This window comes from Streptomyces sp. NPDC058671 (genome assembly GCF_042716475.1).
In the GTDB taxonomy this organism is placed as follows: domain Bacteria; phylum Actinomycetota; class Actinomycetes; order Streptomycetales; family Streptomycetaceae; genus Streptomyces.
This window is the reverse complement of record NZ_JBHXSA010000011.1, coordinates 110,885-208,985: the sequence shown is the minus strand read 5'-3', so window position 1 is coordinate 208,985 and position 98,101 is coordinate 110,885. Positions and strand designations below refer to the sequence as shown.

The window sequence follows — 98,101 nt, the reverse complement described above, 5'->3', positions numbered from 1 at the left end:
GGCGGCCCTTCCTTTGCCGCGTTACGGTGGGCCGGGGGCACATGCACCTCTTTACCTTCTTCCGTGGGGGCGTAAAACGGGGGGCCGGCCCGCCGGGGCCCCGGCGGCCCGCCCTACGGTTCATCCGAGCTCATCCGACAGGGGTCGGACCTCGGCGGTCAGAAACGCTTCCACCAGGGCCGGCCGTCGTTGTACGGCTGCCACGGCCGGTGTCGGCCGATACCGGGACGCCGGTGATAGTGCCACCTCTTCCACCAACTGCCGCCGGACCAGTTGTGCCGGTGGTAGTGGACGCCGAATTTCCGCTGGCCCTTCCAGCTGAAGTCGCACCCGCCACCGCCCGTGTTGGGGAAGCGGCCGCAGCGGATCTTGCTGTTGCGCCAGACGCTCTTCGCTCCGCGCCACAGCTTCTTGCCGCCGCGCCAGATCTTCTTGCAGTGCTTCCAGCAGGCGATGGCGCCGCGGACGGCGACCCACACCCAGCGGCCGTCGAGGTCGAACTTGTTCCTCGGGTCCGCGTAGGCGTACTCGTACGCGTTGGCGCTCCCGCCGTAGACCGGGTCCATGGAGAGGAACCGGCCGGTGACGGGGTTGTAGAGGCGGACACCCATGAGGGTGACGCCGGACACCGTCTCGGCGGACCGCTGCTTGGCGCCGAGCCAGTTGTAGCGGGCGGTCGCCCGGCCCTGGCGCGGTTTGCCGTACTCGTCGGTGTCGAGCACCACGGGCGCCTGGCTCGTGTCCAGGGGCAGCTGCATGGCGATGTCGCCGTGGAGCGTACCGATCTGGAGGACGACGTCGCCGCCGGCTGCCGTGGTCGCGGCGAGGTCACCGGACGCGGACTCGACGTTGCGGCTGATCGCACCGGTGGTGGTGTCCTCGACGATCCAGCGCGGGTTGTCCCCCTCGCCGTCGTAGTGGTTCAGCTTGGACTCGGTCGGCGTCCAGGCGGTGCCGCTGCCGGTCTCGACCTTCCAGGAGCGGAACCGCTGTTCGGAGTCGAGCGTCCAGGTCTGGCGCTCCGTACCCGCGGTGATCTGCTGGACGAGGTCGTTGGCGTGGTACGCGACGGTGCTGCCGGGCAGCGCCGTGGTGCGGCCGAACGCGTCGTACGTGTAGCCGGCGTCGACGAGACGGTCGGCGGTGTCGTAGGTGTGGGTGGTGGTGGTGCCCCCGGTGGCCGGGCAGTCCGCGCCGGGCGTGCCGGTCGCGGTGGTCAGCGAGGTGCGGTTCGCGCGCTTGTCGAAGGTGTAGGCGCGCCGGGTGCAGACGGTCTCCGAGGTGTCGAGGACCGAGGTGAGCCGGCCCACCGCGTCGTAGCCGAACTTCTGGTCCGACCAGCCGGTGTGGGCGGTGTTCTGACCGTGCGCGTTCTCGGTGACCGAGTCGCTGTAGACCACGGCGCCGTCACTGTTGCGGGTGTAGGTGCGGTTGACCGCGGCACCGGTGGTGTCCTCGGTCTGAGTGACGGTGTAGCCGCCGGGCAGGGTCTCCTTGGTGACGGAGCCGTCGGCGTCGTAGACCGCTCCGAAGGCGCCCGCGACCGAGTCGGTCACCGAGGTGGCCAGACCGCGCGGTTCGGTGGTGTGGTCGTAGGTGTAGGTGACCGTCGACGGCGCGGTGTCGGTGACCTTGACCGGACGGTCGAGCAGGTCGTACTCGGTCCGGGTGGTGCCGCCGTCGGCGTCGGTGTACGAGATCAGGCGGCCGAGCTTGTCGTAGGCCTTGGTGATCGTGCCGCCGGTGGTCGAGGTGGTCTTCGTCTCCTGGCCGGTGACCGGATCGTACGTGGTCGTGGCCGCGGGCACGGCGGTGCCGAGGCCGCTGCTGCCGGTGATGGTGACCGTGGTGGGGCGGCCCGCGGCGTCGTGGTCGGTGACCGTGGTGCGGGTGGCGCCGTTGGCGGTGTCCGTGGTCCTGGTCACCTGGCCGAAGAGGCCGTACTCGGTGCTGGTGTCGGAGATCTCGGCGGGCTGAGTGCTGCCGGTGGCGGTGCCGCCGGGGCCGGTCCAGCAGACGAGGTCGGCCCACTCCGGGCGGCCGGCGCAGGAGCCGGTGCCGGTAGCGGTCCAGTAGGCGGTGACCCGGGTGGCCGGGTCGGAGCCGGTGCCGCCGGGCTGGGTGATGTCCGTCAGGCGGCCCTGCGCGTCGTACACCATGCCGGTGACCAGGTTGATGCCGCCCGGGTCCTGGATGGTCAGCGTGGGCAGGCCCTTCACCCAGTCGTACTGGGTCTCGTTGACACGCTTCTCACCCATGACCGAGTAGTAGTCACGGACCCGGGCACCGGTGATGCTCAGGGTCACCTGGTCCTTGACCTTGGCGGTGCCGTCGGTCGGACGGCCCTCGTCGTACTCGTTGACGGTCCAGGAACGGGCCGGCACCGAGGTGCCCGCGGCCACCAGGACGGTGGTGCCGTCCTTGAGGTCCTGGGTGAGGTCGATGCGATGCATCGGGCCGAACTCCTCCATCTTGCGCACGCCGGTGGCGTCGTAGAGGGAGGTGGTCGACAGCAGGTGCGCGCGCTCCGCGGAGGAGAGAGAGCCGATGCCGAGGTCCGCCAGGGCCTGCCGGCCGACGGCGGTGGTGTCGAGGGCGAGTGCACGGTTGGCCGCGCTCAGCTCGCGGACGGTGTTGCCGAACCGGTCGTGCTCGGTGGTGGTGAGGTGACCGCCGGGTGTGGCGGTGTTGACCTCACGCCCGGAGGCCCCGAGGTAGTGCACCGTGGCGCGCTTGTAGGCGGCTGCGGTGAGCGAGGAGCCGGTGTGGGCGGTCGGCACGGAGTCGGCGGGGAAGACCGCCGTGGCGTCCGTCGGCGCGTCCAGCTGGCCCCAGGTCTTCACCTCGGCGGCGCCCATCCCGTAAGGGGCTGTGGTCCCGGTCAGCGGCACGTCGTAGACGACCGAGGTCGTCGCGGTGCCCTCGGCGACGTCGGCGGTGCCCTGCTTGAGGCCGGAGCGGCCGACCTTCAGCAGCATGCCCTCGCCGCCGACCGAGCCGCCCGCGTTGCCGTACGTGAAGCTGTACGGCAGGCGTCCGGCATGCTCCATCCACACGACCCGGCCGCCGGAGTAGGCGTACTGGGTCTCGGTCTGCTGCCCGAGCCGGGGGTCCCAGGTCTGGCGCAGCTTGCCGGTGTTGTCGTAGCGGTACCTGGCGACGGGGGTGGCGGTCGCCGAGGCCGCGCCGGGGGCGGTGGCCCACAGCCGGATCTCGTTGACCTGGCCCGCGAAGTCACCGAACTCGGCGTCGGTGGACGTACCGGTGGCGGTGGTGGTCGTCGCGTACACGAACTCCAGTGAGCGGCAGCCCTTGGTGGACGGCGTGGCCGTGCACGTGGCGGGCGTGACCGCGGAGGTGGGCGCGATGATCCGCTTGGGCCGGGCGAACTTCTGGGTGCCGACGGTGACGGTCTCGGAGACCACGGTCGTGGTGGAGTTGTTGAGACCGTCGACCAGGCTGCTGGACACCTGCCAGGTGGTGGCGGCGGCGTCCGGCTTGGTGAAGGTCGTCACCGAACCGTCGGTGTCGGACAGCGTGAAGCTGCCGGTGACGCTGCCGGTGAGGGTGAGGTCCTCGCCGCCGGGCTCGGAGACCCAGCCGGTCTTCGCCGCGTTGGCGGTGAAGTGCAGGGCCTCGCCGTCCTCCGTCACCACGTCCACCGCGGTGTCGGAGGTCCGGCGCAGGTAGGAGTACTCGGACTCGCTCTCCTCCGCGAACGTGCCGGCGACCCATTCCTTGCCGAAGATCGCGGCCTGGCCGGTCTGGTTCGCACCCGCTTCGGGTCGGCGGGAGGACGCCGTACGGCTGATCTCCACGCCGAAGAACGAGGCGTCCTTCTCGGACAGGGTGTAGTCGCCGTTGAGCAGGTTCAGCGAGCCCGGACCGACCTCTTGGGAGGCCGCACCGGAGGCGTTGCGATCCACCACGACGGTCAGCGGCTCGGTGCTGCCGGAGGCGGAGCCGGGGCCGGTGAAGTCGGCCTTGATCTGGACGGTGCCGTCCGGGTTGACCGTGGTGGTGGTGTTCCACACCAGCGGGCTGTTCTTGCCGCCGGCGAGGGCGACCGGCCAGGCGGTCAGCGCGGTGCCGCCGGAGGTGACGTCACCGGCGGGGATCGCGGTCCACGGGTCGGCGGCGGAGCGGCGCCACGAGAACGACACCTTGTCGTACTTGGCGCCGTCGACCTCGACAGCCAGCGGCAGCCGGCGCGCGGTGCGCTCGCCCTCGGCCGGCTGGAGGAAGCCGCCCGGGCCGGCGTGGAAGGTGTAGTTCGCGGCCTCGGACTTGTTGTCGGCCCTGTCGACCTGCCGCACCTGGAGGGTGTGGGTGCCGTTCTTCGGCGGGGTGACGCCGATGGCCTTGGCGGCGGTGGAGCCGGCGGTGGCGACCTTGGTCCAGGTCACGCCGTCGAGGGACCACTCCAGCCAGTTGTGGTCGGTGCCGTTCGGGGTGACGGTGAAGGTTCCGGCCTGCCCTGCGCCCTTGACCCACGTGGTGGTCGGGTAGTCCGTCGAGGTGATGCCGGTGGGGGCGGACGGTGCGGCGGTGTCGACCGTGAAGGTCTTCCACGCCGACCAGCCCAGGTTGTAGTGGGCTCCGTCGTACGGGGAGGTGCGGAACTTGTACGTCTTGCCATGGGTGAGCACACCGGCCGGGACGGTCACGGAGGCGACCTGGCCGGAGTTCACCCAGGGGGAGACGATGACATTGCCGACCTGGGTGTTGGTGGCGTTGTCGAAGATCTGGAAGGTGCCGTTGACCTTGTCGCCGTTGGTGTCGACGAACGTGTCGCGCAGCGTCGGGGTGAGGGTGTTGACGACGTAGGCGCCGCCGTAGGAGAAGTACGGCGGGCCCGCCTCCTGCTTCGTGCCCGTGCGCGGCCGGTAGTTGTAGGTGACCGTCAGCTTGGGGACGTTGGAGGCGGCGTTGGCGGAGTTGACCCGCTTCCACTCCTTGGTGTCGTTCTCGTCGGTGGCCTTCAGGCCCATGCCGGCGCGGTCCCACTTGTTGTTCGCCCACTGCTGGACCAGGTCGGTGACGTCGGCGTTGATCCACCCGTCGGGCTGCGCCGAGCAGCTCGGGCTTCCCTTGGTCTGGGTGGAGGTGGCCAACTTGGTGACCATGGCGGGCTGGTTGGTCCAGCGCGAGGCGGTGGAGGCGGTGTTCGCCGTCCACACCTCCCAGGGCTGTGCGGTGCAGTCGGTGTTGCCGGAGTGGAAGTTCCACAGGCTCAGGGTGGCGCTGGAGACCATCGCGTCGGAGACCGGCGCGGTGTTCCACGTGATGAAGGAACGGGCCGTGCGCCAGGTGCCGTCGCCGTTCTTCGTCCCCGGGTTGCCGAGATCGAGTTCGACGTCGTTGGACCAGTCGACGGTCTCGCCCTGCTGGACGTAGGTGTCGAACAGGTTGCCCAGCGACGACGTGGACGGGTCCACGGTCACGGGGTATGCGGTGGCCGGGTCCGCGAGGAAGGCCGCGTCCGGAGTGATGACCAGGTCGACGCCCCCCTTGGTCTTGACGACCTTCATCGCGACCTTGGAACGGTGGGTGTGCTCACCGGAGACCTTGTCCACGGTGGAGTCCCACATCACCGGGGCCGGCATCGTCGCGGTCTTCTTCGACTTCCTGTCCGTGAACAGCACACTGCCGTCGGCCTGCTGCTGAACCTTCAGGCCCTTGGTCTTCAGCGGCAGCGTGTAGGAGAAGCCGTCGGTGGTGGGCTTCTGTTTGACGACCACGAACTGCTCGAAGCCGGTGCGGGTCGCCTCGACGACGACGTCTCCGTCGGGCACGGCGTTCTCGTACGTGGCGCGGGTGCCGTCCAGCTTCGGCTGCGACAGGCCACCTCTCCACTGGAGGGTGATCTGCTCGTCACCCTCGCCGAGGGTGACGAGGTCACGGGCGGGCGCGGTGCCGTTCTGCGCGAGGGCCGTCAGCTTCTCGCCGCCCGGTGCGCCGAGTTCCAGTCCCGTGGGGTGAGCCTTGGACTGGACGCTGCCGTCCGTGTTCCGCACCAGGTCGATGTCCACGTCACGCCAGGCACCGGTGATCCTGTCGCGGAAGCGAACGGGTCCGGCGGCCATCTCGGTGGTGAGACTGCCGTCCTTGTCGGCCCAGGTCGTCGAGGTCCCGGTGCGCTCCGACAGCGCCTCGACCCGCTTGCCGTACAGCCGTGCGGCCACCCGGGCCGACGGTATGTCGGCGGCGGACGCGGGCCCTCCGGCCACCCGGGGCTTGTCGTCCGTCACCGGGTTCAACGGCGCGGCGATCGCGGCTTCCGTCCCGAACACGACGGATACCGACATGACGACGGCGAGACCGGTCGCGATCGAACGCAGACCCGGCTGCCGCGTCCCCCCTCTACGGTGCCAGGCCGGTAGACGCCGGAACATGGGCTTTCTCACTGTCCTCCCCCTTACAACGATGTCGTGGCGCACCCGTTCGGATGCACCGCAGAGGACGTTAATGAGACCCACAAGATCGCCAATTGGTCGGTTGGCGGGCAAAACGATCAAGGCGGCGAGAGGGCAGGGCGTGATGCGCGTCACCCATGCGAAGAACCGGTCAGTTATCGAAAACGTTCGGCCATGCACGGCGGTCATCAGCACGAACGCCGGGTGGATCCCGGTGTACCGCAGCCCGAACCGGACGGAGTGCTCGCGGTGGCCGAGTGACACCGGCTCCGCCCAGGACGCCGTGATCGTCGGACGCACCTCTTCCAAGGGGCCCGGCGGCCGCCCGACCTGACTGATCGCTCGTCCCCTCCCTTGCGGACTGTGGCCTCGCTGACATCGGCAGCCTGGGCGACCGCCCGTATACCGCCGTGTCCCAGGACCCGGGCCTGGTCCATCCCCTGAGGGTGAGGCTGTACGGGCGAGCGATGCCGCTCGTCGCGTGGTGGACACTGAGCCATTTCCAGGACGGCGGTGCTGACCGCGGGCCACGGCACATGAGCCCGTCGCGTCTGAGCTGCGCCAACGTGGGTAGGCGGGGAGAACTGCCGCCCTTTCGGCCCAGGGAGTGCGAGGGGACCTACGGCCCCGCACGCCCGCCGCACGAGGAGATGCCCGCCATGATCCCCGCCCCGGTCCCGCCCCTCCCCCGCCCGGCGGCGCCCGCAGCCGCCCGTGCGTCTGTCGCCGTCCCGCCTTCGGCGCTCGACGCGATGCTGGACGCCGCCTACGAAACGCACCGCCGCTTCTGGCACGGCGCTTTCGCCGAGCCCTGTCCGACCTGCCACGTCTCGGCGGGCGAACTCTGCCTGGCGCGTCGCAGTGTGCACGCCGCCCGCCGCCTGGCGCACCGGACTCGGGTGGTGCAAGCCAAGCCGGTCTCCCACACGGCCGCGGAGGCCTGCTGAACGCGTGGATGGGTGACGTCGGCGTCACGTGCCGGTCGGGCCGCCGCCCCGGCGCCGGCCCCGGGAGCCGCCGGGCGGCAGGGAGCGGCGTGTGACAACCGCCGGACCCTGTCGCCGTTTTCGGCGTAGCGGGTGAGTTCGGTGAGCAGTGCGGTGTCGGGGTTGCCGCTGAAGACTCGGATGCGCCTGGAGCCGTGGATGGTCGAGGCAAGGGTCGTGGCGAGGCCTGGCGGCGTATCCGTTCGGTTCGACGGAGAGGCCCAGGACAGTGGTCCTGGCCGCGCCGGGGGTGGTGAAGGTCGCCACCGCGCGGCAGATCCGCCTGCTGATGGCCCCGGGACACGCGAACGGTCCTGAACGGGGCGAAGGACGCGCCACCCAAGGCCTGGTCGTCTCGCCGGGGTCGGCGAAGAGCGTCAACGCGGCCGGCCGCTCGGCCCCCTGCTCACCGCACGCGGCAAGCCCGACGACCACACCGCGCACCCGGCGACGCGAGAACCCCGTCGACCCTCGTGATCACGGCAGCCGGTGGGCCGCGTCAGTTGCCGGCCAGGGCGAGTCCGGCCTCGCGCGCCTGCTCTTTGGCGGCGGTGTGGTGCTGGTCCGCGAGGTCCCGCAGCTGCTCCATGGCCGGTGTGGTGGCAGCCAGGGTCAGCTCGCGCTTGACCAGGGTGAGGTCGGCCTGCCACACGTCGCGGATGATGCGCTCGAGGTACGAGGTGGAGTGGTCCCATCCTTCGCGCGGCGTGCCGGGGCCGTAGCCGCCGCCGATGGTGGTGATCAGGGCGGTGGGCTTGCCCTTGAGCACCGGGTCGGTGGGGCCGGCTCCGGCGATGACGAGGTCGACCCAGGCCTTGAAGTGCTGGGAGACACCGAAGTTGTAGAACGGCACCGCGAGGACGACCGCGTCCGCGCTGCGCAGCTCCTCCACGAGCGTGGCCGCGAGAGCCGCCGCGTCGCGCTGGGCCGGGCTCCGGTCCGCCTCGGGGGTGAAGCCCGCCGTGGTCGCCAGGGCCCAGGCCTCGGAGGGGAGGGGGTCCGTGGCGATGTGCCGTCGCGTCACGGTGGCACCGGGGTGCGCGGCAGTCCACTCGGCCTCGACCAGGGAGGCCAGTTCGGTGCTGGCCGAAGTGGTCGGAAAGATGCTCGCGTCCAGACGGAACAGGTTCATGGTGGAACTCCTCAAGGGCAGTCGTAGAGGGCGGTCGGCGGGAAGGCCCGGAGCGGACACCTCGCCGCCCCCATAAACGGACTATACCCCGCTTAATATGGAGGGCGGTAGGTTGGGCAGGTGAACGGATCCCTCATCCCTCTGGGCCGGCCCCGCCCCGAACGCGCCGACGCCGTGCGCAACCGCGAGCTGCTCCTCGCGACCGTTCGGGAGATGGTGGCCGACGGGGGTGCCTGCAGCGTCACGATGGACGCTCTCGCCGAACGTGCCGGTCTGGGCAAGGGCACTGTCTTCCGGCGCTTCGGCACCCGCGCCGGCATCTTCCGCGCCCTGCTCGATGCCGACGACCGCGCCTTCCAGGAACAGGTGCTCTACGGCCCGCCTCCGCTGGGTCCGGGTGCGCCGGCGCTCGACCGCATGGTTGCCTACGGGCAGGCCAGGATCGCCTTCCTCCTGGACCATCACAGCGTCGCCCGCGCCGCCCTCGACCGGAACCAGCCCGTCCCCGCCGGCCCGGCGTCGATCACGCGTGTGCACCTGCGCGTCCTGCTGGGACAGGCCGAGGTCGATCTCCCCGACCTGGACAGCCTGGCCGTCCAGCTGACCGGCGCCCTCGAAGGCCCGCTCCTGCTGTTCCTGGCCATGCCCGAGACCGACAGCCCCCTGTCCTCGACCGAAGGGCGCCCACTGGCCGACAGCTGGAGCGTCCTCATCCACCGCCTACTGAGCGCCGCACCCGACCGCGAGACGGGCTGACCGGCAGCGCGGACACCGGTCACCGCGAAACCCGACATATAGGCTGACACGGGGATGTTTACCTCCTCCCGCGCCACTGGTGCGGCAACCAACGGTAAGGAGATCGGTCGTGACGACCACGGGCCGCGCTAGCGTGCAGCACGAGGACGAGCGGGTGCGGGTCACCCGCTGGGACTTCGAACCCGGTCAGAGCACAGGCCGCCACGTGCACGAACACGACTACGTCGTCGTCCCCGTCACAGACGGCCTCACCGACGTGATCGCCCCCGACGGCACCGTCAGCTCCTCACAGCTGCGCGCGGGGCAGTCCTATGCTCGCCCGGCCGGCGGCGAACATGAGGTGGTCAACGCCGGCACCTCGCCGCTGGCCTTCGTCGAGATCGAGATGAAGCGGAATCAACCGCACCCCGAACTCCGTTGAGCTTCCTCGGCCCGGCCATCGCCAAGGGCTGACGGACCGGCCCCGGCCTACCGGGCGCCGCCGCCCCTGTTCACAGCGAACCATCTGCCGGGCAGCCTGGAGGCTGGCCGGCGGACGCGTTCTGTGCACAGGTGGACGGGCAGCCACGGCGGTGGAGGATCACCCGCTACGGCGGCGGTACTCACTTCGGACGTGTGCCCTACAGCCGCCGCGGCGAGCAAGTCCTGGGCCCGTGGGCGCGTGTTCCGGCACCCTGTCTCTACCAGCGTTCGTCGGGTTCTCCATCCATGGAAACGTGCAGAGACAATCCTCGTCGCCACCGCGCCCCAGGGCATGGTGCTGTTGGCACGGCAGCCGGTCCGGAAGGATCCGCCGGAGATGATGCTTTGTCGGAGGGCGGCGGGCCGGAGGGCCGGGCACACGCGTGGATCGGTGCTCTCGCGGCCGTTCCACGAGGCCGGGTGTGCGCACCACCGAGCTCGTCGGCGGATCGGTGGCGCCGGGGCCTTTCGGTACAGTGCGGGGGTTGACCATCTGGTCGGTGCCCTGGGGGGATGAGCGAGACGAGGAACATGCCGGAACAAGCGAGCCCGCCCGCGATAGCAATGAAGGAACCTCTGGCCGCGTCGTCGGCCGAGGCGGCACGGTTGGCGGCGGTGCGTCGTTACGACATTCTCGACACCCCTCCGGACGGAGCCTACGACCGAGTCGCGGCGCTGGCCGCGCGCCTGTTCGCGGTGCCGGTGGCTACGGTGACGATCGTGGACGAGGACCGCATCTGGTTCAAGGCCACGCACGGGCTGGAAGGCGTCGCCGAGATCGGCCGTGATCCGGGTCTGTGCGCCTCGGCGGTGCTCACGGATGACACCACCGTCATCCCCGACACCCTGCTCGATCCGGTCGCCTGCTCCAATCCGCTGGTCGCCGGCCCGATGGGGGTGCGGTTCTACGCCGCCGCTCCGATCATCACCTCCGACGGGCACCGGCTGGGTACGGTCAACGTCCTCGACACCCGCCCCCGGGAGATCAGCGACGCCGATTCGGCCACGCTGGCGGACCTGGCGGCGGTGGTACGTGACCAGCTGGAGCTGCGGCTGTCGGCGTTGCACGTCGTGCGCGTCGAGCAGGAGCGCCGCAAGGCCGAGCAGGAAAAGCGCCAGGCCGAGGAAGCGGCCCGACAGCGCGCGGAGCGGGACAAGGCGGCCATCGCCGCGTTCGCCTCCACCTTGCAGCGCACTCTGGTGCCTCCCGCGCTGCCCGCGGTACCGGGGCTGGAGCTGGCCTGCCACTACAAGACCGCCTCCCCGCAGGAAGTGGGCGGCGACTTCTACGACGTGTTCCCCGTGGGCGGGGGCCGGTGGGCGTTCTTCCTGGGCGATGTGTGCGGCAAGGGTGCCGAAGCCGCCTCCGTCACCTCACTGACCCGCTACACGCTGCGGGCCGCGGCCCTCGTCGACGCGGACCCGACGGCCGCGCTGAAGGCCCTGAACACGGCGCTGCTTCTGGACGCGGCGGTCGGCACCCGCTTCTGCACCGCCGTCTTCGGCCTGCTCGATCCCGTCCGGGAGGGCGGTTTCACGGTCACGCTGGCGACCGGCGGCCACCCGCCCGCCTATCACCTCAGCCCCGCCGAGGGCGGCGGCGTGCAGGTCGAGGCGGTCCGGGCCAAGGGCGGGATGCTGGTCGGCGCGTTCGCCGAGGCCGCCTTCGCCTCACTCAGCCTGTACCTGGCACCCGGCGAAGGACTCCTGCTGTACACCGACGGTCTGACCGAGGCACGTACCGCCGACGGTGACATGCTCGCCGAAAGCGGACTGACCGCTTTCCTCGCTCAGCGCCGGGCGCCGGTCAGTGCCGGTGTCCTGATCGACGACACCGTCGCGCTGCTGGACACGCTCCCCGACACCGAACGGGACGACGTGGCCCTGCTGGCTCTCTCTGTTCCCACCGCGGATGCCGCTCCTGCGGGCATCACCACCACCGCTCACAGCGCCGCCGCGCCGACCGCACACACCGACGCCTCCGTCGGGCAGGAGAACCGACGCCCATGACCGACGCCCTGCACATCGACGTCCCGCACACCGACGGCACTCTGGCAGTGATCGCGCTGTCCGGCGAATTCGACATCACCACCGCCCCCGCCGTGCGAACCCGCGCCCTGGACCTCATCGCGGACGGACACCCCGACCTGGTCGCCGACCTGTCGGGCGTCACCTTCTGCGACTCCTCCGGGCTGGGAGCCCTCGTCGGCATCTGGCGCTGCGCCAAGGAAGCCGGTGGCTCCCTGACCCTCGCGACCATCCCCGACCGGCTGAACCGCATGCTCGGCGTCACCGGAATGGACACCTTCCTGCCCGCCCATCCCAGCACCGAGGCCGCGCTCGCAGCACGCCGAGGCGACCGCTCCACCACCTGACCCCCTCGCTCGCCGGGGCGCCGTCGACGAGCCGGCCGGCACTGCACAGCCCGGCCCTTCTCCCCCGGCCGACGGGGGCATGGCCACGCGCGCGCCGCGACCAACGCACTGGTCGCGACGCGCGCTCATCCGCTCCGCCATGGCGCTACACGTCGGGAGACGGCGTGCAGCGCATCGGATACCCTTCGCCCCTCGTGCGGGTCAGTAGGACTCGATTACTACACTGCGCCCTGACATCACGGGACGCCCACGACAAGTGGCCGAGATGAACGGGGAGCGGCATGGCTACGGGGGGATGGGGGCCGGGCCACGGTCCCGGTCAAGCCGGCGGCAACGAACCGGGAGGCCCGGGCGACTGGGGCGCTCCGTACGGACCACCGCAGGGCGGCCCGTACGGTCCACCGCCACCGAATCCGGGCTCGTACCCCAACCAGCCTTCGTACGCCTACGGTCCCCAGCCCTCGAGGCCCGCCGTCCGGCGTTCCCGCGGCTGCCTGTCGTACGTCTCACCCTTCGGGCTGGTCTCCGCGATCCTGCGCTCCGCCCACCGCGTCGCCGCCAGGCTCTTCGCGCAGGAGGGTGAGGGCCGGATCATGGACCGCGTCGTGGACCGCGTCCAGCTGGCCCGCACCGTGCTCGGTGCTGCCGCCACCATCGCCCTGGTCCTCGCCTACAACGTGGACCGGAACCGCTGGGAGGATGCGGCCTGGGGCGGCGTCGCCAATCTCATCGTCGCTCCGTTCGTCCTGCTCATCGCCGGGCCGCTGGTCATCCTCGGATTCATCTCCTACGCGCCCCCGCACCTGCGACCGCTTCTGCGTTCCCGGCTGCGCGCTCCGCTCAAGGCGGTCGGCTGGTACGTGCTGACGTTGGGCGTCATCGGCGGAATTCTCGTACTCACGGCCCAGATCGACGACCGTGACGGGAAGAGCTGGTGGGAATACGCACTGGCCGTCGCCGCGCTCCTCGTCATCGTGTGGGGTCTCCCCTTCTTCTTCCTGGCGTCGCTGTACTCGGCCCGAAGCGCCTTCAACAGCGCCCAGGTCCACCCCATGCTGCCGCCCGTCCTCACCCTGGCGCTGGTGTGGGTGTTCGCGGGTTTCAACCTGGTCGGCGACGGCATGCCGGGGGGCCCGCCCGTCGTCCAGCTCTGCTCCGTGCTGGGGGGGCCGCTGTCGGTAACGGCTGTTTCGCTGTGGGAACTGCGGCGGATGAGGACCCGGTTCGGCGTCACCCTGCGCGCCTGATCCGGCTTCGGTGCGCCCCGCTCGCAGTCGACGCGCCGCGTGACGTGGGGTGCCGGCCCAATGGGTCGCCTCAGTGCTCGCTGACCTGCCGGCACGAGCACCCCTCCCTCACTGCCGACCGGCATACCGCCCTCACCCCCGCCGGGTTGCTGCCCGGCGGATCACAGGAGATGGGCCGTCAAACATCTCACCAAGGCCCAGCGGGACCTCGGTCGCTCCGGGGCCTCCCGCCTCGGCGTGCGGTGCGTCGCCGAGACCGACAAACGCCTGCCTCCGTCCGCACGCCGGGGCGGCCACCCCCCCCCGCGGGACCCGGGTCCGCCCCGCCGCCCTTCGGATCCGGGTCCGGGCGGCGGGACGTGTCAGACGATCGGGTGGCGCGGAGTCGGCGTCGCCGGGTAGACGGAGCTGGACTCGCGCGGGCCGAACGGCGCCGCTGCGACGCCCGTGCCGCGGTAGACGAATGAGCCGCTCTTGCCGTAGGCGAACAGGTCGTTGCGTCCGTCGCGGTCCACGTCGCCCACGCCGACGAGGTGGGTGTACGCGCCCCAGCCCGAGCCGACCCTGACCCGGGCGGCGAACGAGGAGCCCGTGGCACCCGGGTAGAGCCACAGGACGCCGGCGGTGTCCCGGGCGAGGAGGTCGCCCCGCGGCGTACCGGCGACGTCGCCGACGGCGGTGATCTGGTTCATCCCGCCCCAGCCCCCGCCGACCTTCGTACGACCCCGGAAGGGCGCGGACCAGTTGCCCGTGCCCTGGTACGCCCACAGGACGCCGGACGTGTCGCCGGCGAGCAGGTCGGACCATCCGTCGCCGTTGAGGTCGCTGCCACCGGTGATCTTGTTGTACGCGTTCCAGCCGGAGCCGATCCTGGTCCGGCCGGCGAAGGTGCCGTCGCCCTTGCCGAGGTACAGCCAGAGGACGCCGGAGGCGTCCCGCGCGACCATGTCGGGGGCGGGGGCACCGGCGACGTTGCCGACGGCCTCGATCTCGTTGTAGCCGTTCCACCCGGCGCCGACGAGCTTGCTCTCCGGCGACCAGTAGTCAGTGGAGGACGAGGTCTTCCTGACCTCGTCGCGCCACAGGCGGCCGGAGGCGTCGCGGGACAGCAGGTCCGGGGCGCCGTTGTCGTCGTAATCGTGCAGGCCCGCGCTGCGGGTCACCTTGAAGGTGCCCGTCTTCCTCAGGTCCGGGCCGATGCCGTTGAGCGGCTTGGCGTCGAGCTGCCAGGTGTAGTCGCCGTTGGGCGCGAGGACGCCGTCGGCCAGGGTGCCCTGCCACTCGCGGCGGACCCCGTCCTGGTTCTCGAACGGGAACTCCACGGTCTTGCCGGTGCGGACGTGGCGCAGGGTGACCTTGCCGGACGCGTTCTCCCGGGACAACTGCCACTGGAGGGTGGCCTTGCCGCCGTTCTTGTCCAGGTCGACCGTGGACGGGACGTCGGTGGAGGTGAGGGCCAGCGCGGTGGGGGTGTCGGTGTCGGCCACCAGGGTGGCGACCGGCACGCTGTCGTCGCCGGGGTGGATGCGGTAGATGCCCTCGCCCTGGGCGACCGTGCCGCCGCGCGCGTAGAGGTCACCATTGGGGGCGGTGGCGGTGCTGGAGACGTGGTCGAGGAGCTTGACCGTGGTCCCGGGGTCGGCCAGGGAGCGGGCGGTCACCGGAAAGAGAGCCGAGGTGACAGTGGCGGTGCGGCCGTTGGACTCGGCGGTGGTCACCCAGTTGCCCACCAGGTTGACGTCGATGGGGGCGCCGGTCGACGCCTGGCCGAGGTCCGTGGTGACCTCTGGGGCGTCGACGCCGCGGACGGCTGTCACCAGTTGGACGCGGTGGGTGTCGGTGCGCTCGATCCAGGCCCAGTGGGTGCGGGAGACGAAGGCGTCGGAGCCGGTCTGTTCGGAATGCGTCTGGCGCGGACCGTCCACCGCCTGGCCGGTGGCGGTGTCCACGGCGACGAGGAAGGTGCGCAGTTCCGCGCCTGTGCCGGTGGAGTACTGGAGGAGCGCGATTCCGGGGGTGCTCGCCCAGACGCGGCCCAAGCGGGCGTTGCCGGGGATGACGGTGACGTCGCGAATGGTGGTGGTGCCCGAGGCGCGGCTCAGCAGGTTCACGTCGAGCACACCGGTGTCCTGGTCGGTGCGGGACATGACCAGTGTCTCGCCGGCGACGCCGCGGAGCGCGTAGCGCTGGTCGTTGTGAGACAGGCCGTACCGGACGTTGTCGCTGCTGGTCATGTCGTTGACCCAGTAGACGACTTCCCTGTCCTTGCGGGAGAAGACGATGTCGGACTGGGCGCCCATGAAGCTGGTGCGGGGCGCGGTCAGGGACTTGGTCGCGCCGTCGACGTAGTCGGTCCAGCGGTACTCGGTGCCGGACGGGTACACGACGCTGGTGAGGTAGCCGGTCGCGCCGGCGCTGACTATCTCCGTGGGGTGGGGCAGCGTGACTGCGGCGGCCGCCTGGGCGGGCGCCTGGATGGCGGTCACCGGGGCAGCGGTCGCGGGTACGGTCGTCAGCGCGGTGCCGGCCGTGACGGCCACGACGGCGGTGACGGCGGCGAGAAGACGGGTGGACGAACGGTACTGCACGGTGGGTTCCCCCGAAGAAAAACCGTCCTGCGGCGGGCGCCGCACCTCGGTTGGACCCGTGATCGACAGCAATGGTTGTCCGCGGGTGGCCCCGTTCTACCGCCGCTCCCCCGCACCCGTATGAACGCCGCCGGTCCGCGCGCTGAAGGTCCTCCGTGATGACCGACACCAGGCGCACGCCGAGCGGGACCGACGGATGGCGCTCGCGATCTCCGTACCGCCTCGCCCGGCAAGATCAAGAAGGGACGACTCCGAACCGCCGAAGGGCGGCTCCCGGCGGGCCGCTGCACGACCGGCGCCCCGGTAGCCGCCGGCGGCCCGTTCAGTGCGCGCCGGGGGCCGCACGCCCGTCCGCGCTGTAGACCCGCACGCCGCCCACGTACGTCTCGACCGTGCGGACCGCGTGGAGGTCGGCGGGGGCGACGGCGAACGGGTCGCAGTCGAGGACCGCGAGGTCTGCGAGACGGCCGACCGCGATCACACCGGCGTCGTCCTGATGGTTGACCCATGCCGAACCGGCCGTGTAGGCGGTGAGGGCGTCGCTGAGAGCCAGGCGCTGTTCGGGCAGGAACGGGGGGCGCAGATCCGGTTCGCCCAGCTCCTCCGCCCACACCTGGCGGTTGACCGCGACGTGGATGCCGTGCCAGGGGTCGGGGCTGGAGACGAACCAGTCGCTGCCCGCCGCGAGGACGGCGCCGGCCGCGTGCAGCGCTCCGAAGGGGTACTGGCGCCGCCCCCGTTCCTCGCCGAGGAAGGGCAGCGTCAGGTCGTCCATCGCCGGTTCGTGAGCGGCCCACAGCGGCTGCATGTTCGCGGCGGCGCGCAGGGTGCGGAAGCGCGGGATGTCGTCGGGGTGCACCACCTGGAGGTGGGCCAGGTGGTGACGCAGGCCGGTGTGGCCGTGCGCGGCCACGGCCGCTTCGAGAGAGTTCAGCGCCTCGCGGACCGCCCGGTCGCCCAGGGCGTGGAAGTGGATCTGGAATCCGCGGCCGTCGAGGGCTATCACGGCGTCGCGGAGCACGGCCGGGTCGACCATGGAGATCCCGGCGTTGTCGCCCGGGCAGCCGCACGAGTCCAGGTAGGGCTCCAGCATGGCGGCGGAGAAGTTCTCCACCACCCCGTCCTGCATGATCTTGACGGTGCCGGCGGTGAAGCGCCGGCCGCCGGCCGCCTTCTCGCGGCGGGCGAGCAGCGAGTCGATCTGGCCGAGGTCCTGGTCGCGTTCCCACCAGAGCGCTCCCCGCACCCGTGCGGTCAAGGAACCGTCGGCGTCGCAGGCGAGGTAGGTGTCGAGGGGGTCGGGGAAGCCCGCGTACGTGCCGACGAGGGCGTCCTGCCAGCCGGTGATCCCGAGCGAGTGCAGCAGTTCCTGGGCGGCGAGGAGCCCGGCTCGGGCTTCGGCCGCCGAGGCGGGGGGCACGAGGGCGCCGACGATGGTCATGGCGCCCTCGTGCAGTACGCCAGTGGGTTCGCCGGTGGCGTCGCGCTCGATGCGGCCGTCCGCGGGATCGGGTGTGTGCCGGTCGACACCGGCCAGGGCGAGGGCGCGGGAGTTCACCCACGCCGAGTGTCCGTCGCGGACGGGGAAGTAGGCCGGCCGGTCGGGAAGGATGTCGTCGAGCTGGTCGCGGTGCGGCAGACCGCCCGGAAAGGCGTCGAAGGACCAGCCGCTGCCCTGGATCCAGGCGGCACCTGGGTGGGCGGCGGCGTGGGCGGCGATCGTGGCTCGGTAGTCGCGGGCGGTGCGGCCCGCGCTCAGGTCGCATCCGAGCATGCCGATCCCGGCGATCACCGGGTGGACGTGGGCGTCGGTGAACCCGGGCTGTACGAACCGGCCGCCGAGGTCGGTCACCTCGGTGCGCGGGCCGATGTGCTCGCGGACCTCCCGGTCGGTCCCGAGGGCGGTGATCCGGCCGCCGGTGACGGCCAGTGCCGATATCCGGTGGCGTACGGGGGATGCCGTCCAGATGGTGCCGTTGAGGAGGACGAGGTCTGCGTGGCGCATGTGTGGGCTCCGGTGGGTGGGATGGGAGGTGGGGAGGGTGGCTGGGGCAGGCGTTGCCGACGTCCGCGTCCGGGCCGCGGTCAGCCCCCGGCGGCGGCCGGGGCGGGCGCGAGAGGGGCCGGCGGCTGGGTGAAGTAGGCGGCCCTGCGCCGGTAGCGGGTCCACAGGGCGGCGGGTATGCCGAGGGCGATGACGGTGAGCGGCAGGACGGTGAGGAAGCGACCGTTCTCGGCGTCGAAGGCCAGGTGGTCCACCGAGTTCCACTGCTGGTGGGCCACGAGGCCGCCGAGCAGCAGCAGCGCGATCCCGCCGAGCAGCGGCAGCAGGCCCACGACGAGCGTGTCCCGTATCCGGCCCCTCAGTTCGCGGCGGAAGGTGACGACGCAGGCGATGCCGCCGACCCCGTACATCAGCGAGACCAGGATGCCGACGGAGTTGACGACGGCGACGACCACTTCGGACAGCGATCCGGCGGCCAGCCCCGCGAGCGACACCCCGACGGCGAGGGCCGCGATGCGCACGGTGGAGGTGGCCGGGGTGCCCCAGGCGGGGTGCAGCCGGGTCCAGCTCGGGCCGAGGACCCCGTCGCGGCCCATGGCGAGTGTGAGCCGGGCCCCCGCGATGACGCTCGACTGCATGCAGGCGACGGTGGCGAAGAGCATCGCGGCGAGGGCGGCGGTCGCACCCGCGGTGCCGTAGAAGGTGCGGGCCAGTTCGGTGACGCCGGACAGCGGGTCCGCGAGCTGTTCGGGCGTGAGGGCGTGCAGGAAGCCGGTGGCCGAGAAGAGGAAGAACCCGGTGGTGACGAGGATCGCGATGATTCCGGCCCGGCCCGGCGAGCGGACCGAGGTCGACTCCTCGACCACGGAGAAGGCGCTCTCCCAGCCCCAGAACATGTACGCCGCCATGACGGTCGCTCCGAACAGCGTGAGCGTGTCGGGGAAGGCGAACGGCGAGAACCACGAGGCGGAGACGGGGGCCGCGTCACCCCGGACGAAGGCGGTGGCCACGAGGACGGTGACCACGACCGCGGAGACGCCGAGCAGCACGCTCTGCACCGCGGTGGCGCCCCGCACCCCCCGCAGCGCGCTCAGGACGATCAGGCCGCTCCACACCAGGCCGGTGGCGGTGACCGCGAGGGCGTCGTCCGGGGAGAGCGCCGTGACGCCTGCCTCCGCGAGCAGTCCGAGGGTGAACTGTCCGGTGAGCTGGCCCGCGTACGACAGGAACAGGATGTTGGTGGCGACCGAGGTCCATCCGGTGAGATAACCGGTCCAGGGACCGAGCGCCCGGCGCACCCAGACGTACGCCGTCCCGCAGTTGGGATCGCGGGCGGCGAGCCGGGCGTAGCCCCCGGAGACGGCCAGGATCGGCAGGGCCGCGAGCAGGAAGGCGGCGGGCATCGCGGTGCCGGCGAGCGCGGCGAGGAAGGCGAGACCGATGCCGACGCTGACGGTGGGGCTGATGTTGGCCAGCGCGATGATCACCCCGTGCCGGGTGCTGAGGGTCCTGCGGAACGCGGCGACGGGCGGCGACGCCTCGCCGCAGGCGGGGCTTGCGTGATCCATGAGCAGCACTCCTCGGTTCGGGGTGCCCCGCAGACAACCGCTCGCCGCACCATTTTGTCAACGGTGTGGGTAAAAAGAATTCACACCGCACGGCAGGGCTTGCGGAGCCGCTGCCCGGCCTGGTCTGATCACCCCATGGCAGTACGAGGCAGAGGCCGTCCCCCCAAGGTCGAGCTGGACCTGCGGATCATCGTGGACGCCGCGCTCGCGCTGACCGACGACGAGGGCGCGGCGGCGCTCAGCGTGCGGCGGCTCGCCGCCAGACTGGGCGTCGACCCTTCCGCGCTGTACCGGCACGTCAGGGACAAGGACGAACTTCATCTGGCCCTGGCCGACCGCCTGTTCGAGGAGGCGCTGACGGGGTTCGAACCCTCGGAGAGCTGGCGCGACACGCTGCGCGACCTCGCGCTGCGCACGCGCGACACGGCACTGCGCCACCCCGGCGCGGCGGTCGTGGCCACCTACCGCACCACCCGGCGCCCTGCCGAGATGCGGATCGTGGAGCACATCCTGGCCGCCTTCGGCCGGGCCGGCTGCTCCCCCGCGCTGGCCGCCGTACTGCACCGGGTCTACGGGGACTTCTCCCTGGCGTGGGCCGGGATGGACGCGGCGTTCGAGACACTCGACGGGGCGGCCCGTACGGGCGACGAGCAGGCGTGGACCCGCGACTACCCCGCGGCCGACCCGGTCACCTACCCCGCGATCGCACGGAGTGCGGCCCACATGGCACAGCTGGACGGGACCACGGTGTTCCACGCCGCGCTGGAAACCCTCCTGGACGGGCTCGCGGCGCGCATCGCGGGGGAGGCCGCGAGCCCGCGCCCGGACGCGCCCGGCGAAGCGGCGGATCGGACGCCGGCCACACAGCGGCGCCCGTAGCCGCGACCGGCACCGGGGCGCGTCCCGGCTGGACGCGGTGGTTGCGCTACGCGCCATGCCGGGCGTGTACGGCTCCACTCTCCTGTGCGGGCTGGAGGGGAGGGGACGGTCAGTGCCCGGCGCCGGCCTGCTTGCCTGGGTCATGTCCCGGGTCCCCCGTCACGGGCAGGCACTCGGCGAGCAGGTCGAGGACGTCGCGCCAGGCTCGCTGCGCGTGCCGTGGGTGGTAGCCGACGCCGGGGACCACAGGGTGGTCGACCGGCGGGTGGTGGAAGGCGTGCAAGGCGCCGCCGTAGACCGTGAGGCGCCAGTCGACGCCCGCGGCCTGCATCTCGGCGGTGAACGCGTTCCGTTGCGCGGGCGGCATGATCGGGTCTTCCGACCCGACCCCGGCCCACACCGGGCAGCGAATGCGCGCCGCCTCGCCCGGACGGCCCGTGGTCAGGGCGTTGACGGTTCCGATCGCGCGCAGGCTGACGCCGCCGCGCCCGAGTTCCAGCCCGACGGCGCCCCCGGTGCCGTAGCCGACGGCGGCGATCCGGTCGGGGTCGGTCCGCGGTTCGGTGCGCAACACGTCGAGCGCCGCATGGCCGATGCCCCGCATCCGGTCGGGATCAGCGAGCAGCGGCAGGCAACGGGCCAGCATCTCCTCGGGGTCGCCCAGATAGCGCCCGCCGTGAAGGTCGAAGGCCAGCGCTACATATCCCAGTTCGGCGAGAGCGTCGGCCCGTCGGCGCTCGACGTCGCTGAGCCCCGTGCCCTCTGGTCCGAGCAGCACCGCGGGCCGGCGGTCGACACCGGCCGGCAGCGCGAGGTACCCGGTCATCGTCAAACCGTCGGCCGGATACTCGACCGTACGCGTCGTGATCGCCCTCATGAGACCGGACTGTAGTGAGCGTAGGGCCCGGTCCGGCCGCTGTTCTGCCGCTGGCAGAACAGCGCGCGTGCCCCTCAGAGATACGGGGCGGGCTCAGGGCTTCGAGATCATCCCGTCGCCCCTCTGCCGTGCGTCCTGGTCACACCCATTCCGGTCGCGCTGACCGCCCGCTTTGCGGCCCGTCCGACCGCCGAGGTCGCCGCCCGCCGGCCTGTCGCCGTCGGCCTGCCGGCCGGCAGTCTGCGCGGCGCCTGGGTCGGAGCGTCCTCGGCGGCCCGCCTGCGGTCCGCGACCCTCCGCAAGGCCCTCGCCGGGCTCATGGCCCGGCAGGTCTCGTCGGCTGGGCGCCCTTCCGGCGCCCTACGGGTCCGTGGCCCCGGCGGACACGAGTGCCGGGCAAGCCTCAGGGACTCGGCGCGGTCAGGTACCGCTGGATCGTCGGTGCCAGCCATACCACGATCTCCGTCCGCTCCAGCCCCACCGCCGGCGGCATCCGCAGCACGTACCGCGTGAGCGCCAGCCCCAGCAGCTGGGACGCCACGAGTGCCGCCCGTGCCGGGACCTGCTCGGAGTCGGGGCACACCTGCCGGGCGACCGGCAGCAGCTGGTCCCGGAGGATGCCCTGCATACGTTCCGCCCCGGCCTGGTTGGTCACGCCGACCCGCAGCAGGGCGGTGAGGACCTCGTTGTCCTCCCACATGTCGAGGAAGTGCTCGACGAGGATCCGCCCCGCGTCCTGCCGGCGGTCCGCCCCGCTCACGTCCGGCAGCCGCAGGTCGATGGCGACGGCCGCCGCGAAGAGGCCCTCCTTGTTGCGGTAGTACCGCATCACCATCGACGGATCGATGTTCGCGTCCTTGGCGATGGCGCGGATGGTGGCTCGCTCGTAGCCGTCGGTCGCGAAGCGCTCGCGGGCCGCCGCGAGGATCGCGCCGCGAGTGGCGTCGGAGCGGCGGGGGGCGCCGGAGAGGGGAACCGTGGAGGTGCTGTCGCTGCCGCTCATGCCAACAAGCGTAGGCCAAGACACGTAGATCAATGCGCGGAGGTCGAACAGATGCCGCCAACGACTGTTTGCCAACAAGCGTTGACGTGCCCATAGCGCCTCACTATTCTTGTCAACAACCGTTGGCCAACATCTGTTGGCATCAGGGGACGGCTACCAAGCGTCGGTAACAGGAGGCCATCATGAACGACACCGCCACCCCTCACACCGTGATCGTCGTCGGCTCCGGCCCCACCGGCCTCCTCCTCGCCGGGGACCTCGCCACAGCCGGGATCGCCGTGACCCTCGTCGAGAGGCGGCCGCGCAAGATCAGCAATCTCTCCCGCGCCTTCGGGGTGCACGCCCGCACCCTGGAGCAGCTCGACGCCCGCGGTCTCGCCGACGAACTCCTCACCACCGGGGACACCATCACCGGCCTGCGGCTCTTCCGCCACCTCACCCTCGATCTGAGCACGCTGCCCTCGCGATTCCCGTTCCTGCTCATCACCCCGCAGTACGAGGTGGAACGACTCCTGGAGCGGCGGGCCCGGGAGGCCGGGGTCGAGTTCGCGTACGAGAGCGAGGTCGTGGGGCTGCGGCAGGACGACGAGGGGGTGGACCTCGACGTGCGCGGCGCGGACGGAGCGGTCGTCACCCGCCGGGCGGCCTATGTGGTCGGCGCCGACGGTCACCGGAGCGCCGTGCGGGAGGCGATCGGCCTGGACTTCCCCGGTGTCTCCGTCATCAAGTCGCTGATTCTGGCCGATGTCCGGCTGGCCGAGCAGCCCGAGGGCGTCCTCACCGTCAACGGCCGCGGCGACGCCTTCGCGATGATCGCCTCCTTCGGTGACGGCTGGTACCGGGTCATGGGCTGGAACCGCCGCAACGAGGTCTCCGACGACGCCCCGCTCGACCTCGACGAGGTCAAGGAGATCACCCACCGTGCCCTGGGCTCCGACTACGGCATGCACGACGCCCGCTGGCTCTCCCGTTTCCACAGTGACGAGCGCCAGGCGCCGCACTACCGGGCCGGTCGGGTCTTCCTCGCCGGGGACGCCGCGCACATCCACTCCCCGGCCGGCGGGCAGGGCATGAACACCGGCCTCCAGGACGCCGCCAACCTGAGCTGGAAGCTCGCCGCGGCCCTCCAGGGCCGGGCGGCCGAGGGGCTCCTCGCCAGCTACGAGGCCGAGCGCCACCCGGTCGGCAGGGCGGTGCTGCGCAGCAGTGGCGGACTGGTCCGGCTGGCCCGGGCGCGGAATCCGCTGGTTCGCGCCGCCCGCGCCCTTGTCTCCGCGTTCGCGGCCATGGCCCCGCCCGTCCAGCGCAGGGCCCTGGGGCAGATCAGCGGGATCGGCTATGCCTACCCCGCCCCCCGCGGCGCCCACCGCCTCACCGGCACCCGCGCCCCCGACGTACCCCTGAAGGACGGCCGGCTCTACGAGGCGCTGCGTGGCGGCCGGTTCGTGTTGATCACGCCCGGGGGGGTACGAAGGCCCCGGGGTCCGTGAGGGGTGGCTGACCGTGGAGCGCTGGGCGGGCGACCGCCGGACGACGGTCCTGGTACGGCCCGACGGGTACGTGGCCTGGGCGGCGGAGGGTGCGGACGCGACGAGGGTCGAGGAGGCGGTGGCCCGGTATCTGGGCTGAGGCTTCCAGAGAATCAACCGGCTGGCGTGATCTCCATGCTCGTGGTGAAAGGTGAGACGCCCGTGCGGCGACGACTTCGTCCCGCTGCCGACCCGAACGCCGCGAACGCCATCACTCACCGATCTCGGTGTGAGCCGGCCCTGAGTCGTAGCGGTCGAGAAACTCGCTCGGCGGGAGGTCGAGCACATGGAGTTTCGAGAACACCTCCGTACCCGCGCCCACCTCCTCGTCGACGTCGGAGATCCGGTACGCCTGCATCATGTCGAGGACTGCGAAGGCGCTCTCGCCTGCGTACTCGGCCGACTCCCGCTCAGCCAGCTCAAGGGCTTCGTCGAGGGACCGCGCTCGGAACAGGACGACGCGCTCCTCGTAGGGACGGTTGTCCCAGGCCAGCCATCGATGGAAGGTTCTGACGCCGTACCACGCCTTCGGCTCTTGCTTCATCGCCGGTCTGCCTTGTCCTCTCCCGCTACACCGTGATCACTGTAAAGAAGGATCCACTCTCGCAACAGGCCCTAGGATGATCATCCGTTCGGACGGTGAGGGGGAGCATGTTCGACGTCGACGGGTACTTGACCGTGCTGGGGGTGGCCCGGCCCGCCGCCCCGACCCTCAGGTCGCTACGCGCGCTGCACCGGGCGCAGGTGGAGCGGGTCGCGTACGAGAACCTCGACATCCATCTGGGGCGTCCGACGGGCATCGGCGCCGCGGAATCCGTTGCCCGGATCGTGCGCGGGCGGGGCGGCTACTGCTTCCATGTGAACGGCGCCTTCGGCGCGCTTCTGACGGCGCTGGGCTACGACGTCACCCTGCACCGGGCCGGGGTTCAGGGCACCCCCGGGGATCCCGAGGGCGCGACCGGTGATCATCTGGCGCTCACCGTGCGGCTCGGCGGCGAGCGGTGGCTGGTCGACGCAGGGCTCGGCGACGCGGTGCACGAACCGCTGCCGCTGCGCGAAGGCAGGTACGTCCAGGGCCCGTTCAGCTACGGCATGGCCCCGTCGACGGCGGAGCCCGGCGGCTGGCGGTTCCACCATGACCCCCGCGGCTCGTTCACTGCCATGGACTTCGCGCCGGACCCCGTCGAGCTGTCCTCCTTCGCCGCGGAACACGCCCGGCTGTCCACTTCCCCCGAATCCGGCTTCGTCCGGGTCCTCACCGCCCAGCGCCGCGACGCCAAGGGGGTGGACGTGCTGCGCGGCCGCGTGCTGCGCCGGGTCGACGCCCGGGGCACAGACGAGCGGACCATCGACTCGGCCGACGAGTGGTACGACGTACTGACCGGCGTGTTCCGCCTGGACCTGACCGACGTCGCCGCCTCCGCGCGGGCGGACCTGTGGCAGCGCGTCCACACCTCGCACCAGGAGTGGACGGCCGCACGGCAGCGTGCGACAACGCTCTGACCGGACGGCGGCTCGCCGGTTACTTCCCGCCGTGGCCGGGCCGCTACGGTGCGCCGTTGCCTTCCGAGGCCCGGCCTCCGCTCGCACTGCTTGTCTGCCTCCTGCTTCTTCTCCCGGACTTCGGCTGCCGACGCCTCGCAGGCGCGGCAAGAAGTGGAGAGAGGTCCGCAGCAGCCGGGTCGTACGCCGGGGTCGGGCGCACGGTCGGGAAGGAGGTGCCATCGGCGTCGCGGCGGCGGCTGTGCGGGCCGACGTCACCGATTCCCCACGTTCGGCCCCACGGCTGGGCGGGCCCGGACAGCGGGAGACGCGGTTGGCCCCCACTCGTGCGGGGCTCGAACCGGAGGTCGACCATGAGGGTGGAGGTGGGTCACGCCTGACGGCCGGTGACGTCCCCGCCGGGGTCGTCGGCCAGCGTGATCACCGTGGTGATGCGCTTACCCACAGGCTCGCGGTGGACCGCGAAACTTTGACTGACGGCCATGACGATCTCCAGCCCGTGCTGGCCGATCCGGGTCGGGTCGGGGGCCAGGACCGCCGGCGGTGTGGGGTTGCTGTCCCACACGCTCACCTCGACCACCCCGCCCCCGTTGACCTCCAGGGTCAGCAGACACGGACCAGGTGCGTACTTACGGGCATTGGTCACCAGCTCGCTCACCACCAACTGCACCGTGCCCATGACGCGCCCTGAGACCGGCAGGCCGTACACGGCCTGTACATCGGTGAGAAAGCCACGGGCCAGGGCACGGGCGCCGCCGATGTCCTCGCTGCCCTCGAACGCCCCGGACACCGCGAAGACATTCCCCCGCAGCAGCCGCATGCGCTCGTCGCCCATCGTCTGTTCCATTTGTCCACCCCTGTACGTTTTCACCAGTCCAGGGCCGCGTGTACCCCTGAATCCTCAGCACAAACTCCCCATTGGCTCACCCACTTCAAGCGGCAGCTCCATCGCGGACGCAGCGATGAGTTCTCCCGGCCCGGCAGGTCTCACCCTCGTTGTCGACCACACAGGAGGAGCACGTGACTCAGCTGCTGAGGGTCCAGAACTTCAACGTCTCCAGTGACGGGATCGGTGCCGGTGAGGACCAGACCCTCGAGAGGCCATTCGGTCATGCCGATCCCGAGAGACTGTTCTCGTGGGCCGGCGCCACTGCGAGCTGGCCCATGCGCACCGACCCCGGAGGGAGCCGGGGCCTTGACGACTACCTCACGCGGGACTACGCCCGCGACATCGGCGCCGAGATCATGGGCCGCAACAAATTCGGGCCCCAGCGCGGGCCCTGGAAAGACCACGACTGGCGCGGCTGGTGGGGTGCCGAGCCCCCGTTCCACACCCCGGTGTTCGTCATGACCCACCACGAGCGCCCTTCGTTCACGCTCTCCGACACCACGTTCCACTTCGTCGACGGCGACCCGGCCGCGGTCCTCGAACTGGCACGGGAGGCAGCGCAGGGCAAGGACGTCCGGCTCGGCGGCGGGGCCACCACCATCCGGGAGTTCCTCGACGCCGACCTCGTCGACACCCTGCACGTGGCGGTCTCACCGGTGAAGCTCGGGTCCGGAGTACGTCTCTGGGAATCGCCCGATGAGCTGCGCGACCGGTTCCACCTCGAGGTCGTGCCCAGCCCCAGCGGTGTGACGCACCACTTGTTCTGGCGACGATGACCGGCCGGCCGGCTCCGGCCGGCTCCGGCCGGGGTGGCCGCTGGCGGCCTCGGCGGCGGGGGCCGGGGGTTCCGGGTGCGGTCGTGCCCGTAGCCGGAGCCTGGCCGCCCGTGGGTACGACTGGTGATTCGCGCGATGCGGGAGGCGCGCGCGGGAGTCGAGACTGCGGTGCCCTGTCACCACCCGACCCCGCACGGAGGTACCCATGCCCGGTCCGTACATGAGGCACGAGGCAAGGACGGCGCGACGATCTCCGTCGTGGAGGCGCCGCTTACGGGGCGTGCTGGCGAGCGCGCTCCTGCTGTCGGCGACCGGTCTGGGCGCCGCGCCCGCCGCGGCCACTCCGGCGGCCGACGACACGACCGTCACCACCCGCTACGGGCAGGTGCGGGGAACGGCGGGTGAGAGGGCCGACGACTACCTCGGCGTCCCCTACGCCGCGCCGCCCGTCGGCGGCCTGCGCTGGAAGCCGCCGGCCGCGCCCGCGCGCTGGACGGGCGTCCGGGACGCCACGGCTCCCGGCAACCCCTGTATGCAGACGGGCTCGTCGACCCCCTGGGGCGATCTGGCCGGACCGGGCACCCCCAGCGAGGACTGCCTCTACCTCAACGTCCACACGCCCGCCGAGCGCTCCCCGCGCGACCGGCCCGTGATGGTCTGGATCCACGGCGGCGGCTTCACCATCGGTTCCGGGACCTTCTACGACGGCGGAGAACTGGCCGCCCGGGGCGACGTGGTCGTCGTCACCCTCAACTACCGTCTCGGTGCCTTCGGTTACCTCGCCCACCCGGGCCTGGCGGGAGAGTCGGCGGACGGCACATCCGGCAACTACGGCCTCCTCGACCAGCAGGCGGCCCTGCGCTGGGTGCGGCAGAACATCGCCGCCTTCGGCGGCGACCCCGGCAACGTCACGGTCTTCGGCGAGTCCGCGGGCGGCGGCAGCGTCTGCCAGCACCTCGTCTCCCCCCGCGCGACCGGCCTCTTCGACCGTGCCATCGCCCAGTCGGGCTGCGGCTTCCCGCTGCCCACCCAGGAGTCTCAGCAGCGCACCGGTGCGACCTGGGCCGACTCCCTGGGCTGTGCCGACGTCGCCTGCCTGCGCGGCAAGCCCGCCGGCGAGCTGCTCACGGCCTCGACGAGCCCCACCGCACGCTGGCTTCCGAACGTCGACGGCCGGATCGTCCCGCTCCAGATCGCCGACGCGCTGGAGAGCGGCAGGTTCCACCGCGTACCCGTCCTCCAGGGCACTACCGCCGACGAGGGCCGGCTCACCGTGGCGTCCACCTACGACCTGGCCGGCCGCCGGCTCACCGCGGCCGGGTACCCGGTGGCCGTCCGCGGCCTGTACGGCGACCGTGCCGACGCCATCCTGGCCCGCTACCCGCTGTCGGACCACGGCTCCCCCGCCGAAGCACTCGGCGCGATCCTCACCGACTCGCAGTTCGCCTGCCTCCAGTCCCGCACGGCGCGCCTGATGGCCGGCCACACCCGGTCCTACCAGTACGAGTTCGCCGACCGCGGCGCCGTGGACCACCTCGACCTGCCGGTCAGCTTCCCCCTGGGCGCCCCGCACGGCTCCGAGATCCGGTACGTCTTCGGCGGCGTCTCTGGCACCCCCGCCCAGAACGCCCTGGCCTCCAGGATGCTCGGCTACTGGACCAACTTCGCCCGCACAGGCATCCCGTACGCGGCCGACGCCCCCCGCTGGAACCAGTATCCGAAGGTGCAGGTGCTCGCGCCCGGGGCGATCACGGCATCGACGACGTTCCCCGATGACCACATGTGCGATCTGTGGCTCCCGGGGGCTGGGACCGCCCGGCGCTGAACAGTGCCGGACGTACGACGGCCCCGGCTCCCAGAGGATAGGGAGCCGGGGCCGTCGCGGCGCTGCCCCCGAGAGGCCGGTGCAGTTGCCTCCAGAGGCCCGGGCCGGGAGGCGGCGCGGTACCGCGACCTGCGGGCCAGGGGGGCCGAGCGGATGCGCGGTCCCGCCGCCAGTTCTGTACGGGACCCCCACGGCCGCACGGAAGCCGGGGCCCCCACGGCCGTACGCGGGGACCCTCCAGGGCCGTACGGAAGCCGGCCTGAGGATCCGTCGGCCCGGCCGAGGGGCGGCCCCCGCTCTGCCCCGGTTCCGCCATCGTCCTGACCCGGGCCGACGGTCGGACCGTACGCGGCTCCCCTCAGTGGGATGGATGAGGGGTTTCAAAGCTGCGGGAGTGCGTATACGCGTGTTGACGCAGACTTTATCCCAGCAGTTAGGAGACGCATCATGGGCATCATCGCGTGGATTCTCATCGGTCTGATCGCCGGTTTCATCGCCAAGGCGATCATGCCGGGCAAGGACCCGGGCGGCGTGATCATCACCATCCTGATCGGCGTCGCGGGCGGTCTGCTGGGCGGCTTCCTCGGCAAGGTCATTTTCGGCGTCGACTCCATCGACGGCTTCTTCGACCTTTCCACCTGGATCGCGGCCATCATCGGCTCCGTCATCCTGCTGGCCCTCTACCGCGTCGTCACCGGCAACCGACGACACGCCTGAGCGGTTTCCTGAAACTGCACCACCCGTGAAACGGCTCCCCCCTCCTTCCAGGGGCGGAGCCGTTCGCCATGTCCGAGCCACCTCGCCGTCACCGGCGCGCCCTACCGCTTCCAGGACCGTTCCACCCTCTACGCCTCGGCCTCCGTGACCTTGGTCAACCGGAATGTTCTCGCGCATCAGCTGTGCGCCGGTAACTCCCGGCGCCATCCTGGCTTTGTTGTCCGGAAGGCGGCGGGCTCCTCCACCGCCCGGTCCTGCCTGGCCGGCCGGGACAAGGCCCTGCTCGGCGATGACCTTCACTTCACGCTCGGTCAGGATCTCCTGTGGCCGCTTGATCACCTCCTCGGCGAGCGTGTCCAGCGGCTCCCCGCGCCAACACGAGCGCCGTCACCAGGTACGGCACCGCGAACACGGCGAACGTGATCCCGTGCCCGTACGACGCGCCGACCAAGGCGTACGCGGCGAACACCCCCACCGAGGCCAGCTCGGTCCCCATGCTCGCGACGGAGGTCAGCGTCGCCCGGCGAGCTCCCTCGATCCGGTTCTGCAGGCGCGCGTCAGCGAGGACGTTGACCAGCTGGAAGCCGCCGAAGGCGACCGCGACGAGACCGATGCCGGCCGGAGTGCCCATCAGTGAACCCGCGCCGAGGGCGAACGCCGAGCCCGCGAGCACCAGGGCGAGCCCCGTCGCGCTCAGCCTCTCCCCCACCCCGGTCAGCAGGCTGCCGACGGCGGGGCCCACCCAGATCACCAGCAGCAGATACGCAATCGTCTGCTGGGCCACGCCGGTGTCCCGGACCAGCAGCGGGGTGTACTCGTCAAGCGCTCCCCAGACCGCACCCACGGCCGGAACGAGCAGCAGCGCTCCGCGAATGGACCGGTTCGCGCGGGCCTCGACGAGCCCGGCCCGCAGGGTCGCAAGGGTGGAGGCCCGGTCATCGCCGTGGGCCAGCGCTTCCCGATGCTCGGGAAACCGGGTCGCCACCACCGAGGTCAGCACACAGACCAGGACGCTGGCCGCACCTACTGCCGGGTAGCCGCCCAGGTCGAGCACCGGGCCCGCCAGACCCATCGCCGCCATCACGGCGACCATCCCGACCGCCTGGGCCCTGCCGATGACACGGGCGTACCGGTCGGCCGCACCCATGCGGTCGAGCTCGTCGTACACCAGTGCTTCCAGCGCACCGGAGCCGAGCGCGCCGCGTACGCCCCACAGCACGAAGCCGAGCGCGAAGGCCCAGTACGACGGCACGATCACCCACAGGGCGAAGCCGGCAGCGGTGAGCAGGGGGCCCAGCCACAGCAGCAGCCGCCGGGAGACGGCGTCGGCCCAGGCGCCGGAGGGGACCTCCAGCAGGATCCCCGTGATCGACCACAGGGCGAACAGCGAGGAGACCTGCCAGATCGACAGGCCGGTGTCACTGAACAGCAGCGCGTACACCGGGTAGAGCAGCACGAAGTCGTCGAGGAACGCGTAGCCGTAGAGCGCGGCCGTCAGCCGTCGGACACCGTTGCCTCCGGTGTCGTCGGCGCCGGGCTCACGTACAGGTGAGAGAGTCATGAGGCCTTCCCGAAGGGGGGATTCGGACGTCGGAGGTACGACGTCCGAGGCGGCCCTCGGGAGGCACGGCTGGTGGATCAATGTCGCCAGGTCATGACATCGATGATAGGCGTTCACCGGTGAACGCGCCGGGGGCTCCCGACATACGCCCGCGGGGCCCGGAGGGCGGCGAGCGGGGTCGTCGACGAGCGGCGGAGCGGTGAGGCGGCGGCCCGGGCCCCGGCTCGACCGGGCCCCGAGCCCGCTCCGTCCGGACCGACCGCCTCGGCCCGGTACGACCGGATGATCGCCCGGCATCGCGCACGAGGTCCCTGTGGACGCATCCGGTGTGCGGCACCCACCCGTCGACGTGCCTGCCCACGACGCCTTCGGGATCTGCGCCCGGTGGGCCAGGACCTCGCGGCGGCGTGGGCAGCAGTCGATCGTGTCAGCTCTTGACGCGGACGCGGTTCAAGGGTGCGGGGGAGATCGTCTTGTGGGTCTTGAGGTACTCCACGAAGCTCTCGTGGTCGGCACCGTTGCGGACAGGAGCGGTGTAACCGGCGAAGGCGCCGTAACCGTCGGCTCCGATGACCGTGTAGGCCAGAGCGGCCACCCGGTAGGTACGGGCGAGGTCGAGTGGCCGACCGTCGATGACCACATCGCGGGGGGAGACGCGGTCGCCGACGCGCCGGGCCGGGTCGTAGCTGTACGAGACGTTGCGGGACACGGCGAGCGGCGCGTACCGCACCGTCGCGTCGGTCTGCGTCTGCCACTGCTGCTCGAGTATCGCGTCGAGCTGACGCCCCGTCACGCCGACGGTGAGCACCGGATTGCCGTAGCCATAGGCGTTCCAGGACTCGCCGAACAGGATGCGCCCGTCCGCGTCGGCGGGGTGACTCCCCTTGCCGAACGGCAGGTCACCGCGTACGGCGTTGCTGCCCTTGGCGGGCCGCGCCGAGATCAGCGCCAGGTCGGCCCGCCCCGAGCGGGTGCGGTTGGCGTTCCAGTACTGCACGTCGGCGTACAGGTCGGATGCCGTGCTCTCCCCCGCGGCGTTCTGGGCACGGGTGAACGAGCCCGTCTGCCGGGCGAGCGGCTCGGCGAACCGTCGAGCCGCCCGCGCCACCCAGTAGTCGACGATCTTCTGCATGTCGCGGTCCGGTGCCACGTCGCGCGTCACCGCGTGGTTGACGGACCGGGTGCGGTTCCTGATGACCTCGCCGGTCCTCGGATCCACGACGAGATTGATCTCGTTGATCACACCGCCGTGGTGGCCCGCTTCCACGATGGGGCGCGGTACTCCGTGCGGGTCGGGCACCATGCAGTTGAAGCGCCAGTGCCAGTCTCCCGTGACGATCGCGTCGATCTCGGCCGGGACCTTCTTCGCCAGGTCGAAGACCGGGCCGAAGACGGAATCGCATGCGTTGTGGCCCGCGGTGGTGTTTTTCGGCGAGCCGCCCTCGTGCACGTTGAGGACGATGGCCTTGACCCCGCGCCGCTTGAGTTCCTTGGTGTAGCGCTCGATGGTCCGTGCCTGGTCGAGCGCGCGCAGCTGCGGTTGGAAGGACGTCGAGTTGGTGACGGAGCCCTCCACGGTGGTGCTGATGAAGCCGACCGGTATGCGCTTGCCACCGGCGGAGCGGAACCACTCGACGCGGTACGGATCCACCACGGGACGACCGGTCCGCGCGTCGACGATGTTGCCCGACTGGAAGTCGAAGTCGGCGCCGTGGAAGCGCCGGCCGGTGCTGTCCGTGAAGCAGCTGTCCACGTCGACCTTGCCGAAGCACCGCCCTTCTTCCATGTGCTGGACCAGGAATTCGGGAGAGACGTCCAGCTCGTGGTTGCCCATGGCCGAGAAACGCACGCCCAGCTTGTTGAGGACCTCGATCGTCGGCTCGTCCTGGAAGGCGTCCGCTTCGAAGGGCCAGCCGGCGAAACTGTCACCGGTGGCGAAGGTGACGGAGCGGGGGTGGTCGCCACGGAGCCGCTTGAGATGGGTGGCGAGATAGGCGGCGCCGCCGACGGTCACCGAGGTACCGCGCCCGGTGGGGATGGAACCGCCCTGCGTGGCGGCGGGCGGCTGCAGATGGCCGTGGAAGTCGGTGATGCTGAGGAGTTGGACATCGAGAGTATCGACTGCGGCTGCCGGTGAGACGGACAGTGCGCCGCCAAAAAGGGCGGTGCCCACGGCGATGACGCCGATCCGGCGAAGGAAGTTTCTCAAGGCGATGACTCCTTCGGTGGGGGACGAGCGGACTCATCCCACTCCCCGTCGGTGTCATGGCCATGAACGTCGCGCTGCGCTCCAAGGCATGGGGAATGACCGCTTCAGCGAAGTCCCCGATGGGGGGCAAGCGACAGAAACACAGGGTGGCCGATGTCCCAACTGCCGTCATATCAGGGCCCAAAACGGTTCCCGACGCTCCGTCGCCCGGTCCAGGCGGCCGGCACCGATCAGAGACCCCTTGCGGCGCCTCCGTAGCCGATGGGGGAGGGCATTCTCACGGCCTGGCAATTGCTGGTTCAAGAGCAGCCAAAGACGCGCTGCGCGTTCGGTAATCCAACGCCGCGTGGGGTCTTTGGCACGTACGTTCCCCCTGTGACTTCCACTTCTGAACCGAACATAGTCGCTGCCGGCGCTTCGGCCGCGGCCTCCCCCATGCGTCGCACGCTGCTCCGCGCCGCGCTGACGGGAACCGCCGTCACAGCAGGCGCATGGGCTCTCGACGCCCCGGCCGCGTCGGCCAGGACACGCTCGGCGGAGTGGCTGCGGCCCGCCACCCCTGAAGCGGCTCTGAAGGAACTGAACGCAGGGAATCGGCGCTGGCGCACCTTCCGCGAGAAGCACCCCCACGAGACGCACGCCGTCCGGCGTGAAGCAGTGTCAGGGCAGCATCCGTTCGCCGTCGTTCTCGGCTGCATCGACTCCCGTGTGCCTCCGGAGCTCGTCTTCGATCAAGGACTGGGCGATCTGATGACAGTGCGCTCCGCCGGCGAGGTCCTGGACGAGGCGGTCCTGGGAAGCGTGGCGTACGGAGTCCTCGAACTGGGCATTCCCCTGGTCCTGGTGCTCGGACACCAGTCGTGCGGCGCGGTGTCCGCCGCCGTCCGCGCGGAGGAGTCGGGCGAGGAGCTGCCCGCCCACATCCAGTACATCGCCGACCAGATCAAGCCCGCGATCGACCGTTCGGTCACGGGCGACGCCCGGATCGACGCGACGATCTCCGCGCAGGTACAACTCGTGCGGGCCCGGCTCTCAGCAGAGCCCGACCTGGCCGCGAGGATCACGGAAGGGCGGCTGGCGATCGTCGGCGCCCGGTACGAACTGACCAACCAGCTCGTCCACCGGATCGCCTGACCACGACCATGCGGGGTTCCCTCGCCCGCGGAGGGGACTCGTCGCTGCGATCCTGCGAGTACAGCGTTTGCGCCCATGGGGCCCGCATGGGGCCGCATGGGAAGGCTGGGGGTGGCAAAGCAGGTCGGAGGTTGCCTCTTTCGGCCCAGTTCGCGGGCGTGTTCACCCTTCCTGGGCCGGTAGCAGAGGAGCGTGGGGAGCGGAGTTCGCCCGGGAGTCCTTCGCACGTCGACCGGGCGAACCTCTTCGCCGTCCCTCGCGTCTCGACTGCGGGCACGGTTTCGGAATCATGGAGGTAGCTTCCTCGGTTCCCCCCGGCGCGACCGGCACCATGAGGGAACGCCACCGGGCCGACCCGGCCGCTGTCGCGGAGCTCGGTCCAGAAACACGACCGGGGGGGGCGGCCGTCTCGAAACGGTGCTCCAGGACCCGCGCCCCCGCCTCCAGCAAGCCGGCGGGTCTCGCCTCGGACTCCCACCGGCCGGCCAGGATCCCGGCGTCGGGTCCGGCGAGCAGGTCGGCGGCGTCGGCGAGGATCCCCAAGGCTTCCTTCAGGGGACGCCCCTACGTTCAGAACTCGTCGCCCCGCTGAGACACCGGCGGAGTCGGGGCACTCGGTCTGATGGAGCACGGCAACGCGGTGTCTGCCGCTGTCAAGATCACGTCTTGTTCCGATCGGGTGACTGGCTGTCAGTGGATGCCTCTAGATTGGTCGATTGCGCGGGAGAGCGCGCTGCCGATCAGGGAGGGGGCTTCGGCCTTGCCGTTCATCAAGGGATACACGAGGCGAAACGGGACGGTGGTCCGGCGCCATTGGCGGGCGCCGGCGGGGACGAACCGGGAGACCGCGCTCGCCATCGGCATCGTGGCGGCCGTGTTCGTCTTCGGCGGCTCGTCGGGCACGTCCGCCGACGGCAGCGGGACGAGTGCGGAGCGCTTACCCGCGCCGCGGTCCACGTCGGCGGTGACCTATCCGATCAAGTGGCCCGCCGGGGACAGGCCGGTGACCCGTCCGGCGCCGACGGTCTCGTACCCGATCCGATGGCCCGGGTGGAAGGAGTCTGCTCCGCGTCCGGCGCCGACGGTCTCGTACCCGATCCGGTGGGAGCGCAACGGGGGCGGGAGGTGAGCCGACGTCCACCCGCACGGCGTCGGCCGGCCCGGCGGCGTTCGCGCAAGGCGCCCCGGGGCGAGCAGCTCGTTCTCGTGGCCGGAGGGCTGGTTCTGGCCTGGATGCTGGTCATGGGCCTGGTCCGGTTCCTGGCTGCCCACCCGTGGATACCGGTCGTCCTGGCCATACTGATCGGTGGGGCGGTAGCGGCCTGGATGGTCCAGCGACGGCGTGCGGCCCAGTGGGAGCGCATCAGATCCCAGGGACTCCGATACGCGCTCACGCAGCTGGACGCTTTGCACCACCGGCAGTTCGAACACGCGGTACGAGACCTGATGCGGCGCGACGGATGCGCGGACGCGGTACAGGTCGGCGGCGCCGGGGACAACGGGGCGGATGTGAAGGCGACCGACCCGTACGGGCGGTTGTGGGTGATCCAGTGCAAGCATCGGCGGGCCGGTCTGGCCGGTTCCCCGGTGGGCACGCCGGACCTGCAGGTGCTCAACGGCACCGGTCGACCGGTACACAAGGGCGACGTCGTGGTCCTTGTCACCAACGGCAGGTTCTCCAAACCGGCACTCGAGTTCGCCCGCTCCCAACGACTGCACCTGGTCGACCGCACGGTCCTCGCCCAATGGGCAAGCGGCTCCAGGCCCTTGTGGGAGCTGCTGCGGGCCGTACCCCCGCCCCGCCGCCCCACATCTCTGTCCTGACACCGAACCCGCTCTGCCCCAGAGCCGGAGCTGTGTCTCCGACAGCGGACATCGCCATGGGGGTAGCCCCCTGTCCGCCCGCTGGTCAGGGGGCTACCGCCATGAACCTCCAGGCGCGGGGGTGCGCCCCGCCCTCTCGGTACGACCCGCGGCCGCGCTCCCGTCCGCCTGAGCCGGGGGGCGTTCTCACGACCAGGCGCGTTGGGTTAGGTTCCGGGGCGTGACTGACGATCGCGGACGACTGCTGGCCGGCCGGTACCGGCTTGCCGAACTGCTCGGCCAGGGTGGCATGGGGACCGTCTGGCGGGCACACGACGAGCAACTCGACCGGCAGGTCGCCCTCAAGGAGGTCCGGCTCCCCGACGACCTCGACGCGTCCCGACGGGAGGCCTGGGTCGGCCGTCTGGAACGCGAGGCGCGCGCTGCCGCGAGACTGAAACACCCCGGGGTCATCACCGTCCACGACCGGATAGCCGGTGACGACGGCCGCCCGTGGATCGTGATGGAACTCGTCCACGGCCGTTCCCTGGACGACCTGATCACGGAGGACGGCCCCCTTCCACCGGCCCGGGTGGCCAGGATCGGCCGGCAGATCCTGGACGCGCTGCGCGCCGTGCACGCCACGGGCGTCACCCACCGGGACATCAAGCCTGCCAACGTACTGCTCGAAGGCGACCGGGTGGTGCTGACCGACTTCGGGATCGCCGCCGTGGAGGGCGAGCCCGGTCTGACCCGGTCGGGGGCCCTCATGGGGACCCCGGTCTACATGTCCCCCGAGCAGGTGCGCGGTCTTCCGGCTACACCCGAATCCGACCTGTGGTCCCTGGGCGCGACCCTGTTCACCGCAGTGGAAGGCCGCCCTCCCTTCAGTGGCTCCGGGTCATGGGGCGTCTTCGTCGCCGTCGCCACCGAGGAACCCGCCATCGCGGTCCGGGCCGGGGGGCTCGCCCCCGTGCTGACGGGCCTCCTCCGCAAGGACCCGGCGCAGCGCCTCACCGCCGAGGAGGCGTACGACCTGCTCGCCGAACCCGCGGGCGAAGCCGCGTCCTCCCGGCCGGACCCCGCGCCGACATCGGCGTCCACGCTGCGGCTGGGTCCGGCGGGCGCCGACCACGGAACGGGACGGCCGGCCCCACCGGAACCTGGCCCCGCCCGTCCTGCCCGACGAAGGACCTATGTGCTGGGCAGCCTGGCGGCGCTCATCGCGGTCACGCTGGTCGCGATGCCCTGGTGGTTACCGGAGTCCGGAACGCCCGACCACGACGCCGGGCGCACGCGTACGACCGACTCCACGGCGCCCACCCACCAGTCCCCGTCCCCGTCTCCCTCCTCCGCCGCGCCCACCACGGCCGCCCCGTCCATCCCCGAAGCCGGCCTCACCCCCACGCCGACCCCCACCGGCACGCCCCCACACACCCCCCTCGACCGCCGAGCCATCGAACGCGTCTTCGCGCTCTACATGAACGGCCTGGCCGACCACGACATGACCTCGCTGCGCCGAGGCACCTGCCCCCGGTTGCGCTCGGGCCTGCTCGGATTCGCTCTCAACGGCTACTTCGTGGACCGATGGGAACTCCAGCCCTTCGAGATTCTCCAGGGCATGGACCAGCTCAGCGTGGAGGCGAAGATCACCCGGCGGGACCCCGAGACCGGGGAACTCGCGGGAGACGTCCTCAACCAATGGATCATCGAGCGGGACGCGGACCAGCAGTACTACGTATGCGGCTGGCTCAACGAGAACTGACCCGGCCGCACCACGTGCCGGGGGATCCTGGCGGGTCGGGGCCCGCACCGCCGCGGTGGGTCCTGAACCAACTCGTCACCCGGGGACAGTCATCGCATCCCCTACCCCAGGAAGCTCAACCGCACCTGACGGTCGGCATTGTCCTTGTTCGTGTCCACCAGACAGACCGACTGCCACGTGCCAAGCGCCAGTTCGCCGCTGATCACGGGGAGTGTCGCGTGGGGTGGAACGATGGCCGGCAGCACGTGGTCGCGGCCGTGGCCCCGGCTTCCATGACGGTGCTGCCATCGTTCGTCGGCGGGGAGCAGGTGATGAAGGGCCGTCAGCAGGTCGCCGTCACTCCCCGCTCCTGTTTCGATGAGCGCGACACCCATGGTCGCGTGGGGCGCGAAGACGTTCAGGAGTCCGTCACGGCCCTCCGCCACGTCCGCCAGAAAGGACGCGCACTCCCGGGTCAGGTCGTAGACCGTCTCCGAGGTTCCGGTGGTGATGTCAAGCGTGCGGGTGGTGAATCCGTGGCTCATGCCCTCATGATGACCGACGCCGAAGCGCCCTTCCACATCAAGCCGAGTCAGTGGGCGGGGGTCTGCCAGGCGCGCGGTGCGGAGGGAACGTGTCGTGGGGCTCCGGTGGTGGGACGCAGGGCTGCGGGGCTCATGGCTCCTCAGGAATTGATGCCCGCCCGGGTGGGTCCGGCCAGAACCTCGGATGCCACCCTGTCCGCCACCGTGACTCGTACGGCGGTCACGGTCGCGGGCCGTCGGCCCGCCATGCGGCACCCGAGACAGTCGGGGTGGCCCCGCCGCGCCCCGAGGTCCCGCACCCGCCAGGGCCAGTCGCCCCGAGGGCGAGGGCCGCTCGGCTTGCCCCATCCGGCGAGGTGGAGCAGCCAGGTCGTGGGACCGGCCAGGACGCCGAGACCGCCACCGATCAGGGCGAGGGGCGGGGAGACGGCGACGACCGCGACGCCGAGGACGCTCAGGCCGGCGACAGCCAGCGCCGTACCCGTCCAGCCGGCCAGGGTGTGACCGAGGTCCACGTCACCGTGCGCGCTCATGGCGTTCCTTCCTGCGGACAGGGATAGGCTGGCTCAGGAGAAGGTTTATCTCACGAGCTAAGTTACTTAGACTGTAAGGGAAAATCGCGTTGGCTGACAAGGCGCGCCCCCCTGCCACCCCGGAGCAGGCACACGCCCAGATGGACCGGCTCATCGCGCTGGGCATCGTGGCGCAGCACCACATGGCTCAGCGCCTCGGGCTGAACGTCACCGACCTCACCTGCCTCGGTTTCGTCCTGGAGGCCGAGGCAGCCGGACAGCCCGTCAGTGCGGGAGATCTGGCGCAGCGGGCGAACCTGACCACCGGGGCGATCACCGGTGTCATCAATCGGCTCGAACGCGCCGGATACGCCCGGCGTGAGAGCGATCCGAACGACCGCAGGCGGGTGTACGTCGCTTCCGACGCCTCGGCGGCGGCCCGCCTCTTCGAGGCGTACGGAGGCAACTACCGCCGCATGGCCGAGCTCTTCGCCGACTACTCCCCGCAAGAGATCGCGGTACTTTCGGACTGGTTCACCCGCGCCACCACGGTCCTGGGTGACTCTCTGGACGAGGTACGGGAAGCCGACTGACACCGGTGCCGGGGGCGGCAGAAGGCTCGTGATGGCGGCAAGGGGCCCGCCCGTGGAGGTGCGGCCAGGACGTTTCGCAGCAGGGCGCGCCCCGCAGCAAGGTGACGGGCGCGTCCTTCGCGGTGCTCGTCGATCAGGGGTCACGAGGCGGCCCGGAACCCGAGCCGGCGGTTTGCCGGAGTCCCCCTTCCAGGACCCGGCAGAACCGGTGAGCCGACGGGCCCACGAGAGGCGCCGAACCCTCAGGACGGTTCTTCAGTGTCGACGGGTACGCCCAATCGGGCGGCGACAGTGGTGAGGGCCGGCCCCAGCGGGAGGGTGACCCGGGTGAGGGCGTGCCGGTCGCCCCGGGTCGGATCCCGGTTGACGATCAGCACGGGGGTTCGCTCCTGGGCTGCCTGGCGGACGAATCGAAGACCGGACATCACGGTCAGGGAGGAGCCCAGGACCAGCAGCGAGGTCGCGGCCCGGACCAGCCGGCGGCAGTGCTCGACCCTTTGCCGCGGGACGGCTTCGCCGAAGAACACCACGTTCGGTTTGAGGATGCCGCCGCAGAGCGCGCAGGGCACCACACGGAAGTCTCCGACCTGGTCATCGGTGAGGTCGGCGTCACCGTCCGGGTTGATCTCCGCCGGCGTCGGCTCGAAGCCCGCGTTGGCCTCCTGAAGGCGCCGGGACAGTTCGCCGCGCGGGCTGAAGGCGCCGCAGGAGAGGCAGACGGCGCGGGCCAGGCTCCCGTGAAGCTCCACCACGTTCTCACTCCCGGCGGCTTGGTGCAGACCGTCGACGTTCTGGGTGATCACGCCTGACAGCAGACCGTGGCGCTCGAAGGCGGCCACGGCCCGGTGTCCGGCGTTGGGCAGGGCGCGGCCGAAGGTCCGCCAGCCGAGGTGGCTACGCGCCCAGTACCGCCGACGGGCCTGAGCGCTGCCGGTGAATTCCTGGTACGTCATCGGGGTGTGCCGACTGAGGCTTCCGCCCTCGCCACGGTAGTCGGGGATGCCTGACTCCGTGGAGATGCCCGCTCCGCTGAGCACCAGCACACCGCCGATGCTCAGGGCATCGACGACCGGCTTCGGGTCCGTGGTGCCCGGTGCCGGTTCCTCGGCGGAGTTCCAGGTCAGAGTGGGACGCATGCGCATGGTGCCAGGGTACGGAAACGGGGGCGGGTGCCTTCGGCGCTTCGTCACCTGAGGTCGTAGAAATGGGAGCGGCCGTCCTTGGAGCTGCGCCTGACGGTGGCCGGGGGTCGGGCTCAGGTCGTCGCCCTTGGAGACGCAGGGGAAGTAGCCGTGGACGACGGCCGCCTCCAGCGTGCGGCTGTCGAGGGGGCGGGCCGTCACGAGGCCGTCACCGATCTTGCGGTGCCAGCCGTCGACAGGCGACCAGACGCACCACACCTTCCCGTCCACGCGGCGGTAGGAGGGGCGGCCGTGGTGCTGGCCGTCGCGTTCGAAGCGGTACTGGAGCCCATCGGTGTGGCGGACGAAAGCGAAGGGTGCACGTGCGGTCATACCTTCGGGACTCCGTAGCCGTCCGCCCGGGCCGTCGCGTCCGCATCAGATGTCGATGACGATCTTCCCTGGGGTATGGCCTTCCTGGCTGAGGGCGAAGGCCGCCCCGAGTTCGGAGAGCGGGAACGTCGCGGCGACATCCACCGTGAGCCTGCCTCCGTCCGAGAGCCGGCCCAGCGCTGCGAGGTCCTCCCCGTCCGGCCTGACCCACATCCACTGGCCGCCCGCGCCGAGCACGGTGTGGTCCGTGATGGAGGCATGCCGCCCGCCCTCGGCCAGGACCGCCAGGGTGGTCTCGAGGACCCCGCCGACGAAGTCGGCGACGACGGTGACTCCGTCAGGAGCCAGCGCGCGGACGCGTTCGGTCAGCCCGTCCCCGTACGTGACGGGTTCGCAGCCGAACCCGCGCAGCCTGTCGTGGTTGCGCGGGGAGGCGGTCCCGATGACCCGTGCACCGAGCGACCGGGCGAGCTGGACGCCGAAGGACCCCACTCCGCCGGCCGCGCCGTGCACGAGGACGGTGTCGTCGGCGGCCGTGCCCAGACGTGTGAGGAGCTGGTAGGCGGTGAGGCCGGCCAGCGGCAGTGCGGCGGCCTGCGCCCAGGTCAACGAGGCGGGTTTGGCGGCGAGGGCGCGCACGGGCACGCTGACGTACTCCGCGAAGGTGCCGCCGTGCACGTAGTCCTTGCGGGCGTAGGCCATGACCTCGTCGCCGACCGCGAACTCGGGGACGTCGATGCCGAGTCTCTCGACGGTGCCGCTCACGTCCCACCCTGGGACCGCCGGGTGGACGACGTCCATCAGGCTGTCGAGCCCGCCCGCCATGATCTTCCAGTCGACCGGGTTGACCGCGGCGCACCGGACCTTGACGAGGACTTCTCCAGGAGCGACCTTCGGCAGCGGCAGCCGGGTCTCGCGGAGCACCTCTGTCCCCCCGTAGGTCTCGTACGCCATCGCCCTCATGGTGTCCTCGGGCATCCCTGCGACCTTTCCCTCTGCCGTTCGCTTCGCCGCCCCATCTGAGCACAGCGAGCCCCGGGTGCTTCGAACGACTCGCTCGTACGCGGTGAGCGACTCCGGCGGAGAGGTGGAACACGGCCGAGGTCGGCGAGTCACCCGTTCCCGCACGGCGGTGGACGGAGGACCGACTTCCGCGCGTTCCGTCTTCCTGCCACCGGTCGGGGCTGCTGGGGGGCCGGGTCGACTGCCTGGGCGGGTGCGGAGCCGGGCCCGGCGCGGGGCGGCCGGACGGCGCATCGGCGCCGTTTCCGCCGTCGTTCAGTACTGTACGGAGCGGCCGTTCCGTACCGTGCGGAGCGCCGGAAGGGGACTCTCGATGGCCGGTCTGAGGCTGGGACCGCTCCTGCGGCACGTGGACTGGGAGTCGGGCACGAGCGCGACGGTATGGGTGGAGACCGACCGGGCCTGCACGGCGGAGGTACGGTGCCCGGGCGGCGCCGGGGGTTCGGCTCCCACGTTCCACGTCGCCGGCCACCACTACGCACTGGTGGTCGTGACCGGTCTCGTCCCCGGGACCGCCACGCCGTACGAAGTGCTGCTCGACGGTGAGCGGGTGTGGCCGCTCGCCGATTCGACCCAGCCGCCCAGCACCATCCACACGCCGCCGGTCCCGGCGACGGGTGCGGTGGTCGCCTTCGGCTCGTGCCGGTGGGCCGCGCCTGCCGTGGGCGAGTCCGACCCGGTGGGCCCCGACGTCCTCGACACCCTCTCCGCCCGGCTCGCCGCCGACCCCGAGGCGGAGCGTCCGGACGTTCTCCTCCTCCTGGGCGACCAGGTGTACGCGGACGAGACGTCCGCGGACACCCGCGCCTGGATCGCGCGGCACCGGCGGGCGGCCGGCACCGGCGCCACCGCTCCACCGGACCAGGTCGCCGACTACGAGGAGTACACCCACCTCTACGACGAGTCCTGGGGCGACCCCGAACTGCGCTGGCTGCTCTCTACCGTGCCCAGCTGCATGATCTTCGACGACCACGACGTCATCGACGACTGGAACACCAGCGCCGCCTGGGTGGCCGACATGCGGGCGACGCCCTGGTGGCACGAGCGGATCACCGGCGGCCTGATGTCGTACTGGGTCTACCAGCACCTCGGGAACCTCTCCCCCGCCGAGCTCGCCGAGGACAAGCTGTACGCGGCGGTGGTGGCGGCCGACGACGGCACGGAAGTGCTGCGCGCGTTCGCCGAACGCGCCGACGCCGACCCGGCCACGGTGCGCTGGAGCTACCGCCGCGACTTCGGCCGCACCCGGCTGCTGATGGTCGACACCCGGGCCGCGCGGGTGCTGGAGGAGCAGCACCGGGCGATGCTGGACGCCGAGGAGGCGGCCTGGTTGCGGACGCAGGCGTTCGACGACCCCGGTGGGGTCGACCACCTGCTGATCGGAACCTCGCTCCCGTGGCTGCTGCCCCCGATGATCCACTTCGCGGAGAGCTGGCACGCGGCGCTCTGCAGGGGCGAACGCGGGCCCCGCTGGGCACGCTTGGGCGAATGGCTGCGCCGGCGGGCGGACCTGGAGCACTGGGCGGCGTTCACCTCGTCGTTCGAACGGTTGACGGAGACGGTCGCCGAGGTGGGGAGGGGCGACGCCGCTCCTGCGACGGTGTGCGTACTCTCCGGGGACGTACACCACGCGTATGTGGCGGAGCCCGTCTGGACCACCGGGCAGCAGCCCCGCTCCCGCGTCTTCCAGTTCACGTGCTCACCGCTGCACAACTCGGTGCCCGCGGCCATACGGGCCGGATTCCGTTTCGGCTGGAGTCGGTTCGCGAAGGGGATCGGGCACGTCCTCGCCCGCCACGGACGCGTGGCGAGGCCGGTGGTCCGGTGGGAACGTACCGGCGGACCGTGGTTCGGCAACCAGCTGATGACGCTCACACTGCGCGGACGGACAGCGCGGCTGCGGCTGGAGAAGGCCTCGACGGGGGCGAAGCAGGGGCGCCGCGAAACCGACCGCGCGGGTGCACGGCTCATCGGTGTCCTCGACCGGGACCTGACCGGAGGGCGCTGACCGGCGGCGCCGAGGGGGCGTCTCAGGAGCGGGGCTCCAGTATCTCCACGGCACCCGTCTCGGTGTCGTAGCTGCGCAGGGTGGTGAGCCGGGCGGACAGCGGCGGTGCCGGCAGCAGTTCCGGCACGTGACGGCCGGCGAAGGCGCCTGCTCGCCGGGTACGACCGAGGGTGATGTGGGGGATCCAGCGTCCAGGCTGGTGAAAGGGGCTGAGGGGCTCGGGCGGACTGTCCGAGACCACCGCCTCCCAGACCCGGCGGTGCACACCGGTCAGCGCGGAGTCGGGGTCCAGCGCCCAGGCCAGCACCGAGGTGGGCCGCTCGAAGCGGACCACGCCGGTGAACCGCACCGGGAGCGGCAGGGCGGCTGCCACCTCGGCGAGCTCCCAGCGGATCGGGGCGGTCAGCTCCGGGCAGGCGGCCAGGGTGAGGTGCGGGCTGTTGGTCGGTGAGCGGTGGCGCGCCTGACTGGGCAGCCCCGCGTCCGCGAGTCGCCGCCAGGCCTCCCGAACCGCCAGGTCCGATGCCTCGTCCAACAAGAGCTCGACCGTGCGCACGGCCGCAGCCTACCGGCGGGTCCAGGGAGGAATGCGTTCCCGCTCGGCAGGGCGGTGCCCTCTTCGTGACCTCGTCGCGGGGTGCTCGTGCCGGTCGTGGGAGGCGACGCGTGGTGCGGATCGTCCGGCGGGGTGGCTGTCGCGATGAGTTCACCGTGCTCCGGCGGTCTACCCGGCAAGACGACCGTTCTCGACAGGAGTGCCATGTCCACCATCCAGCCAGTGATCCTGACTGCCGACCACGACGTTCTGCGCGGCTTCTACACGGGCTTGTTCGGCGCCGAGGAGATCTTCCGGGTGCCGGCCGAGGGCCCGGTCTTCTACCTCGGCCTGCGCATCGGCGACACCGACCTCGGGCTGGTGGCCAAGGCGGACCCGGGCACGGGTGCCGCGCCGCGGATCCTGCTCAGCATCGCTGTCGACGACGTCGACGAGACGCTCGGCCGGGTCGAGGCCCTCGGCGGCTCGGTCGGCGGCGGTCCCGACGACATGCCCTGGGGACAGCGCGTCGCCCACATCCAGGACCCCGACGGCAACCCGGTGAACCTCACCCAGCTGATCCCGGCCCCGTGACGCTCCTCCGCGGGGCCCGTCACGCCGGTGTCGGCGCGTTCACCGAGGGCGGATGCGCCCAGGTCAGGGAGCGAAGGAGAGCATGCGGGGCTCGTGCTGGGTGTCGTTGCCGTTCAGACCGGCGGGCGTGAGCACGAGCCGTTCGCCCACGTAGGCGTTCTGCCCGACGACGCCCATGCTGAACTCGACCCTCGCGGTCGCCGCGGGAAGCTTCAGCATGTCCTTGATCGTTTCGACGCCGCCCGGGCCGGCCCGGAAGACCCGCCCCGGCTTGCCGACCGTGCCCAGCTCGTACACGAACCCGGTCTTCCCCGGTCCGACGCGCAACGGGAAGTAGCCGTACGAGGTGCCCTCCGACTTCACGCCCCAGACGAGTTTCCCGGTGACCAGGTCGTAGGCGCCGACGCGGTCGGCGCCGCCCAGGAGCACGAGGCCCCCTCCGACGACGGCCTCCCGGCACGCCTGGGCGTTGGCACTGGTGTTCACGGAGCCGTCGCAGTGCTCGAAGCCCTTCGGCCGGGGGTCGATGGTCCTGCGGGCCCGGCCGTCGGGTCCGAGGGCGACGACCCTCCAGTCGTCGGCGTGCGACTCCCGGTGCACGGTGGTGATCACCGCCGGGGCGACGGAGAGCACCTGGCCGATCCTCCGGCCGGGCTCGGTCCGGTAGCGCCACCGGACCTCGCCCGTGGCCGGGTCGATCTCGCGGACCTGGCCATACGCCTTCTCCAGCGCGGTGATCGCGCAGTCGGCGACCACCAGGAGCCGGCTGCCGCCCGCCACCCGGCCGGGGTAGCACTTCCCGGGGCTCTCCATGGGGATGTCGTACAGCTTCCTCCCGTCGGCGACCCCGTACGCGGCGGCCTTCATGCTCTGGACTATCGCGACCGTCCCGCCGCTGATCGCGCTGTCCACGATGATCGTGTCGTCCCCCGCGCCGGTCTCGGTCAGCTCCTTGTGCCAGCCCGGCTCGCCCGTACGAAGGTCGATCATCCGGAGTTGGTTGCAGCGGGCGCCGGTCCAGGCCTCGACGTTCTGCAGGACGATGACGACCTTGCCGTCCGGGGTCGGGTTGACCGGGGTCTCGCAGACGGGAGTCGGGAGGGTGACGCTCCACAGTTCGGCACCGTCGCTCAACCGGTGAGCGACGACCTTCTTGTAGACGGCCTGGACGGCGGTGTCGCCGACGATCCACAGACCCTTGGTCGGGATGGTCCGGCGGGGCAGGTCGGTGCGGTCGTCGACGATCCAGGCGCTTGCCTCCCCGGACCCGCGCTGTCGTGCGATCTCCTCGGTGGTGGGGATGTGGGAGGGCTTCGGCGTGGGGCGGGCGGTCGTGGTCGGCGGTGCCGTGGTGGGCGGAGCACCGTTCCGCGGCCCGGCGCGGTCCGAACCTGCCCGGGACGATCCGTGGCGCTCGCCGAGGGCGTACACGCCCGCGCCGACGAGCAACAGCAGGGCGAGAGCCGCGGCGGCCACCGGCCATCGTCGGCGGGGCGGGCGGGGCGGCGGTCCGTAGCCCTCGGGGGCGTACGGATTGTCCGGCACAGGCCAAGGTGGCGGGCGGTGCCTGTACCAGGGCTCGTGCGACGGCGACATCCGGTTCTCCCTACGGCGGTGCGAGCGGCCTCCCCGGAGAACTGGTCTCCGGAAAGCTGTCTGATCAATGGCTACGGCGGTCTGGTTCCTGTGGGCGCGGAGTTGCCCGCACGGGGGGGGCGGGCCGCCGGCGCAGTCACGACCCACGTCCATGCGGGCGCGGCACCCCTCACGGCCGTGACGAGGTGCGGCCCCCTCCCCCGTCACCGCCTCATACCGCGGGACGTTCGCCGGAGGGCTCGGCGATGACGATCCGAACGTGTGAGGGAGCGTACGTGCGTGCCTTCCTGGCCATCTTCGTCAGATCGAACCGGGAACGCGGCACGGCGACGTGGATCGGTACGGGCATCTCCTCGTTCCGCGGGGGAACGGGTACGCCGTGGGGCAGGGACGCGCCGGGGCGCAGCCGGGCGCCGATCAGCGCGTACTCCTCACCGGGCGGGATCGACACGACGAACTGGGTGACGTCGGACCACGGCAGCAGGACCTCACCGAAGCGGGCGCCGGCCGCGTCGAACTGGAAGGCCGTACGCCGCTTCTCGAACCAGGAGACGATGAAGGGGGCCGCCGCGACCAGGACCACACCGCCCTTCATGTCGAGCGCCCAGCCGAGCAGCAGAGCGACGGCCAGGACGCCCGCGATCGCGCCCCACAGGAGCGCCAGATCGCGCGCGGAGAACGGGTGGGTGACGCGGTAGCGCTCCCATCGCCCGCCCCGGCGGGTGGGCGAGGAACCGGATGCTCCATGGGCCTGCGACACAGGGTGTGACCTTTCTCGATGACGGGTTCGGCCGCCGCGCTGGGGTGCGCAGGGGCTGGGACGGGACGGCCTGGGGGCGGCGCCCGGGACGTCACCGCCGATACGGGTCTGCCGACCGCCTTTCCGGCGCCCGCGCGGACCGGACGGTCGAGGCACCCCGACCTGACCGCGCAGGGCCGGCCACGGGCCTGGCAGACTCTGGCGCAACGCGCTGCTCTTCCGATGAAGTCCTGGTGAAACGGGCTCCGGCGGCGAGTGGCTCCGGACGCACGGGGGACAGGGGGATTCGACGTGAGCGCGCATTCACCGGACACGGACAGGGGCACCACCGGCGCCGGGAGCGCCCTGCGCATCGATCTGCTCGGGTCGGTCCGTGCCCGGCGCGGCGACTCGCCGCTCGCACTGGGTCCGGTCCGGCGGCAGGCCGTGCTCGCCTCGCTGGTCCTGCGGGCTCCGGCGTTCGTCACGTACCAACAGCTCCTGGACGACGTCTGGGGAGAGGAGCCCCCGGGCACGGGGCACCGGGTCCTCCCGAGCTACGTGTACGCGCTGCGGAAGGCCCTGGACGAGCCGGGCGCCGTGGCGGACCGATCCGTCGTCATCGGGGGACGCGGCGGCTATCGCTTCGCGGCGCACGCGGTCCGGACCGACGTGGCCGAGCTCGCCGAGGAGGCCGCGAACGTCCAGCGCGCCAAGGCGGCCGGTGACTTCGGCGCCGCGCTCGACCACGGCGGCCGGGCCCTGGAGCTGCTCCACGGGGAGCCGCTGCCCGGTCTGCCGGGCCCGTTCGCCGAGACCCAGCGGCAGCGCCTGAGCCGGCGACGGCGCGCGCTGCGCCTGGACCTGGCGGAGTGTCTGATAGCGCTCGGGCGCTACCCGGACGCCCTGGACGCCCTCCTGGCCGCGCCCGACGCGCAGCAGTACGACGAGCCGTTCGCAGCCCTGCACATGCGGGCCCTTTACGGCAGTGGCCGGCAGGCCGAAGCGCTCTCCGTCTACCGCGAGACGCGTCGACGGCTCGTCGACGAGCTGGGCGTGGAACCCGGGGAGGAACTGCGGCGGGTGCACCAGGCTCTCCTACGCCGGGACGATGCGCTGCTGCTCGGCCCGGTGCGGACGACCGCAGCCGCGGAGCGCACCGGGGCGCCGGTCCCCCCGCCCGGGCCGTTGGTTCCGGACGGTGCACGCCTGTCCGAAGGCTCCGACGACCCGCGCGACCGGCCCCGTCCCCGCATCCGGCGCAACGACCTGCCCGGCAACACCGCCTGCCTGGTCGGGCGCGCGACGGAACTCGCCCTGCTCACCGCCCCCGTGCCGCCCGGTGCCGTGTCCGTGATGACGGTCGACGGCACGGCGGGCGTCGGCAAGAGCGCCCTGGTGGTCCGCGCCGCCTGGACGCTCGCCGACGCCCATCCCGACGGTTGCCTCTTCGTCGACCTGCACGCTGACGGCGCCGCCCATGAGCAGGTCGCCCCGCAGCGGGCGCTTCGCCGGATGCTCCGCGCGGTCCTCGACGAGGATGACGGGCTGCCGAATCCCCCGTCCGGGCCGCGTGACCCGGACGGCGAAGACGACATGGACGACCTGGCGGATCTCGTCACGGCCTGGCGTGCGGCCACAAGCGCGCTACGGCTGCTGCTGGTCGTCGACAACGCGCGCAGCGCCGAGCAGGTGCGACCCCTGCTGCCCGCGGGCCCGGGCAGCCGGGTCCTGGTGGCGGGCCGGCAACACCTGACCGGCCTCGACGCCGACCTGCGGCTGACCGTGGAGCCGCTGGGCGCGGATGACGCCGTCGCCCTGCTCGGAGAACTCCTCGGGAAGTCGCGGGCCGACCGCGAGCCCGGGGCGGCGCGCGAGCTCGTACGACGGTGTGGCGGCCTTCCCCTGGCCCTGCGCATCGCGAGCGCCCGGCTGCAGAGCCGCCCGTCCTGGACCCTGGCCTTCCTGGCCGAGCGGATGGCCCGCGGCATGGACGGCCTCGACGAGCTGCGGGCCGGGGACCGCAGCGTGGAGTCCGCCTTCCGGGTGTCGTACGACCAGCTCGGTCCGGAACTGCGGCGCGGCTTCCGTGCGTTGGGCACGGTTCCCACCGCCCGCTTCGACAGGCTCACCCTCGCCACCATGCTGGGCGGCACCCGCGAGGATGCCGAGGGAGTCCTGGAGGATCTGGTCGACGCGAGCCTGCTGCAGCAGCCGCAACCCGGCCGCTACCGGCTGCACGACCTCGTACGGGCCCATGCGCGGCGAGTCGCCTCGGAGGCCCCCGAGGAGGCCGCTGCGGACCGCGACGCCGTCCTGTACCTCTATACGGCGGCGGGCCGCATGGCCAGCGACTGGGGACCCAGCGCCTTCCCGCCCGTCGTCGATGTCGCCGGTTCCGCGATCCCCGGATCGTCCTTCGCCGGCTGGCGGGAGGCCTCGGCGTGGCTGGACGCGGCGGGGGGAGAGCTCGTCGACGTGGTGGCCCATGCCGTCGCCGGCGGCCACGGTGACCACGCGTGCCGGACCGCCGAAGCCCTGGTCGACCACCTGGCGGGCCAGGGTCACCACCACGAGTGCCGTACCGCGCTGGAGCTCGCGCTGACCTGCGCGGACGAGGCCACCGACCGGCGGATGCCCGCCGCCCTGCGCAACTGCATGGGCCTTGTCGACGTCTACCAGGGGCGGTTCCGGCAGGCCAGTGCCTGGTTCTCCGAAGCCCTGCGGTACGGCCGCGCGCTGGATGACCTGCGGGAGGAGGCGCGGGCCATCGCCGGGACGGGTATCGCGCTGGGACAGCTGGGGGACCCGGAAGGGGCGATCAGCCATCTGAGCAGGGCGGTGGAACTGGCGGCCGAAGTCGACGACGACTGGCTCACGGGGGTGTCGCACTGCAACCTCGGCTCCCTCCACCACCGACAGGAGCGGCACGAGCAGGCGCTCGCGCACTACGACACCGCCCTCGCGCTCGCCGAGAAGAACGGCCGGCCCAGAACGATCGGCAGCACCCTGTGCTTCTCCGCCGAGCTCGAACTCGCCCTCGGTCGGCCCACGGAGGCCGCGAGCCTGCTGCGTCGGGCCACCGAACTGGCCGGACAGGTCGAGGATCTGCCTCTGCGTACGGTGTCGCTGTCGCGTCTGGCCGCCGCGGAGCACAGCCGGGGCAATCTCCGTGCGGCCGTCGGCCTCCACCACGAGGCACTTGCCACTCTCACCCCGCACACGAGCACCTGGCTGGAGATGGGCGTCCGCATACGTCTCGGCAGCACCTACACGGCGACGGGCCGTCGCGCCGAGGCACGGCGGGAGTTCCGTACCGCCCTCGCCCTGCCGGGGGCGGGGGACCACCCGCGTGAGTACCGGATGGCACGCGAGGGGCTGAACGCCACGGGGGGCCATGCCCCGCCGCCCGCACGAGGAGTGCCGGGTGGAGGGCCGGGAGGAGGGCCGGGCTGCGATCGGCCTCCCTCCGGAGACGGATGACGTCGTAGCGAGCGGCGCTTGCCCGGGCGCGCAGGGGTAGTCACGGCGTTGGGGCGCCATGGGGTGGCAGTGACATCCTCGGACCATGAATGCTGATGATCTGCCGCTTCGTCCTCTGCTGGTGGTGGACGGGGCCAACGTCGTGGGTTCGGTGCCCGACGGCTGGTGGCGCGACCGGCGGGGGGCCGCTGAGCGGTTGCGCGACCGGCTCGCCGCGACCGGCGGGCCCGCCGATGGACCGTACCCGGGTCCGTACGAGATCGTCCTCGTCGTCGAGGGCCTCGCTCGGGGCATCGCCTCCGTACCCGACGTGCGGGTCGAGGAGGCTCCTGGCAGCGGCGACGACCTGATCGTCGAACTGGTGCGGAACGCGAACGGCCGACCGTCCCTGGTGGTCACGGCCGACCGGGAGCTGCGCCTGCGGGTCCAGGAGGCGGGCGCCCGTTGCACGGGTCCCCGCAGTCTCCCCCCGACGCCCCCTCAAGGGTTTCAGACGCCGCCGGAGGTGTGAGGTCTCCGGTCCGGGTTACGCGCATGCCAGTAACCCGTTCCCGAACGAGAAGGACGTTTCCCATGTCGCAGGTCGAGGAGTCCGTCGAGGTCGAGGTCCCGGTCCGCACCGCGTACGACCAGTGGACCCAGTTCGAGACGTTCCCGCGTTTCATGGACGGCGTGGAGCGGATCGAACAGCGTACGGAGACGCTCACCCACTGGGTCACGGAGATCGGCGGAGTGCGCCGCGAGTTCGACGCCGTCATCACCGAACAGATCCCGGACGAGCGCGTCGCCTGGACGACCGTCGAGGGCGAGTCGCGGCAGGCCGGCGTCGTCACGTTCCACCGTCTCGACGAGACGCGGACGAAGGTCATGCTCCAGATGGACTTCGCCCCCGAGGGGCTGACGGAGCAGGTCGGCGACAAGCTCGGGTTCGTCAAGCGGAAGGTCACGGGCGATCTCAAGCGGTTCAAGTCGTTCATCGAAGAGCGCGGCGGCCAGGAGACGGGCGCCTGGCGCGGCTCGGTGTGAGGATCCGCCGAGCGCCACGGCTCCTCACCCCCGGGTGACCAGGAGCGCCCCGAGACACCCGACGGCGTGGTCCGGACAGCTGACCGTCCGGGCCACGCCGTCGTTCTCAGGACCGGCCGGCCGGCAGTCCCCAGCCGCCCGTTGCCGGACTTCCGCCCCGAGGTGGAGGCGCGTCGGCCGTATCACGCGTCCCAGTAGCCGCGGGGTCCCCGTGGGAGCCACCGGCCGACACCGGGCTGTTCGGCGACTCCGCCGGCTCGGCCCGCCAGGCGCTGGGGACACACGCCAGCGGAAGACGCAACACCGGCGGGATCCCTTGCGCCGTGCCGAGCGGTTCGGAGCAGTCGAAATGGCGGGGCCCGGTTCCTTGAGCGAGGGTGACGGGAGAGTCGGCCGTGCCGGCTCCCCTCTGTCCGCTCCTTCGAAAGGGACTCCCCATGTCCGAACGCAACACCTTCCTGCGCAGTCTGCACGACATAGGTGCGGCCGCCTGGTTCGGCGGCTCGCTGATGGGCGCGGTCGGCCTCAACGGCGCCGCGAAGGACCAAGGCACGAGCTGGGAGGAGGAGGCCCGGATCGCGAGTTCGGGCTGGGCGAGGTGGACTCCGGTCAACGCCGTGGCGATCGGCGCTCACCTGCTCGGCGCCACCGGACTGCTCGCGACCAACGCCGGCCGTGTCGCCACCCAGCAGGGCGTCGCCGCCTCCACGCTGGCGAAGACCGTCCTGACCGGTGCGGCTCTGGCCGCCACCGCCTACGCGCGCGTGCTGGGCAAGAAGATCGAGCTGGCCTCGTCCGGCGACCCCGAGGACGCGGAGAAGGCCGGACGGTACCCGATGGACACGCAGCAGGCCGCACGGCGCCTGGCCTGCGTCCAGTGGGCGGTGCCCGCTCTGACCGGCGGCCTGCTGGTCCTCAACGCCCTCCACGGCGAGCAGCAGCGGCCCACCGAGCAGGCGCAGGGCATGTGGCAGCGCGCCGCCTCCCTCCCCCGGCACATGCCTTCCAGCATCAGCTGCCATCTGCCGCACTGATCGCCACCGGCGACGGGACCATCGCACTCGAACAGGTCGGACCGAATGTGATCACGCACGTGGAGCACCTGACCGGATCGCCCAGGCCGTCCCGCGTTCCTCCGCTTCAGCCATCGTGGCCGGCTGAGGACTCGCCTGCGGCGGTCGGTGGCCGGGCCGTCACGGCCCGGCAGATCAGCGGGACGCCGTGAGCCGGCGCGGGCGGCTGGTGGTGGTCGTCACCGGGGCCTCCAGCGGCATCGGCCGCGGGGTCGCGCAGGCTCTCGCCGCCCGCGGGGCCGATGTCGTGCTGGCGGCCCGTTCCGAGCAGACCCTCTCCGCGGTCGCCCGGGAGTGCGAGGAGCGGGGAGGGCGGGTACTGGTCGTCCCGACCGACGTCAGCGACGAAGCGGCCGTCCAGGTCCTGGCCCGGCGCGCCGTCGGCACGTTCGGGCGCATCGACGCCTGGGTGAACGCCGCGGCCGTGTGGAGCTACGGCCTGTTCGAGGACACTCCCGGCGCTGTGTTCCGGCAGATCGTGGACACCACGCTGTTCGGCCAGGTCCACGCGGCCCGGTCGGTGCTGCCGCAGTTCCGGTCCCAGGGCCATGGTGTGCTCATCAACATCGGCTCTCTGTACGGACGGCTCTCGTCGCCCTACGTCGCTCCGTACGTCACGGCGAAATGGGGCTTGCTCGGCTTCTCCGAGGTGCTGCGTCAGGAGTTGCGCGACGCTCCTGGCATCGCTGTGTGCACGGTTCTGCCGGGCGCGGTCGACACTCCGATCTATCGTCATGCCGCGAACTACATCGGCCGCCGGATCCGGCCGCTGCCGCCTGTGACGTCCCCGGAACGGGTGGTGGCGGCGGTGGTAGACGCCATCGACCGGCCGCGGCGCGAGATCGTCGTCGGACGGACACAGCGAGTCGGAGCATGGGCACATGGGCTCGTGCCCGGCCTGTACGACCGGGCCATCGGTCCCGTGGTGAACGCGTTCGCCGTGCGGGGCACCCCGGTCTCCTCCCACGACGGGACCGTGTTCGCCCCCGACTCCCTGCCGTGCGCCGTCGACGACGGATGGCGCCGACATGACCACCGCATCCTCGGCCAGGCCCTGACGGTGAGCGCGGGCCTGGGAGCACTCGCGATCGTGGTGAGGGCCCTCGGCCGACGACGGTGACCGGGGCGGCGTCTGTCTTCCCCAGCGCCTGCGTCCTGTGCCCTGCGCCCTGCGCCGGACCGAGCCGGACCGGACCCGCAGTCCCGGATTCACGCCATGTCGGAGCCCCTCAGCAGAAGCTGGGTCACGGCCATGGCCGCCACCGCGATCGCCGCCCGGAACGGCCATCGGCTCCGGGTCGCCGACGGCAACGCCGTGCCGACGACCGCGACGGATCCCGCCACCGCTGCCAGGACCCAGCCCGAAACGCTCACCGCTCCGGGCGGTCCCACGACGACCACCCCCACGGCCGCCAGCATCACGAGCGGTGCCGACCACCGGCAGGCCTCACGGCCCAGCCGCTGCGGCAGCCCGCGTACCCCCGTCGTGAGATCGTCCTCGATGTCGGGGAGGACGTTGACGACGTGCGCCCCCACGCCGAGCAGGGCCCCCGCCGTCACGACCCACCACGCGGGCCAGGCCTGTGACGGCGCACCGAGGGTGACGAAGGCGGGCAGCGAGCCGAATCCCACGGCGTAGGGCAGCGGTGAGAGCACCGTGCGTTTGCCTCCCAGGTTGTAGGCCCAGCCCGCCGCCACGCCCACCAGGTGCACCGCTCCCGCGACCGCGCCGCTCAGCAGCGACAGCGGCACGCACAGCCCCAGGGCCGCCCCCGCCGCGACGGCCACCGCCCTCGCGGGCAGCTCGCCGGTGGCCGCAGGCTTGTCGCGGCGCCCGCAGACCAGGTCGCGCTGCGCGTCGGCCGCGTCGTTGCACCAGCCGACCGAGAGCTGACCGGCCAGCACCGCTCCGGCCACGAGTGCCGCCCCCGCCACGCCCCGGCCCCCCGCCACGGCCAGGGCGGTCGCGAACACCGTCACGGCGAGCGCCGGCTCCAGATGGCAGGAGCGCAGCAGCACCGGGATACGGGGTGGCGTACGCGCAGAAACCTCGGACGGGTGCAAAGACACATGCGCAAGGTAACCAGGTGGCCGGAACGAGGTAGGCATGACCGCCATGCGTGTCTCTGTGATCACCGACGATCCCACCTCCCCCTCCGTCCCGCCGCGTCTGTCGACCGTGCCTGTCGCGGCCACCACGATCGCCGCCGTCCACACCGCGTTGCCACCGCACCGCTACGCCCAGGACGACCTGACCGAGTTGATCGGCGACCTGTGCCTGGCTCCGGGCGCCGACCGTGCCCTCCTGCGCCGCCTGCACGCGTCCACCGGCGTACGGGCGCGCCATCTGGCGCTGCCGATCGAGACGTATGCCGGCCTCGGAGACTTCGGACGGTCCAACGACGCCTGGATCGCGGCCGGTCTCGACCTGGGTGAGGAGGCCGTGACCGGCGCGCTGCGGGAGGCGGGGCTCGAACCGGCCGACGTCGATCTGCTGGTGTGCAACTCCGTCACCGGCGTGGCGACCCCTTCGCTCGACGCGCGCCTGGTCGGTCGCCTGGGATTGCGGCCCGACGTCAAACGGCTGCCGGTGTTCGGCCTGGGATGTGTGGCGGGCGCCGCGGGACTCGCGCGGCTGCACGACTACCTGCGCGGGCACCCCGGTGACACGGCTGTGCTGCTCACCGTCGAACTGTGCTCGCTGACGCTCCAGCGGCGTGACGACTCCCGCGCCAACCTCGTGGCCGGCGCCCTGTTCGGTGACGGCGCGGCCGCACTCGTCGCACGCGGCCGCGCTGCCGCGGGACGGGACGGGAGCGGTCCGACGGTGATCGCCACGCGCAGCCACCTCTACCCGGGTACCGGGCACCTCATGGGCTGGGACATCGGAGCCGCGGGGTTCCGTGTCGTGATCGACGCGGGTATCCCCCGTATCGTGCGGGAGCACCTCGGGCGGCCCCTGCGGGCCTTCCTGGCCGAACACGGGCTCACCACCGACGACATCGGAGCCTGGGTGTGCCATCCGGGTGGCCCCAAGGTGCTGTCCGCCGTGACCGACGTGCTCGGCCTGCCCGACGACGCCCTCGACAGCGCGCGGCGCTCACTCGCGGCCGTGGGCAACATGTCCTCGGCCTCCGTCCTGCACGTCCTGCAGAGCCATCGGGGATCCGCGCGGCCCGAGCCCGGCACCTGGGGCCTGCTGATGGCGATGGGCCCCGGCTTCTGCTCCGAGTTCGTCCTGTTGCGCTGGTGAGAGGCATTCATGTTCTGGTACGCGCTCCTCGTCCTCGGCGTGGCAGCCGAACGCGTCGTCGAACTGGTCGTGGCCCGGCGCAACACGACCTGGACGCTCGCCCGCGCCGGTGTCGAGCACGGCCGCGGCCACTATCCGGTCATGGTGGTCCTGCACACGGCCCTGCTGGTCTGCTGCCTCCTCGAACCCGTTCTGGCCCACCGGCCGTTCCTGCCCGTCCTGGGATGGCCGATGCTGTCGCTGGTCCTTCTGGCCCAGGCGCTGCGCTGGTGGTGCATCACCACCCTCGGGCCGTACTGGAACACGCGCGTCATCGTCGTTCCGGGGGCGCGTCCGATCGGTACCGGCCCCTATCGCCTCGTGCGTCACCCCAACTACATCGCCGTCGTGGTGGAGGTCGCCGCTCTGCCGCTGGTGCATTCGGCGTGGCTGAGCGCGGCGGTGTTCAGCACGGCCAACGCGGTGCTGCTGACGGTCCGCCTCCGCTGTGAGAACGCGGCCCTCACCCGGGCGGTGCACGCGTGAGCCACGGACACGACCTGATCGTCGTCGGCGGTGGTCCGGCCGGCCTGGCGACAGCGCTGTACGCCGCGCGCGCCGGCTACGACACCGTCGTGGCCGAGCCCCGCCGCGCACCGGTCGACAAGGCGTGCGGCGAAGGCCTGATGCCCGGCGCCGTCCGGACCCTCGCCTCACTCGGTCTCGACGTCCCCGGCCATCCGATCACCGGCATCCGGTACGTGCAGGGTTCCCGTCAGGTCGACGCCGCGTTCCGGCGCGGCCCCGGCCTCGGCGTACGGCGCACCTGCCTGCACGACATCCTGCACGGGGCTGTCCTCGCGGCAGGCGTTCCCGTACTGCCCCTGCGAGTCGGAGAAGTACGGCAGGACGCCACCGGTGTGACCCTGCCCGGCGCCGGTCTGCGCGCCCGGTGGCTGGTCGCCGCGGACGGTCTGCACTCCCCGCTGCGCCGCTCCCTCGGCCTCGGTGTCGAGTCCCGCGGGAGGCCCAGGTACGGGTTGCGGCGTCACTACGCCGTACCGCCGTGGTCCCCGTACGTCGAGGTGCACTGCGGACGGCACGGCGAGGCCTACGTCACCCCGCTCGGTCCCCGGCTCGTCGGCGTCGCCCTGCTGACGGACCGGCGGGCACCGTTCGACGCCCAACTGGAGCGCTTCCCCGAACTGGCCGCCCGCCTCCCCGCGGAAAGGGCCGTCACCGCGGTACGGGGCGCGGGCCCGCTGCGCCAGAAGGCACGCACCCGGCTCCACGGGCGGGTCCTGCTCGTGGGCGACGCCGCCGGATACGTCGACGCGCTGACCGGTGAGGGCATCTCCCTCGCCCTCACCGGTGCCGGAACGCTGATCGACAACGTGCGCCGAGGTACGCCGGAGCGCTACGAAGGCGACTGGAACCGCGCGACCCGCCGCCACCGGCTTCTGACGGAACTTCTGCTACGGGTGCGACAGCAGCGGGTACTCGCCCCGCTCGTCGTGCCTGCGGCCGAGCGCCTTCCGCGCGTCTTCACGGCAGTGGTCAACGCCCTGGCATGAGCTTCGTCTCCCCGCGCGCACGGAGGGTGGACCGTCGAGTCGTGCTCAGGGCCGGTCGGTCCGCCCTGACCTGGGTTTCGTGCGCCTGCTCCTGCGCCGGGCGCAATCGTTGACGGGCCCGGAGCGCTGTGCGCTCGCCGGATCAAGTGAATCCGATGTTTCTGTGTTGGTCCGGTTATGTCACCGGGCACGTTTCGATCAGCGGTCACCGTTGAGAGGGACACGAATGACGACCCAGCTTGTTGAAGTTGAACTGGAAGACCTCCTCCGCCAGGCGCTGCACGCCACGGGTGCGGGTGAGTGTTGGACGACCGGTTCCGACGACATGTGGTGCCGTGTCACGCCCCGTTCCGGGACGCGGCGCGAGCAGGGGTGGAAGCTGCACCTCTCGGCGACGGTGGCCTCGGCGCCGACGGTGCTCGAGAAGGCCCTGCCTGTGCTGCTGCGGCAGAGGTCGGCGTTCAAGTTCGCCCGGTCGCTGGACCAGGTGAGCGCGCTCAACTCCCGCGCCACGCCACGAGGAAGCTCGGGCAAGTTCATCACCGTCTAACCGGGGTCCGACGAGGAGGCGGCCCAGCTCGCCCAGGAACTGCACGAAGCCACGGCGGGCCTCTCCGGCCCCAGGATCCTGTCCGACCAGGCCTACGCCGCGCACTCCCTGGTCCACTACCGGTACGGCTCCTTCGCCGGCCGCCGCCGGCTGTCGGACGACGGCCTGCTGGTGTGGTTCATCGAGGACCCCGACGGCAACCCCGTGGAGGACAAGCGCACCGGCCAGTACTGCCCTCCCCCCTGGGCGGTCTGCCCCTTCCCCACCTCGGCGCCCGACGCGCCGCGCGCGGTGGAGAAGGCGAGCGGCCCGGTGGTGGTCGGTGACCGGTTCGCGGTACGGGAGGCCATCCGGCACACGAACAAGGGCGGTGTCTATCGCGGCGAGGACGTCCGTACGGGCGCCCCCGTGGTGATCAAGGAAGCCCGGCCGCATGTGGAGGCCGACGCCTCGGGCTGCGACGTGCGCGACTGGCTGCGCGCCGAGGCCCGGACGCTGGAGAAGCTCAGGGGCACGGGGCTGGCTCCGGAGCCGCTGGCGTTGTTCGAGCACGGCGGGCACCTGTTCCTGGCCCAGGACGAGGTGCCGGGCGTCACCCTGCGGACCTGGGTCGCCGAGCACTTCCGCGACGTCGGCGGGGAGCGCTACCGCGCCGACGCGCTGACCCAGGTCGGACGCCTGGTGGACCTGGTCACGGCGGCGCACGCCCGCGGCTGTGTCCTGCGGGACTTCACGCCGGCCAACGTCATGGTCCGCCCGGACGGCGAGCTGCGTCTCATCGACCTCGAACTCGCCGTCCTGGAGGACGAGGCAGCCCTGCCGACCCGGGTGGGAACCCCCGGTTTCAGCGCACCCGAGCGGCTGGCCGACGCGCCCGTCAGTCCCACGGGCGACTACTACAGTCTCGGCGCCACCGCGTGTTTCGTCCTGGCGGGCAAGGTACCGAACCTGCTGCCCGAGGAGCCCGGCACCAGGGCCACGGAGCAGCGGCTCGCCGCATGGCTGGCCGCCTGTACCGGGCCGCTTCGGCTGCCGGACGGCCTGATGGAGATGGTTCTCGGGCTGATGAAGGACGATCCCGCCGAGCGGTGGGACCCGGCCCGGGCCCGTGAGGCCCTCCGGAAGGTGGCCCCGGAGCGTGCGAAGAGGCCCGCAGCACCTCGGGCGCCACGAGACGGGGGCCGCGACGAAGGCAGGGACCGGGGCCGGGCCGACCGCCACGACCAGGACCGGGCCGACGCGGTCTCCGGGATCGTGGAACACCTCATCGACACGATGAATCCGTCGGACGAGCGGCGGTTGTGGCCCGTGTCCACCATGGCCGGGGAGGCCGACCCCTGCACCGTGCAGCAGGGCGCGGCCGGTGTCCTCGCCGTACTGACGCGGTACTGGGAGCTCACCGACGACACCCGGCTGCCCGGACTGATCTCCACCGCGGGCCGTTGGATCGCCGACCGCACCGACATCCGTTCCACACGTCCGGGGCTGCACTTCGGCGGCCGGGGAACCGCCTGGGCCCTGTACGACGCCGGGCGCGCCATCGACGACCGGGGACTCATGGACCACGCGCTGGCCCTGGCCCTCGCCCCGCAGCAGGCGACACCCCACCACGACATCACCCACGGCAGCGCGGGCAGTGGACTGGCCGCCCTGCACCTGTGGCACCGCACCGGTGACCCGCGCTTCGCCGAGCTGGCCGTCGCCGCGGCCGACCGCCTGGCCGCCGCCGCACAGCGTGACCAGCACGGGGTGGGGTGGCCGGTCCCCGCGGAGGCCGCTTCCCCGGAGGGCGGCAAACGGTACCTCGGCTTCGCCCACGGATCCGCGGGCATCGCCTGCTTCCTCCTCGCCGCCGCGGCCGTCTCGCGGCGCGCGGAGCACAGGGACCTCGCGGTGGAGGTGGGCGAGCACCTTCTGGCCGGCGCCGTACTGACCGGCGATACGGCCCAGTGGCCCTCGCAGGCCTCGGACGTGCCCACAGCCCCCTACTGGTGCCACGGCTCGGCGGGCATCGGGACCTTCCTCGTCCGCCTGTGGCAGGCGACCGGGGACGACAGGTTCGGCGACCTCGCCCACCGCAGTGCGTACGCCGTCAGCGAGCGCGCCTCCCGCGCCGCCCTCGCCCAGTGCCACGGTCTCGCGGGCAACGGCGACTTCCTCCTCGACATGGCCGATGCCACGGGTGATCCCGTCCACCACGGCGTGGCCGAAGACCTGGCCCGTCTCATCGTCTGTGAGAGGGCCCAGCGCGGCGCCCACGTGGTCTTCCCCAACGAGTACGGGGACGTCTCGACCAGCTGGAGCGACGGATCCGCCGGAATCCTGGCCTTCCTCCTGCGGATCCACCACACCGACCCCCGGCTCTGGATGGTCCAGCTGCCGGTCTGAGCGGCAGGAACCTGCCGCCGGCTCACCGAAAGAAAAGGAGCACACCCATGGAGAACAACAAGGACCTCGACCTGCTCGCCCGACTCCACGCCCTTCCGGAGACCGACCCCGTCGGCGTGGACGGAGCGCCGTTCGCCGCGACGTGCGAGTGCATCGGTCTGCTGACCCTCCTCAACACGGTCTGTATCGGTATCAGCTGCGCCTAGGACAGGCACCACCATCCGGCCGGCGGCTGAAACCCGGGAAAGCCGCCGGCCGGACCACTGTCCGGGCCCCGGGGGGGGCCACGCCTGGCCACCGCGGGAGCGAACTCGTAGAACTCGTCGATGAGGACCAGACGTATGCAGCTCCACACCGGTGACGACGGCCTCGCCCCAGCAGCTCTCATGCCAGGCCCCGTCAGCACCCCGCACACCACACAGCGCGGAGCCGAGCCCGTGTACGCCATCAGCATGCGTGGCCTGGTCAAGAGCTATCCGGGCCCTCAGGGCACCACGACCCACGCGGTGCGCGGCCTGGACCTGGACGTGCCGCAGGGCGAGACGTTCGCCTTCCTCGGCCCGAACGGGGCGGGTAAGTCGACCACCATCTCCATGCTCTGTGCCCTGGCCCGCCCCACCTCCGGTCACGCCACGGTCGCCGGGGCCGACGTACTCACCCAACCCCATCAGGTTCGGCGGAACGTCGGCATGCTCTTCCAGCAGAGCGCTCTGGACGCGGACCTGACGGCCGAACAGAATCTCCGGATCCACGCACGCCTCTACGGACTGCCCCGCCGACACACCCGCCTGCGCGTGACACAGGTGCTGGAGACGGCCGGGCTGACCGACCGGAGGGGCTCCCCGGTACGCACCCTGTCGGGCGGCATGCGGCGTCGCCTGGAGATCGCCCGGGCCCTGCTGCACTCCCCCCGCGTGCTGTTCCTCGACGAGCCGACCACCGGTCTCGACCCTCACGCCCGCGTCCAGGTCTGGGACCACCTCCGCGCGCTGCGCGACCGGCATGGCAGCACCCTCTTCGTCACCACCCACTATCTGGAGGAGGCGGAGAACTGTGATCGCATCGCCATCATCGACGGCGGTCGCGTGGTGGCCCAGGGCACTCCCCTCGCGCTGAAGGCCGCGATCGGGGACGACCGGGTCGTCCTTCGCACCAGCGACGACACGACGGCGGTACGGATCGTGCGCGCCGTCGTCCGGCCGGACCGCGCCATCACCGTGGACACCGCCGGAGTCTCCCTGCGGCTGCCGGACGGCAGTACCTGGATCCCCCGTCTCTGCGCGGCCCTGGAACGCCACGGCGTCGCCGTCCACGCCGCCTCCGCGACCCCACCCACGCTCGACGACGTCTTCTTCCACCACACCGGCCGCAGTCTCGACGCCACCGAGCGCAGCAACGTACCGGCCGGCCCCCCACGGGGCGCAACCACGTCACAGACCGGCGGCGTCCGATGACCACAGTCACCCTGAAGGCCCCTGACACTCCTGGCACCCCGGACGCCCCCGAGACCTCCGGCGGCGGTCGGTTCGCCCGCGTGCGGCACGAACTGCGCGCGATCCACGCCCTGGTCTACCGCGACATGCTGCGCCTGGCCGGCCAACGCACCCACACCGCGCTGATGCTGCTGCACCCCATGCTGTACCTCCTCATTCTCGGAGGCGGACTGGCCGCCCTCATCCCCCGTTCCTCCCTGGGCGTCGGCTACCAGACCTATCTCTTCCCCGGCATGCTGATGATGACGGTGCAGACCCCGGCCATCATGGTCGGCATCCGCCTGATCACCGACCGGCAGAGCGGCTACCTCCGCGAGCTCCTCATGGCCCCCGTCAGCCGCTCCACCCTCCTCTTGGGCAACTGCGCGGGCGGCACCCTGACCGCCACAGTCCAAGGTGCCGTACTGCTCAGCCTCGCCGGCACGGTCGGCATCCCCTACGAGCCGCTCCTCCTGCTCCTGCTCCTCGGCGGCATGGTCCTGGCCTCGTTCACCATCACGGCCCTGTCCCTGGCCCTGGCCGTCACGCTCCGCAGACCCGAGACGTTCCACACCCTCCTCGGCCTGATCATGATGCCGCTGCTGTTCCTCTCCGGCGGCTTCTTCCCTCTGCAATCCCTCCCCGGCTGGGCCCAGGCCCTCGCCGGCGCCAACCCCCTCGCCTACGCGGTGGACCTCCTGCGCCGCTGCATCACCCATCGCGTCCCTGACCAGCAAGCCGCCACCAGCATCGAATGGGCGGGATGGCAGCCGCCCCTCCCCCTCGAAGCGGGCCTTCTCCTCATCAGCGGAACCCTCGCCCTGCTGTGGGCCGCCCGACGCTTCAACCGCCCGGAATGAGCACCACGCCGGGGGCCGTCGGTCGCCACGCCCGACGCGTGCTTCGGCCTTCCCTCCGGGGTGCTCCCCCGCACGCCTGACCCGGAGTGCAGCTGGCTGCAGGCGCGTGCCTAATGGAAGGCACGTGCCGGATTCGCCCTGGTCGCCCAACCTCTGAGGAGGCCGGATGCCCCGCTCCGCTGACGGGACCGCCGTCCCCCTGGCGCGGGAACGGCGTCGGCGAAGCCCGCTGCTCCAGCGCCCCACAGGCACAGCGCGCAGGGACCTCTCGCAGTTGCTGTGCGCGGCCGCCGGGCTCGGGCTGGGGCTGCTGACCCCTCTGGTCACGGCGGGCCCCCAGGTGGCGGCGGGGCGGGTGGTCAGCGTGCTGATCACCCTGGGCTTCGGCGTCATCAGCCTGGTGAGCATCATCTACTCGGTGCTGTTCCTGGTCGTGCAGTTCTCCGCCAGCACGTTCACGCCCCGCCTCAGCCTGTTCCGCGACGAGCCGATCGTCTGGCGGGCGTTCGCCTTCACCGTGGGCGTGTTCGTCTTCTGCGTCACCTCGGGCCTGGCCGTCGGCTCCCGGAAGAACGTCTCCGTCTTCGTTCCGTGCGCCGCCATGCTGCTCTCCCTGATCGCGCTCGGCCTGATGCGGACGCTGCAGATGAAGGCGTTCGACTCGATCCAGCTCGGCCACTCGCTGACCGCGATCGCCGCCCGCGCGCACCGCCTGTACGACACCCTGTACGTACGCTCCTACGCCCCTGGCGGGTTCGCCGACCCCCGGCCGTCGCCGACCGGCCCGAGTACGGCGGTCCGCTGGACGGGGCCGCCGACCGTGCTGCGGGGGATCGACGTCTCCACCCTCTTGGGCATCGCTCACGCACACGATTGCTCGGTCGCCTTTCGCATCGCCCCGGGCGCGACCCTGACGGGCGGCATGGTGGTCGCCGATGTGACGGCGGGTGGACCCGGGGAGGCAGCACTGGCGGGCGCCCTCTCGACGGGGGTCGAACGGGCCTTCGCCCAGGACCCCGAACTGCCGTTCAGACTTCTCGCCGACATCGCACTCCGCGCCCTGTCCCCCGCCGTGAACGATCCGGCCACAGCGGTGGAGGCGATGGACCGCCTCGAGGACCTGTTGATCCGCCTGGCCGACCGCGACCTGGAGATCGGCCGATTCCACGACCCTGCCGGACGGTTCCGGGTGAGTGTCCCGGTGCCCGGCTGGGACCGGTACGTACGGACCGCCGTCGACGACCTCGTCTTCGCCGCCGCGGGGACCCCCATGGCCCTGCGCAGAATGCGCGACCTCCTGCGCAGACTGGCCGAGTGCGCCCCCGAGCCCCGACGCGCTGTCGTGAACGACCGGCTCCGGTGGGTCGAGCGAACCGGCAACGAGTCGTACGCGCTGGTATGGGCCGATGGCGACACCGATACGCCGGCGGATGCTGGTGCCGAAACCGAAACCGGTACCGGAACCGCATAGGGCCGGGCCCCGCGTCCCGGCTCGGGACCGGCCGCCCGCGTGGCACTCCCCGGCGGGAGGGCCGAAAATGAGAACGCCGGACGGACCGGGACGGTCCCGGACAGGGCCGGGACAGCGCCGTGCACGCAGCGACGGAGCGGCGGAGGATCGCCCCCTCAGGCACCAGAGACCCAGGTGATCAGGTATGTGCCGATGGCTCGCCTATTCAGGAACTCCCATGCTGCTCGACACCATCCTGTACAAACCGGCTCACTCGCTGATCGACCAGAGCCTGCACTCCAAACTGGGCGTGGAGACCACGAACGGTGACGGGTTCGGCGTCGGCTGGTACACGGACGACAACGAGTCCCCGGCGCTCCTTCGGGACATCGGCCCCGCCTGGAACAACCGCAACCTGCGTGAGATGGCGGACCACGTCCGCTCGCCCCTGTTCTTCGCGCACATCCGGGCGTCGACCGGCACGGCCGTACAGCAGTCGAACTGCCACCCGTTCCGGTACGGCCGGTGGATGTTCATGCACAACGGCGCCATCGCCGGCTTCCACCTCATGCGCCGGGATCTCACCCTGCTCGTCGACCCCGCCCTGTACGCGGGCATCGAGGGGACGACGGACTCGGAGGTGATGTTCTACCTGGCACTCACCTACGGCCTGGACGAGGACCCGCCCGCCGCCGTCGCCCGGATGGCGGGAGTGGTGGAGCGCGTCGGCCACGAGCACGGCGTGGAGTTCCCCCTGCAGATGACGCTCGCCATCACCGATGGTGTACGCGTCTGGGGCTTCCGCTACTCCAGCGGGCACGACTCCCGGTCGCTGTTCTACAGCAGCCGGGTCGAGGCACTGCGCAGGCTGCACCCCGACGTCGCGTTCCTGCGCGACATCTCGGAGGAGACCCGCCTCATCGTGTCCGAACCCCTCGGAGATCTGCCCGGCGCCTGGAACGCGGTCCCGGAAAGCAGTTACGGCGTCGTGCAGCCCGGCGACGACGAGCTGCACCCCTTCGCTCCCTTCACGCCCGTGGCGGCATGACCTGACCATCGCCTGCCGGCAGGGGTCTGCCCTCGGGGTCGCCCCCGAGCCTGCCCCCGGTGCCTTCCTGGGCCGAAGCCCCAACTGACCGCGCTGGGTGGCGGCCTGGTCCTGCTGTTCCGTGACCAGATCCACTGCGCGGGGCGGTCCGGTCATGGCCGGTGCTGTGGATGGCGTAGTGTGGGGACTACCGACGCGGGGTGGAGCAGCTCGGTAGCTCGCTGGGCTCATAACCCAGAGGTCGCAGGTTCAAATCCTGTCCCCGCTACTGAAGTGACAAGAGGCCCGGATCCTGTGGATCCGGGCCTCTTGCGTGCATCCGCACCTCGGGCCGTCCGTCCGGGTGGAGGCCTCTGCGGTACGCCCCGCCCAGGGTCGGCGGGTGGAGCGAAGGCCCGGGGGCCGTCGCTCTGGGCGACGACCGTCTGTCAGGTCCGCGAGTCGCCGGCGTCGTCACGCCGGCGCGCTGCCAGATCGGGGCGTGAGGAACCACGCCGCGCATCGGCCCGCGGGGCGAGGTCCCGGCCGGTACGCCGGTCCGTCACGCTGCCCAGCCATCCCAGGGCGAATCCGGTGGGGATGGAGATGAGGGCGACGGACTGGAAGGGGAGCCAGGCGATGTCCGCGTGAGGGAGGAAGGAGGAGGGGAGGCTGGTGACCATGGGGGTGAAGGTCTGCAGGACGACGACGCAGGCCGCGCCGCCGACGAGGGTCCACAGCAGACCGCGTTCGGTGAAGCGGCGCCAGAACAAGGTGTAGACGAGGGCGGGCAGGAGGCTGGAGGCGGCGACGGCCAGGGCGACCCAGCTGAACATCTGGATGTTCCAGTCGAGGGCCGCGTAGGCGAGGGTGATGCCGGCCGCGCTCACGGCGACCGCGCCCCAGCGGGCGGTGCTGATCTCGACGCCCTTGTCGGAGCTTTCCGTTCGGCGCAGGGCCTGGCGGTAGAGGTCGTGGCCGACCGCGGCCGACGCTGTCAGGGTGAGGCCCGCGATGACGGCGAGGGAGGTCGCGAAGACCGCGATGGCGACGAGGATGAAGAGCACGGTCCCGGCGGTGGAGCCGGGATCGCCCACGAGCGTCCCGGTGGTGAGCATGAGGGCGCCGGTGCCACCCGGGCTGACCTCCGCCAGTTTCGCGCCGCCGACGGTCGCCGCCGTGCCCAGGCCGAGCACCACGGCGCACACGGTGACGGCCGAGACGATGACGAGGGCCCCGCGCACGGAGCGGCGCGCCGCTGCGGCATCGGAGGTGGCGTGCAGCCGCATCACGACATGCGGCATGACGGCCGCACCGAGGACGATGCTGAGCTGGAGCCCGACGAAGTCGAAGGTCCAGCTGGCGCTGGGGTTGGAGCGTTGCAGGAGGCCGGGGCGGAAGTACGCCGGACCGGTTCCGTTGTTGGTCTGCGCGGCGTCGAGGAGAGCGGCCGGGTTCCAGCCGAATCGGGTCAGGAGCACACCGACGACGAGAAGCAGGGCCACGAGGACGATGACGGTCTTCGCGGCCTGCAGGGCGGTCGCCCCGCGCATCCCCCCGACGGCGGTCGCGCAGGCGATCAGGACGCCGATCATCACAGCGATCGCCCGCTGCCCGCCCACGGTCTCCAGGCCCAGGAGCTGCGCGGTCACGAGGGCCACGGCGGAGAGCTGGACGACGAAGTAGAGCAGGCACACAAGGAGCGTGACGACCGCCGCGGCGATCCGGACCGCGGTCCCCGGTGCCCGGTCCGCGAAGACGTCGGCGATCGTGAACCGTCCGCGCGCCCGCAACGGCCCCGCGAGGAGGGACAGGACGACGAGCGCGGCGACTGTGCTGCCCGCGACGAACAAGCCGTCGAACCCCATGAGAGCGACCGTCCCTGTCGTGCCCACGACGGTGGCGGACGAGATGTAGTCGCCCGCCAGCGCCAGTGCGTTACGCAGGGGCTTGTTCCGCCGCCGACCGACGTAGAAGTGCTCCGCCTCCTCGCGTTGTGGTCCGAGCAGCAGGCAGGCGAACAGCGCGGCGACCACGATGAGGAGGAAGCTGACCAGGACAGCGCCCTGGGTTTCGCCCCCGGTCATGGACAGCTCCGTGGCGGGCAAGGGGTGGACGGTCATGGCTCTCCGGGACACTCGCGACGGCAAGAGGGCCTACGAGAGCACGGTGCGGGCCCCCGGTGAAGGCGTGCACGACGGAACGTGTCACCAGCACACCGGCACGGGCCTTGCCTGTGCGTGGCGACCAATGCCTTACGGGGCGGGGCGGGAGGGCGGGAAGCCGGCTGGGGGCCAGGGCGGGGGCCACGGGGTGGCGGGGCTGCGTCGTCGGCAGGAGGCGCCGGACGTCCCCGGCGGCCGACGCGCAAGCGTGTGGAGGTGAGTGTCGGGGTCAAGGCTTGAGACATGACGACATCACTCGGTGCCTTTGTCCTCGGCAGCCCGGATCCTCCCGCGCCGGCCGACTCCTCCCATCTGGCCGCAGCGCCCCGGCACGGGTCCTCCGGGACCCTCATGATCACCCGTTCCGCCTCTTCCTTCCGGGAGCCTGAACGCCACGGCGGCGGTACCGGGTAGCGGCAGGGGTACGCGCGGGTGACCCACCGCCACCCCGGGGTGGCCTCGGGGGTGGGATCGCGGTGGGCCGGGCCGGATCGAAGTGGCATCGGCCGTACGACCGGGGTGGCCTGGGCTCAGGGAGCCGGCACCCTCCGGAAGACTTGCCGAGCCGCTCGCGCCCCACGGTCCCGTACGAAACTCAGTTCGTCAGCAGCGGACCCCGTGTGCCGCACGTCCGGGTGGTAGTTCCTCTGTCCAGGGGCTTTTGGGCGTCGGGTCACAGCGGGACCGCAAGAGTTGCCCCGTGATCATTGACGCACTCCCCACACCCGACCCTGCTGACCAGCCCGAACCCGGGGCCGCCCGTCGGCCGTCCCGCCGTACCGTCATCGCCGGCGCGGCCACGGTCGCGGGAGCCGGTGCCCTGGCGGTCGCCGCAGGCGGCGCCGGGGCCTCGCAGACTCCGGCCCGGCCCTCCTCCCCCGCCGACTGGGACACCTGCCTGACCATCGCCCGGGCCATCCTGGTGCGGGACGACGACGACCTGCCGCTCGTGCCGCGCTACGCGGACATCCTCCTGAAGTCCGGTCTGCCCCGGCCCCGTGGGACAGGAGGACGCCGCGGCCGCAAGGTGCTGATCGTCGGCGCCGGGCCCGCCGGGCTCACCGCCGCGCACCTGCTGCGCCAGGCCGGACACCGGGTCACGGTCATCGAGGCCAACGGCAACCGGGTCGGTGGCCGGATCAAGACCTTCCGTACCGGAGGCCACGAGGAGTCCCCCGCGCCCTTCGCGGACCCGAAGCAGTATGCCGAGGCCGGGGCCATGCGCATCCCCGACAGCCACCCGCTCGTCACCGGCCTCATGGACAGCCTCGGCCTCAAGCGCCGGCCCTTCCACCTCGTCGACGTCGACGGAGCCGGCCGCCCCGCGTACCGCACGTGGATCTTCGTCAACGGCATCCGCGTCCGCCGAGCCGACTACGCGCGCAGCCCGCAGGCCCTCAACCGCTCCTTCGGTGTCCCGGCCGCCTACGAGTCCCTCCCCGCCGTACAGATCGTGCGGAACGCCTTCGCCCCCGTGCGCAAGGAGATCGAGGGCAAGAAGGACAAGGAGCTCGTCGAGGGTTGGGCCCGCGTCATCCAGCGCTACGGCCACATGTCCATGTACCGGTACCTGACGGAGGAGGCCGGACTCGACGAGCGGACCATCGATCTGATCGGCACCGTCGAGAACCTCACCTCCCGTCTCCACCTCGCCTTCGTGCACAGCTTCATCGGGGCCTCCCTCATCAGCCCCGACACCCGCTTCTTCGAACTGCCCGACGGCACCGCCACTCTGGCCGACGCCCTCTACGACCGGGTCAAGGACGTCGTGCGGCTGGACCGCCGTGCCACCCGGATCGCGCACGGTGACGGCCGGGTGCGTATCGACACGGTCTCCGAAGGACGCGGCGGCGTCGTGGAGCGAGAGACCTTCACCGGGGACGCCGCGATCATCACCGTCCCCTTCTCCGGACTGCGCCACATCCCGGTCACCCCCGCGCTCTCCTACGGCAAGCGGCGGGCGGTCACCGAACTCCACTACGACGCCGCCACCAAGGTGCTATTGGAGTTCAGCCGTCGCTGGTGGGAGTTCGACGAAGCCGACTGGAAGCGCGAACTGGAGGCGGTGCGGCCAGGCCTGTACCGGAAGTACCAGCTGGGGCAGGCCCCTGGGGACGGCAGCCTGCTCGGCGCGCACCCCTCCGTACCCCAGGGGCACATCTCCGCTGCCCAGCGCGCCCACTACGCCGCCACGCGCTTGGTCTCCCGCGACCAGCCGGAGGCGGCGGGGGTCATCGGCGGCGGATCGGCCACCGACAACCCCAACCGCTTCATGTTCCAGCCGTCGCATCCCGTCGAAGGCAGCCGGGGCGGGGTCATCCTCGCCTCCTACAGCTGGTCCGACGACGCCCTGAAGTGGGACTCGTTCGACGACGAGGAGCGTTACCCTCGCGCTCTCGCCGGAGTCCAGGACGTCTTCGGGCAGCGGATCGAGGTCTTCTACACCGGCGTCGGGCGCACCCAGTCCTGGATGCGTGACCCGTACGCCTACGGCGAGGCCTCCGTGCTGCTTCCCGGTCAGCACACCGAGTTGTTCCCCCACGTCCGCAAGGCCGAAGGGAACCTGCACTTCGCCGGGTGCCACACCTCCATCAAGCCCGCGTGGATCGAAGGGGCCCTCGAATCCGCCGTACGTACCGCCCTGGAGGTGCACGCGCACTAGGTGACCGACGCGAGCCGGGCACACCTGTGCCCGGCTCCGTCCGTGGGGGCACGAAGACACGGGGGCACGGGGCGCCGCAGGCAGCAGGCGGCCGCCGCAAGCAGACACGCGGGCACCGCAGGGCAGGCGCGCTCGAAGGCACGCGGCGCACGCAGGTCGGTTCAGCCGCCGGGGTCAGCTTTCGGCAAGCACGATCAACCAGTCACCCGAGTCGAATCGCACCGGCCGGCTCTTGTCAGGGTTGATCGTCACGCCGTAGTCGGGGGCCGTGGTGACCGAACGGCGCTGCCGGTATCCGACGGCGCACTCACCCCGCCGACGCGCCGACTCCACAGCGGTGGCGAAGGTGACCTCCCGGTCGAGCCTGACATAGTCCCTGACCGGTTTCAGGTGGAACTCGCTCCCCTCGGCGGTGAACAACTCCTCGAAGACGGTCGCGAGGTAGCCGCTCTCCGAGATCTGTGCCATGAGAAGGCTGATGAGCCTGCCGCTCACGATGAAGTCGGCTCCGGCTCTGGCGGGCGCGAGCAGCCGGTTGCCGTCGTCGGACATCTCCGTGGTGAGGGCGAGTTCCTCGTGTGCGGCGCCCCCGATCGCCCGCAGGTGCAGCAGGGTGACCAACGTGCGGTCGTCCGCGTTCGACTCCGTCTGCGGCTCCCGCTGGGGATGCGTCGGCAGGGCCGTGTCCCCGATGACGATCACGCCGTCGTAGGACGGCACGTCCAGCTTGGCCAGGACGCGTGGATCGGTGATGTCCCCGCTGCGGAAGGCCACTTCCAGGTGGCCTTGCGCCGGAACGCCGCGGACGGCATCGCAGATGGTGGCGTCGTCGCCCTGCGCCACGACGTCCAGGACGGTCCCCGGGGGCACGTACTGGTCGAGCTGCTCCACGATGAGCGGGGCCCGCCGGTTCCAGCCGAGCAGGAGCAGGCGCTCGGCGACGGACGTCCCGGGCTCGGCCGTGACGATCGCGTCCTCGTGGACGAAGGAGGAGGCGTCCCCCCGTACGGCCGTGTCGTCGTCCCTGGTGATGACGATGATCCGGTCGCTCACGTCGATCGTGGAGTTCGGCTCGGGATTGAGGTCGACGGCCCCGTCCGCACGGAGCAGGCCCACCACGGACGAGGTGGTGAACGACAGCAGGGCCTCACCGAAGGTGCGTCCGGCCAGGTCCTCGGCGGTAGCGGTGTAGAACTCGTCGCCCTCGAAGTCCAGCAGCTCCTGATACACGAGTGAAAGGCCGGGCTGGAGCGCGGTCTGGACGAGGAGCCGGGCGACGATGTGGTCGACGCACAGGACGTGGCCGCGCGGCCCGGCGGCCAGTTGGGCGGTGCGGTGGTGGCGGGCGTCACGGACGGCGGCGACCACCACCGCCTCCCTGTCGGGGGAAGCGGCCGCGTCGAGGGCGAGCAGGGTCTTCACCACGTGGGCGTCGCCGGCTTCCCCGTCGGGCGCCAGGACGAGCACGGACTTGGCGGTCCGCGGACTCACCCGCGACAGAACCGCCGGATCGGTGGTGCTGCCGGTGCGGCAGATGATCCGGGTCGTGCCGGGGTCCGTGATGCGGGTGGCGATTCCCTGTTCCATCTCCACCTTGTCCATGGGGGCGAGGACGGCGATGGCCGCCCGTCGCTTGTTGGCGTTGGCGGCCACCAACTCCCCGATGACCGGGAAGATCTGGTCGGACCAGCCCAGGACGATGGTGTGCCCGGTCTCCAGGACGGTGGAATGGCCCAGGCGAAGCGACCTGATGCGCTGATCGATGCCGGTGGTGATGAGACTGACCAGCGTCGACACGAACAACAAGGCCACGAGGGCGAGCAGAACCGAGGTCAGCACGTAGACGGGTGACCCGACCGCGCCCCCGATCTTGAGCGTCTGTCCGACACTGACCCACACCGCCTGGAGCCGACCGGACGGGGTGGCCGGAGCCTTCCGGTCGGCCCAGACCAGAACCGCACTCGCGGGGACGACGACGGCCAGACAGGCCAGGGCCAGCCACCCGATGAGCACGGTGGTCCCTCCTGCCACCAGGTTGTCGAACCGGTACCGAAGATGCTGGCGGAGGGTTGTGCGCTGCTGCGCCACGCAAACTCCCGGGTATGAGACATGCCGATCGGGCGACTCCCGGCCGCCCACGCCGCTCACCTTAGGGAACCCGGGACGCTGTCCGGCCCGAAGCGGCCGGCCCTCACTCAGAGGTATGAACCGGGCCGGCCTGGAGTGATGGCCGTGGGAGAGCGTCCAGACCCGGCGGGCGCGCGTCCCGGTGATCAGTCGGGAGGTGATTGAGGCGTTGCGGTGAAGCCTCGAGGGATACGGGGAACGTGGCGGCAGCGGAGGCGGAGCCGGCCGGTGATCCCGAGGGCCCGCATGGGACCGCGTCGGGCTGCAGCCACACCGCCTGCCACGTCCCGCAGCCGTCCTTGGGGTCGGACGGCCCGCCCGCAACCCTCGCACGCCAGGCTGGGGCCGGCCCGGCCGCACCGGCCCTGGCAGTGACCCTTACGGGGTGGCCCCGTCGCCCTCTGCGATTGACTCGGGCCGGAGTCACGCCGCCGGGTCCCACACGCGTTCGAACAGGGCAAGTTCCGGCAGATCCGGACCAGCCTCGGGCCAGCCGATCCCGGCGGCGACGAGCTGCTCAGCAGCAGCGTTGACCCAGCGCAGGTGGACCTCGTAGCGGGGTGTGACGTCCGCTGGCCGTCGCACTCACGCAGGCCTGCCCCGCTCCGGAGGAGCGCGTCGGCGAGGATCTCCTTGAGGCGGTGCGGGCCGTAGCCCGTGGCACCTTGGACCAGTCGACCAGGGGACCTGGCTCTGGGACCCCTGGATTGGTACTCAGAGAAACGATTACTCGCTTTATTGAGTATGCTTCTCTTCCAGTTGCGGCACGGCAGTGCCACAAGAGGAGACGGACGGTCCATGAGGAACGGTCAGTACCTGCGATACGTCGCGCTGGGCGACAGTCAGACGGAGGGGGTCGGCGACGGCGACGACACCATCGGGCTTCGCGGCTTCGCGGACCGGCTCGCCGAGCGGATCGCGGCCGTGAGCCCGGAGGTGCAGTACGCCAATCTGGCCGTCCGGGGTCGGCTCGCCGGACAGGTCCGCGCCGAGCAGCTCGGTCCCGCGCTCGCCCTACGCCCCGATGTCGCCACCGTGATCGCCGGGGTCAACGACCTGCTGCGGCCCCGATTCGACCCGGACGAGACCGCCGCACACGTGGAGGCGATGTTCGCCGCACTCACCGGCGCGGGCGCACGCGTCGCTACCTGCACGTTCCCGGATATCGCCCGGATCGCGCCCATCGCCCGCCCCGTCGCGCCCAGGATCGCCGCCCTCAACGACCGCATCCGACTGGCGGCTGCCCGGCACGGCGTCGCCCTCGCCGAGACGTCCCCGCACGCCGCTGCCGCCGATCCACGCCTCTGGGCCGCGGACCGACTGCACGCGAGTCCGCTCGGCCACGAGCGGATCTCCGCCGCACTGGCGCACGCGCTCGGCCTTCCGGGCAGCGACGACTCGTGGACCCAAGCACTGACGCCCGCCCCTGCCACGACCGCTACCGCGGTACGTGCGGCAGCCATCGAACTTCGGTGGGCCGCCGGGTTCCTAGGCCCCTGGCTGCTTCGGCGCCTGCGCGGTCGCTCTTCCGGCGACGGCCGCGCCGCACGGCGCCCGGAGCTGCTGCCCGTGCGGATGCCGCCGGTCGGCGTCTGAACCCCGGGCATTCGCAGGGTGCGGGCGAGGCGGAGGGCCTCTGTGCCGGTCCGACTGGCACGGGCGTCGTCGCGACTGCCGGCCGCAGGTGGGCTGTCTGACACTGGGCACAGTGGTCGGCCGGGCATCGGGAAGCGGGTTCCCACGCCGCGTGTCATGGCGCACCCGGCAGCCACGCACAGGCGTTCACGGGCGACGGCGAGACCGAGCCCCTCACGATGACGCTGGGCATGCGGTCACCGAACACCACACCGAGGGTTGCGCCGGGCAAACCCAGGACGGTTGCGGTGCCGACGGGATTCGAACCCGCGAGACAGACAAGGGCAGGGCCACCCCGTCTCCGTCAGTCGCCGTGGAGGGGGCCTCCCCCACGGCGATCGCAATGGACCGCTCTGCCACGGCACGCAACCTGCGGGACCACGCGCAGCCCCGCTCCGAAGCAGGGTAGACACTTCGCCTGCGGCGGACGAGTCCATTTCCTTCAGGTCCTGTCCAGCGGACCTTCCGACGCGTACGAGGGTGCAGCGTGGGCAAAGAGAGGGGGCGTCGCCGCACCACGCCGAAAACGTGGCGACAGTCGGAGACCGGGCGCGCTAGCGTCCGCGGACATGACCCCCTCATTCGGACGTCCCCCCTTCCAGGCGGACGAACGCACCGCGCTCATCGGCTGGTTGGATCTCCAACGGCAGATCCTGCGATGGAAGTGCGAGGGCCTGAGCGAGGCGGACGCACACCGTTCCGTCATCCCGACCTCGCCGACGATGACGATGGCCGGGCTCATCAGCCATATGCGGTGGGTGGAGCACACCTGGCTGGAGGTGTTGTTCCTCGCCGGCGACGAGACGCAGAACCCCTCCTTCGACGCGGCGGATGAGGATGCCGACTGGCGCACCGACGGCGTCCCTCTGCAGCAGCTGCTTGCGGACTACGAGGCCCAGTGCGCCCGTAGCAATGAGATCGCGGACGCAGCCTCCCTGGATGACGTCGGTCGCCACCCCGGATACCGCTCTGGCGCTGCCAACCTGCGCTGGATTCTCATCCACCTCATCGAGGAAACCGGACGGCATGCAGGGCACGCGGACATCGTGCGGGAGCTGCTCGACGGAGCGAAGGGGTACTACTGACGAGTGCCTCCGCCTGCCGGATCGCAGGCGGCCTCGGAGTCAGAGTCAGATCGAGACGACAGGTACGGCTCCGTGCAAGGACACGGCGTTCGCGAGTCGTAGCCGATCACGACGAGGCCACTCCCCCGCTCCCCCCCCTCGGGTCGGTGCGCGGCGGCAGGGCCCGCGCCCGCTCGGTCCATGACCGGCGGAGTCGTTCTGCCGGACGGGGTGGGGTGAGGCCTCGTCACCGGTGTCGGGAGAATGATCTCCGTCATGACATGTCACCGCAACACAACAGGAGAACGCGGAACCATGCGGAGAACCGCCATGAGGCTGCTGCTGGTCGGATCGCTGATCGGGGGGCTGTACGGGCAGTTCCTCGCCGGGGCGCCCGTCGCAGTGGCCGCCCCGCCACTGCCCACCACCGGGGCGGTGTTCAACGACCCGACCGGTACGCCCGAGCAGCAGAACGCCGTCAAGCAGCACATCATCGACGCCGTCGACGCCACCGAGGGCGGCCGGACGCTCCGCGCCTCGATGTACGCCCTGACGGACGCCGACTATTCCGAGGCGCTGCAGCGCGCACACGCCAGAGGTGTCCAGGTTCGGGTCGTCCTCGACCACTCGGAGTCGGACTCAGCCGCCGCGGTGGCCCTCACCGCAGCCCTCGGCACCGACATGACCCAGCCTTCCTGGGTTCACATCTGTCCCGCCGGCCGCGCCTGCATCGCGGACACCGACGCGGCGTGGAACGACGGAACTCCGCCCGTCAACCCCATCAACCACAACAAGTTCTTCACCTTCTCCCGTGTCGGCGCCGCCGGTCTCGCCGAGGACGTCGTCATCCAGACCTCGGCCAACCAGACTCCCGGCAACACCACTCGGTTCTGGAACAACGCCTACACCTCCGTCGGCAACACCGAGCTGTACACGGCATACGTGAACTACTTCAACGACCTGGCCGCCGAGCGGAGGAACACGAACTACTTCCGGCAGGCCGCCACCGCAGGCGCGGAGAAGTACTACTTCTTCCCCCAGTCCTCCGGGGACGTCGTCGTCGACATCCTCGGCAACGTCACCTGCACGGGCAATACGACGGTGGGCTCCGACTCCCACAAGACGGTCGTACGCATCGCGGCCTGGGCGCTCCACCGCTCAGCCGTCGCCCAGAAGCTCCGCGCTCTGGCAGACCAGGGCTGCTGGATCGAGATCGTCTACCGCGAGACCAACCAGCTCACCACCCTTGCCCACCCCCGCATCCGCCCGTACAAGCTGCTCCTCGACAAGGGCACCACGACCACAGGCGACGACATGTTCGTCCATTCCAAGTACCTGCTCGTAGAGGGAAATTACGCCGGCCGCCCGGACACCAAGTGGACCTTCACCGGTTCTCACAACCTCGACATGTCGTCGCTGCGCGAGAACGACGAAGCACTGCTGCGCATATCCGGTGACACCGTCCACGACGCGTACCGCGCCAACTACTACGCCATGCGGAGCCACGCCACCTTGACCGACTGAGCGGGTCGGTTCTCGCTGCGGCCGACGGGAACGGTACCGCGGCAAGGCCGAGCTGCCGGCACCGCTTCTCGTCCGCCGGCCTCGCCGAGCGCTCCCCCGCGGACCTACGGACGTGCACCCCGGGCCGTTCCCCGAGCTCAGTGCTGCTGGTCACGGGTGGTGCCGAGCGTGGCGTAGTGTGGTGTCCACCGACGCGGGGTGGAGCAGCTCGGTAGCTCGCTGGGCTCATAACCCAGAGGTCGCAGGTTCAAATCCTGTCCCCGCTACTGAAGCGGCGTGAGGCCCGGATCCCGTGGATCCGGGCCTCACGTGTGCACCTGCCCCCAGGCGCTCGGGCCGCGGACCATACTGGTCGAGCCCTGATCACCCACCTGGACGGTTCCATGGCCAAGAGCAGCTCTCCATCGACCACTGCCCCCGATACCGTGTGGCTCGGGCGTGGGCGTCACCTCGGATCCGAAGCCGAGCGGGACGTCCGGCGCAACCTGGTCGCCCTCAAGGCGGCCGGAGTGATCGATGACTTCTCGGACCTCGACCCGATCGAAGCGGCCCGCTCGACCGATCTGTTCCCCCGCGACGAGTCCGCCGATGCCGGCCCGTCTGCACGCCGGCTCTTCGAGGCCCGCTGGCGCGTGGCCGACGGTGTCACCGTGCGCGCTCAACTGACCACGTACGATCCTGAGTCCCGGCGCGTCGAGCGTGACGGCGTCGCATGGGTGCTCGCCGCCGAGGCAGAGCGGGCGTGGGAAGCGAGCTGGCCCTCACCCGCCACCATGTTCTGGCCCGACAGCGACCAGGTCGCCTGGGACCACGAACATGTGCCGGGCGTACGTCTGCGCGGGACGAACCACCTTCCGAAGGACGACGGAGAGTTGCGGCGCCTGCTGCGGAGCTGCACCCGGCAGAGCTGGTTCATCCACGTCGTGGTGCACGAGGCGATGACGCCCGACGCGCGGGGGCGGCGGCCGATCACGGCGTTCCTGCCACCGAGCCTGCGGCACCAGGTGGTCGAGCACCGGGCCGCGCCGGAGCAGGCACTGATCGTCGACTTCGCGATGAAGCGTGAGCTGGGCGTGGGGCTGCCGCGCGGCGGGGCCGTCGTCCTGCCCTCGACACCGCAGGTCCCGGGCTACGACGCGGAGCGCTTCACCGTGCGCGACGTCTTCCTGGACGGCACGGAGCCGACCGACCTCCTTGACGCGATCACGGGGTTCGCCTCGCTGCCGCGACCGCTGCCGACCGACGCCGAACAGGCCCTGACACGGCTGCGGCAAGGCTGGCACCTGCTCACCCGGGACGAGGAGCTTGTCCACGCACGGGCCATGGTCACCAGGTATGCCAAGGCTCTGGAAGCCATGACGGCATCCTGTGACCTGTACCGTGAAGCGGCCGAGTCGGCGCTCGCCGCGCTCGCCGAGACGCCCGGCGCCAACGACGGATCCCGGGCACCCATGCCGGCTGGGGCCGAGCAGGGCACCTCGCCGCTGAAAATCCTCACGAAGAAGCTCGCCCTCTTCCGCAGTCCGAACCGTTAGAGGGCGAAGGGGAGACCCGGTCCTGGGAATTGGCTGGACCCCCGATGCCGGGTCGGCGAGCGAGCGGTTTGTGGTAACGGACGTACTCGTTGTGCCGCCGGACACCCCCACCCTCTCGGGTTGTCTGACCGGTGGGGGTTTGCCGTGCGCGCGCGGAGCCGGGCCATCGTTGTGCCCTGCTCGCGAAGGCCTCGCAGCCCGTCCAGCAGCAACGCGCCATGGCACCACCGCTGGTGGAGCGGTGCCGGCCGGTTGCGTCGATCGCCGCATCGGGTGCGTGGCGTACGGCCTGCCCCGGCGGCCTGTACGGGGCCGGGGCAGCCGGTGGGCGGGACGCCGTGGCGGGGTCAGCGGCAGGCGCCGGTGTCGTCCGCCGTGCCCGGGAAGGCCGCGGTCTTCGTCTGGGCGAAGTTGGTGACGAACGCGTCGTACACCGCTGGCGTGGTGATCCGCAGCATCGTCTCGTCGTTGTCGCGCAGGGCCGGGCCGCTCCAGTTGTGGCTGCCGGTGAAGACCAGCTTCTCCCGCGCTCCCGCGTACATGCCGTCGATCATGAGGTTCTTGGAGTGCACGATGCGGTTCGGGGTGCCGGCGAGGGAGTCGTGGTCGTGCTGGTAGCAACGGGGGGTGAGACGGGACTGGCCGTGGAGGGCGTTCCAGGTGCCGGTGTCGGTCTCGCTGTAGACGATGTCGACCGTGCAGCCGGCCGCGGCGAGGGCGCGCAGTTTGTCGGCGACCGCCTGGCGGGTGATCTTCAACATCGCCACGCGGACAGTGGTGCGGTGGGTCCCGGCCGCGTCGCTCCAGGTGCAGCCGACGTTGTCGAGGGTGTTGACGACGGTGTCGGTCTCGTCGGTGGTTCCCGCGCGCGGGAAGAAGTACGCCTTGTAGTCGCCCGCGCCGGCGTACGTGTAGTCCCAGGCGGCCCTGTTCTGCTGCGTCAGCTTGGCGAAGTACGAGGTGTACGCCGCGTAGAGGGTCGGGTTGCCGTCGAAGGCGACGGCGCTGTTCCAGTAGCGGGAGTAGTTCGAGGGGGTCAGGTTCGAGGTCGTCTGCAGGACGACCTGTGTCGCCGCGCCGCCGCCGACGCTGCTGAACAGCAGGAACTTGTTGTGGTTGATTCCGCTCGCGGTCGAGCCCAGGCACGACCGGCCCTTGGCGCACAGGGTGACGTACGAGCTCTTGGTGATGTCGGTCCCGAGCGCCGTCTTGAGCGTGTCGTACGACGCGGGGTTGCCCTCCGGAGCGCTGACCGTCGTCTCGTCGAGGACCACCTGGACGGCGATCCCGCGAGTGCTGTGGGCACTCGCGAGGTCCTGGGCGATGGTGGTGTCCCACAGGTGGTACATCGCCATGCGGATCGTCGAGCCGTCGTCGGCGGCAGCGACGAGTTCGCGGACGCGGTTCCTGATGGCGTCCTGCGCGGCCGGGTCGGCGGACGTCGGGGTGTTGAACAGCGGCCCGAGCGCCGGGACGGCGGCCGCCTCGGCCGACGCCGTCTCCTCGGCGGTGGCGCTCTGCGCGGATCCGATGGCGCCGGCGGTCAGCACCAGGGCGATGGCGGCCGCTGACAGACGTCTGCGAAGGCTGGTCCTCATGAACTCTCCTCGTGGGCACTCACTTGGAATGATCATGACCCTAGCGCCCTCGCACCGGCGCGCGTGATCGTGCGGTCATGAGAGGTGAAGGCCCGGCGCGAGGTGTCGCCGGGGCCGTCACGCCCGTCGTATCGGAGGAGAAAACGCCCGGGGCCGGCGGGCCTCCCTCGTCACTCGGAGGCGGACTCCTCCGCTCCTGGAACGTGCGGAGAAGTCCGCTCTGTCACGCCCCTGTGCGCTGCGGTACCCGCCACGGGTTGGAGGTCCGCAGGGGGTACGGCAAGAGGGTCTCGGGCATGTTCTGGTAGGCGACGGGGCGCAGCCAGCGTGCGACGGCGGTGCCGCCCACGCTGGTGTGCAGCGGGTTGGTCGTGGCCGGCCAGGGGCCGCCGTGGTGCATGGCGCGGGTGACGGCCACCCCTGTCGGCCAGTCGTTCCAGATCAGGCGGCCGGCGCGCAGGGCGGACCAGATCTCGCGGGACAGTTCCCCGTCCGTGTCCTGCCGGCCGTGCACCGCGGCGGTGAGGCTGCCCGGGAGCTCCCTGAGGGTGGTGAGCAAGTCCTCGGTGGAGGCGTAGGTGACGACGGTCGATGCCGGGCCGAAGCATTCCCGGAGGAGCTCGGGGTGGGCGCGCAGGTCGTGGGCCCTGACGGTGAGGAGTGCCGCCGGGAGCCCGTCGGCGGGTCGTTCGGTGCGGTGGGTGCCGGTCGGTGCGGGCGCGATCTGTCGGACGGCGGGGTGGGTGGTCAGCTCGTCGAGGGTCGTGCGGTAGGCCTCGGCGATCCAGGGCCCCAGCATCGGCGCGGGAGAGGTCTGGGTGACTGCTGCGCGGAGGAGTTCGTCGAGGTCGTGGTGTTCGGGCAGGAAGAGCAGACCCGGCTTGGTGCACAACTGGCCCTGGCTGCGGGTGACGGACGCGATGTAGTCGCTCACCAGGGCGGGTCCTCGTGAGGCGAGGGCGTGGGGGGTGACCACGACGGGGTTGAGGGAGCCCAGTTCTCCGTAGAACGGGATCGGGTCGCGGCGGGCGGAGGCGAGATCGAACAGTGCCCGGCCGCCGGTGGTGGATCCGGTGAAGCCGACGGCCTGGATGACGGGGTCGGTGACCAGGGCGCGGCCTGCCTCGCGGCCGTGGACGACGGAGAGGGCGCCCGGGGGCAGGACCTCGGCGGCGAGTGCTGCGGTGCGTTCGGTGAGGCGGGGGTGGCCCTCGTGGGCTTTGACCACGACCGGGCAGCCGGCGGTGAGCGCGCTGGCGGTGTCTCCGCCGAGGACGGAGAAGGCGAAGGGGAAGTTGGAGGCGGTGAAGACGGCGACCGGGCCGAGAGGGACGAGCATGCGGCGTACGTCCGGGCGCGGGGCGGGGAGGGCGTCGTCGTCCGCCGGGTCGATCATGACGTCGAAGTGGGCGCCCTCTTCGGCGATCCCGGCGAACATCTCCAGCTGTACGCGGGTACGCAGTACCTCACCGCGCAGTCTGGTGTCGCCGAGACGAGTCTCCTCCTCTGCAAGGGCGACCAGTTCATCGGTGTGCTCGTGGAGCACGCCGGCGAGGTCACGAAGGAGTGTGGCGACCTCGGCGGGGGCCAGGGCGGCAAGGGCGGGAGCGGCGGCGCGAGCGGCTTCGGTGGCCAGGGGGTCCAGCGGGGAACGGGAAGGCATGTCTTCTCTCAGCGGTGGGGCGCGGACTGTGGCGACGGGGGGATCCGCCCTAGGTGGCCGGAGGCCTGTTCTCTGCGGCCATGGCGAGGAGTTCGGCCAGGTGTACGGCCTTGACTCGTGAGCGTCTGCGGCGCAGGCCGCTGCGGAGCTGGCGCAGGCAGCCCGGATTGACCGCGGCGACGAAGTCGACGTGGGCGGCCTCGATCTCGTCGATCTTGGCGGTGAGGATGCGGCGCGATTCCCGCGGGCGCAGCAGGGAGTAGGTCCCCGCGGCACCGCAGCAGCTGCCCGCCGAGGGAAGTTCGACGTAGTCGGCTGTCCTGGCGAGCAGGTCACGTGGGGCGGTCCAGACGCCGAGGCCGTTGCGGAGGTGGCAGGAGTCCTGCAGTGCGACACGGGCTCGGCGGCCGTCGACCCGGAGTTCGCCGAGGGGGAGGTACGGGGAGTCGGTGGCCATGAGGTCGGAGAGTTCACGGACGCGGACCTTGCCGAGGACCGAGGCGAGGTGGGCGGCGCAGCCGCCGGACGTGGTGACGATGGTGCCGGGTAGGTCCTGGCCCATCCGGTGGGCGAGGCGTTCGCCGGTGGCGGTGTCGCCGTTGTGGGCGTGCAGCGCCCCGCAGCACCCCTGGGAGGCGGGGGCGGTCAGGCCGGGGACGAGGGCGAGGGCGGCGCGGCTGACGCGCGGGAAGAGGACGCGCTCGAAGCATCCGAGCATGAGCGAAGCTTCGCCGGGCGCGATGGCCGGGGCAGCGGCGACGTTCGTGGACGGTGTCCCTCGCAGCCGTCCCAACAGGCGGAAAAGGCCTCGTCGGCCGGCGACCAGCATGAGGACACGGGCGAGAACCGGCATCCGGCGTCCGCGCCACTGATGGTCGCGCCACTGCTCCAGAAGCTGCCCGTACTCGACGCCGGCCGGGCAGACCGGCTCGCAGGCGCGGCAGCCCAAGCACTGCGAGGACTGTTCCTTCAGCGTGGGGTCGTCGGGTTCGAGGTCGCCGTTCTGTAGGGCGCGCATGAGGTTGATCCGGCCTCGGGGTGAGGACGCCTCGTCACCGGTCTCGGCGTAGGTGGGGCAGGCGGGGAGGCAGAAGCCGCAGGAGATGCAGCGGGAGAGGAGGTCCGGGTCGAGGACGGGTTTCGGGAGGGGGCCGCCCGTGCGGTCGGTCATGAGCCCAGCTTTCCGGGGTTGAGGATGCCGGCCGGGTCGAAGGCCGTCTTCAGTCGGCGCAGGAGGGAGATCTGGTCGGCACCGAGCTGCGTGGACAGAAAGGGGAGTTTGGCCGCGCCGACGCCGTGTTCGCCGGTGATGGTGCCGCCCAGGTCGATCGCGGCGGCGAAGATGTCGGCGAAGGCACGCTCCGCGCGGGAGACGGTGTCCGCGTCGTCCCGGGACTTCACCACGCAGGTGGGATGGAGGTTGCCGTCGCCGGCGTGTCCGAAGGTGGCGATGGTGACGCCGTGGCGGGCTCCGATCGCGTCGATGCGGTCGACCATCTCCGCGATGCGGGGCCGGGGCACGGTGGCGTCCTCGAGAATGGTCAGCTCACCGAGTCGGGAGAGGGCGGGAAGAGCGCATCGCCGGGCGGCGAGCAGCGCCTCGGCCTGTGCCACTTCGGCGGCGGTCGTGACGTCCAGGGCCTGATGGGCCGTGCAGGTGTCACTCATGCGCTCCAGGGCGCGGGCGACGGTCTCGCTTTCGCCGTCGTCGCCGAAGAGGAGCAGCGCCCCGGCGTCGGTGCGCAGCCCGAGACGCGCGAATTCCTCCACCGCCCGGACGCAGGACCGGTCGAGGAATTCGAGGGTGGCGGGGAGTGTTCCGGCGGCGATGATGGCGGTGACGGCCCGGCCCGCGGCTGCCAGGTCGGGGAAGTAGGCCACTCCCGTTCCGGCCGTGGCGGGGGCGGGCCGCAGGGCAAGAGTCGCTTCGGTGATCACGGCGAGGGTGCCCTCGGAGCCGGTGAGGAGCCGGGTGAGGTCGTATCCCGCCACGTCCTTGTGGAGGCGGCCGCCGGTGCGGATCACCTCTCCCGTGGGCAGGACGGCCTCCAGACCGAGGACGTAGTCGCGGGTGACGCCGTATTTGAGGCCGCGCAGTCCTCCGGCGTTGGTGGCGATCGTGCCGCCGATGGTGGCCACCGTGCGGCTGCCGGGGTCGGGGGCCCACAACAGGCCGTCGCGGGCGGCGGCGTCTGCCAGGGCGGCGCTGGTGACGCCGGGTTGGACCCGGGCCAGGAGTTCGGCCGGGGCGATCTCGTGGATCTGGTTCAGCCGGGTCAGGACCAGGACGACGCCGCCTCGGGAGGCGACGGTGGCGGCGCACAGGTTGGATCCGGCGCCGCGCGGGATCACGGGGACGGCGTAGCGGGTGGCGATGTCGAGGACGGCGGCGACCTCGGCGGTGTCCGCGGGAAAGACGACGGCGTCGGGCCGGGCGTGGAACAGCGGGGTGGCGTCCCGGCTGTAGGGGACGAGTTCGCCGTCCGTCTCCCGGAAGTGACCGGGTCCGACGACCGACCGCAGGGCCGCTCGTGCGGTGGCGTGCATGGGGGTCTCCTCGGGGTCGGGCCCCGCCCTGAGGGGAGCGGGCGGGGCCCGAGAGTTCTAGAGCCTGATCGTGGAGCGGTCGGCGATGAGGACGGGCGAGTCGTACACCGGCACGTTGCGGAAGGTGTGGGTGCTGCCCGACACCGTCCAGTCGGTGGCGGGGATGTCGAAGACGGCGCCGGTCCGTACGTCGACGTAGACGGGGTCGGTGAAGTTGCCGTTGGGGAGGGTCAGGCGGACCGGGGTGCGGGTGGTGCTGTCTCCCGGGGTGGTGGTGCCGTTCCAGACGCCGACGACCTGGCGCCCGGTGTCGCGCTTGGCGAAGCCCTGGACGGTCAGGGTGACGGCGGAGTCGGTGGTGAACGCGTAGGCCGGCAGTGCCTTCATCGTGCTGTCGATGACGGAGGCGAGGGTCTGGACCGCGTAGTAGGACGGCTTGGCGTAGCGGATCGACTTGTCGCTGTTGGTCTGGAGCAGGCCCTTGCTGTTGATCTTCGACGGGTAGTGGAGGTCGGAGATGCTGAAGGCGCTGGTGCTGATGCCCTGGCCGAGGTCGTGCGTGAGGCGGCGAAGGAACCACTTGGTCTGGCTCAGTTCGGTCCAGTCCAGGTCACCGAGTGCGCCGAAGCTGTTGGGCGCACTGGGGGCTCCGTTCTCGCCCTGCCTCAGTACGGCTCCGGGGGCGTACTGGTTGATCAGGGCCCGGATCCTGTCGACCTGCTGGTAGGTCCAGATGTCGTCGGGGTTGGGGTTGTAGGGGTGGTAGCTGATGCCGTCGAGCAGGTGACTCTTGCCCTGTCCGGAGAGCCGGACGAGGAAGTCGTTGGTGTACGGGACGTCGATGCCGGCCTCGCCCGGCCCGTAGATGACGGAGTCGGGCTGTTCGGCGCGGACGCGGGCCGCGGTGCGGGCGAAGAAGTCGGCGTAGGTGGCCGCCGGGATGCCGGCGAGGTTGGGCTCGTTCCAGATCTCCCACTCGCTGACCCGGTTCTCGTACCGCTTGACCATGGCGGTCACCCAGGCGTCCCAGGCTGTCAGGGCCTCGGCGGAGGTCGGGATCTGACCGCCGAGGCCGGAGCCTCCGCCGCCCGTGTAGATGCCGTTGCCGTAGGACAGCTGGAGCCATGGCTTGACGCCGCGGGCCCTGGCGTCGTCGACGATCTGGTCGAGCCAGGTCCAGTCGTAGACGCCCTTAACCTTCTCCGTCTTGGCCCAGCCTCCTTGCAGACGGACCCCGGTCGCCCCCAGCCTCCCCAGGTAGGGGGCGTACGCCCGGTAGTCGGTGTAGTCGCGGTCGAGGGTCTCCGCTCCGACGAGCAGCTGGGAGGTGCCTATCTGCGCGGCCGTGCGGGGAGCGACCGTGCCGAGGTGCTGCCAGCTGGTCGGGGTGGTCTCGACGGTGGTACGGACGTCGTCGAGGTAGGCGGTGCCGGTGTCGCCCACGGAGATCCCGATCTGCATGCTGCGCAGATCGGTGGTGGAGGTGCGGAAATCGAGCCCCGCCGCGCGGCGTTCGCCGTCGATGTGGAGGTCGGCGCTCGCGGTGCCGGGTCGGGCGACGAGACGGATGTCGTACCAGCGGTCGGCGGCATAGGCCCCGAGGTCGATCTGGGTGGCGCCGTCGTAGGTGTAGAGGCGGCCGGTGGGGCTCATGGCGACGGTGACGCTGTGGCCGCCCGAGCTGTCGAGGTGCGCGCCGACCGTGGCGGTGGACTGCGCGGCTCGCAGTCGGAACCCGGCGACGACGGTCGAGGTCGTGGTCCCGAAGGTGCCGGTGGCGGTGACGTTGGCAGTGGTGGAGGTGTCTCGCAGACGAAGGCTTCGGTCCACGGTGCCGGTCACGTCCTGCACGGTGACGTCCCCGCTGGTGGTCCAGCCGGGGGCGGGCGCGCCGGGGGCGACGGTGTCGAAGGTGCTGGCGAGGTTCGCCGCGGCGGCCGGGCCGGCCGAGGCGACGGAGATCAGGGCGCCGACCAGGGCGCCGGAGAGGAGGAGCGGGACAGTCGTTCCCGTACGGGAACGTGCGGAGCGGGATGTTGCGGGGCTGCTCATGATTCCTGCCTTCTGCGGGGGAGGGCGGATCGATCGGTGAACGGGATGTGAGCCGTCCTCCGGAGCACCGGTTCCGGTGCTCCGGAGACTGGGCCGCCGGCGCGGTCAGGGGCCGGGCGGGCGGGTCAGTCGGCCGCGGGGAGCGCGCCGCGCGACTCGTCGTAGGCGCGGCGGGTCGCCTCGTCCGGGGGGTAGGTGCCGCGTAGGGGGGCGCCGCTTGCCACGCGGGCGACGATGAACGCCTCCTGCAGTTCCTGTTCGCGGGCCGCTCGGGCGATGACAGGGACAAGGTGGCGGGGTACGCAGACCACACCGTCGGCGTCGCCGACCATGACGTCCCCGGGGTAGACGGCGACGCCGGCGCATCCGATGGGCACTTGCAGGTCGACCGCGTGGTGCTGGGCGAGGTTGGTCATGGCCGCCGCCCCGGTGGCGAAGACGGGCAGGGGCAGACGGCTGATCTCCTCGATGTCGCGCAGGGTGCCGTCGGTGACCACACCGGCGGCGCCGTTGACCGCCATGCGGGTCAGCAGGATGTTGCCCGCGGCGGCCGCGCGTCCCTGGCCGCGGCAGTCGACGACGAGGACCTGGCCGGGGCCGGCCTGTTCGACCGCCAGGCGCTGGGGGTGGTCGTAGTCGTCGTAGACCTCAAGGGTGTCGATGTCCTCGCGGGCGGGGATGTAGCGCAGGGTGAAAGCCTCGCCGACCATGCGCCTGGCGTCGGGCGTGACACAGGTCAGGCCTGCCAGGAAGGTGTTGCGCAGGCCGTGCTTGAAGAGCTGGGTGGTGATGGTGGCGGTGCTGGCCTCGCCCAGGGCGGCCAGATCGTCGGGGTCGAGGGGGTGCCGGGGGGTGTGGGTCATGTCGTGCTTCCTTCGGTGCGGCAGAACGGCTGGCGGTGGACCGGGGCGGTGGTGCGGCCGGTCAGGGAAGGGGATGGTCGAGAGCGGGGTCGGCCCCCGGCGGCCTGAGCTGCGCGCTCAGTCCCCCGTCCACGTTCAGCACCTGTCCGGTGATGAAGGACGCGTCCGCGGAGGCGAGGAAGGCGACGGCCGCGGCGACGTCGGATCCGTCGCCGACCCGGCCCAGGGGGACCGGCTGGGCGCGGGTCCGCTGCTGGGCCGCATCGAGGAGGGCGAACCGGTCGTTGATGACCGGGCCGGGGGCGACGGCGTTGACGCGGATCCCCCGGGGCGCGAGTTCCAGGGCCATGGCGCGGGTCGCCGCGTCGACGGCGCCCTTGCTGGCGTCGTAGGCGACGGCGGCCCGGTGGGCACGGGTGGCCCCGACCGAGGAGATGTTCACGATGGAGGAGCCGGCGGGCATCACCCGGGCGGCCGCCACCGTGCACAGGAACACCCCGCGCGCGTTGACGGCGAAACTGCGGTCCCAGTCGGCGACGTCGATGTCGAGCAGTGGACCACGCCCCAGCATGGGGGCGGCTGCGTTGTTGACCAGCAGGTCGAGTCCGCCGAGGACATCGACCGTACGGTTGAGGAAGGCGTCGACCTGGCGGGCGTCGGACACGTCGCCGGGGCAGGCCGTCGCGGACATGCCCCTGTCGCGCATGGCTGCGGCTGCGGCTTCGGTCTCGGCCGGGTCGGGGCCGTTGAGGGCCACCGCCGCGCCTTCCTTGGCGAGCCGCCATGCGATGGCGAGGCCGATGTTGCGCGCGCCGCCGGTGATCAATGCGACCCGGCCGGCGAAGCGGCCCTCGGCACGGGCGTCGTTCGCCGACTGCGGTGTGTCGCTCACGTGGCGGCCACCTGCCGGTCGACGACCGCGGCGGCGCTGGTGGCCGCCCAGGTCAGCGGCCCGGCGGAGGCCGACACCCGTTGCGGGTCGAGCGTCATGCCGAGGCCGGGGCCCTGCGGCACGGACAACAGGCCGTCGGTGTAGCGGACGGGGTCGGTGACGACGTCCCTTGTGTAGAGGAGCGGTCCGACCGGGTCGCTCGGGACGGTGACGGCGGACATCGCCATCGCGACGTGGGCGGCGGCGGCCGTGCCGATGGACAGCTCCTGCGTGGTACCGACCAGGCACGCCTTGCCGGCGGCGTCGGCTATCGCGAAGACCCGGCGTGCTGGTGTGATCCCGCCGATGGCGATGACGCTGACGTTGAACACGTCCACCGCGTCCGCGGCGACGAGGTCCAGTGCCCACCGGTAGCTGTAGACGTGCTCGCTGATCGGGACGGCGAGCCGGGCGCGGGCCTGGACCAGACCGCGGATGTCGTGGTGCGGGGCGGGTGACTCGATGAGGTCGTAGCCGACGTCGGCCACCCGCTCGGCGAAGGCGCAGGCCGCTTTGGCGTCGAGGAGGTTGGAGAAGTCCAGGGACTTGATGGTGATGCGGTCACCGAACCGTTCGCGGGCGGTGCGCAGGAACCGCTCGTCCAGGTCGAGGCGGCGCCCGACATAGACCCGGAAGAAGGTGAAGCCCTCCTCCAGACGCCGTCCCACCATGGCGAGATTGCGTTCGACGTCCTCCTCGTGCTGCTGGCGGAAGATCGGATACGCGATGGGCACCGACTCGCGGACCGCGCCGCCGAGCAGGTCGCACACCCGGACACCAAGCTGTTTCGCGGCCAGGTCCCAGAAGGCGATGTCGACCCCGCACTTGATGGCGCGGCTCTTGTCGTAGATGTATCCGGCCTGCGGGAAGTTCGCCTCCAGGCGGCGTTCCATCTCGGTGATCTGGAGCGCGTCGAGACCCACCAGGATCTCGTTGAGGGTGGCTTCCAGATCCGGTACGTCGAGGTGGTAGCGCGGGAGGTGCTGGAGGTCGGACATCTCGCCGATGCCCGTCAGTGCGTCGTCGTCGGTGAGGAGTTCGACCAGGATGTGTCCGCAGGTGATGCTGTTGTGCCGCGGCGTGTTGATCGAGGTCAGGCGGACCTGGGTCACTTCGGCCATGTGATGCTCCGTTCCTTGTCGGTGCCGGCCGCGCTCTGCGCACCGGCGAGCCGGGGTGCGGTGCGCCCCGGAGCCATCGAGAGCAGTTCGCGGGTGTAGGGGTGGGAGGGGGTTTCGTAGATCCGGTCCGCCGGGCCTTCCTCGACGATCCGGCCCTGCCGCATGACGGCGATGCGGTGGGCGACCGACCTGACGACGGCCAGGTCGTGGGTGATGAAGAGGTAGGCCATGCCGTGCGCTGCCTGGAGGTCGGCGAGCAGGTTGAGGATCTGGGCCTGGACGGAGACGTCGAGGGCGCTGACGGCCTCGTCGCAGACGATCAGTCGGGGCCGCAGGGACAGCGCCCGGGCGATCGCGATGCGCTGGCGCTGTCCGCCGGAGAAGGCGGAGGGGAAGCGGTCCAGCGCGTACGCGTCGAGGCCGACGTCCTGGAGGAGGCGGACGAGTTCGGGTTCCGCGGTGTCCAGCCCGTGCACCCGCATCGGCTCGGCGAGGATCTCACGGACCGTCATACGGGGGTCGAGGCTGGCGTAGGGGTTCTGGAAGACGACCTGGATCTCCCGCTGGAGCCGCCGCAGCTCCGACGCGGACGGCCGTCGGACATCGATGCCGTCGTAGCGGACGGTCCCCCCGGAGGGGGTCTCCAGCCGCAGCAGCATCTTGGTCAGACTGGTCTTGCCCGAGCCGGACTCCCCCACGAGGGCGAGGGTGCGTCCCGAGGCGACCTTCAGGCTCACCTGCTGGACGGCGGCGACGTGCCCGGTGACGCGGCGCAGCGCCCCGGTGCGGACCGGATAGCGCAGGTCGGTGGCGTCGAACTCGACGAGCGGTGTGCCGTCTTCCTCTTCGGCGCCCCGGGACAGGTCGTCGGTCGTCACGGGCAGCGGCACGGGCCGTTCTCGTGGTGCGTCGGCGAACAGGCATGCCGCCGCGTGGCCTTCACCGATGGTGAGCAGGGGCGGCACGACCATCTCGCAGCCGTCCGTGCGGACCGGGCAGCGCGGTGCGAAGGAGCAGCCCGGGGGGCGGTCGCTGAGCCGGGGCGGCCGGCCGTCGATGGAGGCGAGGCGGGTACGGGCGGGCGCGTCCAGGCGCGGGGTCGCTGCCAGGAGTGCCTGGGTGTAGGGCATGCGGGGGTCGGCCAGGACCTGGGCGGTGGGTCCGCTCTCGACGATCCGTCCGGCGTACATGACCGCGACCCGGTCGGCCTGTTCGGCGACCACGCCGAGGTCGTGGGTGATGAGGATCAGGCCCATGCCGAGGTCGTCGCACAGCGAGCGGAGCATGGTCATGATCTCGGCCTGGACGGCGGCGTCGAGGGCGGTGGTGGGTTCGTCGGCGATGAGGAGTCGGGGGCGGGCGGCGACGGCAAGGGCGATGGCGGCGCGCTGGCGCATGCCTCCGGACAGTTCGTGGACGTACTGGGTCAGGCGCTTCTCGGGCTCGGGCATGCGGGCCTGTGTCAGCGCCTCGACCGCTCGCTGTCTCGCCTGCTCGCGGCTCATGCGCTGGTGTGCGCGGACGGCGTCCATGATCTGGGTGCCGATGGTCAGCAGCGGGTTGAGGGCGGTGCCGGGGTCCTGGAAGACCATGGCGACCCTGTTGCCGCGTACCTCGCGCCAGGCGCGCCGGTCCAGTGCGCGCAGGTCGGTGCCGTCCAGCAGGATCGACCCGGTGGTCTCGCAGAGGGGTGAGGGCGGGTTGAGGCCGAGCAGGCTCAGGGCGGTGACGGTCTTGCCGGAACCGGATTCGCCCACGATGGCGAGGGTCTCGCCGGTGTCGAGGTGCAGGCTGACGTCGTCCACGGCGCGCACGGGCGGTTCGTCGGGGGCGGTGTGGAAGGTGACACCGAGCCGGTTGATGTCGAGGAGGGTCATCGCATGCCCCTCAGGCGCCGAGCCGGGCGCGCTCGAGGCGCCACTGGCCGTCGACGTCGAGGCCGACGCCCTTGAGGTCGCTGCTGTGGATCAGCGGCGACTTGGCCTGGTGCAGGAAGACCCAGTAGTTGTTCTCCAGGATGCGGCGCTGTACGTCGACGTACGCCTGCTTGCGCACGGCGCGGTCGTCCGTGCCCAGCCCTTTGTCGAGCAGGGCGTCGAGGGCGGAGTCCTTCAGGCCCGACCAGTTGCTCGGCCCGTCACTGGCGAAGTACGGGTCGAAGGCGAGGGAGGGGTCCAGGCGGGGGATGTCGATGACGAGGATCGCCGCGTCGAAGTCCTGCTTCCGCATGCGTTCCAGCTGGGTCTGGAATTCGAGGATCTCCACCTTGGGGGCGAATCCCGCCGCGGTGAGCTGGCTCTGGAGCAGTTCCGCGACGGTGGGGTCGGGGGCGCGACGGCGGGCGACGAGGGTGATGGGCACCTTTCCCCGCAGTCCCGCCCTGTCCAGAGTGGCGCGGGCCTTCTCGGGGTCGTACGGCAGGGGGGCGAGGGCGTCGTCGTAGAACCAGTCGTTGGAGGTGGCGAAGGAGGGGGCGATGTCGAAGTCGCCGCCGGCGGCGGCCTTGCCGACGGACCTTCGCTCGACGGCCATGGCGAAGGCTGCGCGTACCCGCGGGTCGCGGAAGGGTCCCTTGGTGACGTTGAGCGAGGCGTAGTAGTTGCGGCGCACGCCCTCGTCCTTGATGGTGATCCGCGGGGCGTCGGCCAGCTGCTTGTACTCCTCCGGGGGCAGGGCGCGCACCAGGTGCACTCCCCCGGTGGACAGCTCGGCGCGCAGCACCTTGGCCTCGGTGACGAAGCGCAGGACCACCTTGTCGAGGAGCGGAAGCGCGCCGCCTTCCTCGGTCCTGGCCCAGTACGTCTTGTTGCGCTCGGCGGTCAGCTGGACCTTCGTCCTCCACTGGCGGAAGGTGAAGGGGCCGGTGCCCACCGGCCTGCGTCCGAATTGCTCGGCGCCCCCGGCGAGCGCGGTGGGCGAGGCGATCATCCCGGGCTCGTGGGCGAGCTGGGTGAGCAGCAGCGGGTCGGCGGCCTTCAGGGTGACCTTGACGGTCCGCGGGCCGACTGCCTTCACGTCGCGGATGGAGGCCAGTGCGGCCGTCTTGGTGGAGCGGGTGGCGGGGTCCGAGATCCGCTTCAGGTTGAGGACGACCGCATCGGCGTCGAACGGGGTGCCGTCGTGGAACTTCACGCCCTGGCGGAGCTCGAAGGTGATCTCGGTGCCGGTGTCGGTCCATCGGGTGGCGAGGGCCGGTTCGAAGGTTCCGTCGCGGCGCTGACGCAGCAGGGTGTCGAAGAACAGGTTCAGGACGTTGCGGTCGGAGGAGATGGCGGAGCTCAACGCCGGATCGAGGGTGACGGGCTCGTTGTCGAAACCGGCGGTGAGCGTCCCCCCGGCGGCTCCCTGGGAGGAGTCCGAGGAGCCGCATCCGGCAAGGGTGGCGACGGCCGCGGTGGCTGCGGCACCGGCCAGGACGGTGCGACGTGGTATCCGGGGCGGCGTGGAGTTGGGCATGACGAAGTACTTCCTCTGTACGGGGGTGACGGAGTGAAGGGCCGGGAGACGGCTCAGCGCGTGGGCGCGAGGTCCGGGCGGTGGGCGTCCAGCGCGTCGCGCAGGGCGTCGGCGAGCAGGTTGAACGCGGCGACGGTGAGGAGGATCGCGAGCCCGGGGAAGACGCTGAGCGACCAGCTCGCGCTGAGGTGGTCGGTGCCGCTGGCGACGATCGCGCCCCAACTCGGCTGCGGGGGCTGGACGCTCAGGCCCAGGAAGCTGAGCGCGGCCTCGGCCATGATCGCGGTGGACACCTGGAGGGCGGCGAAGACCAGCAGGGTGCCGGCGAGGTGGGGCAGCAGGTGTCGGCGCATGATCGTGGTGCGTGTGACGCCGACGATACGTGCGGCGGACACCCATTCGCGGGTGCGCAGCGAGAGCACCTCGCCGCGGACCACACGGGCGAAGCGCGGGGTGGTGACGACGGCGATCGCGATCAGGGCGTTGCGCAGTCCGGGACCGAGGGCCGCGACCACGGTGAGGGCGAGGACGAGGAGGGGGAAGGCGAGCAGTCCGTCGGAGACGCGCATGACGAGGGTGTCCACCCAGCCGCCGCGGTATCCGGCGATCAGGCCGAGCACTGTTCCGGCGATGAGGGCGGCGCCCACGGTGATGGTGGCCACCCCCACGGTGACCACGGAACCGGCGACGATCCGGGCCAGGACGTCCCGTCCGATCTCGTCGGTGCCCAGCAGGTGCCGGGAACTGGGGCCGGCCAGGAGCCGGCCGGTGTCCGTGGCGCTGACCGAGTCCGACATGAAGGGTGCCGCGGCCGCGGCCACGAGCAGGAGGAACAGCAGGGGTACGGCGATGTGGGCGCGGCGGTCGCGGCGCAGCCGGTCCAGAACCGGTCTGCGGGGGACTTTCGGCGCGAGGTCTATGGCCATCGGCGCTCCAGGAGGTGCGTGCGGGACGTGTGGTGCAGGACGTGCTGTGATCGGCGCGGGGCCGGATCGGGGGGTTCTGTGGGCGCGTGCCCGACGTCAGTACGTGATGCGCGGGTCGAGCCAGGCGTACACGAGGTCCGCCAGAAGGTTCACCAGGAGGACGAGGACCACGACCATCAACACGGCGCCCTGGACGACGGGGAGATCCCGGCTGAAGATGCCGTTGACGATCAAGGTGCCCATGCCGGGAACGGTGAAGACGGTCTCGGTGACGACGGTGGCGCTCATCAGCGCCCCGATCTGCAGCGCGATCACGGTCACGACCGGCACGATGGCGTTGCGCAGGGCGTAGACGCCCACGATCCGGCCGCGTGACAGACCTGATGCCTCGGCTGTGCGGATGTAGTCCTCGTTGAACGCGGCGAGGAGGGCGGCGCGGGTCTGGCGCATGGTGACCGCGGCGATGGTGGAGCCGATCGTGACGGCCGGAAGGATCATGCGCCGCAGGTTCTCGACGGGGTCCTCGGTGAAGGGAACGTATCCCGAGGGTGGGAGGACCTCGAGCCACAGGGCGAACACGAGGATGAGCAGGGCGGCGAGGTAGAAGTGCGGGGTGGACAGGGCGAGCAGACCCACGGAGTTCAGCGTGGTGTCCGTGCGGGTACGACGGCGGACGGCGGCGAGGATGCCCGCGGGAATCCCGATGAGGACGGCGAAGACCAGGGCGATGACTCCGAGCTCGACGGTGGCGGCGAACCGGTCGGAGATGACCGTGCCCACCTTCTCGTCGGTGAGCCATGAGCTGCCCAGGTCGCCGCGGACGAGATCGCCGAGCCACTGGGTGAACTGCTGCCACAGCGGTGCGTCGAGGCCGAGGTCCTCCCGGAGCAGCGCTCGGTCCTGCTCGGTGGCCTCCTGGCCGAGGATGGCGAGGGTGGGGTCGCCCGGCATCAGCCGCAGGAGCATGAAGAGCACCAGGGAGACGACGAGGGCGACCGGGATCAGCTGGAAGAGTCTGCGGACGAGGTATCCGGTCATGTCACGGGTTCCGGTAGAGGGGGCGAGGGTGCGGGCTCGGCCGTGTCAGGGCCTCCGGCGAGGCGGGAGAGGTCACTCAGCCACGCGAGGCGCTGTGCCGGTGCCAGGTCGTAGGCGTACAGGGCGAGGGAGCGGGCTCCCGCCAGGTACGCGTCCTGGGCGACGCTCGTGAGTTGCCGCTCATCGGTGGTCCGGTCTGCGGCCAGGTTCCATCCGGCGGTGACCTGTGCGCCGGTCCGGGCCGCTGTGGCGAGTTCGCGGCGCAGCGCGTCCTGGTTTCCCGACAGGTCGGTGACGGTGAGGGCGCCCGCTGCTGCGGCGAGGGCGCCCGTGTCGGCGGCGGACTTGCCGTCGCAGGCATACGGGTCGCCGGTGGCGCGTACGGAGACGGGCAGCCCGTCGGCCGCGGCAACGGCGTCCCGCACGAGGCTCACGGTGGTGCGCGAGCGCACGGCGAGGACGGTGTCGTGCAGGTCGGAGCCCAGGGCGGCGCGTGCGTCGGCATCGAGGGCGCCGGCTTCCCGCGGCTCGGCGAGTTGGGCGAGCAGCGTCGCGCGGACGGTCTCGGCCAGGGCGGGCACGTCGATGCCCGCGTCGGTGAAGCGTTCGGTGCAGGCGGAGCAGAAGCACAGCGACAGCAGCCAGCGGTCCATGGGACGAAGGGCCGCGCCGAGCTTGTCATGGGCGCTCTGGTGCTGCCAGCCGAGGTAGCCGAAGGCCTCGAGTTCGAGGCCGGTGACTCCGGGCCGGCGGGCGGCTCGGGCGACGAGGTCGGTGGCGTGGGCGCGTACCTCGGTCCTTGCCGGGCACAGTGCGTGCCGGTAGGGGTGCCCGAAGGCATTGCGCAGCGCCGATTCGGGACGGCGGGTGGCGGGTCCGGACTGGTGGAGTCCGACGAGCCAGGCCGTCACCTCGATGCCGGCCCGCCGCAGGGCGGTCGTGGCGATCGTCGCGTCGTCGCCGAGAACCGGCAGGGTGACGTCGTCACCGTGCACGGGTGCGGCTTCGTCGCGGAACCACTGTCCGGCCTGGAAGTCGGTCACGGCACACGGGTCGCTGGTCGTCAGCAGCCACCGCCCACCGTGATAGCTGTACGCCAGGGTCACGCCGTCGACGCCGCAGGCGGCCAGTCGGTCCGCCTGGGCCTGTGGCCGCCGCCGGAAGGAGAGGGGGTGGGCGAACAACTCGATGTTCATCGGCCGTCGCCGGGGTCGTCACCGAGGGCGCGGGAGATGGTCTGCTGGGCCTTCTCGATGTGTGCGCGGGTCAGCCGTTCCACGAGCGGGCCGTCGCCCTGCTCCATGGCCTCCAGGATCGCCGCGTGTTCGGTGGCCTCTTCCTCCCAGGTGGCACGCAGCCGCCAGCCGAGGCCGGCCACGAAGGCCGTGAGGTCCTGGAGCTGGTCCAGGAAGCCGCAGAGGAAGCTGTTGCCGCAGGCGCTGTAGAGCTCGCGGTGGAAGCGCCGGTTGGCTATGCCCAGACCGCGTGTCTCGCCCGAGCCGATCAGCGTGGTCGCGTCCTGAAGCGCCAGGCGGGCAGCGGCATGGGGGGTCGCACCGAGGCGGACCGCGCCCAGGCGTACGGCCTCGGGTTCCGCTGCGCGGCGGGCGGCGTAGAGCTCCTGCACCAGACGGTTGTCGGGGCGGCGGACACTGACTCCCTGGTAGGCGTTGATCTCCACCAGGCCGGTGGAGTGCAGCTGCTTCAACGCCTCGCGGACCGGCGTCTTGGACACCCCGTACACCTCGGCGAGTTCCCGCTCGACCAGGGCCTTTCCGGGCGGGAGCACGCCTTCGAGGATGGCCTGCCGCAACGCCTCCCGCACCCGGTCGGTTCGTGAGACGGCCTGGCGCAGGGGCGGCAGTGAGCCGGGAGGCAGGGCTTCAGCGCTGTTCACTGGATAGTCGATCTGTGGCATGGCGGCATGCTGGTATACCAGCATGCCAACTCGCAACCCCCGTGCAGAGTTTCTTTCACACGGCCATCGCGCCGGGTGCGGCGCCGGAGAGTGACAGCCGTCGACACCGACGAGGTCTCCTGACCTTGCGTCAGAACATTTACAGGCGGTACAGGGTTGCGTTCAATATCGAGTTCTGTAACTGTCGCTCACGCAACACCCCGCCCCCACAGCGGACTTCGGAGCGCACCGATGCCTCGCGCGCCGCCCCCATGCCGGCGCCCTGACACGGCGTAACACCCTTGCCCTGCCCCTCCCGGCGCCTCAGTCCCGCGCACGGCCTCCGGGCCGAGGGAGACACGGCCCGCTCCAGTCCGGACGATCTCGGAGACCAGGCACCCATGAAACGCACGCGCACCCTCGCCGTCACCGCAGCACTGCTCGCGTCATCAGCCCCACTCGGCGTCATCACCGTGGGAGCCGGTACAGCCCATGCGGCAGACCGCACCTACTTCGTGAGCCCCGAAGGCAGTGACAACAATCCGGGAACCTCGGCCGGAGCGCCCTTCCGCACCCTCCAGAAGGCCGCCGACAGCGCCGGCCCCGGTGACACCGTCTCGATCATGAACGGCACGTACTCCGAGCGCTCGGCAGGCTCCAACGTGCTGACCATCAGGCGCTCGGGCCGTCCCGGCTCACCCATCACCTTCACCGCACACCCCGGCCACAGGCCGGTGATCCATCCGGTGAAGGCGTGGAACGGCATCAGCGTCTACGGCGCGTCCTACATCGCCATCAAGAACCTGGAGATCAGGGGCAACAACGCCGCCCTGAACCTGGCGGGGGCCGAACGCGGGTCGAAGAAGGGCGACCCCACCTACAACACGAACTGCATCTCGATCGAACGAGACAGGTCCACGGACGCCGCGTCGCACCACATCGAGGTGACCGGCAACAAGGTGCACGCCTGTGCGGGCGGCGGCATATCGGCGATCGAATCCGACCACGTGACCATCTCCGCGAACCACGTGCACTCCAACTCCTGGTACACCGTCTACGCCACCAGCGGCATCTCCATCCTCACGCCGCGCGACGTCGGAGGTTCCGACGCCGGGAAGTACAAGATCCGCATCACCGGCAATCGCGTCCACGACAACGAAACCAAGATCAAATGGGAGCGGTGCCGCTGCTACTCCGACGGCAACGGCATCATCGTCGACACGCTCAAGGGCGACGCCGACCATCGCGCATACGGCGGGCGCGTCCTGGTCGCCGGCAACCTCTCCTACGACAACGGCGGCTCGGGAATACACTCCTTCAAGAGCCAGCACGTCGACATCGTCAACAACACGGCGTACATGAACGGCCGGAGCACTCGCATGGAGAGCTACGCCAACATCTTCGCCCACGACAGCACGGACGTCCGGCTGCTCAACAACATCGCGTACGGGCGACCTGGCCAGGCGACGAACAGCAAGTCCCGCAACGTGGACGTGACCTACGACTACAACGTCTACTT

At 71.4% G+C, this 98,101-nt stretch carries 74 protein-coding genes, 3 tRNA genes and 2 pseudogenes (1 of these 79 only partly in view); 41 read left to right on the top strand and 38 right to left on the bottom strand.

The features are described from left to right. Positions 1–158: 158 nt before the first annotated feature. Complete coding sequence (locus tag ACFWV2_RS16705; RefSeq protein ID WP_384405752.1) at positions 159–6,308, bottom strand: DNRLRE domain-containing protein; 6,150 nt, start codon at positions 6,306–6,308, stop codon at positions 159–161. A 123-nt stretch (positions 6,309–6,431) separates the two neighbouring features. Between ACFWV2_RS16705 and ACFWV2_RS16700 the strand changes: the two genes are divergently transcribed. Both ACFWV2_RS16700 and ACFWV2_RS16695 read left to right on the top strand, forming a co-directional pair. After that, positions 6,432–6,677, top strand: a complete 246-nt coding sequence (locus ACFWV2_RS16700; RefSeq protein ID WP_384405784.1) for a hypothetical protein — start codon at positions 6,432–6,434, stop codon at positions 6,675–6,677. Between the two features lie 398 nt (positions 6,678–7,075). Then, on the top strand, positions 7,076–7,363 hold the full coding sequence (locus tag ACFWV2_RS16695; RefSeq protein WP_384405751.1) for a hypothetical protein: 288 nt from the start codon (positions 7,076–7,078) through the stop codon (positions 7,361–7,363). Positions 7,364–7,901: 538 nt separating this feature from the next. On the opposite strand, the gene ACFWV2_RS16690 is transcribed toward ACFWV2_RS16695, so the two are convergent. Further along, positions 7,902–8,534 carry an FMN-dependent NADH-azoreductase gene (locus tag ACFWV2_RS16690; protein ID WP_384405750.1) on the bottom strand — a complete coding sequence of 211 codons (633 nt, stop codon included), beginning with the start codon at positions 8,532–8,534 and terminating at the stop codon, positions 7,902–7,904. A gap of 120 nt (positions 8,535–8,654) precedes the next feature. On the opposite strand from ACFWV2_RS16690, the gene ACFWV2_RS16685 reads away from it, so the two are divergent. The 5 genes from ACFWV2_RS16685 (at position 8,655) to ACFWV2_RS16665 (ending at position 13,374) form a co-directional block, all read left to right on the top strand. Beyond that, on the top strand, positions 8,655–9,290 hold the full coding sequence (locus ACFWV2_RS16685) for a TetR/AcrR family transcriptional regulator (RefSeq protein WP_384405749.1): 636 nt from the start codon (positions 8,655–8,657) through the stop codon (positions 9,288–9,290). Positions 9,291–9,399: 109 nt separating this feature from the next. Then, on the top strand, positions 9,400–9,711 hold the full coding sequence (locus ACFWV2_RS16680; protein ID WP_384405748.1) for a cupin domain-containing protein: 312 nt from the start codon (positions 9,400–9,402) through the stop codon (positions 9,709–9,711). 554 nt (positions 9,712–10,265) lie between these two features. Further along, positions 10,266–11,762 carry a PP2C family protein-serine/threonine phosphatase gene (locus ACFWV2_RS16675; RefSeq protein WP_384405747.1) on the top strand — a complete coding sequence of 499 codons (1,497 nt, stop codon included), beginning with the start codon at positions 10,266–10,268 and terminating at the stop codon, positions 11,760–11,762. Beyond that, positions 11,759–12,127: an STAS domain-containing protein gene (locus ACFWV2_RS16670; protein ID WP_384405746.1), complete on the top strand. Its 369-nt coding sequence runs from the start codon at positions 11,759–11,761 to the stop codon at positions 12,125–12,127. The genes ACFWV2_RS16675 and ACFWV2_RS16670 overlap by 4 nt, the downstream gene beginning before the upstream one ends. Before the next feature lie 593 nt (positions 12,128–12,720). Then, positions 12,721–13,374 carry a hypothetical protein gene (locus ACFWV2_RS16665; protein WP_384405745.1) on the top strand — a complete coding sequence of 218 codons (654 nt, stop codon included), beginning with the start codon at positions 12,721–12,723 and terminating at the stop codon, positions 13,372–13,374. 362 nt (positions 13,375–13,736) lie between these two features. On the opposite strand, the gene ACFWV2_RS16660 is transcribed toward ACFWV2_RS16665, so the two are convergent. The 3 genes from ACFWV2_RS16660 to ACFWV2_RS16650 all read right to left on the bottom strand — a co-directional run bounded on the left by ACFWV2_RS16660 (position 13,737) and on the right by ACFWV2_RS16650 (position 19,535). Then, the gene (locus ACFWV2_RS16660; RefSeq protein ID WP_384405744.1) at positions 13,737–15,962 is read right to left on the bottom strand and encodes an FG-GAP repeat domain-containing protein; all 2,226 of its coding nucleotides are present in this window, start codon (positions 15,960–15,962) and stop codon (positions 13,737–13,739) included. 322 nt (positions 15,963–16,284) lie between these two features. Next, complete coding sequence (locus ACFWV2_RS16655) at positions 16,285–17,967, bottom strand: amidohydrolase (RefSeq protein WP_384405743.1); 1,683 nt, start codon at positions 17,965–17,967, stop codon at positions 16,285–16,287. Between the two features lie 80 nt (positions 17,968–18,047). Further along, positions 18,048–19,535, bottom strand: coding sequence for an APC family permease (locus ACFWV2_RS16650; protein WP_384405742.1), 1,488 nt, complete (start codon positions 19,533–19,535; stop codon positions 18,048–18,050). Positions 19,536–19,670: 135 nt separating this feature from the next. Between ACFWV2_RS16650 and ACFWV2_RS16645 the strand changes: the two genes are divergently transcribed. After that, entirely contained in the window at positions 19,671–20,414 is a 744-nt protein-coding gene (locus ACFWV2_RS16645; protein WP_384405741.1) for a TetR family transcriptional regulator, read from the top strand. Positions 20,415–20,523: 109 nt separating this feature from the next. On the opposite strand, the gene ACFWV2_RS16640 is transcribed toward ACFWV2_RS16645, so the two are convergent. Together ACFWV2_RS16640 and ACFWV2_RS16635 are read right to left on the bottom strand one after the other, a co-directional pair. Beyond that, positions 20,524–21,291 (bottom strand): dienelactone hydrolase family protein, encoded by a 768-nt coding sequence (locus ACFWV2_RS16640; RefSeq protein ID WP_384405740.1) that lies wholly within the window; start codon positions 21,289–21,291, stop codon positions 20,524–20,526. 403 nt (positions 21,292–21,694) lie between these two features. After that, positions 21,695–22,294: a TetR family transcriptional regulator gene (locus ACFWV2_RS16635; protein WP_384405739.1), complete on the bottom strand. Its 600-nt coding sequence runs from the start codon at positions 22,292–22,294 to the stop codon at positions 21,695–21,697. A gap of 182 nt (positions 22,295–22,476) precedes the next feature. Here ACFWV2_RS16635 and ACFWV2_RS16630 point away from each other — a divergent pair. Next, positions 22,477–23,923 (top strand): annotated as a pseudogene (locus ACFWV2_RS16630) (FAD-dependent monooxygenase). 111 nt (positions 23,924–24,034) lie between these two features. On the opposite strand, the gene ACFWV2_RS16625 reads toward ACFWV2_RS16630, so the two are convergent. Beyond that, positions 24,035–24,367, bottom strand: coding sequence for a hypothetical protein (locus ACFWV2_RS16625; RefSeq protein ID WP_384405738.1), 333 nt, complete (start codon positions 24,365–24,367; stop codon positions 24,035–24,037). Positions 24,368–24,474: 107 nt separating this feature from the next. Between ACFWV2_RS16625 and ACFWV2_RS16620 the strand changes: the two genes are divergently transcribed. After that, a complete protein-coding gene (locus tag ACFWV2_RS16620; RefSeq protein WP_384405737.1) occupies positions 24,475–25,326 on the top strand; it encodes an arylamine N-acetyltransferase in 852 nt (283 codons plus the stop codon). A 370-nt stretch (positions 25,327–25,696) separates the two neighbouring features. Here ACFWV2_RS16620 and ACFWV2_RS16615 read toward each other — a convergent pair whose 3' ends face one another. Next, entirely contained in the window at positions 25,697–26,173 is a 477-nt protein-coding gene (locus ACFWV2_RS16615; protein ID WP_384405736.1) for an ATP-binding protein, read from the bottom strand. Positions 26,174–26,346: 173 nt separating this feature from the next. Here ACFWV2_RS16615 and ACFWV2_RS16610 point away from each other — a divergent pair, with 173 nt between their 5' ends. The 3 genes from ACFWV2_RS16610 (at position 26,347) to ACFWV2_RS16600 (ending at position 29,533) form a co-directional block, all read left to right on the top strand. After that, positions 26,347–26,991: a dihydrofolate reductase family protein gene (locus tag ACFWV2_RS16610; protein WP_384405735.1), complete on the top strand. Its 645-nt coding sequence runs from the start codon at positions 26,347–26,349 to the stop codon at positions 26,989–26,991. A 280-nt stretch (positions 26,992–27,271) separates the two neighbouring features. Then, on the top strand, positions 27,272–28,816 hold the full coding sequence (locus tag ACFWV2_RS16605; RefSeq protein WP_384405734.1) for a carboxylesterase/lipase family protein: 1,545 nt from the start codon (positions 27,272–27,274) through the stop codon (positions 28,814–28,816). Between the two features lie 447 nt (positions 28,817–29,263). Beyond that, positions 29,264–29,533, top strand: coding sequence for a GlsB/YeaQ/YmgE family stress response membrane protein (locus ACFWV2_RS16600; protein ID WP_073814550.1), 270 nt, complete (start codon positions 29,264–29,266; stop codon positions 29,531–29,533). Between the two features lie 301 nt (positions 29,534–29,834). On the opposite strand, the gene ACFWV2_RS16595 is transcribed toward ACFWV2_RS16600, so the two are convergent. Continuing rightward, entirely contained in the window at positions 29,835–31,094 is a 1,260-nt protein-coding gene (locus tag ACFWV2_RS16595) for an MFS transporter (RefSeq protein ID WP_384405733.1), read from the bottom strand. Between the two features lie 427 nt (positions 31,095–31,521). Further along, complete coding sequence (locus tag ACFWV2_RS16590) at positions 31,522–33,303, bottom strand: bifunctional metallophosphatase/5'-nucleotidase (RefSeq protein ID WP_384405732.1); 1,782 nt, start codon at positions 33,301–33,303, stop codon at positions 31,522–31,524. A gap of 435 nt (positions 33,304–33,738) precedes the next feature. Between ACFWV2_RS16590 and ACFWV2_RS16585 the strand changes: the two genes are divergently transcribed. Beyond that, the gene (locus ACFWV2_RS16585) at positions 33,739–34,437 is read left to right on the top strand and encodes a carbonic anhydrase (RefSeq protein WP_384405731.1); all 699 of its coding nucleotides are present in this window, start codon (positions 33,739–33,741) and stop codon (positions 34,435–34,437) included. Positions 34,438–35,127: 690 nt separating this feature from the next. On the opposite strand, the gene ACFWV2_RS16580 is transcribed toward ACFWV2_RS16585, so the two are convergent. Further along, complete coding sequence (locus tag ACFWV2_RS16580) at positions 35,128–35,394, bottom strand: hypothetical protein (protein ID WP_384405730.1); 267 nt, start codon at positions 35,392–35,394, stop codon at positions 35,128–35,130. Positions 35,395–35,643: 249 nt separating this feature from the next. On the opposite strand from ACFWV2_RS16580, the gene ACFWV2_RS16575 reads away from it, so the two are divergent. Together ACFWV2_RS16575 and ACFWV2_RS16570 are read left to right on the top strand one after the other, a co-directional pair. After that, entirely contained in the window at positions 35,644–36,261 is a 618-nt protein-coding gene (locus ACFWV2_RS16575) for a restriction endonuclease (RefSeq protein WP_384405729.1), read from the top strand. A gap of 220 nt (positions 36,262–36,481) precedes the next feature. Then, positions 36,482–38,005 carry a protein kinase gene (locus tag ACFWV2_RS16570; RefSeq protein WP_384405728.1) on the top strand — a complete coding sequence of 508 codons (1,524 nt, stop codon included), beginning with the start codon at positions 36,482–36,484 and terminating at the stop codon, positions 38,003–38,005. A gap of 101 nt (positions 38,006–38,106) precedes the next feature. Here the strand turns inward: ACFWV2_RS16570 and ACFWV2_RS16565 are convergent, their stop codons facing one another. Both ACFWV2_RS16565 and ACFWV2_RS16560 read right to left on the bottom strand, forming a co-directional pair. Further along, positions 38,107–38,529: a YjbQ family protein gene (locus ACFWV2_RS16565; protein WP_384405727.1), complete on the bottom strand. Its 423-nt coding sequence runs from the start codon at positions 38,527–38,529 to the stop codon at positions 38,107–38,109. A 140-nt stretch (positions 38,530–38,669) separates the two neighbouring features. After that, the gene (locus ACFWV2_RS16560) at positions 38,670–39,062 is read right to left on the bottom strand and encodes an HGxxPAAW family protein (protein WP_384405726.1); all 393 of its coding nucleotides are present in this window, start codon (positions 39,060–39,062) and stop codon (positions 38,670–38,672) included. 140 nt (positions 39,063–39,202) lie between these two features. On the opposite strand from ACFWV2_RS16560, the gene ACFWV2_RS16555 reads away from it, so the two are divergent. After that, positions 39,203–39,634, top strand: coding sequence for a MarR family transcriptional regulator (locus ACFWV2_RS16555; RefSeq protein WP_384405783.1), 432 nt, complete (start codon positions 39,203–39,205; stop codon positions 39,632–39,634). Between the two features lie 242 nt (positions 39,635–39,876). Here ACFWV2_RS16555 and ACFWV2_RS16550 read toward each other — a convergent pair whose 3' ends face one another. Continuing rightward, positions 39,877–40,776 carry an NAD-dependent protein deacetylase gene (locus ACFWV2_RS16550; protein WP_384405782.1) on the bottom strand — a complete coding sequence of 300 codons (900 nt, stop codon included), beginning with the start codon at positions 40,774–40,776 and terminating at the stop codon, positions 39,877–39,879. Positions 40,777–41,193: 417 nt separating this feature from the next. Continuing rightward, the gene (locus tag ACFWV2_RS16545; protein ID WP_384405781.1) at positions 41,194–42,111 is read right to left on the bottom strand and encodes an NADP-dependent oxidoreductase; all 918 of its coding nucleotides are present in this window, start codon (positions 42,109–42,111) and stop codon (positions 41,194–41,196) included. A gap of 373 nt (positions 42,112–42,484) precedes the next feature. Here ACFWV2_RS16545 and ACFWV2_RS16540 point away from each other — a divergent pair, with 373 nt between their 5' ends. Beyond that, a complete protein-coding gene (locus tag ACFWV2_RS16540) occupies positions 42,485–44,179 on the top strand; it encodes an alkaline phosphatase D family protein (protein WP_384405725.1) in 1,695 nt (564 codons plus the stop codon). A 22-nt stretch (positions 44,180–44,201) separates the two neighbouring features. Here ACFWV2_RS16540 and ACFWV2_RS16535 read toward each other — a convergent pair whose 3' ends face one another. Then, complete coding sequence (locus ACFWV2_RS16535) at positions 44,202–44,735, bottom strand: 2'-5' RNA ligase family protein (protein ID WP_384405724.1); 534 nt, start codon at positions 44,733–44,735, stop codon at positions 44,202–44,204. Positions 44,736–44,939: 204 nt separating this feature from the next. Between ACFWV2_RS16535 and ACFWV2_RS16530 the strand changes: the two genes are divergently transcribed. Next, entirely contained in the window at positions 44,940–45,308 is a 369-nt protein-coding gene (locus ACFWV2_RS16530) for a VOC family protein (RefSeq protein ID WP_384405723.1), read from the top strand. Positions 45,309–45,371: 63 nt separating this feature from the next. Here the strand turns inward: ACFWV2_RS16530 and ACFWV2_RS16525 are convergent, their stop codons facing one another. Together ACFWV2_RS16525 and ACFWV2_RS16520 are read right to left on the bottom strand one after the other, a co-directional pair. After that, complete coding sequence (locus ACFWV2_RS16525) at positions 45,372–46,853, bottom strand: PQQ-binding-like beta-propeller repeat protein (protein ID WP_384405722.1); 1,482 nt, start codon at positions 46,851–46,853, stop codon at positions 45,372–45,374. 262 nt (positions 46,854–47,115) lie between these two features. Then, positions 47,116–47,664, bottom strand: a complete 549-nt coding sequence (locus tag ACFWV2_RS16520; protein ID WP_384405721.1) for a hypothetical protein — start codon at positions 47,662–47,664, stop codon at positions 47,116–47,118. Positions 47,665–47,955: 291 nt separating this feature from the next. Between ACFWV2_RS16520 and ACFWV2_RS16515 the strand changes: the two genes are divergently transcribed. The 5 genes from ACFWV2_RS16515 (at position 47,956) to ACFWV2_RS16495 (ending at position 54,345) form a co-directional block, all read left to right on the top strand. Continuing rightward, on the top strand, positions 47,956–51,126 hold the full coding sequence (locus ACFWV2_RS16515) for a BTAD domain-containing putative transcriptional regulator (protein WP_384405720.1): 3,171 nt from the start codon (positions 47,956–47,958) through the stop codon (positions 51,124–51,126). Between the two features lie 85 nt (positions 51,127–51,211). Continuing rightward, the gene (locus ACFWV2_RS16510; RefSeq protein ID WP_384405719.1) at positions 51,212–51,637 is read left to right on the top strand and encodes an NTP pyrophosphohydrolase; all 426 of its coding nucleotides are present in this window, start codon (positions 51,212–51,214) and stop codon (positions 51,635–51,637) included. A gap of 62 nt (positions 51,638–51,699) precedes the next feature. Further along, positions 51,700–52,152, top strand: coding sequence for an SRPBCC family protein (locus ACFWV2_RS16505; RefSeq protein WP_384405718.1), 453 nt, complete (start codon positions 51,700–51,702; stop codon positions 52,150–52,152). 437 nt (positions 52,153–52,589) lie between these two features. After that, entirely contained in the window at positions 52,590–53,186 is a 597-nt protein-coding gene (locus ACFWV2_RS16500; protein WP_384405717.1) for a hypothetical protein, read from the top strand. Between the two features lie 187 nt (positions 53,187–53,373). After that, on the top strand, positions 53,374–54,345 hold the full coding sequence (locus tag ACFWV2_RS16495) for an SDR family NAD(P)-dependent oxidoreductase (protein ID WP_384405716.1): 972 nt from the start codon (positions 53,374–53,376) through the stop codon (positions 54,343–54,345). 89 nt (positions 54,346–54,434) lie between these two features. On the opposite strand, the gene ACFWV2_RS16490 is transcribed toward ACFWV2_RS16495, so the two are convergent. Next, entirely contained in the window at positions 54,435–55,241 is an 807-nt protein-coding gene (locus ACFWV2_RS16490) for a UbiA family prenyltransferase (RefSeq protein ID WP_384405780.1), read from the bottom strand. 91 nt (positions 55,242–55,332) lie between these two features. Between ACFWV2_RS16490 and ACFWV2_RS16485 the strand changes: the two genes are divergently transcribed. The 10 genes and pseudogenes from ACFWV2_RS16485 to ACFWV2_RS16440 all read left to right on the top strand — a co-directional run bounded on the left by ACFWV2_RS16485 (position 55,333) and on the right by ACFWV2_RS16440 (position 66,067). After that, entirely contained in the window at positions 55,333–56,478 is a 1,146-nt protein-coding gene (locus tag ACFWV2_RS16485) for a type III polyketide synthase (protein ID WP_384405715.1), read from the top strand. Between the two features lie 9 nt (positions 56,479–56,487). Continuing rightward, the gene (locus ACFWV2_RS16480) at positions 56,488–57,003 is read left to right on the top strand and encodes an isoprenylcysteine carboxyl methyltransferase family protein (protein ID WP_384405714.1); all 516 of its coding nucleotides are present in this window, start codon (positions 56,488–56,490) and stop codon (positions 57,001–57,003) included. Continuing rightward, positions 57,000–58,031: an FAD-dependent monooxygenase gene (locus ACFWV2_RS16475; protein WP_384405713.1), complete on the top strand. Its 1,032-nt coding sequence runs from the start codon at positions 57,000–57,002 to the stop codon at positions 58,029–58,031. Before ACFWV2_RS16480 ends, ACFWV2_RS16475 begins: the two co-directional genes overlap by 4 nt. A 226-nt stretch (positions 58,032–58,257) precedes the next feature. Continuing rightward, positions 58,258–60,969 (top strand): annotated as a pseudogene (lanL, locus tag ACFWV2_RS16470) (class IV lanthionine synthetase LanL). A gap of 47 nt (positions 60,970–61,016) precedes the next feature. Beyond that, positions 61,017–61,175 carry a VenA family class IV lanthipeptide gene (locus tag ACFWV2_RS16465; protein WP_384405712.1) on the top strand — a complete coding sequence of 53 codons (159 nt, stop codon included), beginning with the start codon at positions 61,017–61,019 and terminating at the stop codon, positions 61,173–61,175. 135 nt (positions 61,176–61,310) lie between these two features. Further along, the gene (locus ACFWV2_RS16460; protein ID WP_384405779.1) at positions 61,311–62,423 is read left to right on the top strand and encodes an ATP-binding cassette domain-containing protein; all 1,113 of its coding nucleotides are present in this window, start codon (positions 61,311–61,313) and stop codon (positions 62,421–62,423) included. After that, on the top strand, positions 62,420–63,301 hold the full coding sequence (locus ACFWV2_RS16455; protein ID WP_384405711.1) for an ABC transporter permease: 882 nt from the start codon (positions 62,420–62,422) through the stop codon (positions 63,299–63,301). Before ACFWV2_RS16460 ends, ACFWV2_RS16455 begins: the two co-directional genes overlap by 4 nt. Positions 63,302–63,467: 166 nt before the next feature. Next, positions 63,468–64,772 carry a DUF2254 family protein gene (locus ACFWV2_RS16450; RefSeq protein WP_384405710.1) on the top strand — a complete coding sequence of 435 codons (1,305 nt, stop codon included), beginning with the start codon at positions 63,468–63,470 and terminating at the stop codon, positions 64,770–64,772. A 184-nt stretch (positions 64,773–64,956) separates the two neighbouring features. Beyond that, positions 64,957–65,799 (top strand): class II glutamine amidotransferase, encoded by an 843-nt coding sequence (locus ACFWV2_RS16445; RefSeq protein WP_384405709.1) that lies wholly within the window; start codon positions 64,957–64,959, stop codon positions 65,797–65,799. Positions 65,800–65,993: 194 nt separating this feature from the next. Next, positions 65,994–66,067 (top strand) — tRNA-Met (locus ACFWV2_RS16440). Positions 66,068–66,227: 160 nt separating this feature from the next. Here the strand turns inward: ACFWV2_RS16440 and ACFWV2_RS16435 are convergent. Continuing rightward, entirely contained in the window at positions 66,228–67,865 is a 1,638-nt protein-coding gene (locus tag ACFWV2_RS16435) for a cation acetate symporter (protein ID WP_384405708.1), read from the bottom strand. A 784-nt stretch (positions 67,866–68,649) separates the two neighbouring features. Here ACFWV2_RS16435 and ACFWV2_RS16430 point away from each other — a divergent pair. Beyond that, on the top strand, positions 68,650–70,605 hold the full coding sequence (locus ACFWV2_RS16430) for a flavin monoamine oxidase family protein (RefSeq protein ID WP_384405778.1): 1,956 nt from the start codon (positions 68,650–68,652) through the stop codon (positions 70,603–70,605). A gap of 174 nt (positions 70,606–70,779) precedes the next feature. Here ACFWV2_RS16430 and ACFWV2_RS16425 read toward each other — a convergent pair whose 3' ends face one another. Then, a complete protein-coding gene (locus tag ACFWV2_RS16425; protein WP_384405707.1) occupies positions 70,780–72,618 on the bottom strand; it encodes an NAD-binding lipoprotein in 1,839 nt (612 codons plus the stop codon). 537 nt (positions 72,619–73,155) lie between these two features. Then, entirely contained in the window at positions 73,156–73,317 is a 162-nt protein-coding gene (locus ACFWV2_RS16420; protein WP_384405706.1) for a hypothetical protein, read from the bottom strand. A 213-nt stretch (positions 73,318–73,530) separates the two neighbouring features. On the opposite strand from ACFWV2_RS16420, the gene ACFWV2_RS16415 reads away from it, so the two are divergent. Further along, positions 73,531–74,328, top strand: coding sequence for an SGNH/GDSL hydrolase family protein (locus tag ACFWV2_RS16415; RefSeq protein ID WP_384405705.1), 798 nt, complete (start codon positions 73,531–73,533; stop codon positions 74,326–74,328). 285 nt (positions 74,329–74,613) lie between these two features. Here ACFWV2_RS16415 and ACFWV2_RS16410 read toward each other — a convergent pair. After that, positions 74,614–74,732, bottom strand: a tRNA-Arg gene (locus ACFWV2_RS16410). Between the two features lie 204 nt (positions 74,733–74,936). Between ACFWV2_RS16410 and ACFWV2_RS16405 the strand changes: the two genes are divergently transcribed. The 4 genes from ACFWV2_RS16405 (at position 74,937) to ACFWV2_RS16390 (ending at position 78,490) form a co-directional block, all read left to right on the top strand. After that, the gene (locus tag ACFWV2_RS16405) at positions 74,937–75,452 is read left to right on the top strand and encodes a DinB family protein (RefSeq protein WP_384405704.1); all 516 of its coding nucleotides are present in this window, start codon (positions 74,937–74,939) and stop codon (positions 75,450–75,452) included. A 309-nt stretch (positions 75,453–75,761) separates the two neighbouring features. Continuing rightward, complete coding sequence (locus ACFWV2_RS16400) at positions 75,762–76,955, top strand: phosphatidylserine/phosphatidylglycerophosphate/cardiolipin synthase family protein (protein ID WP_384405703.1); 1,194 nt, start codon at positions 75,762–75,764, stop codon at positions 76,953–76,955. 192 nt (positions 76,956–77,147) lie between these two features. Beyond that, positions 77,148–77,221 (top strand) — tRNA-Met (locus ACFWV2_RS16395). A gap of 117 nt (positions 77,222–77,338) precedes the next feature. Next, positions 77,339–78,490 (top strand): hypothetical protein, encoded by a 1,152-nt coding sequence (locus ACFWV2_RS16390; RefSeq protein ID WP_384405702.1) that lies wholly within the window; start codon positions 77,339–77,341, stop codon positions 78,488–78,490. A gap of 347 nt (positions 78,491–78,837) precedes the next feature. On the opposite strand, the gene ACFWV2_RS16385 is transcribed toward ACFWV2_RS16390, so the two are convergent. The 14 genes from ACFWV2_RS16385 to ACFWV2_RS16320 form a co-directional block, all read right to left on the bottom strand. Beyond that, positions 78,838–80,088, bottom strand: a complete 1,251-nt coding sequence (locus ACFWV2_RS16385; RefSeq protein ID WP_384405701.1) for a phosphatidylserine/phosphatidylglycerophosphate/cardiolipin synthase family protein — start codon at positions 80,086–80,088, stop codon at positions 78,838–78,840. A gap of 223 nt (positions 80,089–80,311) precedes the next feature. Further along, positions 80,312–81,751, bottom strand: a complete 1,440-nt coding sequence (locus ACFWV2_RS16380) for an aldehyde dehydrogenase (NADP(+)) (RefSeq protein ID WP_384405700.1) — start codon at positions 81,749–81,751, stop codon at positions 80,312–80,314. A gap of 49 nt (positions 81,752–81,800) precedes the next feature. Further along, entirely contained in the window at positions 81,801–82,922 is a 1,122-nt protein-coding gene (locus tag ACFWV2_RS16375) for a (Fe-S)-binding protein (protein ID WP_384405699.1), read from the bottom strand. Beyond that, positions 82,919–84,298, bottom strand: coding sequence for an FAD-binding oxidoreductase (locus ACFWV2_RS16370; RefSeq protein ID WP_384405698.1), 1,380 nt, complete (start codon positions 84,296–84,298; stop codon positions 82,919–82,921). The genes ACFWV2_RS16375 and ACFWV2_RS16370 overlap by 4 nt, the downstream gene beginning before the upstream one ends. A 57-nt stretch (positions 84,299–84,355) precedes the next feature. Further along, entirely contained in the window at positions 84,356–86,350 is a 1,995-nt protein-coding gene (locus ACFWV2_RS16365; protein ID WP_384405697.1) for a hypothetical protein, read from the bottom strand. A 125-nt stretch (positions 86,351–86,475) separates the two neighbouring features. Continuing rightward, complete coding sequence (locus ACFWV2_RS16360) at positions 86,476–87,213, bottom strand: ribonuclease activity regulator RraA (protein ID WP_384405696.1); 738 nt, start codon at positions 87,211–87,213, stop codon at positions 86,476–86,478. A gap of 61 nt (positions 87,214–87,274) precedes the next feature. Continuing rightward, positions 87,275–88,105, bottom strand: coding sequence for an SDR family NAD(P)-dependent oxidoreductase (locus ACFWV2_RS16355; protein WP_384405695.1), 831 nt, complete (start codon positions 88,103–88,105; stop codon positions 87,275–87,277). After that, positions 88,102–89,265 carry a mandelate racemase/muconate lactonizing enzyme family protein gene (locus ACFWV2_RS16350; protein WP_384405694.1) on the bottom strand — a complete coding sequence of 388 codons (1,164 nt, stop codon included), beginning with the start codon at positions 89,263–89,265 and terminating at the stop codon, positions 88,102–88,104. The genes ACFWV2_RS16355 and ACFWV2_RS16350 overlap by 4 nt, the downstream gene beginning before the upstream one ends. Next, positions 89,253–91,142, bottom strand: coding sequence for an ABC transporter ATP-binding protein (locus tag ACFWV2_RS16345; protein WP_384405693.1), 1,890 nt, complete (start codon positions 91,140–91,142; stop codon positions 89,253–89,255). The genes ACFWV2_RS16350 and ACFWV2_RS16345 overlap by 13 nt, the downstream gene beginning before the upstream one ends. Before the next feature lie 10 nt (positions 91,143–91,152). After that, positions 91,153–92,721 (bottom strand): ABC transporter substrate-binding protein, encoded by a 1,569-nt coding sequence (locus ACFWV2_RS16340; protein ID WP_384405692.1) that lies wholly within the window; start codon positions 92,719–92,721, stop codon positions 91,153–91,155. A 53-nt stretch (positions 92,722–92,774) separates the two neighbouring features. Further along, positions 92,775–93,647 carry an ABC transporter permease gene (locus ACFWV2_RS16335; RefSeq protein WP_384405691.1) on the bottom strand — a complete coding sequence of 291 codons (873 nt, stop codon included), beginning with the start codon at positions 93,645–93,647 and terminating at the stop codon, positions 92,775–92,777. Between the two features lie 96 nt (positions 93,648–93,743). Beyond that, entirely contained in the window at positions 93,744–94,685 is a 942-nt protein-coding gene (locus ACFWV2_RS16330; protein ID WP_384405690.1) for an ABC transporter permease, read from the bottom strand. Further along, on the bottom strand, positions 94,682–95,881 hold the full coding sequence (locus tag ACFWV2_RS16325; RefSeq protein WP_384405689.1) for a hypothetical protein: 1,200 nt from the start codon (positions 95,879–95,881) through the stop codon (positions 94,682–94,684). The genes ACFWV2_RS16330 and ACFWV2_RS16325 overlap by 4 nt, the downstream gene beginning before the upstream one ends. Further along, on the bottom strand, positions 95,878–96,603 hold the full coding sequence (locus tag ACFWV2_RS16320) for a GntR family transcriptional regulator (RefSeq protein ID WP_384405688.1): 726 nt from the start codon (positions 96,601–96,603) through the stop codon (positions 95,878–95,880). Before ACFWV2_RS16320 ends, ACFWV2_RS16325 begins: the two co-directional genes overlap by 4 nt. Positions 96,604–96,983: 380 nt before the next feature. Here ACFWV2_RS16320 and ACFWV2_RS16315 point away from each other — a divergent pair, with 380 nt between their 5' ends. After that, a protein-coding gene (locus ACFWV2_RS16315) for a right-handed parallel beta-helix repeat-containing protein (RefSeq protein WP_384405687.1) crosses the window boundary here: on the top strand, positions 96,984–98,101 show its 5' portion. The gene runs 553 nt beyond the window's last position; the window shows 1,118 of its 1,671 coding nt (coding positions 1–1,118); it begins with the start codon at positions 96,984–96,986; the stop codon falls past the right edge of the window.

Coding starts and splice junctions, on each gene's coding strand:
- ACFWV2_RS16705 (WP_384405752.1), bottom strand. CDS start 6,308: ATGTCGGTATCCGTCGTGTTCGGGACGGAAGCCGCGATCGCCGCGCCG.
- ACFWV2_RS16695 (WP_384405751.1), top strand. CDS start 7,076: ATGATCCCCGCCCCGGTCCCGCCCCTCCCCCGCCCGGCGGCGCCCGCA.
- ACFWV2_RS16690 (WP_384405750.1), bottom strand. CDS start 8,534: ATGAACCTGTTCCGTCTGGACGCGAGCATCTTTCCGACCACTTCGGCC.
- ACFWV2_RS16675 (WP_384405747.1), top strand. CDS start 10,266: ATGAGCGAGACGAGGAACATGCCGGAACAAGCGAGCCCGCCCGCGATA.
- ACFWV2_RS16670 (WP_384405746.1), top strand. CDS start 11,759: ATGACCGACGCCCTGCACATCGACGTCCCGCACACCGACGGCACTCTG.
- ACFWV2_RS16665 (WP_384405745.1), top strand. CDS start 12,721: ATGGACCGCGTCGTGGACCGCGTCCAGCTGGCCCGCACCGTGCTCGGT.
- ACFWV2_RS16655 (WP_384405743.1), bottom strand. CDS start 17,967: ATGCGCCACGCAGACCTCGTCCTCCTCAACGGCACCATCTGGACGGCA.
- ACFWV2_RS16650 (WP_384405742.1), bottom strand. CDS start 19,535: ATGGATCACGCAAGCCCCGCCTGCGGCGAGGCGTCGCCGCCCGTCGCC.
- ACFWV2_RS16645 (WP_384405741.1), top strand. CDS start 19,671: ATGGCAGTACGAGGCAGAGGCCGTCCCCCCAAGGTCGAGCTGGACCTG.
- ACFWV2_RS16640 (WP_384405740.1), bottom strand. CDS start 21,291: ATGAGGGCGATCACGACGCGTACGGTCGAGTATCCGGCCGACGGTTTG.
- ACFWV2_RS16635 (WP_384405739.1), bottom strand. CDS start 22,294: ATGAGCGGCAGCGACAGCACCTCCACGGTTCCCCTCTCCGGCGCCCCC.
- ACFWV2_RS16625 (WP_384405738.1), bottom strand. CDS start 24,367: ATGAAGCAAGAGCCGAAGGCGTGGTACGGCGTCAGAACCTTCCATCGA.
- ACFWV2_RS16620 (WP_384405737.1), top strand. CDS start 24,475: ATGTTCGACGTCGACGGGTACTTGACCGTGCTGGGGGTGGCCCGGCCC.
- ACFWV2_RS16615 (WP_384405736.1), bottom strand. CDS start 26,173: ATGGAACAGACGATGGGCGACGAGCGCATGCGGCTGCTGCGGGGGAAT.
- ACFWV2_RS16600 (WP_073814550.1), top strand. CDS start 29,264: ATGGGCATCATCGCGTGGATTCTCATCGGTCTGATCGCCGGTTTCATC.
- ACFWV2_RS16595 (WP_384405733.1), bottom strand. CDS start 31,094: ATGACTCTCTCACCTGTACGTGAGCCCGGCGCCGACGACACCGGAGGC.
- ACFWV2_RS16585 (WP_384405731.1), top strand. CDS start 33,739: ATGCGTCGCACGCTGCTCCGCGCCGCGCTGACGGGAACCGCCGTCACA.
- ACFWV2_RS16565 (WP_384405727.1), bottom strand. CDS start 38,529: ATGAGCCACGGATTCACCACCCGCACGCTTGACATCACCACCGGAACC.
- ACFWV2_RS16560 (WP_384405726.1), bottom strand. CDS start 39,062: ATGAGCGCGCACGGTGACGTGGACCTCGGTCACACCCTGGCCGGCTGG.
- ACFWV2_RS16555 (WP_384405783.1), top strand. CDS start 39,203: ATGGACCGGCTCATCGCGCTGGGCATCGTGGCGCAGCACCACATGGCT.
- ACFWV2_RS16550 (WP_384405782.1), bottom strand. CDS start 40,776: ATGCGCATGCGTCCCACTCTGACCTGGAACTCCGCCGAGGAACCGGCA.
- ACFWV2_RS16545 (WP_384405781.1), bottom strand. CDS start 42,111: ATGAGGGCGATGGCGTACGAGACCTACGGGGGGACAGAGGTGCTCCGC.
- ACFWV2_RS16540 (WP_384405725.1), top strand. CDS start 42,485: ATGGCCGGTCTGAGGCTGGGACCGCTCCTGCGGCACGTGGACTGGGAG.
- ACFWV2_RS16530 (WP_384405723.1), top strand. CDS start 44,940: ATGTCCACCATCCAGCCAGTGATCCTGACTGCCGACCACGACGTTCTG.
- ACFWV2_RS16510 (WP_384405719.1), top strand. CDS start 51,212: ATGAATGCTGATGATCTGCCGCTTCGTCCTCTGCTGGTGGTGGACGGG.
- ACFWV2_RS16505 (WP_384405718.1), top strand. CDS start 51,700: ATGTCGCAGGTCGAGGAGTCCGTCGAGGTCGAGGTCCCGGTCCGCACC.
- ACFWV2_RS16500 (WP_384405717.1), top strand. CDS start 52,590: ATGTCCGAACGCAACACCTTCCTGCGCAGTCTGCACGACATAGGTGCG.
- ACFWV2_RS16485 (WP_384405715.1), top strand. CDS start 55,333: ATGACCGCCATGCGTGTCTCTGTGATCACCGACGATCCCACCTCCCCC.
- ACFWV2_RS16480 (WP_384405714.1), top strand. CDS start 56,488: ATGTTCTGGTACGCGCTCCTCGTCCTCGGCGTGGCAGCCGAACGCGTC.
- ACFWV2_RS16465 (WP_384405712.1), top strand. CDS start 61,017: ATGGAGAACAACAAGGACCTCGACCTGCTCGCCCGACTCCACGCCCTT.
- ACFWV2_RS16460 (WP_384405779.1), top strand. CDS start 61,311: ATGCAGCTCCACACCGGTGACGACGGCCTCGCCCCAGCAGCTCTCATG.
- ACFWV2_RS16455 (WP_384405711.1), top strand. CDS start 62,420: ATGACCACAGTCACCCTGAAGGCCCCTGACACTCCTGGCACCCCGGAC.
- ACFWV2_RS16450 (WP_384405710.1), top strand. CDS start 63,468: ATGCCCCGCTCCGCTGACGGGACCGCCGTCCCCCTGGCGCGGGAACGG.
- ACFWV2_RS16445 (WP_384405709.1), top strand. CDS start 64,957: ATGTGCCGATGGCTCGCCTATTCAGGAACTCCCATGCTGCTCGACACC.
- ACFWV2_RS16435 (WP_384405708.1), bottom strand. CDS start 67,865: ATGACCGGGGGCGAAACCCAGGGCGCTGTCCTGGTCAGCTTCCTCCTC.
- ACFWV2_RS16415 (WP_384405705.1), top strand. CDS start 73,531: ATGAGGAACGGTCAGTACCTGCGATACGTCGCGCTGGGCGACAGTCAG.
- ACFWV2_RS16405 (WP_384405704.1), top strand. CDS start 74,937: ATGACCCCCTCATTCGGACGTCCCCCCTTCCAGGCGGACGAACGCACC.
- ACFWV2_RS16400 (WP_384405703.1), top strand. CDS start 75,762: ATGAGGCTGCTGCTGGTCGGATCGCTGATCGGGGGGCTGTACGGGCAG.
- ACFWV2_RS16390 (WP_384405702.1), top strand. CDS start 77,339: ATGGCCAAGAGCAGCTCTCCATCGACCACTGCCCCCGATACCGTGTGG.
- ACFWV2_RS16385 (WP_384405701.1), bottom strand. CDS start 80,088: ATGAGGACCAGCCTTCGCAGACGTCTGTCAGCGGCCGCCATCGCCCTG.
- ACFWV2_RS16380 (WP_384405700.1), bottom strand. CDS start 81,751: ATGCCTTCCCGTTCCCCGCTGGACCCCCTGGCCACCGAAGCCGCTCGC.
- ACFWV2_RS16375 (WP_384405699.1), bottom strand. CDS start 82,922: ATGACCGACCGCACGGGCGGCCCCCTCCCGAAACCCGTCCTCGACCCG.
- ACFWV2_RS16370 (WP_384405698.1), bottom strand. CDS start 84,298: ATGCACGCCACCGCACGAGCGGCCCTGCGGTCGGTCGTCGGACCCGGT.
- ACFWV2_RS16365 (WP_384405697.1), bottom strand. CDS start 86,350: ATGAGCAGCCCCGCAACATCCCGCTCCGCACGTTCCCGTACGGGAACG.
- ACFWV2_RS16360 (WP_384405696.1), bottom strand. CDS start 87,213: ATGACCCACACCCCCCGGCACCCCCTCGACCCCGACGATCTGGCCGCC.
- ACFWV2_RS16350 (WP_384405694.1), bottom strand. CDS start 89,265: ATGGCCGAAGTGACCCAGGTCCGCCTGACCTCGATCAACACGCCGCGG.
- ACFWV2_RS16345 (WP_384405693.1), bottom strand. CDS start 91,142: ATGACCCTCCTCGACATCAACCGGCTCGGTGTCACCTTCCACACCGCC.
- ACFWV2_RS16340 (WP_384405692.1), bottom strand. CDS start 92,721: ATGCCCAACTCCACGCCGCCCCGGATACCACGTCGCACCGTCCTGGCC.
- ACFWV2_RS16335 (WP_384405691.1), bottom strand. CDS start 93,647: ATGGCCATAGACCTCGCGCCGAAAGTCCCCCGCAGACCGGTTCTGGAC.
- ACFWV2_RS16330 (WP_384405690.1), bottom strand. CDS start 94,685: ATGACCGGATACCTCGTCCGCAGACTCTTCCAGCTGATCCCGGTCGCC.
- ACFWV2_RS16325 (WP_384405689.1), bottom strand. CDS start 95,881: ATGAACATCGAGTTGTTCGCCCACCCCCTCTCCTTCCGGCGGCGGCCA.
- ACFWV2_RS16320 (WP_384405688.1), bottom strand. CDS start 96,603: ATGCCACAGATCGACTATCCAGTGAACAGCGCTGAAGCCCTGCCTCCC.